This window comes from Psychroserpens sp. Hel_I_66 (assembly GCF_000799465.1).
Classification (GTDB): Bacteria; Bacteroidota; Bacteroidia; order Flavobacteriales; family Flavobacteriaceae; genus Psychroserpens.
In genome coordinates this window covers 692058-807400 of the sequence record NZ_JUGU01000001.1, presented here as the reverse complement: position 1 = coordinate 807400, position 115343 = coordinate 692058, and the positions used below count along the sequence as shown (strand labels likewise).

Genomic DNA, 115343 nt, shown 5'->3' with positions numbered 1-115343 from the left:
AACAGTTTAGGATACAATGTCACTGGAGTGGATCTATCTGAAAACAGCATTGCATACGCCAAACAATTCGAAAATGAGACCCTTCATTTTGATGTTCACGATATGTGCAAACCTTATAAAAAACAATTTGACGCAGTATTCAATCTGTTTACGAGTTTCGGTTATTTTGAGAAAGAGGAAGATAACCTTAATACCATAAAAGCAATTCAAGAAGATCTAAATGAGACAGGTTTTGGTGTTATTGATTTTTTAAACAGCCAATATATTATTGATCATCTGGTTTCCGAAGATGTAAAAACCGTACAAGGAATTGATTTTTATCAAAAACGAAGTATTCAAGACGGTTACATTGTTAAAGATATTTCTTTTTCTACGGAAGGTGAAGATTATAAGTTTCAAGAACGAGTTAAAGCATTTACACTAAAAGATTTTGAAACACTTTTTGAAAAAGCTGGCGTATATTTATTAGACGTTTTTGGAGATTATAAATTAAATCGTTTTGATGCCAAGACATCAGAGCGTTTAGTCATGATATTTAAATAATGCAATCGTATTTACTCCCCATATTAGCTGTAGGTATTGGTATTTTTTTTGCGTTTATAACCAAACAAAAAAAATCAAATTACACTAAGTTACTACTCTCATTTAGTGGTGCATTTTTATTGGCACTCACCTTGTTTGACTTATTACCAGAAGTGTACCACCACTTAGAAGCTAAAAAAACCGGACTCTTTATTATGTGCGGAATTTTACTTCAAATCATTTTAGAGTTCTTTTCTAAAGGTGCAGAACATGGGCACGTCCATATTCACAAAGAGGAGACCAATTTCCCATGGTTGTTATTTATAAGTTTATGTGTGCATAGTTTTTTAGAAGGTTTTCCAATTCACGATCATAACGACATGGTTTACGGAGTACTCATCCATAAAATCCCAATTGCAGCGCTAATAACCGCATTTTTACTGCAATCTAATTTTAACAAACTCCAAATAGGAAGTTTTCTAATTGTATTTACATTAATGACACCTTTAGGGACCTTCATTTCTAATGCTTCGGAAATATCAACTCATTACCTCACCATCATCAATGCCATTGTGATTGGGATCTTTTTTCATATTTCTACAACCATACTTTTTGAAACTGGAGAAGGACACAAATTCAATCTTTCAAAATTGGTCGCTATTGTTTTGGGTGTTGGGATTGCTTATATAATATAGTTAATAATTATATGAATAAACTCATAAACAAAAATCGCGTAACATGTTTATTAGTTTTTTCCATATTACTAATAACAATATTTCCAATAATTTTTGTTTTTCATAAAACAATCTCACAAGATCCATATGGTCTAAAATTTATTGTAATGATTGTTTTTGTGATAATTGGAATAATTGGAATTTTTATTGACTATTTGTTTTTCGTAATCATAAAAAATAAAAGGATATTGAACCTAGTTGAACTATTTCTAATAATTTATTTTCTTTATATCTTTTGGCCAAGATAAAAAATCAATTAATAAATACAAATGTTCTCAAAAGAAGAAAGTCGCCAATTAAGACAGGAATTTTGGACAAGTTTCGGGAAGTCCTTTCCTAGAAAATGGATTCTTTATGATACAAAAATCAAAGGCTTTTCGTTTAAATTTCATTTTGACAATAAAACTGCACTTGTCGCTTTAGATCTTGAGGATGATCTAGAAAACCGAATCAAGTATTGGGAGAAATTACAGTCTTTAAAATCGATTTTGGTGAGTGATTATATTTCCGAAGTCATTTTTAAAGAAGAATACTTTCTAGAAAATGGTAAGGAAATCTCAAGAATCTTCGTGCCTCTTGAGCAAAAAGTGTCCATTCACAATAAGAATACATGGCGAGAAGTAATGGTATTTTTTAACGAAACAATGCATCAATTTGAATTGTTCTTTGAGGAATATCGAGATATTTTAGAAGATTAATTTATATCTTTAAACAGTTAATTTTAAAAATACACTTATGAAACTAGGCGCATTCTCCATTAGTTTAGCAGTTAAAGATATCAAAGCCTCCAAAGCATTTTACGAAACTTTAGGTTTTAAGGTTTTTGCTGGACAATTAGAAAATAATTATCTCATCATGAAAAACGGAAATTCTTTGATTGGCTTATTTCAAGGCATGTTTGAAAATAATATTCTAACCTTTAATCCTGGTTGGGATGAAAATGCAAATGCATTGGATGCGTTTGATGATGTAAGAGCAATTCAAAAACATTTAAAATCTAAAGATATCACATTACAAACCGAAGCAGATGAAGCAACCTCTGGTCCAGCAAGCTTTGTTGTTCTTGATCCAGATGGTAATGCTATATTGATAGACCAACATGTATAAAAAGTTATCTTTTCATTTTAGTGCTACTTATAAGAAATAACAATATCTTAGTCATTAGATTAATTTAAAGCCTTAATACATTGAAATCAGCAGCCTTTTTTTTACTTATTAGCATGATATTTCTAAGTTGTGAAACAGCAACCGAAACCGAAGATATCCACGAAGAAAACTGGAATAAACGACAGGTAAAAATAGCTTTGAGTGATTCTTTAAATTCTGGTAAATCTTATTTGTCTATTTATTCTCAAATTTATAGCATTTCACAACATAGAACTCATAACTTAACTGCAATGGCCAGTTTAAGAAATGTTAGCGACACAGATACCATCTACTTAACTAAAGCTGCTTACTACGACACACATGGTACACTTTTAAAAACATATTTTGATAAGCCTATTTATTTAGCACCTTTAGAAACCACCGAAATTATAATAGATGAAGTTGACGTTGAAGGTGGTACAGGTTCTAATTTCATTTTTGAATGGAGCATACCAAATAATTGTCCTGAACCTTTTTTTGAAGGTGTCATGAATTCTACAATGGGCAAGCAAGGGTTATCATTTACTACGCAATCAATTAGAATTAAATAAGACGTTAGATCACATAACCGTACACCATAAAAAAGTGACAAATCGCACCACCCAAGACAAATATGTGCCAAATCACATGATTGTATGGAATTTTATCAATGGCATAAAAGAGAATGCCTATTGTGTAAAAAGCACCTCCTGCGAATAACAAAAAAAGTCCGTTGGATGGCATACGCTCAGCTAAAGTAGAAAAATCAAAAACGATGAGCCAACCCATTACCAAATACAACAACGTCGAAAACGTCTCAAAACGTCCTGTAAAAAATAATTTCAAAACCACGCCAAAAGCAGCAATTCCCCAAACAACCCAAAAGAGCGTCCAACCGAGACTATCTGGTAAGGTAATTAACAAAACGGGTGTGTAAGTTCCTGCAATTAGTAAATAGATGCTAATATGATCTACAATTCTAAAATAGTGTTTACGCTTTTCTCCTTTAACCGCATGGTAAAATGTTGAGGCGAGAAACAAAATAATGATTGACAAGCCATAAACGATCACACTAAAAAGTGCATATGGCGTTTGAGATTTTAAGGTAAAGACCAATAGTATTAATCCCAAAATGCCTAGTGCAGCTCCTATACCGTGACTCCATGCGTTTAACCGTTCTTCAAAAGGAGTTTGGATACGCATTAATTTTTGTTTTCTGCAGTAGCTTTATTGTTAAGCCATTTATCGGTTAGGTCATAAAAATCAAAATCAATTGCTGGCTTTTGACGTTCTAATTGCCTGTTTTGAAATGCTCTTTCCAAAATATCCTCGATCAAAAAATCCTCTTTCACTTCCATTGGATTGAATTCTTCTTTCAACGAAATATCAAATAGGCTAGCAGTGGTATTGAACCAAAATGCTCGCCAACCGCTTCGTAACTCTTTGATGAGATCAAAGGTTGTGTTTCCGGTTTGGCGATGGATCAACTTTACAAGAATCTGTCCTTCGGTTCTGGTGAGTTTCTTTAATTCCGCAGAAAACTCATCTTCAATATATTTCTGTATTTTTTTGGCGTATTTTTTCTTTGCACGTTTACTCTCTAGCTTTTCTAAACGCTCAGACAAAGTAGTCAAACGATCTGCAGCCAATTTAGCGTATGGGTAGACCTTAAGTGTTTTTCGTTTTAAAATCAAGTAGGTGATACGATCTTCTTTACTTGCGAATTTGAGTTTGTGCAAGAGTAAAACTTCATTGAGATCTATGGCTGTTTTTGGAATGGAATCGCCATCTACCAGAATATATTCTACAACGGTAGAGTCCTGCACCACAGGTTCTATTTGTGCTGTGAGCATCAGTGGAAAACAGAGTAAAATGTAAAACAGTCGATTCATAGGTAGGTAATTATCCAAAACTATTCCAAATACGATGCAAAATTAATTATTTACAGATTGTAAACCCTTAAAATCATATTAATATTGTGATTTGTTGGTTTTTTCTTCGGAAATGGGCATAAAAAAGACCTGTTGGTTTTAATTCAACAGGTCTTTAATTTGAATTTTAATCATCAAAGCTTCTGCCTATTATCATCACTTCGAGTATCTATCAAAATATTAAAAGGATCTACTCCAACTTCGGTTGGTTTCTCATCAACAATTATTGAAATCTTATTATTGATTTGTGTGATTTTATGTTTCTTTAAATATAAGATGCGTTCTTTCTTTTTTTCGTCGATATCATCTTCAGTAAAAATCCCAATATCTATATAATCTTCAAGTTTTACAGAGAGTAATGGCTTCTCTTTTCCTTCGGGTAAAAAGGTGATGGAATCGCGACCTTCTTCAGAAAAATACCGTTTTCCTTTTTCGTCGTTTCTGTATTTACTAACGTTAAATTCTATGTCTACTTTGTACTTGCCATTATCCATTTCCGTAGAAGATACATCAACAATTCTATTATCGTAAAGTGTGATGGTTTCAAACATATCCTTGATGACATACTGTAAACTATCTGGCGTGACTGCCCTAATATGATCTACCATATCAATTGAGGACGTATATGGCGGCTCTTGAAATTTCACTTTCTCCACATAGGTTTTGAGCGCATTATTTAAGGTTTTTTCTCCTATATAATCGCTCATGGCATAGAACACCAGAGATCCTTTTTGATATCTAATATACCCTTGACCGTCATTGTACATTAATGCGTTTTCGCGCTTACTCTCAAATGTTCTTTGTGTTAAATAATCGTCCAAGGATTTCTTTAAGAATTTACGCATTTGAGGTTTTCCAAGTTCTTTTTCAAGCACTTTTAAGGACACGTATTCTGATAAACTTTCAGATAACATCGTCGCTCCCAAAACGTCTGCTCCAATGACTTGATGTGCCCACCATTGGTGTGCAACTTCGTGAACTGTTATGGCATAAGTGTAATCAATACCGCCTTCTTCACTATCGTCAACATCTGCGATAAAACCTGTATCTCCCCCAAATGGGATTGTGTTTGGAAAGGACTGCGCAAACCCACCACTCGGGAATTCTACAATACGCAATTGCCTGTGTTGATACGGACTAAAATTCTCGGTATTATATTCCAAAGAAGCTTTCATACCTCGCATCATACGTTCTAAGTTGTATTCATGTCCTTTGTGATAGTAAATCTCAAGATCGACATCATTCCACTTATCGCGTTTCACTTCGTACTCTGCGGAATTATATGCGTAAAAATTTAAGATTTTGCTATCCATTTTATAATGGAAATACCTTCGACCATCCTCTACCCATTCTTTTTGTAAATATCCAGGAGCAATGGCAATTTGATCTTCACTCGTGCTTACCGTAGTTTCAAAATCAATCCAATCACTATCTTTAGATATATAGGTATTCCCTAAAGCTGTAGAATCACTTGGTTGCGGTCTCAATTTATTTGGTGGCAAATCATATTTTTTACGGGTTTTATCATCCGTAAGTTCTCGACCAGTAGAATATCCCAAACTTGGGAATAATTCCATATTATTCATAAATGTACCATTAAAGACAACTGGAGAATTATTACTAATCAATGTATTAGGCTCATTTTTAATTTTAAAATGAAGTTTCATCGTATCACCGGGAACCATCGGTTTTTTTAACTCATAAATATCAAAATCATAAATGGTATCTTCTTTTACGAGCGAATTGGCGCGATCAAATTCAAATGTACTTGGGTAAGCATTATGGCTTAAAAAGATGCTATCAATCGTTTCATTGGTTTTATTAACCAAAACATACTCTCCAGAAGCTTCAAAATTTCTTTTCTTCGGAAAAATTTGAACATCATTTTTTACCGCAACGATTCTTGGCTGAGCATAATTCTCAAACTTTTTATAGGTCTTCTCCCACTCTACCTGAAGTTTTTCAACTTCTTTTGAAGAATAGCGCACATTATCAATATTGGTTTCTTTAAAAATACTATACCCCAAAGAAATAAATGCAGCAAACAACACTACTGTTGTAATAGCGACAGGTTTTGTAAATCTAGATTTAGCAATAGACAAACGTTCTTTATAAGAGTGTGGCAATCCACGAACCCAAAACAAAGCAGTTACTACAAACAATAGCAATCCTGCTAAAACCCAGTAGCTCTTGTACAATAAGTAACGACCTAATGAATCACCGTATCCGTTCATATCATTATATCTAAAACCCGGACCTTCGTTATATTTAAAAATGGATTGCTCAACACCTGCCAAAGACAATAACGGAATCCCAATTGAAATTACAATTAAAACGAATAGTCCCAAATAAGGATTTCTAATTAATGTTTGAATCGCCAGAGCTAAGAATGCCCAGATCACATAATTAATCAATTTGAGACCAAACAATTCCTTGATGTATAATCCAATCTCAAAATCATAATAACCACTGTAAATTTGAAAGAGGATTCCCGCAACCATGATTACTGCAAGTAATAAAACCTGCATTTTTATGATGGCGACAAATTTAGAAAGAAACAACGTCCAGTTTGGAACAGGAGTTACATCAATCAATCCATTAATTCTACTTGTTTTACTTCTATTAACCAACATTCCCGCATACAAGAACGTACAAATGTTTATAGAAATCACAAAAGCGCCTCCTCCTCTAAGCATTCGCCAAGTTTTTGGATACGTTGAAGTTGCATAAGGGTTTCCAACATCGGCGAGTGCAATTAAAACAATAATTAAACCTACTAGAACAATACAGATAAAAGGCCAGCTTTTCGCTATATATTTAAAATCGATGTTAGAGAGTTTCCATGTGGTTTTTAAATTCTGAAGAAAAGAATAATCAAAGTTTACCTTCGGAAGATTAATTCGTGTAATCCCACCAAAATTGCGCTTTGTAGAACGTTCTCCTTTTTCTCTTCGGAATAAAGAAAAACTAATAGCATTTTGACTAAACTGAAAGAAATAATATACCAAACCAAACACAACACTCGCCACTCCCAACCACAATAAACGGTTGTAAAGTATCAATTCTTTTATGGGAATATGGAGTTCATTTTGCTCTGAAACTGTCCAGTATCTTGTATAATAATTTGCAGCTGCTCCTCCAAATGGGTCCAGCAAGCCTGCAAGATATCTACTATCTGGATCAGATAATAGACTATCTGTCACACCTTGCACGAACAATAATAAGATCACAGTTATAAATCCTGCTGCAATATTTCTAGTGAAGGTGACCACTGCAAATACAATAGCACCAAAAAGTAGAATATTAGGTAAGATAAATAACCAATAGGCATTAAAATAAGATTTAAGGTCAAAAGCTACAATCAATTCAGAGTTTGTTCCTGGTAACCTAAAACCTATAAACATCCCAATAGCTATGACCAAAACAATGCAGGTCACTATCAAGATAGAACTAAAAAACTTGGCAAATAGATAGCTTCCTTTTGTAAATGGATAAGAATATAAAATAGTGTGCATTTCACTTTTATAATCCCGATATACCGAAACACCAATAATTGAAGGAAACAAAAAGAAAATAAATACAGACAACCCATTAAAGAGACCTGTTACTCCACTTGGAGAATTTACAATTCTTGAAGATCCCGTTGTTGCTGTAATGCTATCAAATAATCCTGCAGTAGTAGCAGATAGAAATAAAGACAAAGCAAAGAAAATTGCCATATAGACATAAAATGCTGGTTTTTTGACCCAATATTTTATTTCATGTAAAAATATAGTAGAAAACATAATGTACTTTTTTTAATAGTTATAAATAAAATTAGCTCAAAACAGGTTCATCATATTTTAAGGCTATAAAGTACACATCGTCTAATTGTGGTTCTGAGTTTACAAAGTCAAAATCTGGTTGATCATCTGCATAAACTCTTATATTTAAGGTATTATCTTCATTATAATTTGATGATAATACGTTGTATTTGGCTTCGTTCTGTTCTAAATCATCACGTTCAATAATTTTAGTCCAAATTTTTCCTATTAAATCTTTTCTAACGCCAGATGGCGTTCCTTGTTTTAAAATACGTCCACCATTTAAAATCGCCATATCATTACAAAGTTCTTTTACATCTTCAACGATATGAGTTGAGAAAATTACCGTGCAATTGGTTCCAACTTCTCTGAGCACGTTTAAAAAACGGTGTCTTTCTGCTGGATCTAAACCTGCTGTTGGCTCATCTACAATAATTAATTTAGGGTTGTTTAAAAGCAGTTGGGCAATTCCAAAACGCTGTTTCATTCCGCCAGAATATCCTGCAACATGCTTTTTACGAACGTCATACAAATTCGTTATCTCCAAAACTTCTTTTACCAAAGCTTGCCTATCGGTTTTGGAGCTGACACCTTTTAAGGTTGCGAAATAGTCTAATAAAGCTTCCGCAGACATTTTAGGATACACCCCAAAAGACTGTGGCAAATAACCTAAAATCTTTCTCAATGCCATTTTATCTTCCAAAACATTAATGTCTCCAAACATAATTGATCCAGAATCTGGACTTTGCAACGTTGCAATGGTTCTCATAAGTGATGATTTACCTGCTCCGTTTGGTCCCAAAAGGCCAAACATTCCTGTTCCAATTTCAAGATTTAAATCATCAATGGCTTTTACGCCATTTTTATATGTTTTTGTAAGATTATTAATGACTAATTTCATCAGTAGTGTATTTAGTTAAATTATATTGTGGTATAAGTGTAAAAATAGTTCAATTTGTTACAAAAAAATTTTCCGAAGTCATAAAAAAGATAATAATACTCGCTATTTTTACAGAAATACAAATATCAAAACACTTATGGCTAAAAAAAGTATCCTTAATAAAAAATCACTCGATTTTCTAGAAAAATACCTCAATAATGCTGCTCCAACGGGTTATGAATGGGACGGACAAAACGTATGGATGGACTATCTTAAACCTTACGTTGATGAGTTTATAACCGATACCTACGGAACTGCTGTTGGCGTGATTAACCCAAAAGCAAAGTATAAAGTTGTGATTGAGGGACATGCAGATGAGATTTCCTGGTATGTAAATTATATTTCGGACAACGGATTGATTTATGTGATTAGAAATGGCGGAAGCGATCACCAAATCGCACCTAGTAAAATTGTAAATATCCACACAAAAAACGGGATTGTAAAAGGTGTTTTTGGCTGGCCAGCAATTCACACAAGAAATAAATCTAAAGAAGAAGCACCAAAACCAGATAACATATTTATTGACTGTGGTTGTGCAACCAAAGAAGAAGTTGAAAAACTTGGCGTACACGTTGGTTGCGTGATTACGTATCCAGACACCTTTCATATCTTAAATGAAGACAAATTCGTGTGTCGCGCTTTAGACAATAGAATGGGCGGTTTTATGATTGCTGAAGTGGCTCGTTTACTTAAGGAAAATAAGAAAAAATTACCTTTTGGACTATACGTTACCAATTCTGTACAAGAAGAAATTGGTCTTCGTGGAGCACAAATGATTACCGATCGTATCAAACCAAATGTGGCGATAGTTACAGATGTGACGCACGACACCACAACACCAATGATCGAGAAGAAAAAACAAGGTCATTTAGAAATTGGCAAAGGTCCTGTGGTAGCTTATGCTCCTGCTGTACAGCAAAAATTACGTGACTTGATTATAGATACCGCAGAGGCTAAGAAGATACCTTTTCAACGTTCTGCACTATCTAGAGCAACAGGGACAGATACCGATGCTTTTGCATATAGCAATGGTGGAGTTGCATCTGCATTAATTTCATTACCATTACGTTACATGCATACCACAGTTGAAATGGTACATCGCGATGATGTTGAAAATGTGATTAAAATGATTTACGAGACCTTGCTCAAAATTAAGGATGGCGAAACATTTTCCTATTTTGAATAGATTTTAAAAAGAGACTAATACAAATACAAAGCCTCCTTTGATCACTGAGCTTAGTCGAAGTGCAGGAGGCTTTTATAATATGGAAGAATATATTGACATCGTAGACAAAGATGGAAATCCAACTGGAACATCTGTCCCTAAGTCTGAAATTCACAGTAAAGGTCATTTACACAATACCGCACACGTTTGGTTTTTTACTTCGGAAGGAAATATTCTGCTCCAACAGCGCGCAGCTTCAAAAGCTATTCGTCCGTTACTATGGGATGTTTCGGTAGCAGGACATATTGATGCGGGAGAAACTCCAGAGCAAGCTGCTGTTAGGGAAGCTAAGGAAGAAATAGGAGTTGGTATTACCGAAGATGAATTGATAAAGATCGGTGTTTTTGAATGTTTCCAATCCTATCCCAACGGAATGATCGATAATGAATTTCATCATACTTTTATAGTAGAAACTACTTTAAAAATATCTCATTTTATTCCACAGAAAGAAGAAGTCGAAGATTTGAAATTCGTTTCTATGTTAGAGTTTCATGATATTCTAGATCAAATTGGAGAGAATAATCACTTAATCCCATCTAATAAGTCATACTATGAACAAATTATTGAAGCTATTTTAGACGAGATTACCTAATAATTCCCACTATTTTAACGATGATAAATTTACTTCTACTTGCTGTTTTTCCAGTCTTTGCCATAATATTATATGTTTATTTTAAAGATAAATATGATAAAGAACCAAAGCGTTTATTGCTGGCAAGTTTTCTTTTGGGAGCTGTTATAAGTATTATCATTACCACGATTATCTATTTTGGATTGGACATCGTTTTACCACTGGACGATCCATTTAGTGTACCACAGCAATTTGTAAAAGCCTTTCTGGTGGTTGGCTTGACTGAGGAATTTAGTAAATATATCTTTGTTAGGTTTTTTGCCCAACCCAAAAAAGCATTTAATGAGCCTTTTGATGGTATCATGTATGCGGTCATGGTATCTATGGGATTTGCTGCAACCGAGAATGTGTTTTACGTTTTAGAAAGCGGTTATGTCACAGGTATATTAAGAGCGTTTACTGCTGTGCCTGCTCATGCTACTTTCGGGATTTTAATGGGTTATTTTATGGGCAAAGCTAAGTTTTCAAAGAACAGAATAGTGCTCAATCTTTTAGGGTTATTGCTTGCTGTGACATTTCATGGTTTTTATGATTTCTTCTTGTTTATAGATTTTATTCCGGGTATCTGGATTGGTGCTTTTTTATCTCTAATCCTGGGTATTATTCTATCCCATAAAGCCATTAAAAAACATCAAGAGAATTCTCATTTTAATCCTGAAAACATTTAACATTCTATTATAAGTATAGGCTATAATCACGTTTACGAAAACGTTATATTTCACTATCTTTGCTTTTAAATAAAACCTATTTTATGAGTAAATCGTACAAAATAAATGTCAATGAATCATTTGATTTTGACATTTCAGATACTGAAATTTCCAAACTCAATGCTATTACAACTTCAAAAAATTCATATCATGTTTTACATGAAAACACGTCATACAAAGCTGAAATAGTTTCTTCAGAATTAAACAAAAAAACATATCAAGTAAAAGTTAACAATAACGTTTATAACGTACATATTAATAATGAATTAGACTTATTGATTAAAGATATGGGCTTTGAGATTGGTAGCTCTAAATTAGTTGATGAGATCAAAGCGCCAATGCCAGGACTTATACTTGAGATTAATATAAAAATAGGCCAAGAAATCAAAGAAAACGACACACTTTTAATTTTGGAAGCCATGAAAATGGAAAACGTTTTGACCTCGCCTAGAGATGGTGTTATTAAATCCATTTCAGTAGAAAAAGGGGATGCTGTAGACAAAAATCAATTGTTAATAGAGTTTGAATAAAATGATCAAAAAAATACTAGTAGCAAATCGAGGAGAAATCGCTTTACGTGTCATGAAGACCGCAAAGAAAATGGGCATTAAAACCGTTGCAGTTTACTCCACAATAGATAGACAATCGCCTCACGTAAAATTTGCAGATGAAGCAGTTTTAATTGGAGAAGCCCCTTCAAATAAATCCTATTTATTAGGAAATAAAATTATTGAAGTTGCTAAAAGTTTAAATGTAGATGCCATTCATCCTGGTTATGGTTTTTTAAGTGAAAACGCAGACTTTGCAGAAGCTTGTGAACAAAACAATATCATTTTTATTGGGCCTAAATCTCATGCCATTCGCATTATGGGAAGCAAACTTGCTGCAAAGGATGCGGTAAAAAGCTATAACATCCCAATGGTTCCAGGAACAGATGAAGCCATTACAGATATCGCCGACGCTAAAAAAATTGCAGCAAATATCGGTTTTCCTATTCTTATTAAAGCCTCTGCAGGAGGTGGAGGAAAAGGCATGCGTATCGTTGAAAAAGAATCTGAATTCGAATCTCAAATGGATCGAGCGATAAGTGAGGCTGTAAATGCCTTTGGCGATGGCTCTGTATTTATAGAAAAATATGTCGCTTCGCCACGTCATATTGAAATTCAGGTTATGGCAGATACTCATGGTAATTACATTCATTTATTCGAGCGAGAATGCAGCATTCAGCGTCGTCATCAAAAAGTAGTTGAAGAAGCACCATCTAGTGTTTTAACGCCAGAATTGCGATCTAAAATGGGTGAAGCTGCTGTAAATGTCGCAAAAGCTTGTGATTATGTTGGTGCAGGTACTGTAGAATTTTTACTGGACGAGCATCACAATTTCTATTTTCTGGAAATGAATACACGGTTACAGGTAGAACATCCTGTTAGTGAAATTATCACAAATACAGATCTCGTAGAATTGCAGATCAAAGTGGCCAATGGTGAGAAACTCCCAATGCAACAAAAGGATTTAAAGATTACCGGTCATGCTCTAGAACTACGCGTTTACGCAGAAGATCCTCTAAATGATTTCTTACCAAGTGTAGGTACTTTAGAAACTTACAAACTTCCTGAAGGAAAAGGGATTAGAGTAGACAACGGGTTTGAGGAAGGTATGGAGATACCCATTTATTACGATCCAATGATTTCAAAATTGATTACCTACGGAAATACGCGTGACGAGGCCATTTCGTTAATGAAACAAGCCATTAGCGATTATGACATTAAAGGCATTGAGACGACGTTACCTTTCGGGACTTTTGTATGTGAGCACGACGCTTTCCGAAGTGGGAACTTTGACACCCATTTTGTGAAAAAGTATTTTTCCGCAGAAAAAATGAAATTGCAACACGAAAAAGAAGCTAAGATTGCTGCTCTAATTGCACTTAAACATTTTAATGACGAGGAGAAACAGTTGCGAGTTCCTAATTAATTTTAGTCGCAGTCATAACTCAATAAAAACAATGCTACAACACACCATTTTATGGACGATAAAATAAAAAACCTTAACGATAGATTAAACAAAGCCTATTTGGGTGGCGGACAAGAAAGAATAGATAAGCAACATGCTAAAAAGAAATTAACAGCCAGAGAGCGGGTCATGTATCTCTTGGACGATAATTCTTTTGAAGAAATTGGCGCATTGGTCACGCACCGTACAAAAAGTTTCGGGATGGACAAACAGGTCTTTTATGGCGATGGTGTTGTTACTGGTTATGGCACCATAAACGGACGATTAATCTACATTTTTGCCCAGGATTTTACGGTTTTTGGTGGCTCACTTTCTGAAACGCATGCAGAAAAAATTTGCAAAGTGATGGATTTGGCTGTTAAGGTTGGTGCGCCAATTATTGGTTTAAATGATTCAGGAGGTGCTCGTATTCAAGAAGGTGTACGCTCTCTTGGCGGTTACGCAGATATTTTTTATCGTAATGTGCAAGCCTCTGGTGTGATCCCACAGCTCTCTGCAATTATGGGACCTTGTGCTGGTGGAGCAGTATATTCTCCTGCCATGACTGATTTTACATTAATGGTGGAGCAAACCAGTTATATGTTTGTGACTGGACCAAACGTGGTAAAAACGGTAACCAATGAAACCGTTACTTCGGAAGAACTTGGTGGCGCAAGTACACACTCTACAAAATCTGGAGTTGCACATAAAACGTCTTCAAATGATGTGGAATGCCTTGAGGATTTGAAATCATTATTAAGCTATTTACCGCAAAATAATAAAGAAACCACTCCCCTTTTACCTTTTGAACTAAAAGAGGAAGTGCGTGACGAATTATCTAATATCATCCCAGATAATGCAAACAAACCTTATGATATGCATGATGTTATTAAGGGAATTATTGATAAAGATTCATTTTATGAAATCCATAAGGATCATGCAGAGAATATCATTGTAGGTTTTGCCAGATTAGGTGGGAGAAGTATTGGCATTATTGCCAATCAGCCCATGTATTTAGCTGGAGTTCTTGATGTGAACAGTTCTAAAAAAGCTGCACGTTTTGTACGTTTTTGTGATGCATTTAATATTCCGTTGTTGACACTTGAGGATGTACCAGGATTTTTACCAGGAACTGATCAAGAATGGAATGGCATCATCGTTCACGGTGCAAAATTACTCTATGCATTTAGTGAAGCAACTGTACCTAGAATTACTGTGATTACCAGAAAAGCCTATGGAGGAGCGTATGATGTTATGAACTCCAAACACATTGGTAGCGATATCAATTTTGCATGGCCAAGTGCAGAAATCGCGGTTATGGGAGCTAAAGGTGCTGCGGAAATTATCTTCAAAAAAGAGATTAATGCTTCGGAAGATAAAGACGCTAAACTAAAAGAAAAAGAAGCAGAATACGCTGACCTTTTTGCCAACCCATACAGTGCTGCCGAACGTGGTTTTATTGACGAAGTCATCCTTCCGAAGGATACAAGAAGAAAATTGATCAAAGCTTTCGCAATGTTAAAAGATAAAGTTGTTGAAAGTCCAAAACGTAAGCATGGTAATATACCGTTATAAGCAGAATTTAATCGAACATATTTTACGTTTTTAACAATTTTTATAGAAAATCCTATAGAAACAATTGTTTTTGCTCAATAATTTATTTTCGTTCACACCTAAAATTTAACAACCTAGCAATTCATTTATTATCTAATTTTGGCTAATTTATGTGATAACTTGATTTCTATGAAGCACTTTTTTTTAGTAGTATTTCTCTGTGTTGGCTGTTTTGTGAACTTAAATGGTCAAAGCGGTCTACCAATTAATCAAAATGATTCTAAACTAAAGCCTCTAAAGCAACTTTCCGACAGGGATTTACAATCACTTTTAGAGTACGAAATCAATAAAAATCCTGAGTGGCAACTTTTAACTTCCCAGAAAAAAATGGCTGTTGGTATTGTTGATCTTAGCAGTCCTAATGATGTGAGATTTGCAAGTATCAACGGAAACCATATGATGTATGCTGCAAGTTTACCAAAAATTGCGATTTTATTAGCTGCTATGGATGCGATTGATAAAGGGGAATTAAAAGAAACTAAAGACATTAAGGATGACATGCGCTTGATGATTAGCAAGTCTAATAACGCTGCCTCAACACGAATGATTGATCGTGTTGGCTATAAAAAAATAGAAGCAGTCATGACAGATCCAAAATATATGTTTTATGATAAAAAACAAGGTGGCGGATTATGGGTTGGAAAACGATACGGTGATGGTGGAGATACCAATAGAGAGCCTTTAAAGAATTTAAGCCACTCTGCGACGGTAAACCAAGTTTGTCGTTATTATTATTTATTGGCTAACGGTAAATTGGTGAATAAAAAACGTTCTACCCAAATGTTATCCATAATGGGAAATCCAGAACTTCATCATAAATTTGTAAATACAATCGAGCAAATTGCACCAGAAGCTAAATTATTTAGAAAATCTGGTTCTTGGAAAAACTATCACTCAGATTCCATTCTTGTTTGGGGAAAAGATCCAAATCGTCGCTATATTTTAGTAGCATTAGTTGATGATCCTAATGGAGAACAAATAATAAGAAGTTTAGTTGTCCCTGTAGAAAAAGTCATTAATAAAGCAAAAACGAGACAGTTTAGTCCTCGTTCTTTAACTAAATAAGTCAATAAGTTTTATAATTTCCCCTAAATTGACTATACTAATAATGGCATATCTTTTGCGTGTTAAGCAAGGTGATGCAACTTATTATTAAAACCATATTTATGAGAATTCAATCTTATTTGTTTTTATTTCTTTTTACTTCAATTGTTTGGGGTCAAGATGCTTTACCTATGGAAAGTATTGAGGATATTGATACTTTAGCAGAAATCGAAAATAAAGAATTACAACAATTACTTGAAAAGGAAATTTATTCCAATGCTATTTGGCGTGGTTTAGCTGTAAATAAATTGATGTCTATTGGTATTGTTGACCTAAGCAAAGAAGGAGAATTCAAATATGCAGGTATTAATGATGATCACATGATGTATGCTGCCAGTTTGCCTAAAATAGCAATTTTGTTAGCTGCTATGGATGCGATTGATAAAGGTGAGCTAGAATATACCGATGTTATTGAAAAAGATTTAAGATTAATGATCAGTAAATCCAATAACCAAGCTTCTACAAGAATGATAGACCGTTTGGGTTATGAAAAAATTGAAGCTGTTCTTCGTTCCCCTCAAAACAAATTATATGATGAAGAATCTGGTGGTGGACTTTGGGTAGGAAAGCGTTATGCAGCTGGCGGAAGAAGACATCCCGAACCTCTCAAAGGTTTAAGCCACGCTGCTACTGCAAAGCAGGTGTGCCGATTTTATTATCAGTTAGCGTTAGGAAATTTAGTGAGCACTGAAAGTTCCGAAGAAATGCTCGATATCATGAAAGATCCTGCATTGCATCACAAATTCGTTAATACCTTAGATAAAATCGCGCCTAAGGCTACCATCTATAGAAAATCTGGATCTTGGAAAAACTGGCATGCAGACTCTGCACTCGTTTGGGGACCAAAAAGAAAATACATCATTGTTGCGTTGATAGATAATAATTTTGGTGAGCAAATTATTAGAGATTTAGTCGTTCCTATTGAAAAGGTTATGAAAAAATCACGTTCTTTATCAAAAGTAAAAACACAAAACTAAAATTTGCTTAGAACATTAATAAATAAAACTTTTGGAATAAGAGATGGTGAAATATACATCTCTTTTTTAATGCAACTGTATATATTTATCATCATTACTGTTCTTCTCATTGTTAAACCTACTGTCAATGCTTTATTCCTTTCACAATTGGGCGCAGACAATTTGCCCTATGGCTATTTATTAGTGGCAGTGGTTGCGGTTATAACATCGTACTTTTATAATAAAGCCATTCAAAAATTTTCACTTTTAAGGGTAACAAGTGTTTCTTTAGTTTTATTTAGCTTAGGTTTTTTGGGTCTTGCAGCCATTTTACAATATTCTTTTCTTACAGATTGGGTTTTGTACATTTATTATTTGGGAGTGTCCTTATTTGCTGTTATGGCAACATCTCAATTTTGGGTATTGGCCAATTTGGTATTTAATGCAAGAGAAGCAAAACGACTATTTGGTTTTATAGGAGCTGGAGCAATAGCTGGAGGGGTTTTTGGAGGTTACTTAACAAGTTTAGTTGTTTCAAGCTTTGGAAATAAAGAGGTCATACTATTAGCAGCATTGCTGATTTTATTCTGTATCCCAATTCTAAAAAAAATATGGAAACTCAGGGTAAATAAACTCAACTCATATATAAGAGTTCAAAGAAAACATAATGAAAATAATTTTGAACAAAGCTCATTACGATTAATTTTAAAGTCAAAGCATCTCACCTACCTTGCCTTAATTACGGGTATTAGTGTGATTGTTGCCAAATTAGTTGATTTTCAATTTAGTGATTTTGCTAATAGAGCCTACAGCGATTCAGAGGATTTAGCATCCTTTTTCGGATTTTGGTTTTCAACATTCAATGTCATCGCGCTCACCATACAGCTCTTTCTTACAAATCGTGTTTTAAGCAGAATTGGTGTTGCCTCCACTCTGCTCATCTTACCGTTTACCATTGCACTAGGGAGTTTGTTGTTTTTAACATTTCCGGAGTTATGGGTTCTCGTCATCATTAAAGGTGTAGATGGCAGCTTTAAACAATCTATAAACAAAGCAGCAATTGAGCTATCCATTATGCCCATTCCTTTGCACATTAAAAATCAGGCAAAATCCTACATTGATGTTGCAGTAGATAGTATTGCTACTGGTATTGCAGGTTTTATGCTCATATTTTTAATCAGAAAATTAGATTTAAACACATCTTATATCACCATTATTGTATTGTTGTTTGTCTTTATCTGGATCATTTTGATTTATAAACTAAGAGAAGCCTATTTTAATTCATTTAGAACTAATATTCAACGCACATTAATTAATTCTTCGGAAACCTCAACTAAACCAAAATACGAAACCACATTAAAAACAGCTCGTAAAATTTTAGATGAAGGACAGGAACATCAAATACTATCGTTGCTTGATTACATCAATTCAAATAAATTAAACACTCTCAAATCTAACGTCATTGATTTACTTAACCATCCTTCTAATAAAGTAAAAATAGCAGCAATAAAACAATTTTATCTATATGATAAAGGCACAGCCCTCAATCGCGTTGAGCCTCTTACATTATCAAAAGATGACGAACTTGTTTATACTGCTTTAGAATATATTTTAAACCACTCTTCTATAAAAGAACAACAGTTTTTTAAAGCCTATCTGGATCATGAGAGTGATTATATTTCTAATGCTGCACTACTTTGTTTGGCAAAAGAAGCCTCTGCCAACCAAAAACTAGCACTGCAATTTGGTTTATATAATAGAATTGAGAATCGTTTACAAACCCTAACCTTACCAGAAAATCATGAGAGAGAAACCTCAATAGCAGAGCTTCTTATCACCATTGCAGAATCTCGCATGACAAAATATTACTCTTTTATTGCAACGCATTTAGAAAACCAAAATCCATACATAAAAAAGCACGCGATAAAAGCTTCGGGTATTACCGCTAGTGACCAATTTCTAAATAATTTAATTGATCTTATTGCTGAAAAAACCTATAGAAAATATGCCATAACAGCCTTAAAAAATTATGGAGTCAAAATTATTGACTACATCATCAAATTAGAAAAAACAGAAATACTCAACAGTAATACAGCGTCGCAACTTCCAAAAATCATTAGTAAATTTAAAACTCAAAAAGCAGTTAACGTACTTTTAAAATTACTCCGAAGTAAAGATATCGTGATTAGATTAGCTGCAACAAAAGCACTGAATAAATTAGAAGTGAGCAATGTGAAATTATATTTCAATAAACGTTTGCTTAGAAAATTTACAGTTAGAGAAAGTAACTATTATAAAAGAACATTAGATGCTATAGCATCCATTCAGTTTGCAATTGATAATGATTTTAATGATGAAAAAATCAACAGTACTGATATTTTAATAGCAAGACAGAACATTATTGAATTATTAGAAAACCAAGCTGAAACCAGTTTAAAATGCATCTTCAATCTATTAAGTCTAGTATATGAGGAATCTGATATCGAAATCACGTATTCTGCTCTTTTGAGCGATGTAAAAGAGGCTCGAATCAATGCCCTAGAATTTCTGGACAACTTATTACAGAGCCAGTTAAAGCTATCTGTACTTCCCGTTATTGAGCATTACGTATTGGTAAGTACTGATGTTGATCATTCTTCTTTACAACTCAACATCATGCCAGAAAACAAATGCTTAAAAATGCTTATTAAAAATAGAGGCAAGAAAATGAAACTTGAATGTTTGCATTTAATTAAGTTGCTTAAAGACCCTAAATATTACTCGATATTAAACAAATTGACTAAGCATCAAAATGAAGACGTTAGATTTTCCGCAGAAAATGCTCTTGAAATTGTAAGAAAGCGGACCAATACTTAATTATCGGTTTCTTCATTATCACTCTTATATTCTTCTTCCTTAATAGCTTCTTTCATCGCGTTATTATCCTTATTGATGATATCATCAATCATACTCGCTAGATACATATGTGCTCCCGCAGAATTCTTATTAAGCACATTAGTCATCAAACAAGTGATATATTTCACACCATTTGGATGCTCTACAATAATAACAGAATTCATATAATTAAATACATTACCTGCATAATCTTTACAATTAGGATTCTTAGTACGATCACATTTGTAGTAACTCCCAGACTTAAAATAAACTGCTGCACTATCCAATCGACTTGATCTTGCATATCTAATTCTACGATCGGTCGCATACATTAGTCTCTTCATCTCTAAACTCGATTTTTCATCTACAACCTTGCCTTGTTCTAATTGAACTAAAAATTTCATCAATCCTTTTGGAGTTCCAGTACTTCCACCCTTACGTCCAACATATTTGTCTGCCGATCTGGTGAACATGCCACCTAGACGCCAATCATCTTCTGTAATTCCTAATCTTCGTAAAGGTTCGTTAACTACAGCATGTGCTAGATTTGTTAAAGAGTCTCTTGGTGTATCCTTAAAATATTGCTCAGCTTTTTCCGCAGTTAAATTCACGTAATCAGATTCAAAAGCTGCCATCAACATGGCCTCACGATACATAATGCTTGCAGCACCATTATTACTTACAGAGACCATGTGATCTAACCATTCATAGATAGAAAACTCATCGGTTGCTATAACTTGGCGTTTTACTAATTTATCTTTTTCAATATCGTAAATAGGGATGGTGTGATGATCTCCCAAGCCCCAATATCTAGAGGTTACTTTAATATCCTGCATGTACATTGTGCGCTGTTCCCAAGAGTCTGGGCAAACCTTTGCCATTTGATCCATTACCGCTAATAAAACAGCTAATTTACCAACACTTCCCGGTTGGTAACCCGTATTTTCCCGAAATGCTGCATAACGCAATTTATCTGGATTTGACATATCCATAATACTGGCAGAATATCCTGAACCTGGAAATAACCGTTCCATATCTTTTGCAAAATCCTTATCCTCCACCAATAACTCATCAATACTATCTGTTCTTGACTTAAGATTTAATTCTATCTCATCTAATTTTTTATAGGCTCCAAATGGTATACGATTATATGGCACGGAATCTTCCTGAAATTTTTGCAATTGATATAACCTTTTAATACCTGTAGTTTTGTAACCATCAATTGGATAAAACGAAGTCAATCCAAAAGATAATACAGCTCCAACTAATAGCGATATATAAAATAATTTTTTCATAATTATAATTTTGTTTTAAGTAATACAGATTGATCTGAATCATTTTGAGATGAAATGGAAGCCAAATAATCTGAACTTTTTGCCTGTTTATTCTCAACAAACGGTCGTATTTGAAACAACCACAATTTATCATCCTTGAACCCAAACTCAACATCGTAAGCTTGATTTTTAGCATCAGAATGTGATACCATATTTTTCCTGATTTGAGCTGCAAGATTTCGGATGTCACTCATATTTTTTTCATTCAATATTGGTGACTCAAAAGGAGTAGTATATGATTTTGTGCCTCCAGAAACTGGCAGTCTTATATAATCTGGCTGTCTTGCTGGAGACAACAACACATTTTCTTGAGCGGTAATCAAACGTGTTTCTGCAGATTGTCCATCTACAGCGCCTCCCGCTCCTCTACTAAACGCAACAGTCAAATCATTGTCATTTCCAGAATTGATACCTTTAGTAATCATCACGCCAGAATAATCCACATCCACACTAGGAATAATCAATATTGAAGGAAACACATTCTCTGGGTTTGACAAAAATTTCTGTCTCCATTTAAAACTGCGCTCACTATAAGCCGAAGCCCAAACACGTTTTATCCCTTCTATAATCTTATCTTCATCTTTAATATTAAATAATGTCAAATTAAGTCCAGCACCAGTAAATTCCTTCAAATCTTCCATATTGGTATCGCTTCTCAAAAACACAGGTACCTCGCCAATTGGAGCCCCAAAAACAGATGTAAAGCTAGATTTTATATCTGCCACAAATGCAGGGTCTAAATTAATATCCAGCATCGCATTATACAGTTTAGATAATGCCTCTAATTGAAATGCCTCTATATTTTCTTCGGAAACATTATCACGTTTCATCTGGTCTGCCTCATCAAAAGTCTTGTTGAGAAACTCCCAGTAAGATGCATTTACTCCAGGCATTTGTTGATCCATGTGTGATCTAAAAATTCCGAAGGGAATGATTAACCCCTCAACCACTTGCTCAGGAAACATCTTTTTTAACTCACCAAGGTTTGCAGCTTTGGGTCCGCACAATTTACCCGAGTCACTAGCATCCACATCTCGCATGTTTACCATTTTGGTAACATCCAATTTGATTTGAGCAGTTGGCACCTCAACAATATTCTTGCTACGCTCTTTTTTGGTGAACAGTTCTTTTTCCGAAGAAGACATATCATCTGCCAATTTTAAGATCACATTCCCTTTATTGGAAACTGCGTAGAACACCTCTTTATCGTTAAATTTCTTTAATTCCTTCAAATTATCGTAGGACAGCGCTGCATTGGGAATCCCAAGATTTCTTGCCAATAATTGTACATGGGAGACCAAATTACCTTCAGAAACCGTCATGATACCAGCCACAGGTTTCAAATCATGTGGTGGTTTTTCAAAAATGTAAATATTGTTTGTATTGACTTCGATTGCATCAGGATTGCCATCGACTACTATTAATTTTCCAAATGCATAACCAGGATTTAGACCACGAATTGCCGATTGGTTATCCACATCCATTACTTTATTTTCAATATTTGAAAGTTTTGATACAAATGCACCTAAATCACTAACCGTATTACCGAGATTCAAAGCAACGCTACTTCTCACGCGATCATCAATAAATCCATAAGACAATGGCTCAAAAGCTGTGTAAGTATCCACAATTTCTTGATAGTTGGCTTTCACCATTGATGCACTCCATTCAACAACACCTCTAGCGGTTCCTAAAATATCATTAAGCTCCGTAATGTCTATTTTAGAGCCAGTCAAGTGATCTGTGACTTCGTTTTCAATAGCAGTATACTCCCAGTTTTCAATTAAACCTGTTCCCATAGAAGCACAGACCAATGTATTTATTTTGTTTAAGTTTTGTGCTAGTGATTCCGTTTCCCAGTTTTGCGATTCGATGAGTAATTTTTGTTCAAGCCTGTTTGACAAATCCAATAATCTTAAACGGGATTTACTACCATCTACCGTGGTGATATCTAATCTAATTTGATACAAAACATTTGTAATATCTGTGACCAATTGCTCTGCAGATGGTTCTCTTTCAGAAGACTCCACGAGAACTCGAAAACTATTTTTAATATCCTCTGTGACAGACATTTTTTCTATCTCACCTGCTAGAGATTTTAAATCTAAAGGTGCATAGAATTCTTTCATTGTCTCTATTAAATCCTCAAAATCCTTTCGTTTTGCTTCGGAAATTTTAGAACTTTGATTACTCATAAATGTTTTTACCATTTCAATATCAGAGGCTTGTGGCTGACCGTGAATTTTAATTCTGGCATCCATAAAAGCTGGAATGTCTTCAGATAACGTTTTAGACTGACTTCGCATTAACTGCGCTAAATTATCATCGCCATTATGTGGAATATCCTTTAATGCTTGACGAATTAAATAATAATGTGAGTTTAAAAAATCGTCATCTTTAAGGATGTTCTCAAAAAACGCTTTTCCCCAAGCTTCTTCGTCTTCACTTTGCAAAGCGCCTCTGTAATATTGTGCTTTTTGTAACACCCAACCATCATCGACACTGGATAGGTATTGATTGATTTGATATTGCTTTAATCTGCTGTAATCGTTTTCAGCATCGAGAAAATCTTTTTCTTTGTTACTGGCTAAAATTTCAGCAAAAAACAAATAGTTCCTTTTTCTAAGATTTTTTGTTGATTCCTTAAAGCTTGCGTGTTGGATACCGTCTACTTTATCTGGACATGGATCTTTTGGTTCACGCTCTGTCCCGTCCTCACAAAACCATTTGATGCGTAAATACGGTCCGCGAGGATCTTTTTTATAGGATTCAATAAGGTTTTTAATTTCTGAAATGGATAGCTCTTGTGCTTTTATTTCCGAAGAAAAACATAAACACAGAATAACAAGATACAGGTAAAATTTATTCATGACATAAGTATTCTAGGTTGAAAGTAAAGATATTGGAAATTGATTTAAATAGGTGCTTTAAACTTTATTTTATTAACACATTTGCTGGCTGATACATATCGAAAACACAGTGCTCTGCTTACAATTTTTAGATTTTTGCTTGATAAGTATATAGGTCAAAATAACGTCCTTTTGAAGTTATCAATTCGTCATGATTACCACGTTCTACTATTTTACCATTTTCTATGACTAAAATTTGATCTGCTTTTCTAATGGTACTCAAACGGTGGGCTATGACGATTGTGGTTCTGTTTTTTGTAAGTTCACTCAAACTTTTTTGAATTAAAGCCTCACTCTCGGTATCTAAATTTGAGGTCGCTTCATCTAAAATAATAATTTTTGGATCTGCCAAAATAGCTCTGGCAATGGCTATACGTTGTCTTTGTCCGCCAGATAATTTCACACCACGCTCTCCTATTAAGGTTTCCAAACCATCATCAAAACGATCTGTGAATTCATTGACATAAGCAGCTTTTACAGCTGCAAGTAATTGTACTTCTGTAGCATTTGGTCTCGGGAACATGATATTCTCACGAATGGTGCCTTCAAATAAAAATTCGTCTTGCAACACAACTCCTAAATGCTTTCTAAAACTTTGGAGTTTAACTTTTGAAAGATCTTCACCATCAATAGTAATTTTACCTTTTCCTGGATTTAAAAATGTGGCAGAGAGTCCTGCAATTGTAGATTTTCCGGAGCCAGAACTTCCTACCAATGCAATTACAGCGCCAGATGCTGCTTTAAAGTTGATATCATGCAATACAGGTTTTCCTTCTTCGTAAGCAAAGGATACATTATTAAACTCAATTTCTCCTTTGAACTTTTGGAGCTCTATCGTTCTATTCATATCATCTTCTTCTGCATTCATGTTCATTAATTCTTCTGTACGGTCAAGACCTGCGAGCGCCTCAGTTAGTTGACTGCCAATGTTACTCATTTGTACGATTGGAGCAATCATAAAACCGAGCACCAGAGTAAAAAACAGAAAATCTCCAGTCGTCATTTCGCTTTGCATCATATAATAACCTCCAATACCCATAATCCCTGTTGTGGCAACACCAATTAAAAAGGTTGAGGAACTGGTCATTAATGCGGTAGCGGTTAAACTTTTCTTTACGTTTTGATATAATCGATCAACTCCAACCTCAAAAATCTTGTTTTCTTGTTCTTCGGCATTAAAAGCCTTTATGACTCTAACTCCTGCCAATGTTTCTGTAAGACGACCAGTAACTTCAGCATTTATTTTCCCTCGGGTTCTAAAAATCGGTCGAATGTATTTAAATGCTTTAAGGGCGATTATTCCGAAGATAGATAAAGGAACAAACACAAAAAGCGTCATCCAGGCGTTGAGTTTTATAAGAATTATCAATGAAATGATGGCTGTAAAGCTACCGCCAACCAATTGCACCAAACCTGTGCCAATAAGGTTTCTAACACCTTCTACATCTGTCATAATCCTAGATACCAGCGCTCCAGATTTTGTATTATCAAAAAAACTTATTGGTAATGACAGCACCTTTTTTTGTACTTGTGCACGAAGTTCGCTAATAAGGTATTGCGCTTGTACACTTAAGATTTTTGTGAGTAGAAACGACGTAACTGCCTGAACGGTTATGGCAATAATTACAATGGTAATCAACACCCATAAATCTTTGGTGCTGCCACTTGGCACAACGTCATCCAGCAACACCTTACTTTGCCATGGTAAAATTAAACCTGACAAACTTTTTATCACAATGAGAATCAAACCTATAAATACTAGCTTTCGTCGTGGCCAGATAATCGTTGCAAAAGCTTGCTTAAGGGTTACCTTTTGTTTGGTTTTATCTGTTGTATCGGGAGTTTTAAAATGCTGCATCTTATATTTTTATTCGGCAAAGATACGTTAGTAAATAGTTTCAATTTTTTTAAAAGTCAATCTTTTGTTAATTCAGTTTTTGAGAAGCATTAGTAGGTGATTTCTCGTATTTTTGCACGATGCAAAACAAACCCACTTTTAAGATCGAGTTTATCGCACTTATGGCATCCTTGATGTCAATTGTCGCTCTTTCGATTGATGCTTTATTACCTGCTTTACCTGAAATTGGCAGTAATCTAGGTGTTACAAATCCTGCAGATAATCAATTATTAATAACCATGATTTTTTTGGGACTGGGATTTGGACAATTGGTTTTTGGACCATTATCTGACAGCTTCGGAAGAAAACCAATGGTCTATTTTGGTTTTACAACTTTTGTGATTGCCAGTATTGTTTGTGTAACCACCAATAGTTTTGAAGTCATGATTATTGGACGAATTTTCCAAGGTATTGGGCTCTCCTCTCCCAGAACAATTGCCATTGCCATGACACGTGATACCTATAGTGGTGATTTTATGGCAAAAGTATTGTCAATTATTGTGATGTTCTTTATCCTTGTGCCTATAGTTGCACCTACATTTGGCCAATTACTTCTCGACTACTTTAACTGGAAAGCGATTTTCAATGCCAATCTTATTATTGGGCTCCTCATCGTACTTTGGTTTTGGAAACGCCAACCCGAAACACTTGTAAAAGAAAAGCGAATACCATTTTCTCCAAGCATATTTATTACAGGCACCAAAGAGTTTTTAAAATATAAAGAAGCTATCGCTTTTACGCTTGTTTCTGGTTTTATTACTGGATCCTTTATGGTCTATTTGAGCACATCCCAGCAAATTTTTCAGGATCAATACCAATTGGGAGAACTATTTCCTTATATTTTTGCCAGTACCGCTTTTTCCGTAGGATTTGCAACATTTACAAATAGCAGATTGGTGATACGTTTTGGATCATTCAATATCGCTTACTATGCGACCATAGCTTATGCTGTAGTCTCGGTTTTATATGTGATTTTATTTCACAACGGAATGAACCCAAGCATTCATATTTTGATTACGTTTTTCTTGTTACAGTTCTTTGCTGTTGGTTTTCTCTTCGGAAATTTAAGATCTTTAGCCATGGAGCCTCTTGGTCATATTGCAGGCATTGGCGCTGCAATTAACGGGTTTGTTTCCACAGTAATGGCTGTGCCAATTGCAAACTATATTGGAAGTTTCGTAAAAACCTCTGTGCTCCCTTTGTTTGTCGGTTTTTCTGTATTTGGATTATTATCCTTGTTTGTGTTTTTATGGATGAAGCGCAGACGTAGTTTGATTAAAACTTAAACATCTATCGATTGTTTATCTGTAATGCTCAGTGTATGCAATTAATTACTCTTCAAAATATTCAAAATTGAAGATCAATTTGGTGTCTTTTATTCTAATTAGAGGATTTTGATTTATGTAATTATTTAATATTTAAAGCATTATACCTAAGATGTATTCGTGAAATTATTAAAAACTACTTACGGTTTTTTACACCTTTATTTTCTGAAAATTTATTATTTTTATGACCGAAATTTTATACTTTTTTAAATGTTTAAATTAAAAGAAGATAGCCCAATTAAAATGTTGCGACAATTTGCACTGCATTTTAATGGTGATTTAAATGAAGATCTTGGTGCTGCAAAATTTACTCTGGATAATCAAAATGGAAAAGGAACTATAAAACTTTTTGAACTTTTTCCTGGATTGACTGCTTGGATTTATGATATAAAACTTAAAAAGAATTTTTTATTTGATGTAACATTTTCTGATGATAAACCCTACTATTTTGGGTATCCACTTGAGGGAGAACAACTTCAAAAATTCCCTGATGAAGACAACTACAATGCTATAAAAAAAGGACAGAATTTTATAATCGTTGGAGAACCTAATTCTATTTCAGAATTTAAAATTCCGTCAGATAAAAATTTTAAGTGTTGTTATTTGATAATCAACCCAAAAAACTTTGAATACTCAAATTCAAATAAAAAAGCCTTACAAATAAATCTTAGTGAAACTTTAGCAGATATCATTGGAAAAAAGACGTATCGTTATTTTGGAGACATCGATCTTAAAACAGGTTTATTTGCAGAAATAATTATTAAAAATAACAGAACAGACCTAGTAGGAAGACTCTTAATTGAGGCTGCTGTACTAAACATGTTGGCATCTCAAATAATTGCGCACGACAAAGATAAAAAGACAGAAAGCTTTCAACCAGATCTTTCATTAGAAGAGTTGTCAAAGCTATCAAATATTGGAGACTATATTAAAGACAACTTTGGTAAGCGAATTTCTATTGGAGAAATAAGCGGTGAAACTGGACTATCTCCAAAAAAATTACAAGCTGGATTTAGGTTTTTATATGGCTATTCTGTAAATCAGTATATTTCAAATGTAAAATTAGAACGCGCTAAAGAATTAATCTATAAGACCGATAAGACCATTTCTGAAATTTGTTATGAGGTTGGATATTCTAGTAGAAGTTATTTATCTAAAATATTTTTTGAGCGATACGGTGTATTACCGAGTGAATATAAAAACTCATTACTAAATAACGATTTTGTATACGAAGTAACTTATAGATCTATTTCAAACGGTGAACTTAGCCAAAAAGAAATTGAGGCGCTTCTTGAAAAAGCTCGTGTGATGAATAAAGAATATGATATAACAGGAAGTCTTCTTTATCACAAAAATGTATTTTTTCAAATGATAGAAGGTTCTAAAGACCATATTTTAAAACTTTACGATAACATCAAAAATGATGATCGCCATTTTGATGTAAAAACACTATGGCAAGGTGTTAAAAAGTCACGTAATTTTGACAAATGGAACATGGCAATGTTAACAGATAAAAATATTATTGGCATTGAAACCCAAGGTAACACAAAAAAGTTAAACATCGACCATTTAATGGGTGATCTCAAGGCAGACTCCTTAATTTCTGAGAGTTTATGGAGACAGGTGAGAACCATTATTAATTCTGAAAATCAATAACTTTTTCTAAATTTAATATATTCAGTTACCATTGATAAACTCCATTATTTCATCATAACGATATGTCCAAGGAAAAAAATACTGGCTCATCATTGGTACATGTTTTTTATCTAAATAAATTGGGCTTACAGTTGGCTGAAACTCATTAAGCTTTTCAATAAAAACCGAGTTCTGCTCTTTAATTGAAGGATAGGTTTTCTCACCCACATAAATAAGAAATGGTGGCGATTTTTCATCTACAAAGTACAATGGAGATGCGTTTCTCCACTCCTCAGGGTTTGTGGTCCAGGTTGTAATATAGTTATATTCAGTGGTAGGTGGATTATTTTGTAAATACGAATACATATCCAAGCCTGCAGCATCGTTTAAAATGACTCCTTTTATAGCACTGGTGTTCTCTAAATACTTGGGATTTGTACTCACCAATGCAATTAAATGACCTCCTGCGGAATGACCCATCAAATAAATATTATCTGGATTACCTTTGTAATTTGTGATGCTATCCACCGTCCATTGTATGGCCTTTACAATTTCCGAAGCCATAGTATCATAATTTGCTTTAGGACTCAACGTATATGATGGAATCACCGTTACAACGTCATGTTTTGAGAAATTCCTTCCTAAAAAACCGTAAATATCCTTGTCTCCTTCCGTCCAGTATCCACCGTGAACAAAAATGACCACGGGTAAATTTTTAGCGTCTTTATCTCTTGGCTGAAAAACATTAAGACTCAACGCCTCCTTTTTTTCTTTCTTCGGAATGTATTGAACGTCCTTAAATTTTCTTGAAGCGCAACTGGAAAAAACCATTAGAAACACCAACGGAATAATAAATATATTTTTCATTATTTAAACTGAAATATGATTCATGCAATACTACGATAAAAGCATTTCAATTGGTGGTGCAATTAAAGCGGATTATAACTCTAACGAAAAAGCTACAAAGCATTTTCAATGATATCTTCAACACATTCTGGATTTAAAAGCGTACTAATATCGCCCAGGTTACTGGAATCCTTGTGAGCAATTTTCCGAAGAATACGACGCATAATTTTCCCACTACGTGTTTTTGGAAGCCCTTTAGTAAATTGAATTTTATCTAATTTAGCAATGGGTCCAATTTGATCAGTGATCATTTGGTTGATCTCCTTTCTTAAATTATCATGGTTTCTACCTTCTCCGGTTTCTTTTAACGTGACATAACCATACAACGCATTTCCTTTGATATCATGCGGAAATCCAACAATGGCACTTTCTGCAACTGCTGGATGTTCGTTAATGGCATCTTCAATTGGAGCTGTTCCTAAATTGTGACCAGATACGATAATTATATCATCTACACGACCCGTAATTCTATAATAACCCACTTCATCACGTAAAGCGCCATCACCAGTAAAGTACATATTTTTAAATTCTGAAAAATATGTGTCTTTATAGCGTTGATGGTTTCCCCAAATGGATCTTGCAATACTTGGCCAAGGGAATTTTATACATAATCGACCACTTACTTGATTCCCTTCAATTTCTTTTCCGTTTTCATCCATTAAAGCTGGCTGAATACCAATAAAAGGTAATGTTGCGTATGTTGGTTTTGTTGGTGTTACATAAGGAATTGGCGTAATCATGATGCCTCCATTTTCAGTTTGAAACCAGGTATCTACAATTGGTGCTTTATTCTTCCCAATGTTATCATCATACCAATGCCAAGCCTCTTCGTTGATAGGCTCTCCTACTGTGCCCAATACTTTGAGCGATGATAAATCATGACCTTCTATATGTCCAACACCTTCTTTTGCCAAAGCTCTAATGGCAGTTGGAGCTGTATAAAACTGATTCACTCGGTGTTTTTCGACAATTTCCCAAAAACGACTGTAGCTGGGATGACTTGGTACGCCTTCAAACAATATTGAAGTTGCTCCATTACATAATGGTCCGTAAATGATATAGCTATGTCCTGTGATCCATCCCACATCTGCACTACACCAAAACACATCATTTTCAATATAGTTAAAAACGTTTTTAAAAGTATAAGCTGCATAAACCATATAACCTGCGGTGGTATGTAGCATCCCTTTTGGCTGACCTGTGGACCCTGAAGTGTAAAGGATAAATAAAGGATCCTCAGCATCCATGATTTCTGGCTCACATTGTGCTGATGCTTTATCCAGCAAAGGCTGTAACCATTGGTCACGGTTTTGGAGCATTTCTATTTCCGAAGAAATACGTTTTGCCACTAAAACCGTTTCTACACCTTTAGATATACGTAGAGCTTCGTCCACAATACCTTTTAAATCTATAGTTTTTGATCCTCTATAAGACCCATCACTAGTGATGACTATTTTAGAATCGCAATCTGTAATTCTCGTTGCTAATGCATTTGCTGAAAATCCTGCAAAAACGACAGAATGTACTGCTCCTATTCTTGCACAGGCTAAAACAGTATACACCAACTCAGGAATCATAGGTAAATAGACACATACCCGATCTCCTTTTTTTACACCCTGATCTTTCAACACGTTTGCCATTTTACATACATGGCTATGCAGTTCTTTATAGGTAATAGGGTTTGATGGCTCATCTGGATTATTAGGTTCAAACAAAATGGCGGTTTTGTCACCTCTTGTTAGTAGATGTCTATCAATACAATTCTCGGTTATGTTGAGTTTTGCGCCTTTAAACCATTTTACTTCTGGTTTTGTGAAATCCCACTCCAAAACTGTATCCCACTTTTTTCGCCATAGAAAATGCTCTTCTGCGATTTCTTCCCAGAAATTTTCTGGCTCTCTAACCGATTTACGATAGACTTGATAATATTCTTCTAGATGTTTGATGTGGTAGTTACTCATAATATATTAATGGTTTATGGCTTCTCCAGCTCCTGATGGTATTCTAATATTTTCTACAATTTCCTGTACTTCTATTGGTGGTGCCTTAGTGAATTTCATGACTGTGATTGATACAATAAAATTAATCATCATTGCGATACTACCAAAACCTTCTGGCGAAATTCCGAACCACCATTCACTTTTATTTGGCAAAACGTCATCAAACCAACCTAATTTATATTTCATCATATAGAGAAGCATCGTCACAATACCTACAATCATTCCTGCAATTGCACCTTCTTTATTCATGCGCTTGTAAAATATGCCTAATATAATTGCTGGAAAAAAAGATGCTGCCCCAAACCAAAGGCAAGTGCAACTACTGCTGCTACAAAACCTGGTGGGTTAATACCAAAATATCCAGCAACACAAACTGCTGCTACTGCAGATAATCTTGCAGCTCTCAATTCTCCTTTTTCTGAGATTTTTGGGTTAATTACTTTCTTTATCAAATCATGGGATACCGAAGCAGAAATCACTAGAAGTAATCCTGCTGCTGTAGATAATGCTGCAGCCAATCCTCCTGCTGCCACTAATGCTATTACCCAATTTGGTAATTTGGCAATTTCAGGATTTGCTAAAACCATGATATCGTTATCTACTACTAATTCATTCTTTTCAGGATCTGCTACGTATTGAATTAAACCATCATTATTCTTATCATTAAAAGTAATCAAACCTGTTTCTTCCCATTTCTTAAACCATTCTGGAACTTCTGAATAGGGTTTATTAGATAATGTTTCTATCATATTTGTTCTCGCAAATACTGAAACCGCAGGTGCTGTAGAATATAAAATCACAATTAAGAGTAGTGCAATTCCTGCGGATTTACGAGCATCCTTAACTCTTTTTACTGTAAAAAATCTAACTATTACATGTGGCAATCCAGCTGTACCGACCATAAGCGCTAATGTAATAGCAAAGACATCTATTGTGGATTTGTTACCTTCGGTATATTCTGAAAAACCTAGTTCTGTACTTAAACCATCTAACTTATCAAGTAAATATATTCCCGAACCATCATTTAATTCACTTCCGAATCCTAATTGTGGTATCGGATTTCCTGTCATTTGAATAGATATAAATATGGCAGGTACCATAAATGCAAAAATCAACACACAATACTGCGCCACTTGAGTATATGTGATGCCTTTCATTCCGCCTAAAACAGCATAAAACAATACGATTAGCATTCCAATAACTACACCCGTATTAATATCAACTTCTAAAAACCTCGAAAAAACGATACCAACTCCACGCATTTGTCCCGCGACATAGGTAAAAGACACCAATAAAGCACAAAATACTGCAACGATACGAGCAGAATTAGAATAATAGCGATCACCTATAAAATCTGGAACCGTAAACTTTCCAAACTTTCTTAAATAAGGAGCCAAAAGTAACGCCAAAAGCACATAACCACCAGTCCAACCCATGAGATAAACTGCTCCATCATAGCCAGCAAATGATATGATGCCAGCCATAGAAATAAATGAAGCTGCACTCATCCAATCTGCTGCTGTTGCCATTCCGTTTGCCCAGGGCGAAACGCCTCCTCCTGCAACATAAAATTCTTTGGTAGAACCTGCACGTGACCAAATGGCGATTCCTATGTAAAGCGCAAAGGTTATTCCTACTAAAATATAGGTCCAGTTTTGTACATCCATTAATAGCGATATTGATAAATTATTCATCATAACCATACTTTTTATCAAGTCTGTTCATAATTTTTACATAAACAAAAATGAGTATCACAAACACATACATAGCTCCTTGCTGGGCGAACCAAAACCCTAGTTTAAATCCCCCTAATCTAAATTGGTTAAGCTCATCCTTGAAAACAATTCCTGCACCATATGAAACTAAAGCCCACACAATTAAGAGAATAGTTAAATACTTTATGTTCTCTTTCCAATAGGCTTTCGCCTTATCTTTTTTAATATTCTCTTCTTTGTTTAACATGTGACTTGTTATAACTTAAAAATTAATGTAATTTTCTTTTAAACTTGATCTTCCTTTAACCTCAAACGGTAGGCTCGTATCTCTTTAACTACTCTAGGTGCCATGATAATTGTAGATACCATAGTAGGTATTGCCATAAACGCAAATACGCCATCTATAAAATTAATCATTGTGCTAAACGATGTCGTTGCAGCCAAAACAATACTCAAAATATATAGATAGTTATAATAATGCTTGTTTTTGGCACCAAATAGAAATGACGTACATTTTGAACCATAATACGCATAAGAAAACAGCGATGAAATACTAAATACAAATACACAAATCATTAGTAAATATTGTCCGTAAGGCATTGCATCTTGAAAGGCAGAAGCAGTTAAGGTCACGCCATTATCTGATATTGTTTCCCAAACACCTGTTACCAAAATTGCCAATGCAGTCAAGGTACACACAATAAGCGTATCGATGACTGGACCAAGCATTGCAACCAAACCTTCACGCACAGGTTCATCAGTTTTTGCAGCTCCGTGCGCCATAGGAGCTGTACCAATTCCTGCTTCGTTTGAGAAGGCTCCACGCTTAATTCCTAAAAGTATGAGAGCTCCAAGAACTCCACCTAAAACATCCTTATTACTTTCAGGATCTAAATAATTTGCCTGAAATGCATCTTGAAAAATCATGAGAAAGTATTTTGGAATTTCAGTGTAATTGATTCCCAATATAATCAATACCAGAATAAAATATAAAACGACCATTGATGGTACCATTTTCGAGGCAAAATTACTAATCCTTTTTAAACCTCCAAGGATGACGACACTTGTGAACAGTACTAAAATACCTGCAATAATAAGGTTGGTATAAACGCTTACTTCTACTCCATTCGGAATTAAAACAATATCATTGATGGCCTGCTTTAACTGGTTGACGTTAACGACAGGAAGTGCGCCGAGCATTCCGAAGAAAGAAAACATAATAGCGAGAAATTTCCAGTTTTTACCGAGACCCTCAGTAATAAAGTACATTGGTCCACCTTGCAAGTCGCCATTGCTATCTTTTCCGCGATACATAATTGCCAAAGTTGATGTAAAGAATTTGGTGCTCATGCCTACAATCGCACTAACCCACATCCAGAACATAGCTCCTGGCCCACCAACGGAAATCGCTAAGGCAACACCAGCAATATTTCCCATACCAATGGTTGAGGAAAGCGCTGTAGTCAAGGCTTTAAAGTGACTAATTTCACCAAGATCATTGGGATTATCGTATTTACCACGAAGTACTTGTATGGCATGGCCAAAAAACCTGAATGGTAAAAATCTTGAAAGGATAAGCAAATAGATTCCGCCTCCAATGAGCAAAACCAAGAGCGGAATTCCCCAGGCCAATGAAGAGAATTCTTCGGAAATAGCGTTTAATTGTTCCATTTAAAAACTATAAATTATCTTCTAAGATATTACTTTAGCTTTAGTCAGCCTTAAAAATAAAAAGTATATTTAGAAATCTTTAAGGAAATCAACAAACTATTGAAAACTAACCGACTCTTTTTCATAGACGCAGTGCGTGCTTTTGCCATTTTGATGATGTTGCAAGGTCATTTTATAGATACATTATTAGACCCAATTTACAGAGACGATTCTAACCTTGTTTATCAAATTTGGTCCTATTTTAGAGGCATTACAGCACCAACATTTTTTACGGTTTCGGGATTGGTTTTTTTGTACTTATTGCTAAAGGCAAAAGATAAAGGCAACGATTCTCAGCGTATTAAAAAAGGACTGTATCGAGGACTTCTTTTATTAGGCATTGGTTACGCACTTCGCATCGACGTTCTTGGTTGGCTAACTGGCCATTTTAGCAATTATATTTTTGTGATTGATGTGTTGCAATGTATTGGTTTGTCGCTCATTATACTTATTGGATGCTATGTTTTACTTCGAAAACACGTTTGGCTACTATCCTCGCTATTACTCGCTTTTGGCTGTATTTGCTTTTTGACCGAACCCTTATATCGTAGCTTGGATTTGAGTCATATTCCAGTTGTATTTGCAAATTACATGACAAAAGCCAATGGATCTATTTTTACCATTTTACCTTGGTTTGGATATACAGCTTTTGGCGGTTTTTTAGCTACAGTATTCTTTTCACATGTGCATCGAAACAGATTTCGTTTAGTCACGGTCTTGAGTTTTTTTATCTTCGGAAGTATCTTGATAGAATATTCGTCCCTTATTTTAATGAAAATTCATTTATGGACACATATTGAAATTTTCAAATCCTCTGCCAATTACAATTATTTATTCACGCGCTTCGGAAATGTGCTGGTTCTATTAGGAGTCTTCTATGCAGCAGAACGCTTTTTAAAAGGGTCGTTGATTGGCAAAATCGGACAAAAAACATTATCCATTTACGTGATTCATTTTATTATTATCTTCGGAAGTTTTACAGGGTTCGGTCTCAATAGATTTTATTTAAAATCTCTCAATCCTTCCGAAGCAATCATTGGAGCCATTATTTTTATGGTAGTCGTCTGTTTTATCTCGTTTTACTACGTAAAAACAAATGCATTTATTTACAAAGGCGTACGAAAGATTGTACGCCTCAACAAAAATTAGAACTTTTTACTACTTTAGTATTTATGGATACAATTGACATTAGAACTGTGAATGTTGTGCAGTATATAAGTCCTTTAAGAGAAGGCGGATCGTTGCCTGCAATAGTAAAGGCAGATGATGGCTTTATGTACGTTCTAAAGTTTAGAGGTGCTGGACAAGGAAAAAAGGCTTTGATTGCAGAACTTTTAGGAGGAGAACTTGCTCGTGCCATTGGTTTAAAAATTCCCGAATTGGTTTTTATGGATCTCGATGACTCCTTTAGTAAAACCGAGCCAGATGAGGAAATTCAAGATTTATTAAAATTTAGTGTTGGACTCAATTTAGGATTGCATTTTTTATCAAGTGCCATCACTTATGACCCTTTAGTATTTGAAATTAACGAAGACACAGCGTCAAAAGTGGTGCTGTTAGATAGTATTATTAGCAATATTGATAGAACTGTTAAAAACACAAACCTCCTCCATTGGAATAAAGAACTTTGGATCATAGACAATGGAGCAAGTTTTTATTTTCACCACAATTGGAGTACTTGGGAAAATCATCTTACAAGAACATTCCCTCTTATAAAAGACCACGTGCTTTTAGAAAAAGCCACGAAATTAAAAGAAGCCTCAAAACACATTATCACCTCTTTAACTAAAGATAAAGTAAAAGAGATCGTTTCAATAATACCTGAAGATTGGCTTATCAATGAGTCTGATGCATTATCTCCAGATGACATAAGAAACGCCTATATAACCTATATACATTCGAGATTAAATAAAATTGATGAATTAGTTAAAGAAGCTGAACATGCAAGATAAAGTAACTTTTGAATATGCAATTATTAGAATTGTACCTAAAGTAGAGCGTGAAGAATTCTTTAATGTTGGAGTTATCTTGTTTTCTAAGCGTAAAAAATTTTTAGGGATTAAATATGAAATCAATCCTACAAAACTAAGTGCCTTTTGTAGTGAATTGGATATCAACGAGCTAAACCAATACTTAGAAGCTTGGAAATTAATTTGTGAAGGCCATCCCAAAGGTGGCTCTATTGGTGAGTTTGAATTATCAGATCGTTTTAGATGGCTGGCAGCATCCCGAAGTACAATTATACAAAGTTCTAAAACCCATCCTGGTTTATGTGATGATCCTAATGAGGCACTAAACACTATATTTAAGACCTATATTTTGTAAACTTTCAGCTATTAAACAAACCTTTAATCATGAATTTAGATCAAAACAAGCAAAGCTCCATTGGATTTTACAAAATGGCTTATGAAGGCCATCCTAAAAAAGCGATTGAGACTTATGTTGGTAAAGAATACATTCAGCACAACCCTGATGTTGAAAATGGTACTCAAGGATTTATAGATTATTTCGAAAGAATGCAACGAGAATACCCTAAAAAATCGATTGAATTTGTTCGTTGTATTGCTGAAGGTGACTTAGTAGCTTTGCATACCCATCAAACTTGGCCAGGAAATGACCAGTATGTGACAATGGATTTTTTTAGATTTGATGACAACGGAAAGATCTGCGAGCATTGGGATGCCATACAGCAAATTCCTAAACATTCTAAGAATCCTAATACGATGTATTGACTTTTAGAATTAATGGTATGGTTTTAGTTCATGCAATTACTATATAATTTACTATGAGATATTTTTTATGTTTATCTATTTTGGCATCAGCTATTTTTTCATGCAAAGCACCAAATGAAGATTCAAAAAATTCCAAATCTGAATTGAAAGAAAATTATTCTAAATTAGTAATCATTGACAAATTTAGAAGTCAATTAAAACTAGACTCTTTAGAAAATTCTAGAATCGCCAACTTCCAACCACTTTATATGGGGAAATTGAAAGACACTATAGAATTAAACTATATAAATGCAAAAGCAGGACATACAAATCTCAATTGGGATAACTACAAGTATCCAAAACATGATGATTTAAAAATTTTTATTGATACATCTAAGTATATTGGTAGTAGTAAAAGCAATCTGGAAATATTTATTGAGAATGAAAATGGACAGCATTTACCGGAACATTCTTCTTTATCATATCCCATATTTCTAAAAAACAATTCTACCGATACACTAAGAATTGGTTTTGGTGATGAATTAGATCTTATTTCTGAAGCAAAAGACTCTTTAGGAAATTGGGCAGAAAATCAAAAACGTTTTTTTTTATATGTGTGGTACAGGAATGTCTATCATCTATCTCCCACCAAACGAAGTAGCTATAACTTCAATTAAAAAGAGTCATAATCTCTTAAAAAAAAGTTTTAGACTTAAATTCTCAGGAAATAAAGAAAGTATTTATTCTAACGAAATTGAATTATTGAAAGATTAAATTTAATTAGTTATTTTCTCAAATACTCCAAAACATTCTCATCAATCCTACTTTGAATATCAGAAACATCAGCCTTTACAAACTCTTCTCCCATAATATTCTCATAAAGCTCAATATAGCGTTCGCTCACGGTTTCAATATACGCATCTGTCATTTCTGGTACGGTTTGGCCTTCCAGACCTTGAAAGTTATTGGCGATGAGCCATTGTCTCACAAACTCTTTAGACAACTGTTTCTGTGGTTCGTTATGATCTTGTCGTTTTTGGTAACCTTCCGCATAAAAATATCTTGAAGAGTCTGGTGTGTGAATTTCATCAATAAGTACGATTTTACCGTCTTTCGTTTTTCCGAATTCATACTTTGTATCCACTAAAATCAATCCGCGAGATGCAGCGATTTCTGTTCCTCTTTGAAATAATTTACGTGTATAATCTTCTAAAACACTATAATCTTCTTCGGAAACGATGCCACGTTTTAAAATGTCTTCCTTAGAAATATCTTCGTCGTGATCTCCCATTTCTGCTTTAGTTGCAGGCGTAATTATCGGGTTTGGAAATTTATCGTTTTCCTTCATCCCTTCTGGCATTTCAACTCCGCAAAGCAAGCGTTTTCCTGCTTTATACTCACGAGCAGCGTGACCAGACATATAACCTCGAATCACCATTTCAACCTTAAAAGGGTCACATAAATGACCAACTGCCACATTGGGATCTGGTGTTGCGGTTAACCAGTTTGGCACCAAATCTTCCGTAGCTTTCATCATGCTCGTTGCAATCTGGTTCAAGATCTGACCTTTATACGGAATTCCCTTTGGCATTACCACATCAAAAGCTGAAAGACGATCTGTGGCTATCATTACGAGTTCTTCATCCTTGATATTGTAAACCTCTCTAACTTTTCCCTTGTAAACACTTTTTTGCCCTGGAAAATTGAAATTAGATTCTGTAATCGTGTTACTCATTTTATCTTTAATTTGTCATTTCGATAATTGAAATGACGTGTAATCTTATGTTTTTTAAATCTTGCAATCACTTAGAAAATTTGAATGCTTCTCGCAGTTATTTAGCTACTCTCGGTTCTCGATACTCTTATAGGCTTCAATTACTTTTTTCACCAATCTATGTCGAATCACATCTTTATCATCTAAATAAATCATACCAATGCCTTCCACGTTTTTAAGTACTAAAAGTGCTTCTTTTAATCCAGAAATCGTACGACGAGGCAAATCTACCTGCCCAGGATCTCCTGTCAATAAAAACTTTGCACTTTTACCCATACGTGTTAAAAACATCTTCATTTGGGCGTGAGTTGTATTTTGACCTTCATCCAAAATAACAAAGGCATTGTCCAATGTTCGTCCACGCATAAATGCCAAAGGTGCAATTTGGATGGTTCCGTTTTCTATGAAACGTGCTAATGTTTCCGCAGGAATCATATCACGAAGTGCATCATAAAGCGGTTGCATGTAAGGGTCCAATTTTTCTTTTAGATCTCCTGGCAAAAACCCTAAATTTTCTCCAGCCTCAACCGCAGGACGCGTTAAAATAATACGTTTTACTTCTTTGGCTTTTAGCGCTCTAACCGCCAACGCAACACCTGTATAGGTTTTTCCTGTACCCGCTGGCCCAATGGCAAAAACCATATCGTTTTTGCGCATACTCTCTACCAATTTACGCTGGTTGACGGTTTGTGCTTTAATGATCTTACCATTTACGCCATGCACTATAGTCTCGCCACTTTGGGCAGAGGTATTATAGTCATCGCTACTCTCACTTGTCAATACACGCTCAATTGCATTTTCATCAATTTTGTTGTATTTGCCAAAATGCTGCATGAGCATATTCATACGTTTGTCAAATTCCTCTAATAAATCCTCATCACCATAGGCTTTGATTTTATTACCTCTGGCAACGATTTTAAGTTTAGGAAAGTTTTTTTTAAGAAGTACAATATTGGAATTTTGGGCACCAAAAAATTCTTTTGGAGTGATTTCTTCGAGTTCTAAAATAAGTTCATTCAAAAGCGATAAGAATTATAAATTAATCTGTTTTGTTTTATTAGTTTTGTGTAGAGATAAAATTAGCTTATTTCTCACATCTATACTACCAAAAATAATTAAACTATTTTATTCTAGAGGTTTTCTGTAAGATTAAAATACAATTAGTTTTTAACAGTTTTAAATGTGACTATTTGAGACCTATCATTAACATTAAATTTCTATTGCTTAGCGCATGGCAATCATCACTTTAACAACCGATTTTGGAGAAAAAGACCACTTTGCTGGTGCCATAAAAGGTGCTATTTACAGTGAATTGGTAGATGTTAGAATTGTTGATATCTCACATTCTGTTGCGCCATTTAATGTGCCAGAGGCTGCATATATTATACAAAATGCGTATAGTAGTTTCCCAAAAGGTACGATACATGTGATAGGTATCGATTCTGAACTTAATCCTGAAAACAAACACATTGCTGTGCAATTGGATGACCATTATTTTATTTGTGCCAACAATGGGATCATGAGTATGATCTGTTCAGAAATTGCGCCACAAAAAATAGTAGAGATCAATATCCACGATCGTGTAGCGACGAGTTTTCCTGTTTTGGATGTATTTGTCAATGTGGCTTGCCATATTGCTCGTGGCGGAACTTTAGAGGTCATTGGTAAAATTATAGAGACTATCAAACCAATCAAAAATCTAATCCCGTTTGTGAACGATGAAAAAAACCAGATTATTGGGAGCGTTATTTATATTGATAACTACGGAAATGTAATCACCAACATCAAACGAAAATTTTTTGAAAATGTCCAGAAAACACGTGCTTTTGAAATTTCTGCACGTAATTATAAGTTCAAAACTATTTATGATAAATATTGTGATGCCATCAATTTTGAAATTCCAGAAGAAAAGCGCTATGATGAAGGTAAAGGACTTGTTGTGTTTAACTCTTCAGGATACCTGGAAATTGCGGTTTACAAAAGTGACAATTCTACCGTTGGTAGTGCGTCAACACTTATGGGATTGAAAATCATGGATACCGTAACCGTGAATTTTGATAAAAATTGATTTGTTCAAAGATTATTAAAAGTGGACGATAGAGCAAAGAACAAGCGTAAATAAAATTATATCTCGAAGACTAAAGACTAAAGACTAAAGACTAAAGACTAAAAATTAAAAAATGCTAGTACGAATCGTAAAACTAAGTCTAGAACCTTCAAAAATTGAAGAATTTCTCTCTAATTTTGAATCTCAAAAAGAGCATATTAGAGGATTTAGCGGTTGCGAGTTTTTAGAGCTTTATCGAGATAAAAACAATACCAACGTCTTTTTTACGTACAGTTATTGGCAAACCGAAACAGATTTAGAAAATTACAGACACTCTAATTTATTTAAAGGTATCTGGGCAAAAACAAAACCGATGTTCAATGGTAAACCTGAAGCTTGGAGTGTGGATAAGTTAGTGACATTAAAGTAAATTGCAAATGACCGAAAACGAAATAAAAAAAAACTGGAAAAATTTAATTACTCCTTTTATAGTGTATATCGCACTATTTATAATTGCTTTAGGTCTAAACAGATTTGGCAGCAAAAAGCCAACACCACAAACGGTTAGTCTGTTTGCTTCAGTTTTTTGTTTAACTTTCATATTTTTTTATGGTGTGAAAATCATTAATTTCAAAAAATTTTTAAATGAATCTAATAATAATTAAATGCTAGCAATCCTTAAAAAAGAAATCAACACCTTTTTCGCATCTCCAATCGGTTATTTGGTGATTGCGGTCTTTTTATTGCTCAATGGATTATTTCTTTGGTTATTTAAAGGAGATTTTAATGTTCTTGATAATGGTTTTGCAGATTTATCAACCTTCTTTTTATTAGCACCTTGGATCCTCATTTTCTTAGTTCCAGCAGTTACGATGCGAAGTTTTGCAGATGAAAAAAAACAAGGCACTTTAGAATTGTTGCTCACAAAACCAATCAGTCACTTAAATATTGTTTTGGGTAAATATCTTGGTTCATATTTATTAATAATTATTGCGCTTATCCCAACATTGCTTTACGTATACACGATTTCAAAACTAGGTAATCCAGAGGGCAACCTAGATGTTGGTAGCGTGATGGGTTCCTACTTTGGGCTCTTATTTCTAGTCGCAGCCTATACCGCAATTGGTGTCTTTGCCTCTAGCCTATCAGATAATCAAATCGTTGCATTTATCGTTGCAGTTTTTATATGCTTCTTTTTCTATTTTGGTTTTGAAGGTCTTGCTAATTACAATCTTTTTGGAGATGCTTTTTACATCGAAAAACTAGGGATGGAATCCCATTTTAAAAGTATGAGTCGTGGTGTTTTAGACTCGAGAGATATCCTCTATTTTTTGAGCATCACACTGTTTTTTATTGTATTGACAAAACTCAATATTAAACGTGCAAATCAATGATTATTACCCTACCCTTCATACTATTAATGATCATCACATTTGTGCTGGTTTTTCTATTTGTAAACACCATAGACAAACGCAAATGGCTTACTATTTTAGTAAGTTTAGTGCTCACCCCTTTTATTTATTTTTATGCGGTTTATCCGTTAATTAATATTTTCAGCAACTACCATCACCAAAAATATTTTTCTTCGGAAATCTGGCAAGACCAACCAGCACTGCGCTATGAATTATCTGACGATATTATATCTTCGGAAATGTTCATTGGCAAGTCAAAAAGTGAAGTAGAAAGCGTATTGGGAACTTACGAATGGCTATCTTGGGACGACGCCAAAAAAGACCATGATCCCAACAAATGGAATTACGCCTTAGGTCTAGAACCAGGTGCTTTCAATACTGAAAAAGAATGTCTGGAAATCACCTTTGAGAACCAAAAAGTAGTTGACTTAACATTGTATAAAGAAGAACAGAAATTTGATGCTAAAGAGTAAAAAAAATATTGTAATTATCGTTGTCACTTTAGTAGCGCTTGTCGTAATTAATGTGATCTCAAGTTATGTATATAAACGTTTTGATTTAACCCAAGATAAACGTTATACCTTATCAAATGAAGCACTACAAACTATAGAAAATGTAGATTCACCTTTAATAATTGACGTGTTTTTAGAGGGCGAATTTCCTTCGGAATTTAGACGTCTTCGCGATGAAACCCAACAGTTGCTTGAAGAATTTTCACTCTCTAACAGCAATGTGAAATTTCAGTTTATTAATCCGTTGGCAGATGAAAAAACACGAAACCAAAACATACAGCAATTAGCACAACGAGGCTTACAACCGTTTCAAGTGAATATTCAGGAAAGTGGGAAAACCACTCAAGAAGTGATTATCCCATGGGCTTTGGCGAGCTATAACGAGCAAACCGTTATTGTGCCTTTGATCAAAAACAAAATTGGCGCTACAGATCAAGAACTGGTTAACAGTTCCATCCAAAATTTGGAATATGTATTTGCAGAAGCCTTTAAAAAACTGGTCAACCCTAAACAGAAAAAGATTGCTGTTTTAAGAGGTAACGGACAATTAAAAGATGTGTACGTTGCTGACTTTCTCAAAAAAATGGGAGAGCATTATTTTCTTGCGCCTTTTACCTTAGATAGCGTTGCTAACAATCCGCAAAAGACTTTAAAAGATATTGAGAATTATGATTTAATTATCTCTGCAAAACCGAGTATTCCATTTTCCGAAGAAGAAAAATATGTGCTTGACCAATACACCATGAATGGCGGAAAAAGTCTCTGGCTCACCGAAAGTATCGTGATGGACAGAGACAGCCTGCTTAATGAATCTGGTCGAGGTGTCGCGATTATGAAAGACCTCAATCTCAACGATTTTTTCTTTAAATATGGTGTGCGCATCAATCCTGTTATCGTGAATGATTTATACTCTGCTCCTATACCTTTGGCGATTGGTGAAGGTAATAACACACAGTTTCAACCTATACAATGGCCATATTCACCTTTGGCAGCGAGCAATCCAAATCACCCAATTACTACAAATTTGGATCCTGTAAAATTCGATTTTGCGAGTCAGATTGATACGTTGAAAAACGGTGTTGAGAAAACTATTTTATTGCGCAGTTCTAAGTTATCAAAATTACAAGGCGTGCCTAAAGAAATTAGTTTAGATGTCGTGACGCAACAACCTAACCCTGAAGAATATAACCAACCCAATCAAACTTTAGCGGTTTTGCTTGAAGGCGAGTTTACATCGGTGTATGACAAACGAATAAAACCCTTTAAAATTTCCGAAGATAAAACCATAAGCAAATCCACAAAAATGATTGTAATCGCAGATGGCGACGTTATAAAAAACGAGGTGATTAGAAACCAACCGCAAGAACTGGGTTTTGAGTTTTTGACCAAACGTAAATTTGGAAATAAAGAGTTTCTTGAAAATGCTGTGAACTACCTTTTAAACGATGACGGACTTATAAACATTCGCACAAAAGAAGTCAAATTAGCCTTTTTAGATTCTGAAAAAATAGAAGACCAAAAATCAAAATGGCAAATCATTAATATCGTTTTACCGCTTGTAATTCTTGGTGTTTTTGGAGTTTTATTTACTTTTTTCCGAAGAAAACGCTATTCAAAATAAATTAAAATTCTGCATTTAAATTCCCTTTTCTAAAGGAACAAGTTGTTAATAAGTTTGTTTTAGAAAACAATAGCTTTAAGATATATTTGTAAGGCACAATTTGTTGTGTTCTCAGTTTAAAAACAATAGACCATTCGTATGAAATTTATAGTATCAAGTACATACTTACTTAAGCAATTACAAGTGTTAGGCGGTGTGATTAACAATTCAAACACCTTACCTATTTTAGATAATTTTTTATTCGATTTAAAAGATTCAAAACTAACGGTTTCTGCAAGCGATTTAGAGACCACAATGTCTTCTACACTTGACGTAGAGAGCGATGAAGATGGTAGCATTGCGTTGCCAGCCCGTTTGCTTTTAGATACTTTAAAGACGTTTCCTGAACAGCCCTTAACCTTTGTTGTTGAAGAAAATAACACGGTAGAAATCAGTTCAAACCACGGTAAATACGCGTTGGCGTATGCAGATGGTAACGAGTTTCCAAAATCGGTAGAATTAGACGATCCAAGCACAACAACGATTGCTGGGGAAATTTTGGCTACTGCGATTAGCAAAACTATTTTTGCAGCAGGAAACGATGATTTGCGTCCTGTGATGAGTGGTGTCTTTTTTCAGTTTTCTACGGAAGGATTGACCTTCGTGGCAACAGACGCCCACAAATTGGTAAAATACACACGTGAGGATGTTAAGGCAGATCAAGTTGCGGAATTTATCATGCCTAAAAAACCTTTAAATCTTTTAAAGGGAATTTTAGCTGCAACCGATGATGCTGTAACGATAGAATATAACGATTCTAACGCCAAGTTTACGTTTGAGAATTCGGTATTGGTTTGTCGTTTAATCGACGGAAAATATCCAAATTACGAAGCGGTGATCCCTAAGGAAAACCCAAATAAGCTTACAATAGATAGAACACAGTTTTTAAACTCGGTTCGTCGTGTGAGTATCTTTTCTAATAAAACAACGCACCAAATACGTTTGAAAATTGCTGGTGCGGAATTAAATATTTCTGCGGAAGATATTGATTACTCAAACAAAGCAGAAGAGCGCCTCTCTTGTGATTACCAAGGTGACGACATGCAAATTGGGTTCAACTCTCGTTTTTTAACAGAAATGTTAAACAACCTCAATGCAGATAACGTACAACTGGAAATGAGCCTTCCAAATAGAGCAGGAATCTTAACACCTGTAGATGGACTTGATGAAGGTGAGCATGTAACGATGTTAGTAATGCCTGTGATGCTAAACAGTTAAATACTTGCAAAAACAGATATCTTCAAATCGAAAAGCAATTATTTTCGAGATAGAAAAAATAACAAAACGCAACTTGATCAAGTTGCGTTTTTAATTTTAGTATTACACCGAGCAATCCCAAATTTTCGGGTTGCTTTGTTAAAATAAACTCACAAATATGGGAAAGAAAATTTTAGGTTATCTGTTTTTATTCTTCGGAATTTTATGTGTTCTGAGTTTTATAGGAAATATTGTAAGTCTGATAATTGGTAGAAAAGGAGCATCAACTACTGAAACTTTTGAATTCATTGGAGCTATTGTAATGACTATTGTTCTTGGTTATGTGTTTTTCAAATATGGCAGCAAATGGACCAGAAAAAAGTCAAAAGTTAAAGATGAAATAAATTCTATTGGTAACTAATAATGGTTTTCTATTTCCGAAGAAATAATATATAAAAAACGCGCACTATAAAAAGTGCGCGTTTTCATTTACCTCTAAAAAAATAAAAATAACTAACTAATAAAATTAAGAGATAAAGGATATTTTGGAGATTCGCCATGACTTGCTTTAATAGCATTTGTGATTGGTAAAATAAATGATAGCAAACACAAAGCGATAAGTCCGAAGATGCCAACAATTATAAATACCAACGGAATGCAGATAATACTGTAAACCAAAATACTTAATTGAAAGTTTACGATATTCTTACCTTGTTGATCCATTTTATACACAGTCTCCTTTTGCGTTGCCCATATAACCAGTGGCACGATTAATCCGCCAAATCCAGTGATAAATGTAAGTAACTGACTAAGATGTGTTAATACTAAAAGTTGATTGTCCTGTCTCATGATGATTTCAAATTAATGATTGATTACCTATAGGACGCAAACTCCATCAAAATGTTACACCTTTAAAAGGATATTTGTTAGATCATTAAAAAGGGAACTCTATTCCTTAATGACTTCAAAGAACAATTCCTTCCCTTCCCTTTTTTTTATAGAGTTGTAGCATGGCTCCATCTTGAGTATTTTAAAATGCGTGGTGAATAATTTTTTATAGAGTGGCAGGTTTCCACCAAAAGGTGGTTGGTCATCATTGAGCGGGAGATTAAATAATACGCCAATTATTTTTCCCTTCGGAAGCAGTAGTTCATCCATTTTAGACATATAATCTGTTCTTAGATTGAGATGTAAAGCACAAAAGAAGGTTTGCTCAACAATGATATCGAACGTCATTTGTAAATCAAAAAAATTGCCATGGATCAATTGCGCTTTTGGGAAATTTGGTACTCGAGATTTGATATTGTCCAACGCTGTTTGGGACAAATCAACGACATACACATTTTTAAAACCAATTTTGTATAAATACTCAGCTTCGTAAGAATTACCACCACCAGGAATCAATATCTTGAGAGACTTGTTCTCCACTTGATCAAAATAGGCTTTGATTGGAGGTGACACTTCACCCAAATCCCATTGAATTTTATTGTCTTTATAACGGTTATCCCAATACTGCTGGTCGAGTGGTTCTATTTTAGCTTTTTTTTAATATAGTAAAATATAGTTGATGATTGCAAATAAGTTGAATACTTTGAATTTGGATGAAATGAATTATATTTATATATTGTAATAAGTTGTATTTAAGTTGACGCAACCTTAATGGTGTTTTTGCATCTTTTAAAAAAATAATTATGAAAAAACCAATATACCTTTTTGCATTAATTTTTGGATTATTTTCTTGTAGCTCAGACGATGAAACTCAAAATAACGGGTATGAATTTATAACAGAATATTCAACTACAGTAACTGTTGGTGGTGTCGTTGGAGTATCTGAGCGAACTTTTGAAATCGGAGAAGTTTATACTGGAATTGATCAAGGCAACGGTATAATAATAATTAGAATTGCAGAACATTCTGAATTGAATGACGATTGCCCAAATAGCTGGTGCTATCAAGAGCTTTTAGAAGTACCGACGGAATTTTTACAATTAGTAGAATAACCTACCTCTTATTTAGATACAAAATCCAGAAATCAAACCATTACAATAAATTAATTGGTTTTCCAATACTTACTACATTTTTGCGGATTTTCTATTAATTTTGTAAAAGTTAAATTAGATGATTTTAGTACGTAAAAATTTTTTTAAGCATTATGTGCAATGCTAAAAGAACTGTTACACGTTTATAATCACGAAACCTCACCCAGACTTAATATAAAAATTATGAATTTAGAAACCGCCATGTTAATAGTTATTTCAGTTCTCGGAATTTTTTCAGCCATTATGGTTATCACCAGAATATTTGGTTTGAGGACATTTGCAAAAATGTCAAGTTTTGATTTTGCATCAACTATTGCAGTAGGTTCTATATTAGCGTCAATTATAATAAATAAAGACCAAGGCGTATTAAAAGGTATTTTAGCTCTCTTTTGTGTAATAGGATTTCAAACACTATTCTCTTTTTTAGTCAGAAAAAGTGATTTGTTTAAAAAGCTATTTACCAACAAACCACAGTTTCTAATGAAAAATGGTGAAATTCTTTATGATAATTTAAAAAGATGTAACGTTGGAGTGAGCGACTTGATGGCAAAATTAAGAGAAGCTAACGTGCATAAGTTGTCAGAGGTTCAAGCAGTAGTTTTTGAAAGTACTGGCGATATTGCTGTATTACACAGTTCAGAAATTAATGAAGTGGAAGATATAATTTTGAGAGATGTTGAAAGTAAATAATTCTACGGAACAAGAAACTAAATAATTGAATGCACAAAAAACAGGACCTTAAGCTATTACTGTAAAACCCTTCACATAATGTCATATTAAACTAATGAAAATTACATTCTAAAGAGTTTATTCATTAATTCTCAAAACTCAAAAAAAGAAGTTTCCGTAAACGCATAAAAACAAACTCCATCTTTTACTCTTGACGTCGCCAAACCTGTAAATTCACTAAAGGCAGGAAGAATCAACTGATTTTGGGTTACTTTAAAACAAGGAAGTTTAATACGAGGTCTGCCTCTACTTTTTATCAACACACCAGGATGGATATGACCAGAAATGATAAAGGCATCATCCACTTTTTTGGGCTCATGTATAAATTTAAAAGGCGATACATCTAGTGACTTGTTGCAACAATCTATGGCAAAACTATCATAAACGTGATCTTTGAGTCTGTCGTGATTGCCTTTAATCAAAATGATTTCCAAGTTACTGTATTGATGTCTCCAATCTCTAAACAAGTCCATATCTGTATTGATTTCAGCATGAAATAAATCGCCAACGACAATGAGCTTTTTTGCTTGGTAGTGATCTATCAAAAACGATAATCGTTTCAAATCCTTTTTTTGAACGTTTGATGAAATGGCAATGCCATGTCTTCTGAAATGTGCAGATTTACCAATATGCAGGTCAGAAGCAATGAGCGTTTGCTCTCGTTTCCAAAATATTGCCCGTAAATTATTTAATTGTAGAGATTCACCATTAATAGTGATTTGCTTTTCAGCATGGATCATATTTTACTCTTTTTATAGACGTCTGCTTGTATGCGTGCGATTCGTTTATCTAGTTTTTCACTGGTTAAGGTTTGTCTCAAACTATCTACCTTAATAGGAAAACTTAAAGGTGTAAAGGTATTGGATTCTTTGATAATTAGCTTGCTTTTATTGATTCTCTTAAAGGCTTCCTTTAATCGTACTTCTTCCAATTGCTGATTAAAAACTTCAGTATAGGCTTGTCGTAATAATAGATTATTCGGTTCGTTTTCATCCAACACCCTAAAAATCAATCCAGATGAAGATTGCAGGCTTTTATTATTTTGATTGCGTCCAGGCATAGATTGTACCACAAGCCCAGAAATAACTGCAATATCACGAAATTTACGCGAAGCCATTTCCGCAGCATTAATACTAGCGATGACATCGTCCATTAAATGGTCTGCGCTTAAAAGTTCGCTAATATTTTCTTTATTGACCGGGATTTCTTGATCGCTTAGGAGTTCAAATCCGTAATCGTTCATCGCAATCGTAAAGGTCAGCGGTTTGATTTTGCCAATACGATAAGCAATCAATGCGGAAATCACCTCGTGCACCAAACGACCTTCAAAAGGGTACATAAACAAATGGAAACCTTCTTTGGTATTAATCATTTCTACCAAAAATTCATCCTCTTTCGGGATGTGTGAAAAGGCACTTTGTCGCGCAATCAATGGGTGTAAAAACTTAAGCTCACGTTCTCTAATTCCGGGATTTAGAGAATCGCTCAATTTTTTCCGAAGAAAATGACTCATGTACGACGTTAATGGTAATCGACCTCCAAGCCAACTTGGTGTAATCGCTTTTTTGGCTTTGCTTATGCGCACAAACGCAGTCATATCCTTAATATGAACCAATTCTAACACGCGACCAGCAAGTACAAAACTATCGTTGGGTTTGAGTTTGGTGACAAAATATTCTTCAATCATGCCAATATATCCTCCACTCATAAACTTAACACGCAACATGGCCTCACTAACAATGGCTCCCATATTCATGCGATGGAGCATGCTAATTCTTCTGCTTTTTGCTCTAAAAATCCCATTGTCGTCCTTTTCAACTTTATGGAATTCCTCGTATGATTTTAGCGTATTTCCGCCTTGTGTAATAAACTGGATTGCCCATGCAAATTCATCTTCGGTCAACATGGAAAACGCATGAGTGCTCAATAATAATTCATAAACGTTTTCTGCCTTAAATCCTTCTCCAACCGCCAAAGTGACCATAAACTGAACCATCACATCGTAGGTCAATACCATAGGCTCACGCGCTTCAACACGACGTTCTCCAACCGCTTCCCTAAGTGCTGCAGCCTCAATAATTTCCAGCGAATGGGTAGGGATCAAATAAATTTTGGACACCTCATAAGGCGAGTGACCACTACGACCAGCACGTTGCATAAATCGCGCAATCCCTTTTGCAGAGCCAATTTGGATGACGCAATCTACAGGTTTAAAATCCACTCCCAAATCCAACGATGACGTACAAACTACTGCTTTTAGGTTGCCTTCGGAAATGTTATCCTCAATCCAATTTCGTAAATTTTTATCAATTGATCCATGGTGGATGGCCAGCAAACCTGCCAAATCTGGATCTGCTTCCAAAATTATTTGATACCATAATTCCGACTGTCCTCTGGTATTCGTAAAAATTAAAGTCGTTTTATTTTCGTGGATGATCGGGATAATTTTTGATGCCATACTTTTACCCAAATGTCCAGCCCAAGGCAATACTTCTACTTCATCTGGCAACACCGTAACCACCTTGATTTTCTTTTTCTCCTTAGCGGTAATCATCACCGTTTTTAATTTTGGATACGGAAGGAGCACCTTACCTGCTTCTTCCAAATTACCAATAGTTGCGGTAATTCCCCAAATTTTAATGTCTTCGGAAATTGTAATCAATCGCGCCATTGCCAACTCCACTAGAATCCCTCTTTTGTTTCCAATCAGTTCATGCCACTCATCAACTGCGACACATTTCACATGTTTAAACCATTTTGAATTTTTTTTCTGTGAAAATAATAAATGAAGTGTTTCTGGTGTGACAATGAGAATATCTGGCATTAACCGTTCTTGTTGTCGTCTTATTTTGGTTGGTGTATCTCCATTTCTTACTGCGACTTCCCAATCCAAACCAATCTCCTCAACAGCAGTAGTCATCGCTTTGGCTAAATCTTTTGCTAGTGATCGCAAAGGACTTACCCATAATAATTTCAACCCTTTTTTGTAGTTTTCTGGATAGTTGAGATAGTCTATCACTACTGCTAAAAACACCGAAAATGTTTTACCAAACCCAGTTGGAGCAACCACCATACCGCTATAACCGTGATGATATTTAGCCCACGTTTGTTCTTGAAATTTGAATGGTTCATTCGCTTTTGAACCCATCCAATCCTCAATTATTTTATAGCCTTGTGAATTTTTAAACGATGTACTCAATTTGGAGACGTAATCAATTGTTTAACAGTTTCTATAGTATCGATTTCTTCAACCGGTTTGTCTTTTCGCCATCTTGAAATTCTCGGAAAACGTAATGCGACTCCAGATTTATGACGGTTACTTAACGCAATACCTTCAAAAGCAATTTCAAAAACCAATTCTGGCTTTACCGTGCGTACTGGACCAAATTTTTCGATAGCATTCTTTTTTACAAATCTACTGACTTCTTTTATCTCTTCATTAGTCAATCCAGAATAGGCTTTGGCAACCGTAACCAAACCGTCATCCTTTTTAACCGCAAAGGTGTAATCTGTATAGTGGGCACTTCTTCTTCCGCTCCCTTTTTGCGCATAAATCATGACTGCATCAATGGTTAATGGGTCGACTTTCCATTTCCACCAGTCTCCTTTTTTTCGACCAGTATGATATGGTGAGTTTTTCTGTTTGAGCATCAACCCTTCACTATCCTTGGCTCGTGCTCCTTGACGTATCGGGATCAAATCCTGCCAGCTTTCCGAAGAAATCAATTGGGATATAAATAAGGTTTTATTATCTGTTGCTTCCGAAGAAAACAATTTCTCTAATTTTTCTCTTCGGAAACTGAGCGGTTGTTCTCTAATATCTTTGTTATCCCACTCCATCATGTCATAGGCGTAAAAACCAATTGGTACGTCGTCGAGTAGTTTTTTGGTGACATTTTTTCTATTGAGTCGTTTTTGTAAATCGTTGAATAATAGAATTCCGTTATCTTTCAAAGCCAGAATCTCTCCGTCAATCACGAAATCGCCATCCAATTGTTCTATGGCCTCCATCAATTCTGGAAATTGCTCTGTAACGAGTTCCTCACCTCTTGACCAAATGAAAATTTCGTTGTTTCGTTTGACGATTTGTCCGCGAATACCATCCCATTTATACTCCACTTGCCAATCATTGACGTCACCCAACTCGTCTAATTCTTTTTCCAAAGCGTAAGCCAAACAAAATGGATATGGTTTTGAATTGTCGTAATTGATATGCTCACCTTGAAGTAACTCCTCAAAGGTAATTTCATTAATATCCCAATTACCAATAATACTGTGCATAAGCTGGTTAGCCTCAATTCCAGAATATTTAGCCAAAGCATTGACCAAGGTTTTTTTAGAAACGCCTAACCTAAAACTGCCACCAATTAATTTATTAAAAATGAGACATTCTTGAGTTTCCAAACCTGACCAGGCATTTCGGATGTAGGCTTCTTTTTCATCATCAGATTTTGCTTTAAGTTCAACAATTTCCTGCATCCATTCACTAAATAATTTTTCAATTTTATGCGTTGGCTCAGGTAATAATAATGCCATGGTTTCCCCCAAATCTCCAACCGTACTGTAGCTTTCGAAAAATAGCCACTCAGGTATTTCTGTGATTTCCATACACCATTGTTTCATCAACGTTGTTTTTACAGGGCGTTTAGGTCGTTTACCCGTAAAAATTGCAATGAGCCATAATTTATCTTTATCTGGAGCATGCGTGAAATAATCAACAAACGCTGCAATTTTATCGTTTGTTTTGTTGGTGATTTCAACAGCGCTTATAAGTTTTGAGAAATTCTTCATGATGCCTTTTGGGTTTTAGCGTCTTCAACAGATTCATCTTCATTTGAGCCATATTCGGTTTTTACTTCTGCGGAAGGAATGCCAATCTCATTAAGATATTTTGAAAATGTAGCTTGAGAACCGTGCGTGACGTATACTTTTTCGGCTTCGGTTGCTTTGACCGCTTTGAGCAGTCCGTCCCAATCTGCATGATCGCTTACAGGAAATCCAGCATCGACCGATTGCCAACGACGACTGCCTCTAATTTGCATCCAGCCCGAACAAATTGCAGTTGCACCATTTGGAATACGCTTGATCATATTTGATCCCAACAAGGCTGGCGGAACGACCACTATTTTATTCTGAACCGCTTTTTTATCTGTATCTGCTGTCCATAATTTAGTCTCTGGCAATATAATTCCTGAGGATTTTATAGCTTCATTGCAATTGTGGATTGCAGTATGCACATACATTTCATCCAAACCTTCCATTAATTTCATAATACGTTGTGCCTTACCCAAAGAATAACCAATAAAGATACTGGTACGGTTTTTAGCTTGATTTTGCAACACCCAATCGTGCATTTGTTTTTGGAGATCTTCTTCTTTTTGCCATTTGTAAATTGGGAGTCCAAAAGTGCTTTCAGTAATAAACTCATTACATTTTACCGGTTCAAAAGGTGTGGTTAGATTATCATTTTTTACTTTATAATCGCCAGAGAAAACCACTACAAACCCTTTATATTCTAATCTTATCTGTGCTGATCCAATGATGTGCCCAGCAGGAAAAAAACTTACTTTTACTCCGTTAATTTGTCGCTCTTTATTATAGGCTAAACTTTCAATAGAAATATCCTTGCCTATGCGATGCTGTAAAATGGGTTTAGATTCGTCATGGCACAAATAATGTTTCATTCCCCATCGTGCATGATCTGCATGCCCATGTGAAATAATAGCGTATTCTACAGGAAACCAAGGGTCTAAATAGAATTTTCCCGGGATGCAATAAATACCTTTTTTTGTGAATTTGACTAATTTCAAAATGCTTTTGAGTTTGTAATAAAGATAACTCTTTCTAAAAGCTTAAAACATTGAAAATTGTTTTGAATTAAAATTTTGTGGATTTGTGGCAGTAATTTTGTGTTTAGGCACATTTCCGAAGAAAAATTATTTTGTTGTACCCCTTAAAATAAGATTGGTTTTAATGGTTTTGGTTGTGTTTTGAGATAACGATTTATCGTTAAGTTTATGAATCAACATTTCTACAGATGCCTTACCAATATCAAGTGTGTGTTGAGAAACCGTAGATAATTTTGGGTCTGTAAACTTGAGTACATTTTCATCTGAGAACCCAATAATAGATAGGTTTTTAGGCACATCAATATTCAATTTAAGCGCTTTTTGTAACGCGACGACTCCAGAGGTATTATCAATCGCAATGATCGCGTCAATTTTTTTATCGGTATTTAGTAAATTCTCGATACGCTCCTCTATAGATTCATCACGCGAAATTGTAATTACATTTGGTTTTTCCTTGTATTTTTTATCTTCGGAAATTGCCTTGTAATACCCTTCAACCCGCAACTTGCCAACACTTAACTCGTCAATACTGCTAATTAAGGTGATGTGTTTTCTACCTTCGGAAAGGAGATGTTTCGTTGCCTCGTAAGCTGCACCAAAATCGTCAATAATCACTTTATCACAATCTATATCTTCTGAAACTCTATCAAATAACACAATTGGGATGTTCTGTTTTAAAATCGCGTTTATATGATCTACTTTTTTTAACACTTGTGTTTCCTCTGCAATTGACATGATAAAGCCATCAACACTACCATTTGAGAGTAATTGCAAACTATTTATTTCCTTTTCTCTCATTTCGTTTGACACACAAGTAATGATATTATAGCCTTGTTTGGTAGCTTCTTTTTCTATAGCAAATAATGCCTTGGCAAAGAAATGATTTAGAATATTTGGAATCACGACACCAATAGTATTTGTCTTGCTGCTTTTTAAACTTACAGCCAATCGATTTGGCTTATAATTTAAGAATTTTGCCAATGCTTTTACACGTTCAATAGTATCTGGACTTATTTCGTCACTATCGTGTAGTGCTTTAGAAACTGTTGATACTGATACGTTAAGTTGTTCTGCTAAGTGTTTTAATGTGACCATAAAATAAAAAAGAGTGTACTTTATAAAAATACACTCTTTTTTTTATAATTAAACTTAATAATTAATTTTTAATTAATTTGATAGTTTCGGTTCCGTTTTCTGAATTAATCTTAGCAAAATATATACCCGAATTTAATTTTGAAGCATCAATTTGTGCTTCATTATTATTTGGACTTATAGTTGATACTTGTTTTCCGGAGACATCAAAAAGAGTAATTGTTTTGATGATCTTGGTTCCATTAATTCCCCATTTGTCTTTTGCTGGATTAGGAAACACAGTAAATTGGGATGTGTTAAATTCATCTACTGATAATGGATTTAATGTGAGTATGATGTTATCAATATAAACGATACCTCCTTGAGCAGTTTGTTGCATGAATGGATCACACTTCCACTGGAAAAAGTTTGCACTTGAAAATCCTATCCCAGTAAAATAAGACATAGGAATTGAAACTTGTGTCCATTGACCGGTTACCACTGCTTCCTGAGTTCCGATTTCATAAGTATGCTCTGTAACACCTCCATTATTGCTTATCATTCTAAATTGAAATCCTGGAATACCTGGTTCTGCCCAATAGTTAAAATTGACGAATCCATAAGCAGAAACATCATCTGGTCCACCTTCTCCTTGTCCGTATCCAGCAAAATTGAAATCAAATTTTAAAGCTGTATTTACACCTGTTCCCGGATCTAAATCTGGCTCTCCTCCCAAAGTCCCAAAAGGATATTGAACTGGAAATATTGTAGTATAGCCATTGGTATCATTGTAAATGCTATATACCTCTCCATTTGGTGCATTTGGAATTGGAGCTGCTTCTGGATCTTCAAGAGGCACTACATTTGTACCACCTGCAATATCATCAATTAAATAGGTATCTACTGCTGTATTGTTGAAATCTGGAAATATAACCACCAAATCGTAAGTTCCAAGTCCTGCAGGGAAATCTATAGAAATGTCTTGCCAATCGGTACCTGTTGTTGTAAAAGGAAGCTCAGTTGTGCTTGAACCTAATTCAAATTTTAATAAGTGAGAGCCACTACCTGTGCCATTAACTGGCTTGATTCTAAACGTAATTGTGTTGTTAGAATCATCTGATAAATCTAATAATGTTCCTAATGGTAACTGAGCAGTATCAAATTCAAATGCACCTCCAGTAATAGAGCCAACATTATCACCACTATCAGTAACAATACTGAAACCGCAATCAAAACAATTGAATGTATCTTCTGCAGATTCAAAATCTATTGGAAATGCTGCGGTTGCAGGAGGTGGTGGCGCAACGTTAGTACCACCAGCTAAGTCATCAATCAAGTAAACATCATTTCCTGTATTACCAAAATCTGGAAATATGATTAAATTATTATAAATCCCTAAACCTGGCCCAAAGTCTAATGAAATTGTCTGCCAACCTGTACCTGTAGATGTAAAAGGTAACTCGACTGGATTATTGCCATCTAACTCGAACTTTAGTAAGTGAGAGCCACTCCCTGTTCCGTTTACTGCTCTCCATCTAAATGTGATTGTATTATTACTATCGTCTGAAAGATCAATATTCTCTTCAAGTAAACCAATAGTTTGGAGCGTATCAAAATTGCTTCCATTTCCTGTTATTTGGCCAACAGGATTTGAAGCATCCTCTGGGTCTGTTGCAAGCGAAAAACCGACATCAAAGCCAGTAAAATAATAAGATGGATCTGTAGACTCATCAAAGGTGTAAGGTAATGTTTGAGAAAACCCTATGGAGGTTATCATCATGAGCACTGATAAAAGTGTAATTTTTTTCATAATATAAAGTTTTAATGTTAAATGGATTAAACTAAAAAGGCCATACTCAAAAAAACAAGTATGGCTTTTTCAATGTGATTAGTATTAATTATGTAGCTTATTTCTTGACCAATTTTATATTTTTACTTCCATTTTCCGAAGTAATTTGAGCAATATACATCCCAGTTGTAAGATTGGTTGCATCAATATTTACGTTATTACTAGACGTGCTCATTGATACTACTCGCTTACCTAAAATGTCATACACTTGAACAGACTTAATCGTGCTGTTTGCATTGATCGTCCAATTGTTTTTTGCTGGATTTGGAAATACAGAAAATTGACTTGTGTTGAAATCATCAACACTCAATGTTGCAGGTTGAATAACGATACTGCCTACTGCATCATAAGCTGCATCAAATGATGCATCTGAACTTAAATTTGGTCCAATGAACTGAAAACCATATTGCACATGAGAATCTGCAGGAAACGCTGTTGCGTCCATACTTAAAGCGAATTCACCTGAAGTTGACAAATCAGCAATATCTGAACCGATAACCCCAGAAAAATCGGCGTTAAACACTTTTATAAAAGCAGTAGCATCATACGGAATACTTAAACCAGAATCATCAATTGTATTGGAAACAACATCTCCAGTAAATGAGAAAGAAGTACCAACCAAAGCATCATTTTGAATAAAGAGATTGGCATCCATAATTTTGTTCCCTTCCAAAACTCCCGCTGTTTGCCAGTAAGCATCTGGATCACCAATTCTATTTGGTTTTAGGGTTACTGTATTTGCATTTGTGTCTAAAATAGCCACTAAATCTGGAATTCCCCATCCAGAACCAAATTGAAAACCACCAATAGTACCATTTTTAGGATTGTCAAAAACGTTCATAAAGGCTCCTCCGCTTCCTCCATCGTCTGGTGAAGAAAAGTTAGTAGCATCAAAATCAATTGCTGTTTGGGCTGTTACTGGTAATAAAGCAATTAACATAATAGCAATAAGAATGTAGTTTTTTTTCATAATTTTCAAATTTTTAATTGTTAATAAATAGTAATATAATCTATAATAAACTCTTGTGGAAAGATTGATTCATCCACTTCCGGACCTCCAAAATTTCCTCCAATGGCCATATTCAATATCACATAAAAGGGTTTATCAAAAGGCCAGGTTTTATTATTTTTTGTTTCCGGAGAAAATGTATAAACGCGTTCATTATCGATAAAGAACTCAATGCTTTTTTTACTCCAGATGCTTTTGTAAATATGAAACCCTTCTTCTATTTCTTTATGGGTCGTTACTTTAGTATTTTCTGATTGGCCAAAACTATCTGCTGTATGGAGTGTTGTATGGATTTCATTTGGTGCCTTACCAACATATTCCATAATATCGATTTCACCACACAGTGGCCAACCTTTTTGATCTATATCATTGCCCAACATCCAAATAGCTGGCCAAATGCCTTTGCCCTGGGGTAATTTTGCTCTTACTTCAACCGTACCATATTTGAATTCTACTTTGTTTTTGGTAGTGATCTTACCTGAGTAATATGTATCAGCCCCTTTTGTCGCCTTGATGATTAACTTCCCATCCTTGACACTTATATTTTCTTCAATATAAGTTTGCTTTTCATTGTTTCCCCAACCGCAAAGTTCTGGACAACCGTCACCTAATTCGTAATTCCAAGAATTCATATTTAGTGAGGTTCCATCAAATTGATCCTCAAAAAATATAGATTTAGACTCCTCTTTTTGGCATGAAGCAAAACTCACAAACAAAAGCAATATGAATGTGATTTTCTTCATTATTCTAATTCGATTTTCTTTTCGAGTAATGTTTTAGAACTTCCTCCAACAAAGATTTTAAAATCACCAGATTCAAAAATAAAATTACCTTGATTATCATAGAAACCAAGTTCTTTATCAGTAAGTGTCATTGAGATATTCTTTGATTGATTAGGTTCTAGTTCAACCAATTCAAATCCTTTTAACTCTTTAACAGGTCTTGTTACACTGGCATATAAATCTTGAATATATAATTGTACAACTTCTTTACCCTTTACTTTTCCTGTGTTTTTAAGATTAAAAGAAACAACAACTTCTTTTGACGACTTTATATCTACAACTAAGTCTGAATATTCAAAACTTGTATAGCTCAATCCATGACCAAACGGATATAAAGCACCATTTTCTTCATCTTGATAATGTGACCAAAAAACAATATCTGGAGCTGGTAAAACTGGTCTACCCGTGCTTTTATAATTGTAATATAATGGTACTTGACCAACTCGTCTTGGGAAGGTCATAGGCAATTTCCCACTTGGGTTGTAATCACCATAAAGTACTTGTGCAATTGCGTTTCCGCTTTGGGTACCTAAATGCCAGGCCTCAACTATTGCCGGTATATTCTCGTCTGCCCAGGTTATGGTCAAAGGTCTTCCGTTATTTAAGACCAAGACAATATTCTTATTGACTTTGTAAACAGCTTCAAGTAAATCTTGCTGTACACCTGGCAAATCTAATTCTGTTCTACTTCTACCTTCTCCACTTTGCAATCCATGTTCGCCTAAAACCATAATAACAACATCTGCTTTTTCTGCTTCGGAAATCGCTTCTGGAAATCCACTTTTATCTGTTGTATTGATTTTAAGCTCGGTTACAAATTTGGTCTCACCGATAGTGACATCTGCACCCTTAGCATATGTAATTTGATTTCCGCTATATGCCTTTAAACCTTCAAGAACTGTTACAGCTGTACTATCATCTGCAGCAATTCTCCAACTTCCTAAAGGACTTGTATTATCATTTGCCAAAGCACCAATAACAGCAATCTTTTGTCCATCTTTTTTTAATGGTAAGAGATTGTTTTCATTTTTAAGAAGTACTATAGATTTTTTAGCCATATCAAGAACAGCGTCGTGATATTTCTGTTGGCCAGTGAATTCTTTTTCTCTTGCTTCATCCAAATATTTATAAGGATCATCAAACAAGCCTAATTCAAATTTGACTGTAAGAATTCTTCTGGCAGCATCATTAATTAATTCTTCATCAACTTTACCGTCCTTTACTAATTTAGCCAGTTCTTCAACATAAAGGTAGGATTCCATATCCATATCAGAACCTGCTTTAATAGCAATTTCTGCTGCTTGTGTACCATCCTTTGCGTGACCATGAGCAATCATCTCTGTGATTGATCCCCAATCTGAAACTACAAAACCTTCAAAACCCCATTCTCCTTTTAAAATATCTCTTTGTAAATATTTATCTCCCGTTGCAGGTACACCATTAAGTTCGTTAAACGAATTCATAAATGTTTTAACTCCTGCCTCGTTAGCTGCTCTAAACGGGGGAAATATGATATTATTTAAGGTTGACGTCCCTACATCTACAGTATTATAATCTCGTCCTGCCTCTGCAAAACCATATCCAGCGAAATGCTTGGCACAAGCTGCAATAGTGTTATAAGCAGATAAGTCGTCTCCTTGGAATCCCTCTACGCGAGCGACTCCAATTTTAGAACCTAAATAGGGATCTTCACCAGCACCTTCCATCACTCTTCCCCATCGTGCATCTCTAGAAATATCCACCATTGGTGCAAACGTCCAGTTTATTCCTGCAGCTGCAGATTCTTCAGCAGCAACATGTGCAGACATTTTTATAGCTTCTAAATCCCAACTTGCAGACTCTGCTAACGGAATTGGACTTATTGTTTTGTAACCGTGAATAACATCAAAACCTATTATAAGAGGAATGCCCAATCGTGTTTCCTCGACAGCGATTTTTTGTACAGACATTACCTCTTTAACACCTCTAACATTAAGCATTGAGCCAACATATCCTTTTTTTAGATGATCATACTTCTTAGCTGCATCACCATCTTTAGGTGTTGGACCCGTTAAATCCCAAAAGCCATTGTATTGATTCATCTGACCTATTTTTTCTTCTAAGGTCATTTTTAATAAAAGCGCATTGACTTTATCATTTATTGACAATGCTTTATTATCATCAATACCAATGGATGAATCTTTCGCAAAAACCTTTTCTATACAAGATGAACTAGATAGTAGAAGTAATAGAACGAAAAGAGATGTTATAAAGTGCTTCATATTATTTGTATACTCTTACATAATCAATTTCCATAGAATCTTGAGTAAATCCGGGATCTACAGTTCCTCCTAATGTGCCACCCATTGCTACATTCATTATCAAGAAAAAGTCGCTTTCAAAAGGTAAATCTGGTGAGTTTACGATTGTATGAAACACATTGTCATCGACTAAAAATGTAATCGTGTCTGGAGTCCACTCCATTGTGTAGTTATGAAATTCTGTAGTTGATGTTGTCAATACCGTACTTGCTGAATCACCAGCTCCTGGAGAAACCGCAGGGTGATGAACAGTTGCAAGAACCGTATTTTTATCTTGTCCTTTTTGCTCCATGATATCCATTTCACCACAACCTGGCCATGTATTAGTTTCGTAATCTGCACCAAGAGACCAAATTGCTGGCCAAGTACCTGTTGCTGCTGGTAATTTTGCTCTTACTTCTACTCTTCCGTAGGTAAACTCATATAGATTTTCAGACTTTAGTCGTGCAGAAGTATATCCGCTACCATCAGCCTTAGCTGTTATTTTTAAGAAACCGTCTTCAACGATTACATTTTCAGCATTATTTGTATAGGTTTGAAGCTCTGAGTTTCCCCAACCGCCTGCACCGAGGTCATATGTCCAATTTTCAGAATTTGGCGCTCCATTAATATCAAATTCATCAGACCAATCCAAATCATTATAAATTGAATTGAACTCTTCGGAAGGTAAAGTCGTTGTAAATTTATGGTACCAATATAATCCTGGATCATTACCATCTATAGTTCTCACATAAAGTGAACTGTTGGTTACTTCAATAATTTCATAGGTAGAAGAAGATACGTAGTAACCCATAAATTTTCCACCAGAAAAATTCATACTTGTTCCCCTTCCATTGAAATCTGGATCTGGAACTACCGACCAATCAAAAGCTGTTGGCGATAAGGATACTACACTTGTTCCTGAAGTATCAAAATCAAAACATGCATCTTCACCAGCATTCTCGCCAATTACACCTTGATGACCTGCGTTAAAAAATGTTTGTCCGTTATTATCCAGCTCAAATGTTAATTGCTCACTAGCATCAAGACTAAAAGTAAACACATCATCACATAAACAATCTGAAATTGGATCACCACATTTCTCAAAAGGTTGAGCAGCATAAAATGATGGAAACCAAAAAGAATCAGGAGCACTAGCCATTGTACCTCCAACTCCTAAGTGTCCTTGTACAGATGCATCTAGATACCATGTTTTTGATGAACCAATACCTCCAGATAATAATTCTTTAGCTTCTAAATCATCGAAAGAACTGAATACTTCAACATCAATTGTTTGCGTTGTTGCAATGCCTCCAGATCCAATAGCGCTTACGACTACTGTGTAAGTATTTAGACCTACGATACTATAACGGTGCGTATCAATACCAGAAGGCACTACTGCTTCTAAACCATCTCCAAATTGGAAATTGTAGCTTAAAGCATTATCTGCAGATGCAGTTAATTTTACTAATCCGCTACCATCACCATTTGGATTATCTGCATCAACTCCAAGAACTTCAGCAGTTATAGTTAAGTTTGATGGAGCAGTGATGTCTCCAATTTGAACATCATCATCCTGACAACCTACAAAAAATGCAAGTGTAAAGATTAGAGTGGTTATTTTTATTATATTTTTCATATCAATTTTTTTTTATTGTTTAAAGTGATTTTATAGAGTTACTTTTTCTCTAATTTATTGTTAGTACGACATTATCTATATTGACCATTCCAATTTCTGCTCCTAAATCAAACAAAACTCGAGCATCGGGCGCTCCAAATCCTCCAGCAGTTAATGTAAGTGTAAAATTAGTTACTGTTGGAGTTATATTTACAGTCTCGCTATTATTAGAAAAATCCCCTCCACTAAGTCCAATACCTGCTATAATAGATCTATTTACATCAGACCATGCGTCAAACGTCAATGTGTAAGTTTCGTCCTGTATGATTTCAAGTTTTTGACTAACGTTGACATCAAACGGTTGGCCAGCAGCAGTTACATCGACAGAGTAATAAGTATTACTACCAACTGTTACTACAGGTGCTGGACTTGAATCATCTACTCCAATGATCCATGAATCACTTCCGTTTTCAAAATCCCCATTTGTCAATAAGTTATTTGTAGCAATATTTAGAGATACATTATCAATATTAACCATTCCAATTTCAGCTCCTAAATCAAATAATACTCGGGCATCTAGAGCCCCAAATCCTGCTGCAGTTAAAGTAAGAGTATAATTTGTTACTGTGCTGTTTATATTCACAGTTTCACTCGTATTTGAAAAATCACCTCCACTAAGACCAATACCTGCTATAATTGATCTATTTACATCAGACCAAGCATCAAAAGACAATGTATAGGTCAATCCTTGAACAATTTCAAGTTTTTGACTTACGTTGACGTCAAAAGGCTGACCTGCTGCGGTTACATCGACAGAATAATATGTGTTTCCTGCATTTGTAACCACTGGAGCAGAACTTGAGTCATCTACTCCAATTATCCAAGAATCACTCCCGTTTTCAAAATCCCCATTTGTTAGCAAACCATCATCAAATCCAGGTCCCGTGGTAGATGCTCTGTAGAAATAAAAATTATCAATAAAAACTGTTTCAGAAAGACCATTAGAATCTATGAGTAGTTGGGTAATTATATTTGTATTTGATAAATCACCGCTTTCAAAACCAGACATATCCAAATCAATACTTTGCCAAGAACCTGAAATTGTTTCACCTAAAGATTGCTCTGCTTCTCCTCCATCTACAGTATTTACAATTTTAACTAATAGTTCATTAGTTTCACCAGAAGGAACCCAATAATCAATATGCATTGTCTCCATATTGGAAAGGTCTATTCCCGTATCATAATTTGTTACGATACCTAAAAAATCCAAGTTTGATAATTGCCAAACATTATTACCCGCAACTGTCGCAGTATTAAATATTGTTGATGACCATGTTGTAGGTAATTCATTTAAAGTAACATCTGTATAGGCATCACTAAATATTGAAACTACATCTGAAGCATCTCTTGAGGGAGGTGAAGGCGCAGCCATTAGGGGAGCCAATATTTCCGTTACCAGAAATTCCTCTGTATAAGTTAAGGTTTCAATGGCTGCACTAAATGCTGTAACTGTGATTGTATAAGTTCCAGGCTCATCATATATAAAAGATACTGTTTCATCAATATTTCCCATTACTGGAGTTGAACCCGCTTGTCCGAAATCAACCTCATAGGATAAGGCAAAATCTGCTGAAGCCATTACATTGACCTTTTTTGAAATTGCAATATCATTTTCAATAGTTACTTCCAAATTTTCTGGAGCTTGAAATGAAACCACTATTGACTGAGTTGCAGTAGTAGATAAACCATTTAAACCGTTAGCTATTATAGAAACATCATAAGATCCTTCTTCGTAAACATGGGTTACACTATTTCCTGGTTGGATTGAACTAGAATTGTCAGATCCATCACCAAAACCAATAACATAGTTAGTAACACCTTCACCTAGAGGTGTTATGGTCACCAAACCTGTGTTGTCTTGAGTTACGACTACATTTGCAGAGATATTTATTGGAGCCTCAATGCTATCAACAAAATCTGTGTTGTCATCATCTTGTGAGCAGCTATAGACTGCTAATGCCACAAGACAAATACTTAATACATACTTTACTATTTTCATATTTCTCAATTTTTATTTTTTTAGTATCCTGGGTTTTGTTGCCAGTTTCCGTTTGAAAATTGAATCTCTTCAAAAGGTACTGGGAACAATTCATTTTTGTTTGCTGAAAATCCATCAATTTGATTTCCTCGACCTGTTCTTACAAGATCAAAGAACTGATGTCCTTCACCAAGAAGCTCTACTCGTCTTTCATCATAAATAGCATCCGTTAATGCATTACCTGATGACGTTACATCATCTAAAGTTGCTCTTGTACGAACTCTATTTAAATATAACCTTGCTTTATCATCACTTATAGAACCTCTATTAAAAGCTTCAGCAGCCATTAATAAAACATCTGCGAAACGTATTGCTCTATAATTATTTGGGTTTGTAAGATTTACATCACCTGCAACATTAACACTTCTTTTTCTAGGTAAATATTTTCTATTGAAATATCCTGTATGTTCATAACCTATACCATAAAGCACTCCTAATTCGCCATCGTTATTTACCCAACTTGGGTTGTTAGCAACAAAAGCTTCAATATCAAGAATAGCTACCTCTTTTCGTACATCATTTTCTTCAAACTCATCAACTGCATCTTGTGTAGGAACATTGAAACTAAATCCAGGACTAAACTTTGGCCCATCAAAATTCCTTACACCACTAAAACCAACTGCTACATTACCCTCACTACATTGTAAACAATCAAAACTAGCACCTTCTACGTCTGTATATTGAACTTCAAAAACAGATTCAATTCCATTTTCTCCTGCGCTTTCAAATATGGTATCATAATCTGTTACTAAATCATATGGTCCATTTTGTATTAAATTTTCTAAAACTATTGCAGCATCAGAGAATTTTTCTTGATACAAGTATGCTTTTCCAAGTAATGCTTCCGCAGAACCCTTTGTCGCTCTTCCAATTTGGGGAGCTGTGTAGCTTAGTGTATTCGAAGCATAAATTAAGTCGCTTTCAATTAGGGCGTACACATCTTCTACAGGACTTCTTGGTATTATAGTTTCATCTTCAAGTTGAAATCTTGTTTCTTTTAAAGGAACTGGACCAAACCATTTTACCAATTCAAAATAATAGTAAGCTCTTAAAAAACGTGCTTCTGCAATGATGATTTCCTTACCTTCAAAATCTGTTTTATCCTGAAATTCTAAAATATAATTTGCCCTGTTAACTCCAGCAAACATCCAGTTCCATATGTCTTTCAAGTTGCTGTTAACTGGTGTATGGATCATATCATCTACTTGTTGCCATCCAATAACATCTGTAGCACTTTCACCGCCACATAATGTATTATTTGAGGCAATCTCACCCAAAATTACATTTGCATATGTTGACTGCAATAAATCATAGGCACCAATTAATGCGTTGTAGTATTCTTCTTCAGAATTGAAATAACTTTCTGAATCTATTGAGTAAGGGATTGGTCTTTCTATAAAGTCATCTGTACAACCAGAGACTGCAAATAAAATGGTAAAGACCGCTATTATGTTCGTTAATTTATTTTTCATCTTAATCATTAATTAAAAGTTAAGGTTTAAACCTACTAGATATGTTCTTGGGATTGGATAGAATCCTGAATCGATTCCTCCTCCAATTGGAGCTCCATTGGAAGCACCTGGATCAAAACCTTTATATTTTGTAAATGTATATAGGTTATTTACACCGCCATAAACGCGAACTTTAGAGATACTAAATTTCTCGGTAAATGTTATAGGTAATGTGTAACCTAATTGGATATTTTGAATTCTTAAATAGGAAGCATCTTCCACAAAATAGTCTGAAAACACATTATTTGTTGTGGCTGCTGTTGTGACTCTTGGCACTGTATTACTAGTTCCCTCACCTGTCCAGCGACCCAGTACATAATTAAGTCTGTTCACATCTGTCAATGTACGTTCGTAATTACGAACCATGTCATTACCTATTGACGCAAAAGTGTAAGCTATAAAATCAAACCCCTTGTAATTAAAGGTTAGATTAAGTCCCATTGTTATATCTGGGATTGGATCTCCAATATTTGTTCTATCATTTGCATCAATATTACCATCACCATTGACATCAACAAAGCGAATATCTCCGGGTGCAGCACCTACCCCTAAGTCAGATTGTGATGGGTGTGCATCAATCTCAGCTTGATTCTGAAAAATACCGTCGGTTTGTAATCCGTAAAAATATCCTAAAGGATTACCAACATCCATTCTAGATGGCGCTAATTGACCAACGCCAAAACCTCCACCATCTAAGAAGCCTGTACTGTTATTTACTTCAAGAACTTCATTTTTGAGCGTTGTGAAATTATAATTAATTCCGAAGTTAAAATCATCAGAGAAATTATCTCTATAACCAATCGCAAATTCAAAACCTTTGTTTTCAACTTTACCCGCATTAACTGTTGGCGAGCCACTACCTGGAGCAAATACTCCTGTTATACCAGATACCGGAATGTTTTGAATTAATAAATTATCTCTAACATTAATAAAATAATCTGCAGTGATATCTACTCTATTATTAAAAAACTTCATGTCCAAACCAACGTCAAACTTCTTAGCCTCTTCCCATTGTAAATCTTGATTTGGTAATACACCAATTGCTTCACCTTGAACTAAAGCGTTGTCTAGAATATAAGTAGCTTCTCCACTTAATAAACTAACATAACCGTTGTTTCCAATTTGGTCATTACCCAAGATACCATAACTTGCTCTAAGCTTTAAAAAATTTAGTGAATTTACGTTTTCAAAAAAACCTTCATCAGACACAATCCAACCAGCAGTAACAGATGGAAAATAACCTACTCTATTATCTGGCCCAAAACGTGTTGACAAATCTCTTCTAATCATACCAGATAAAAAATATTTACCTTTGTAATCATATTGTGCGCGAGCAAAAAACGATAAACGTCTTTCATCATAAGCATAAGAGCCTACGTCACGTGCTTCACTCGTACCCTCAGCTAAAGCTATGTCCGCAAATTCCCAAGAATTGTTTGGCACATCAAAACCTGTTGCAAATAAGCCATTACCGAATTGCTTATAAATTGTTGTTCCAACAGTAATTTCAACATTGTGCGTATCCGCAAAAAGATTTTTATAACTTCCAAAGATATCTAAAGAGTAATCATTATCATTTATTGAGTTTTGATTTACACTACTTCTTGGCACATCAAATACTTTTCCTCCATAATCTATTTGTTTGTTAAACGTCTTACCCTCACTATTAGATGTATTAAAACCTAAACGTGAAGTTATTGTCACATTATCAACAATATCATACTCCACACCTACAGTTCCATTAATCTTCCTTAAATCATAATCATTAAATGTATTTTGAATTTGGGCAATTGGGTTAATAATTTCAATCCCTAAACCTGTTGTATTAGGAACTAAGGTTGGTTGACCATTAGCATCAAACGCACTTAATGTTGAAGGTGTGTTCAATGCGTTAAACAATACAGAACCCAAACCAAAGTCATTAATGTTATCTCTATCTATATATGTGTAAATCGCATTTGCATTTACTCTTATTTTATCTGAAATATCTGCACCCAATGATAATCTAGCTGTATTTCTTCGGAAATCTGATTTCTTTGGAGCGATAATACCTTGCTGGTATAAATGGGAACCACTAATCGCATAAGTAATTTTCTCTGAACCTCCAGAAACATTAAAATCATGACTTATAATTGGTACATTCTCATTAAAGACTTCTTCCTGCCAATCTGTACCAACCCCTAAACCTGTCACGTTAGGAAATGGTAAATTTTGACCACCAGCAGCATAACTCTCATTTAATAAAACTGCATATTCTGTTGCGTTAAGTAATGGTAATTTTCTTGAAGTTTCCTGAAATCCAGTATAAGTATTGTAAGACACTTTTGTTTTAGCACCCTTCTTACCGCTTTTGGTGGTAATCAAAACAACACCATTTGCACCAATAGTTCCATAAATAGCTGCTTGCGCATCTTTTAGAACCGTAATGGTCTCAATATCATTAGGATTTAGTACTCCTAAATCACCTACATAACCATCAATAATTACGGTTGGACCAGCAGCACCATTTGTACCTATACCTCTAATTCTAATATCGAGTCCAGCTCCAGGAGCACCAGATTGTGTTGTTACATTTACACCAGAAACAGTACCCTGAAGTGCTTGTTCTACTTTAATAGGCTTGATTTCATCTAAAGTTTTTGAATCTACTATAGAAACCGATCCTGTTACGTCACGTTTTTTCTGTGTACCATAACCAATAACCACAACCTCATCAAGAGACTCTGTATCTTCAACAAGAATCACTGTTAAATCTTCACCATCTTTAACCACTACCTCTTGATTTTGATAGCCTATGTATGTGAAAACCAAAATTGAATTGACTTCAACATTTTTGAGCTCGAAATTTCCATCAAAATCTGTGTAAGTACCATTTGCTGTATTTTTGACCAATACATTCACTCCAGGCAAAGGTTGCCCAAATGCTTGGTCTGTGACCGTTCCTTTTACATTTACTTGTTGCCCAAAAGCAAAAGCTGTAAATACTAAAAATAATAAGGATAAAAGTTTTGTTGTCATATTATAGAGTTGTTATATGCCAAATTTAATATAGTTTATTAGCAATTCAATAAAAAAGACCAATACAAAAAACATACATCGCAATAAAATACACTAAATTTTACAGAATTAACAAATATTCTAACAATAACAACAGATACAGCGAATGTTAAATTTAGGATCTACAACGTTGTAGTAGTTATATAAACTAGATTGTAGTGGTAATGTAGCGTTTAAAAATAGACTTGTATAGGTTCTAGATTTCTAAAATATAATTTGTTAAGCTATCCTCGTGTGATAGTTCCATTTTTTTTCTTAGCCTATATCTCTTTACTTCTACACTTTTTGGAGAGATATTTAACAATGGTGCAATTTCCTTTGATGTGAGGTTAAGTCTTAAATATGCACACAGTTTTAAATCGTTTGGTGTAAGTGATGGGTGTTTTGATTTTACTTTTTTTAAGAAATCTTTATCTGCATTGTTAAAGGCCTCTTCAAAAAATTTCCAATCGTCAGTATTATTAAGATTTTTGTCAATTACTTTAATGACAGAGTTAAGTCCTTTAGATGATTCCGCATTTTTTAAATCTTCCTTAATATTGCTCAAAAACTCATTCTTTTTAATCAAGCTCATTGTAGAGATCGCAAGTTCCCGATTTTTATGGTCTATATCCTGTCTTAGTTTTTCATTTCTAACAGTCATTAGCTCTTTAGAATTTTCAAGCTCCTTTAGCTCTAACTCCCTTTTTGTTTTTTCAATTACTTTTTGCTGTTGACTACGATAGTATCTTCGATAATAGTAATGAATAGCAAATAAGAGCAATATCGTTATTAGGATGTATAAACCAATTGCAAGGTTTGAAAGAAGCAATGGTCTTTTAATGGTAAATGAATATGATGCTATATTTTTTGTTAAGACATTGCCCGCCTTCCCCCTTACATTAAATGTATATGTGCCAAATGGTAAGTTTTGAAATGTATGTGACGACTCTTCTGTCCAATTTGACCAATTATCAGACAATCCTAAGAGCTGATACTGATATTTATTTTCGATTATTTCTCCATAATTAACAAAGCTATATGCAAAGCTTATATTGTTTTCTCGATTGCTAAATGTTGCTTTTAGAGTAGGATCTAATTTTTGTTTAGGCTGATCAATTTCATTAACCTCCAACCTATTTATAGAAACTGAAAAATTTTTATTTGGTATCGCAATATTTTCGTTAATTAAAAGAAAGCCATTAGACCTTCCTACAAGATATTCACTATCACTTATTTTTGTAACGTTCTCAAATCCTGTAACAACATCTCTTATAATACTAGATACTGGATAAATTGTGGTATTTGGTTTATCACTAATAGCGCCAGATGATATTAACATGATATTATCATCTACAAATCTCCAAAACATTTCTTTATCACCATTCAATTTCATCATTGTTGAAAGGTCATTATAGGGAGTAAATAGACTTGTAAATGCACTATCTAATTTAAATTCCCGATTTTGGTTTTGCTTAAAGACCCCTTCAGAAGAGGTATAAATGATATTATCATTGTAATTGAACACATTAGAACCAACACCATAATTAATGTGATCGATTCGATTTGTAATCTTTACATTACGATAATCATCACCTACTTCTAATTCATAAAGCCCTTTCAATTCATGGTTCACATAAATTCGATCATTTGAAAATGTAAAAAATCTGCTAGAGATATCTATACCATCAATCTTATTTCTAAAAGTCCAATTACCATTAGAATTTTCCAAAATATTTAAACCATTAAAATTACCTTGTAAAACCAAATTTGGTTTATTGGGTACTCTCTTAAACCCCCAACTTCCTATAGCATCAGTAATAATATTGATAATCATATTATCATCTATAATCATTGTTCCCTTATTATGACCACAAAATATCTTACCATCTATTGCCTCCAATGACCATACTTGACCATTTGTTCCCTCTACATACTGAAATTCTTCACTGTTATTTTTTCTTTTATAAAACAGACCTTGGTTTGTACCCAAATACAAAAAACCCTTAAATGCCAGAGACGTATAAACAGTACCCAGTTTACCACTGTCATCTTTAAAAATACGATATGGGGACGTTATATTTATAAAGCTTATACCATTATCCAACCCTAACCAGATATCTTGATCTAAATCTTGAAAAACTGAAAGAACAGTATTATTAATCAATCCGTTATTTTGATTTATAGTATAACTTATTTCTCCTTCGGAAGTCATAAAAATCAATCCGTGTGAGATTGTTCCAAACACAAAAGAACCATCATTCAGCATCAAACTACTAAAAACGCTAGTCTCTAATAGGACATCATTTGCAGGAATCTCCCATTGTTTTAGCCCTTTTGTTTCCAGAACGAAAAAACCATTATCCTCAGTCTGTATCAATAGTTTATCCTTAAGCCTAGAAACATTAACAATAGAATTTGTTCTCAAAATTGAATCATCTGAGACTAAAACTGATTTTCCGTTAATAATCTTAAAAAGGCCAACACCTTTCTTTTGAAAGTAAACTGTCTCATCTTCAACAGTCATTTTGGTAAGTTCTGTTTCAGAATCAATTGTATTTACAGATAAATCTATAACGTTTACTATATAAATTCTATTTAAAGATTGAAACAAAACCCAATCATCAAGTGCAATGATATTCCAGAATTGCTCGTCTTCAATAAGATCAACATTAAGTTTTTGGGATAGTGATGTGTATTCTAAGATGCCCAAATTATCGCGTTCCCAATAGCCAAATTCCATGTAACATCCCGTATAAATACGGTTTCCAATAACCTCTACAGACCTTAATACGGTTTGGTTTGGTGATTGATATAATTGCCATTTTGCACCATTGTACTCTAATAACCCAGCATTGTTGGCTATATATATGTACTTATCATCTGCTTGCGAAATAGACCAGTTCTGGTTTTGCGCATTATAATTTTCCGTAGTAAAATTTTGAATAGGTGGTAATTCTTGTCCAACAGTTTGAAGACTGCATAAAACGGATAGATATATAAAAAACAGTTTTGTAATTTTATTTTGCATAATGTCCTAAAAGGGATATTTGTACAAAATAGTACTAAATTTAAAGATATCAAAACCTTAAAAACTCTGATGCCATCATAACATTATTTTTTAAACTCTAAACGTTTGGTTTGAATTACCTTAGAATCTAAAATAGTGCTCTTTAGAAAACTCAATATATTATTAATTTCCTTAAAGTTTATTGACGAAACTTCATGTTGACCGCCTTCTACCCTAAACAAATAATAGGATATATTAAGCGTTTCTAACCTTGTAAATATCACACCAGATCCATTAAGAATGAGATATCCTTTATCTTCTGGCTTGCATTTATGGTGAACATCCTTAGAGTATGGTACAGTATTATCATTTGTGCCATGAAACATTACGGTTGGTACTGCGTTTTCTTTAGTAATGTAATTTTCATCGACCATTGCACCAGCAAAAGACATGACGCCAGCATAATGAATAGAATCGTAAAGTGTTGTATCTTCAATAAAATAATCTTTCATATAAACTGCGCTCAAAACAGCTTCTGCTCCCGCACTGCTTCCTCCTGCAATAATTTTTTTTGTATCGATATGTAATGAATCGCTGTAGGTTATAAGGAAATTTGTTGCATCCAAAAAATCTTCAGCAGCTTTGGCAAAAGTGAATAATTTTTCTTCTTTTGAACATTTGCAACCAAAACCTGTTCGAGCACCTTTCCGTAGTAATCTATAGGATATTGAAACACCAATAAAACCATTATCTGACACAAATTTCATAAGCTTTTTCTCATCTGCTCCTTCTCGGCTTCCTCCAGAGAATCCACCACCATGCATCCAAACTACAACTGGCAGTTTTATACTATCTGCAATTTTTTGTGGCGTGTAAACATCTAATTTTAAGGAATCTCGATTTTTTACTGAGTAAACATGAGTTGTTATGTTTTGTGCTGAAGCAATAACAGAGAAACATATTATGAGTAGTAGTATTCTATATCTCATATTACTTCCCGATACAAAAATTAGCAAAAATATTACCCAACAGATCGTCATTTGTAATCTCTCCTGTAATTTCTCCAAAATGGAATAATGCCTGGCGAATATCAATAGCCAATAAATCTCCAGATAACCCTGTTTCTAATCCAGTTTTAACTTTTTGAACTTCCTCAAAAGCTTTTAAAAGAGCATCATAATGACGCGAATTGGTCACGATTGTTTCATTATTGCGTAATGCACCAGTATTAATTAATTCTAATAAAGAATTGGTTAGTTGCTCAACGCCAAAACCTGTTTTAGCCGACAGTAATTGAATATTTGAAATCTCTTTTTGCATTTCTGAAATTTGAACATCATCAACCTTGTCTATTTTATTAGACAGTACGATCAAAGGTTTTTGTGGATATTTATTCTTGATTTTTTCAAGCTCAACCTTAAATCTAGAACTTTGACTTTCAAACTGCGTAGCATCAAAAAGGTAGATTACCACTTGGGCTTGTTCTATTTTTTCAAAGGTTTTTTTAATACCTATTGATTCTACAATATCTTTGGTTTCTCGTATTCCTGCGGTATCAATGAACCTAAATCCAATACCTCCAATAGAAATTTCATCTTCAATGGTATCTCTTGTAGTTCCAGCAATTTCAGATACTATAGCGCGCTCTTCATTTAAAAGGGCATTGAGCAATGTGGATTTACCAACATTTGGTTCACCAACGATGGCTACGGGAATTCCGTTTTTTATAACATTGCCAACCGCAAAGGAATCTATCAATCGTTTTAGAACAAACGTGATCCTGTCTATAAGATCTTTAAACTGTGAACGATCTGCAAATTCTACATCTTCTTCTGCAAAGTCGAGCTCTAATTCAATTAAAGAGGCAAAGTTTAATAGCTCTTCTCTTAATTTAGCGATTTCAGAAGAAAATCCGCCACGCATTTGCTGCATCGCAACTTGATGTGAGGCTTCATTATCGCTGGCAATCAAATCTGCAACAGCTTCTGCTTGTGACAAATCTAATTTTCCGTTTAGAAATGCCCTTAATGTAAATTCTCCCGCATTGGCCATTCGGCAACCTTTCCGAAGAAATAATTGTATGATTTCCTGCTGAATATATAAACTACCATGGCATGAAATTTCTACAACATTTTCGCCCGTGTACGAATTTGGATTTTTAAATACGGACACCAAAACTTCGTCAATAACTCGTTTTTCATCTACAATATGCCCAAGATGAACTGTATGTGTAGATTGTTTTAATAACGATTTATTGCTTACTACAGATTTAAAATGGTCATCAACAATTGAAATTGCCTCACTTCCTGAAAGTCTAATCACAGCGATAGCTCCGCTTCCAGAAGCAGTAGCAAGAGCAATAATTGTATCTTGATATATCATCCACTAATTTTTTACAAAAGTATTGCAATTTTAGATGTAATTATGAAAACAAGGTTGATTTTCTCCCAACTAACTTATTATATTTGCACTACAAAATTTATAATTATGAGAAAATTACTTTCAATTTTAACATTGTGTTTATTGATTATAGGCTGTAAAACGGAAGAAAAGAAAATGCCTCTTGATGGCTATAGAATTACTGGAGAAGCTCCCGGAGTTTACAATGGTATTAGAGTGTATTTACAAACGTCTGACGAGCGTAACAGAAAAATAAACCAGGACACTGCAATTATAATGAACGAGAAATTTGTTTTTGAGGGCAAAGTAGATAATCCGCAAATATGGTATCTTTCGGTAAATAGCATAAATGGTAGTATGCCTTTTATAATCGAAAATGATGCTTATGATGTAACTCTAGATAAAGATAAAATCGATAAAACCGTCATAAAAGGAACTGAAGCTAATGATGCTTTCAACGCTTATTTTGAAGATATGAGAGAGCTTGGGAACAGGCGTAATAAAATTATGGGCCAGTTAAGAACTTCCCAAGATGCTAGCACATTAGAGAACTTAAACAATGATATGCTAGGTATAGCAACAGATCAATCAAATATACTATATAAATACATCGAAAAAAACAAAGGCAATGTGGCTTCTCTAATATTTATAGGTAATGAACTAAATTCTAAAGATTCTGACGTTGATAAACTAGAGACCTCTTTAAACAGCTTAGATGAAGATGTAAAAAACTCAACCTTAGGCAAACAAATTGCCATAAAAATAGATCAAACTAAAAAAATAAGAGCTGCTGAAGGCGCTACTGAAATAGGTAGCATGGCTCCTCAATTTTCTGCTCCAACTCCAGACGGAAAACAATTATCGCTTAAAGATGCACTTGGCAAAGTAACTATAATCGATTTTTGGGCAGCATGGTGTGGACCTTGTAGAAGAGAAAATCCTAACGTAGTTAAAGTATATGAGAAATATCATGACAAAGGGCTGGAAATCATTGGAGTGTCACTGGATGGTACTGGTAGGCAAAAAGACCCTAAAGAAGCTTGGGTACAGGCTATAGAAAAAGATAATCTTACCTGGAGTCACGTTTCAAACCTGAGCTATTTTAACGATCCAGTAGCAAGAGCCTATAATATTAAGTCAATTCCCGCAACATTTATTTTGGATGAAACCGGAAAAATTGTAGCGAAAAATTTAAGAGGCGCTGCTCTCGAAGCGAAAATTGCAGAGCTACTTAATTAAAATAAATTTTACTTAGAAAATGAGTCTTTAATATTTATTAAAGGCTTTTTTTGTTTCAAATTTTGCCCAATTTGTGCATCACAAACAGGACTATTATTGGAATTGCCAATAAACATACCATAAGTAAATCTGTTTCAAAAAGTGATGGCATCACAATGAGTGTAATGGCATATCCACCAACTGCACCTCCAAAATGTGCATCGTGACCAATATTGCCTATTCTATTTTTCATTCCGTAGATAGAATATAAGAGATAAGCGATACCAAAAACGAAACCTGGTATAAACCCATAAATCTTCATCATTGGATCTACTAAAATAGCAGCATACAATATTCCCATTACAGCACCACTGGCACCAACAGCACTATATTGATACTCGTTTTGGTGAAAATAATAAGACATCAAACTTCCTAAGATAAGGCTACCAACATAAATGATTAAAAAATTAAATTCTCCAACAAAATAGATCACACGATCTGCAAAAAAGTAGAGTGTTAACATATTAAATAGCAAATGCTGCATATCTGCATGTAAAAAACCAGAACTGAACACTCTAAACTGCTCACCTCTTTTTATGGCGCCAACATTGAATTTATAGCGTTCAAAAAAAATATAATCATTAAATCCCTTATAAGAGATCAATGCATTAGCTGCAATAATGATAATGGTAAATAAACTCAAACTACCCATAGATTATAAACGTTTTATTATATATATATTTGCGATTGCAAATCTAATCAATAATGCAATTTATAATATACATTTTAGTTTATCCTTTTTTATGGATGATTTCTATTCTTCCTTTTAGGCTACTTTATGCTTTTTCTGATTTTTTATACCTATGGATCTATCGTATTTTCGGGTATCGAAAGAGTGTTGTGAAATCTAATTTAAAATTGGTGTTTCCTGATAAAAGTGATAAAGAGATTACATCCATCACCAATAAGTTTTACCATCACTTGTGTGATATGATAGTTGAAGCTATCAAATCATTGACCATTTCAGAAAAGGAAATGAAAAAACGTTTCACATTTGCAAACGTTGAGGTTTTACAAAAACTAGAAAAAGAAGGTAAAAGTGTAGCACTAATGTGCGCTCATTATGGAAGTTGGGAGTGGATTTTCATCTTACAAAGCTACATCCACAACAAAGGCTATGCTGTTTATAAGCGGTTAGAAAACAAGTATTTTGACAGACTTATTAAAGGTATTAGAGCCAAATACAACAGTGAATTGATTACGACTAAAGAAACCATCCCAACATTAATTAGAGCAAAGGTCAAAAAGGAAACGTTTATCTGCGGATTTGTCTCAGACCAGTCTGCAAAACCATACAAAGCACTGCATTGGGGAGAATTTATGGGTTATAAAGTACCTATGCACACAGGTGCTGAAATGTTAGCAAAACGAATTGATTTAGCAGTTGTATTTTTTAGAGTGAAACGATTGAAAAGAGGCTTTTATGAAACCACCTTTGAAACAATTACTGAAAACCCTAAAGAATTTGAAAATTATGAGATTACAGATCAATTTTTCCGTTTAGTTGAAAAACAAATTTATGAGGCTCCAGAATTTTATTTATGGACGCACAAAAGGTGGAAACACAAAGATGATTCTCCAGAAAATTATGATGTAGTTAAAAAGTGAACCAAGATTCGATTTGACTGTTGTCTTGAGTATGGTTGACTAGTGATTCATGTATAAACTCGTTAGTTTTGGCATCATATTTATAGTCTTTCGCCCATTCTTCATGATTTTTCGCTAATGCTTTTAAGCCTTTAATAACTAATTCCAGCTCTTCATTTGTAGTTGTTGGATGTATTGACATACGTATCCAACCAGGCTTACGAACCAAATCTCCAATAGAAATCTCATTGGTTAATTCATTACTTGTTTGTTGATCTACGTGTAACAAAAAATGACCATATGTACCAGCACAACTACATCCACCTCGAGTTTGAATCCCAAAACGGTCATTCAATAACTTAACACCTAAATTATAATGCAGACCATCTACATAAAAAGAAATAACTCCTAAACGTTTTTGATGTTGTCCTGCAAGAATATGAAGATTCTCAACAGTTGACATGTCTTCAAAAATCTTACTTACCAATTCATGCTCGCGTTTTAGAATATTCTCTACTCCCATATCCTCTTTCAACTTTATGGCTAAAGCGGTTTTTATGGCTTGCAAGAATCCTGGAGTTCCTCCATCTTCCCTATCCTCAATATTATCTATGTATTTGTGTTCTCCCCAAGGATTTGTCCAGCTTACTGTTCCGCCACCAGGACAATCGGGAATCATATTTTTATATAATTTTTTATTGAAAATCAAAACACCAGATGTTCCAGGACCACCTAAAAATTTATGTGGTGAGAAGAAAACCGCATCTAACTTTTGAAGTTCGTTTTCTGGGTGCATATCAATATTAACATACGGTGCTGAGCAGGCAAAATCTACAAAGCAAACGCCTCCATGGTTATGCATCACTTCTGCAATGTCGTGATATGGTGTTTCAATACCTGTGACATTTGATCCTCCAATTACGGATGCTATTTTTAAGGTACAATCTTTGTGTTTCTCAAGTAAAATTTCTAGATTTTCTAAACTGAACAATCCTTCCTCGTCTGGTGGAATCACCTCTACTTTAGCTATAGTTTCTAACCACGATGTTTGATTAGAGTGATGCTCCATATGTGTGATAAAAACCACAGGACGAATCTCATCAGGAATTGTTGTGTATTTTTGAAGGTTCTCAGGCACTTTCAATCCTAAAATTCTCTGGAATTTATTTATAGCCTCTGTCATCCCACTACCACAAACGATTAGCACATCATCGTCATCACAATTGACATGGTTTTTGATAATATGTCTAGCTTCGTGATAGGCTTTGGTCATTGCGGTTCCAGACACCGTAGTTTCTGTATGGGTGTTGGCTACAAAAGGTCCAAACTCATTGCATAATTTGTCTTCGATTGGTCTGTACAATCTTCCAGATGCTGTCCAATCTGTATAAATGATTTTCTGATTTCCGTAGGGAGATTTGAATTCTTGTCCTATCCCAATAATGTGTTGCCTAAATTTGTTAAAATACAATTCTAGTTGCGATGGTTTAGGCGTTTTAACTTCCGTAGAAATCATAATGAAAAGCTTTTTGTAAAGATACTAAATATTTGCGATTACCTTAATTTCTGAAATGATACGATCTGCTAAATCGTCTGCTTCTTTTTGGCTTGGAGCTTCAGTATAAATCCTAATTATTGGTTCGGTATTACTTTTTCTAAGATGAACCCATGAGTTTGCGAAATCAATTTTTACACCATCAATAGTGGTTATATTTTCTTCGGAAAATTTTTGCTCCATCGCCTCCAGTAATCCATCAACATCTAATTGTGGTGTTAATTGGATTTTCTTTTTACTCATAAAATAATTTGGATAGCTTGCTCTCAGCTCACTTACTTTCATTTGTTTTTCTGCCAATAAACTCAAAAACAGGGCGACGCCAACTAGCGCATCTCTTCCGTAGTGAGAATCAGGATAAATAATTCCGCCATTACCTTCACCACCAATAACTGCTTTATTCTTTTTCATGAGGTTTACAACGTTCACCTCTCCCACTGCGCTTGCTTCGTAAGTTCCGCCATGCTTTTCAGTAATATCACGAAGTGCTCTAGTAGAGCTCATGTTACTTACTGTATTACCTGGCGTTTTGCTCAATACATAGTCTGCACAGGCAACCAATGTATATTCTTCTCCAAACATTTCTCCTTTTTCATCCATAAACGCCAAACGATCTACATCTGGATCAACTACAATTCCAAAATCTGCATTGGCTTTAACTACAGCTTCAGATAAATCTGTAAGATGTTCTTTTAATGGTTCTGGGTTGTGAGGAAAATGTCCCGTAGGATCACAGTACAATTCTACCGCTTGCACACCTAATCGCTCTAAAAGTAACGGAATAGCAATACCTCCTGTAGAATTTACGCCATCTACGACTACTTTAAAATTTTCTTTTTCAATCGCTTTTTTGTTGACTAATTTTAAATTTAAAACCTCGTCAATATGTAGATCAATGTAAGCATCATTTATTGTAATCTTACCCAAATCATCAACCTCTGCAAAAGACATATCATTACTTTCTGCAATATTCAAAATCTTCGCGCCTTCTTCTCCATTTAAAAATTCACCTTTGGCGTCTAACAGTTTTAGAGCATTCCATTGTTTTGGGTTATGGCTTGCAGTTAGGATAATACCGCCATCTGCATGTTCCATTGGCACAGCTATCTCAACCGTTGGCGTTGTTGATAAACCCAAATCAATGACGTGAATCCCCATACCAACCAAAGTATTCATTACTAAATTCTGAATCATTTCTCCGGAAATTCTAGCATCTCTTCCAACTACAACTCTGTAATTGTCTTTATCTCTTTGTTGTTTGATCCAAGTGCCATAAGCCGATGCAAATTTAACCGCATCAATTGGTGTTAGATTGTCTCCTACATTACCTCCAATGGTGCCACGTATTCCTGAAATTGATTTTATTAGTGTCATTGTAATTATTTTTTTTCAAATATACTATTTCAAAATTGTATAACTAAGTTCACAATTCGTAAATTTCAACAATGAATTTTCTAGCCCACATTTACCTTTCCAACAACGATGATCAAATCACAATTGGTAATTTCATCGCAGATGGGATTAGAGGCAAACGATATGTAAAATATCCTGTCAATATTCAAAAAGGCATTCTTTTACATCGACAAATCGATACATTTACAGATGCACATCCTACAGTAAGACTGAGCACGAAACGATTGCACGAGAATTATGGCCATTACAGCGGAGTCATTGTAGATATTCTCTACGATCATTTTTTAGCTAAGAATTGGGATCACTATTCAGACATTCCGCTGGATAAATACATTGCAAAATTTTATGATTTGCTGGAAGAGCATTTTGAGATTCTACCAATACGAATTCAAAAAATGATGCCTTATATGATTGCAGATAATTGGTTGTTAAGTTACGCTAAAATTGAGGGCATCCAAAAAGTATTGGATGGCATGAATAGACGAACAAAAAACAAATCTGGCATGAATACCGCAACAATAGAACTTCAAGAATATTACACAGAGTTTGAAGAGGAGTTCACTTCTTTTTTTGAAGAATTGATCATATTCTCTACTCAAACGCTACAAGATATTGAAACAAATTTCTCAAATGAAAACTAGAATTCTAATTTTAATAATCTGTTTTCTTGCCTTGTCCTGCAAGAAAGAGCAAATCTCGAAACGTGGCAACATCACACAAGAAGCTATGGTAGTCTCTGCACGTGAAGAAGCCTCAAAAATTGGAAGTGATATTTTAAAACAAGGCGGTAATGCCTTTGACGCAATGTTTGCTACAGAAATGGCACTCGCAGTAACCTACCCTTATGCAGGAAACCTTGGAGGTGGAGGGTTTATGGTGTATCGCCTAAATACTGGAGAAACTGGCGCACTCGATTATCGCGAAAAGGCACCATTGGCAGCAAGTAAAAATATGTATTTGGATTCGCTAAATAATGTAATACCCTACAAAAGTACCGTTGGCGCTTACGCTGTTGGAGTTCCGGGAACGGTTGCAGGAATTTTTGCAGCACACAAAAAATTTGGAAGTCTTCCCATCGAAACACTCTTAAAACCTGTCATCGCCTTAGCTGAAAATGGCTTCACCATCACAAAAAAACAACAAGAGCGATTTATCGAATATGACAGCATTATCACTGCTGTAAACGGAAAACAAATGCCTATCAATAAAACGATAAAAGTAAATTCTACATTTAAAAATTTGCCTCTTGCAGAAACGCTAAAACGCATCTCAAAAAACGGTCGCGATGAATTTTACACTGGTCAAACCGCAACTCAATTAGTGAAATTCATAAACCAAAAGGGCGGAATTATAACTTCGGAAGATTTAGCGCAATATCAAGCCCAATGGCGAGAACCAATCACTTTTGAGTACGACAATCTAAAAATCATCTCAATGTCTCCTCCTTCTTCTGGCGGATTGTGTCTCGCACAAATCATGAAGATGATCGAGCCTTACGATGTGAGCCAATATGGCCAAAATTCTTTGGAAGCGATTCAAATTATCGTTGAAGCCGAAAAACGCGCTTATGCAGATCGAAGTTACTACTTAGGCGATCCCGATTTTGTAAACATTCCAATTAAAGATTTATTGAGCGATGAGTATCTAAAAAAGCGAATGGCTAATTTTTCGTTTGAAAATGCGACCCCTTCAGATTCTATTTCCTACGGAAGGATTGAGAATTATAGTATGCAAATTTCCGAAGGCATCCAATATCAAGAACACGAAGAAACCACCCACTACTCTATCGTTGACCAGTTTGGAAATGCAGTAGCGGTCACCACAACCTTAAATGGCGCTTACGGTTCAAAATTATATCCAGAAAATTTGGGCTTTTTCTTAAATAACGAAATGGACGATTTTAGTAGCAAACCTGGAGTACCAAATGTCTATGGGCTCATTGGCGGAGAAGCTAATTCGATCGCGCCACAAAAACGAATGTTGAGCGCTATGACTCCAACAATCGTAGAAAAGGAGGGGAAACTGTTTATGGTCGTTGGTACACCTGGTGGTTCAACGATTATTACTTCGGTTTTACAAACTATTTTAAATGTTCACGAGTTTGATATGACAATGCAGGAAGCGGTTGATGCACCACGTTTTCATCATCAATGGCTCCCAGAGGAAATTAGGATAGAACCCAATCGTTTTGATCAATCACTCTTAATACAATTAGAAACTAAAGGCTATACTATAAACGAAAAACGAACACCTATTATTGGTAAAGTAGATGCGATTCTCATTTTAGAAGATGGTACTTTAGAGGCTGGAGCAGATCATCGTGGTGATGATGTTGGTGTTGGATTTTAATGCTGAAATCAAAAAAAATAACAAAATCCATAAAATTTGAAAAAAGATTATGACGTAGTAATCCTTACCGATAGTCGCTACCTAAACGATTCTAAAACTGACGATTATAAGCATAATGTCTATTATGAAGACCGTTTGGTCTATCATGCCTTAGAACAAGTTGGGCTCAAAACATTGCGCCTGGCTTGGGATGATATGTTTTTTGATTGGTCCTCAACACGATCGGTTTTGTTTAGATCCACTTGGGATTATTTTGATCGCTTTGATGAGTTTTCCATGTGGTTAGAAAAGATTTCTTCAAAAACGTTACTGCTTAATTCTGAAAAGATCATTCGTTGGAATATTGATAAACATTACTTATTGGATCTTGATAAAAAAGGGATTCATATTGCGCAAAGTCATTTTATAGAAAAGGGCTCAAAAGTCACCTTAGCGCAATTGCACGACATTTTAAATTGGGATGAAACTGTGCTAAAACCCTGTATTTCTGGAGCTGCAAGACATACATATAAATTATCTTCGGAAAATTATTACCACCATGAACAGATTTTCCAAGAATTGATTTCTTCAGAATCTATGATGTTACAACCATTTCAACACAATTTTATAAACAAAGGCGAAATATCTATGATGGTTTTTAATGGAAAGTTCTCGCACGCCATTCTAAAAAAAGCGAAAGCTGGCGATTTTAGAGTTCAAGATGATTTTGGTGGAAGTGTTCATGATTATAAGCCTTCCGAAGAAGACATCTTATTTGCAGAAAATGCAGTAGCTGCTTGCCCAGAATTGCCAATCTACGCGAGAGTTGATATATTTGAAGATAATGATGGTCACATCGCACTTTCTGAATTAGAACTCATAGAACCTGAGCTTTGGTTTAGAAGACATAAAACAGCTGCTTTGGCTTTAGCAGAGGGTGTTAAGCAAAAATTAATTTAAATAGGATTGAGCTAAGTTTATCGTCATTCTGAACTTGTTTCAGAATCTCAATATTTATATCGATTTCAAATTTTAAATCAATTTTATTGGTATTCATTTTACTTTTAATGAAAACGAACCACTAAAAACTTTAATAAGTAACTAAATCCTACTTACTCCTCTGTCCTACAAACTGCTGCGTCTTTAATTTAAAAAGCACATTAAAGCTCGTTAGACTTCCGTAGCTACGAGTGATATATTGTTGCAAATCAATTTTTTCCTGCTCTTCTAAATTACTGGAATTTATCTTTTGTTCCATAACCCGTAAGCGATCACGTACCATTGTTATTTTATGAAAGAAGGTATCGATTGGCACTTCTTGGGATTTTAAATTGGTGTCTTCTGGTTGGAGAATTAGTTTTCCGCCTTTAAACTTATCTGCAATGGCCACAACTTCGCTTGCATCACTCCAACGCTTTAAAATTTGTACCAAGCTACTTTCAACTTCAGCAAAACTAATCGTGTCTACTTCGTCTTCGCAAGCTTCAATGACTTCAAAATCGCCATCGATATCTATGGTTTCTAGTCCGTTTTCCATAAAAGTCACCCAATAGTGTTTTGAAGTCACATTGGTGACGACTCCTTTACCGTATTCTTTGTGGTCTATTCTTGATCCTATTCCTAATATTTGCATGGTTTCAATATTTTTAATTCTCTTACAATTATAATGAATCTACAAACAAAGTTCACAAGAATTTAACAACTAAATCTGTACCTTTGCAACTTTGCAAATAATCCCAGAAATTTTAAAAGATTTATGACCAAATTTGATGATGCTATTGAAGTTCAAGGTGCCAGAGTACACAATCTAAAGAATATCGATGTTACCATTCCCAGAGAAAAACTTGTTGTTATTACAGGACTTTCAGGTAGTGGAAAATCATCATTGGCATTTGATACTATTTATGCGGAAGGGCAGCGTCGTTATATCGAAACATTTTCTGCTTATGCGAGACAGTTTCTTGGCGGATTAGAACGTCCTGATGTTGATAAAATTGATGGTCTCTCGCCAGTAATTGCCATTGAACAAAAAACCACCAGTAAATCACCACGATCTACTGTTGGGACCATAACAGAAATTTACGATTTCCTTCGTTTGCTATACGCTCGCGCAAGTGATGCATACAGTTACAACACAGGCGAAAAAATGGTAAGTTACAGTGATGAGCAAATTAAAGAGCTCATAAAAGAAAGCTATAAAGGTAAAAAAATCAATATACTCTCGCCTGTCGTGAGGTCTCGAAAAGGTCATTATCGTGAACTTTTTGAACAGATCGCCAAACAGGGCTTTGTAAAAGTGAGAGCCGATGGTGAAGTTAGGGATCTGGTAAAAGGTATGAAACTGGATCGTTATAAAACCCATGATATTGAAATTGTAATTGACCGATTAAAAATTGATGACAGTGACGATAATGACAAGCGATTAGCAGAAACCATAAATACTGCCATGTATCATGGTGATGATGTTTTAATGATTTTAGATCACGACACCAATGAGGCTCGTTATTTTAGTCGTAATTTGATGTGCCCATCCTCTGGAATTTCATACCCAAATCCTGAACCGAACAACTTTTCTTTCAACTCTCCAAAAGGCGCTTGTGAGACGTGTAATGGCATTGGAACGCTTTATCAAGTGAATGAAAATAAAATCGTTCCAGACGATTCTATCTCGATAAAAGCTGGTGCGCTGGCGCCACATGGACCACAAAAAAACAGCTGGATCTTCAAACAGTTTGAAACGATTGCACAACGATTCAATTTCACGTTGAATGATCCATTTAAAGATATTCCTGCGGAAGCAAAACAAATGATTATGTATGGTGGTAACGATAAGTTTTCCGTAGAAAGTAAAACATTAGGCGTCACGAGGGACTATAAAATCGATTTTGAGGGTGTTGCCAATTTTATTGAAAGCCAATACCAAAATGCCGAAACTACGTCACTTAAACGTTGGGCCAAGGATTATATGGACAAGGTTAAATGCTCAACTTGTGAAGGTTCCCGTCTTAGAAAGGAGTCTCTATATTTTAAAGTCAATGGCTTAAATATTGCAGAACTGGCCAATAAAGATATTGTGGATCTGGCAGATTGGTTTTCTACGTTAAATGGAAAATTGAGTAAAACGCAACTACAAATTGCAGAGGAAGTTATCAAGGAAATTAGAGCGAGAATCAAATTTTTATTAGATGTTGGCCTGGACTATTTATCACTAAACAGAGGCTCTAAATCACTTTCTGGCGGTGAAGCACAACGTATTAGATTGGCAACTCAAATAGGCTCCCAATTGGTTGGCGTACTTTATATTTTAGATGAGCCAAGTATTGGTTTGCACCAGCGAGATAATGAAAAACTGATTAATTCTTTAGTCTCTTTACGTGACATTGGTAACTCTGTTATCGTTGTTGAGCATGATAAAGATATGATTGAACGCGCAGATTATGTTATTGATATTGGCCCAAGGGCTGGAAAATATGGCGGTGAGATTATAAGTATTGGTACTCCAGCGGAATTATTGACCCACGACACTTTAACTGCAGATTATCTTAATGGGAAACGCGAGATTCCCGTTCCGGAGAAAAGAAGAAAAGGTAACGGTAAAAAAATAGTCTTAAAAGGTTGTACAGGTAATAACTTAAAAAATGTTTCGGTAGAGTTACCTTTAGGTCAAATGATTGGTATTACTGGTGTTTCTGGGAGCGGTAAGTCAACACTTATCAATGAAACACTCTACCCTATTATGAATGCCTTTTATTTTAATGGCGTTAAAAAACCCATGCCTTATAAGAGCATCAAAGGTTTGGAGCATTGTGACAAGGTTATTGATATTAACCAATCTCCAATTGGCAGGACACCACGAAGTAATCCTGCAACATACACCAAAACTTTTGATGAGATTAGAAGTTTGTTTGCTAAAATACCCGAAGCGATGATTCGTGGTTACAAACCTGGTCGTTTTAGTTTTAATGTTAAAGGCGGGCGATGTGAAACGTGCCAAGGTGGTGGATTACGAGTGATTGAAATGAATTTTCTACCAGACGTTTACGTAGAATGTGAAACCTGCCAAGGCAAGCGTTTTAATCGGGAAACTTTAGAAATTAGGTATAAAGGGAAATCTATTAGTGATGTTTTGGATATGACAATGAATGAAGCGGTTGACTTTTTTGAGCATATCCCTAAAATCCATAAAAAACTGTCAACAATTGTTGATGTGGGATTGGGCTACATTACACTTGGCCAGCAAAGCACAACCCTTTCTGGTGGTGAGGCACAACGCATTAAATTAGCTACAGAATTAAGTAAACGTGACACAGGCAATACATTTTATATTCTTGATGAACCTACTACTGGACTTCACTTTGAGGACATTAGAGTTTTAATGTTAGTGCTCAATAAGTTAGTCGACAAAGGCAATACCGTATTAATTATTGAGCATAACCTAGACGTTATAAAAATGTGTGACTACATTATAGATATTGGCTACGAAGGAGGTCAAGGTGGCGGAAAGGTTGTTGCTAAGGGAACTCCAGAAGAAATCATTAAGGATAAAAAAAGCTATACTGCAAAATTTTTAAAAAAAGAGCTAAAATGAGAGATATTTCCGAAGAAAAAAGTAAATATGTTCTCAATCCGTTAAGAAATTAGTGCTATCGCTCTATTTATTTTTTTGTATCAAAGTTTTGTGTAACTTATTATTATAACATTAAAACTAAACAATTATGAAAAGTATTTTATGGCTAGTAGCAGTAATTTGTATAATAGCATGGTTATTGGGATTTCTAGGAGTTATTCCAGGACTTGGAACAAGTGGTTTAATTCACGTTTTATTAGTAATTGCAATCATTGTAATTTTGTATAATATTATTTCAGGACGTAAGCCTTTATAAGACAAACCAAAATAAATTAAAAAAGAGTAGTTCATTATTGTGGACTACTCTTTTTTTGTTTATAAATCATCTATTATAAACTTCAATAATTACGTGTTTTTTCTGTATTTGATTTAAATTTGTGACTTTGAAAAGTTTATAAATATTAATTATATATGAGAAAAGAACAAAACCATAAAGGTTGGAATGAGATTAAAACAAATGACTCTTGGGCGATTTTTAAAATCATGGGAGAATTTGTTAATGGCTATGAAAAATTAAGCAAGATAGGACCATGTGTATCCATATTTGGTTCTGCTAGAACAAAACCAGACCATAAATACTATAAACTAGCTGAAGAAATGGCAACCAAGATCGTAGATCACGGGTATGGCGTGATTACAGGTGGTGGACCAGGTATTATGGAAGCTGGTAACAAAGGTGCTCATATTGCAGGAGGAACTTCGGTTGGTTTGAATATTGATCTACCTTTTGAGCAACATGACAATCCCTATATTGACAATGACAAGAGCCTTGATTTTGATTATTTTTTCGTGCGTAAAGTTATGTTTGTTAAATACTCACAGGGCTTTGTTGTAATGCCTGGAGGTTTTGGAACTTTAGATGAACTTTTTGAAGCTATTACCCTTATTCAAACTAATAAAATTGAAAAATTCCCAATCATACTTGTTGGAACTGAATTTTGGGGTGGTCTAATGGATTGGGTAAAAACTACGTTATTAGAAGCCAACAATAATATTAGTGCTAAAGATCTAGATCTTATCCATTTGGTAGACAGTGCAGATGAAGTTATTTCAATACTAGATAAATTCTATAAAGAATATGGCCTGAGTCCTAATTTCTAAAAATACAACTTTAAGAATTTCCCAATTACCGCTATGATTAAGAAATTATTTTTATTTGTTTTATTGTTTGTATTTTGCTCTACTTCAGGTTTTGCTCAAGCAGATTTCAAACTTATGTTCTATAATTTGCTAAATTTTCCTTTAGAAGATGCTGTGCCAGATAGGTTAGCATCCTTAGAATTTATTCTCGATGATTACAGACCAGATATCTTTATGGTTTGCGAGCTCAATAATGAAGAAGGAGCTAATACGATACTAAGTTCGTTACAAACGATCAATCCAGACTACGTAAGTGCAACTTTTGAACTCAACACATCAGATGATAACCTGAGCAATCAAAATGATCTACAACAATTGATTTATTATGACAGTACTAAGTTTATTTTAGAGAGTCAAGCCATTGTCACCACTATTTTTAGGGATTTTAATCATTATAAGCTGAAGATAAATTCCGTAGAACAAGAAACAGCACCTATAGTAATTGATTTTTTTGTTTGCCACCTTAAGGCTTCAAGCGGAAGCGAGAATCAAGCGTCAAGATTGGAAATGATTGAGGATCTGGTGATTTATTTGGATGATTTCCCAGAAGATAGTAATGTGGTCTTAGCAGGAGATTTCAATATTTATACAGATTCTGAACTTGCATTTCAAAGACTCATAGATCCAAGCAATAACATCACATTTATTGATCCAGCAAACCGCATTGGGAGTTGGCACAATAACCCAAGCTTTGTGGATGTGATGACGCAATCTACAAGAACACAAACAGGACTTGGCGGTACGACTGGAGGTTTTGATGATAGGTTTGATTTTATTATGACTTCGGAAAATTTAAGCACCAATCCAGACCTTTCTTTTATCTCAGGTAGTTATGACGTTTATGGTAACAATGAGAACACAAACTGCTATAACCAATCTATAAACTCTACGAATTGCGCAGGTTCAGATTTTTCATTCGCAATTAGAGATGCGCTACACAATTTTAGTGACCATCTTCCCGTTATACTAGAACTACAAACCAATCAATCATTAAGTATCCCAGAATTTACAGCACCAAAATTGTTGACAATTTTAGGATCAAATGTCATTGATAATACTCTAAAACTGGAAGCCAATTTAAGCCTACAAAATGATTTGGAGTTAATTATTTTTAATAGTCTAGGGCAGGTAATTAAAACTGTTGACGTTAATAATACGTTAATATCACTAGACGTTACTCAGATAAGCAGTGGCATCTATTATATTACAAGTTCAAGATTTCAGTTTAAACCATTAAAATTTCTAGTTGCCCATTGAAATTAAGCCCTTTTTCATGTATTTTTCTCCTATTTTGGAGTTGTCTTGTTGTAGGTCAAAATAAAATTGACGTAGATGCAGTAGTAGATATAGCGTCCAAAACCATTACAATTAAACAAAGCATAACGTATCAAAACAAAAGTAACGATACGCTTACAAGTATTTATCTTAACGACTGGAACAACGCTTACTCCACAAAAACGACACCTTTAGCAACGCGGTTTACAGAAGAGTTTAATGACAAATTTCACCTTGCAAAAAGTGAACAACGAGGCTATACATCAATTACTGGCATACGAGACAAATTAAACAATTCCTTAACTTTTCAAAATAAGGCAGACAATCCAGATATAATTGAAGTCCAACTTAATCAACCATTACTGCCCAACCAATCATATGATATTTCATTGGCTTATGATATCATATTGCCAGATGATAGTTTTACAGGCTATGGCATTAGCGCAGAAAAAAATATAAACTTAAAATATTGGTACATAACACCATCGATTTACAATGGAGAATGGCAATTTTACAGCAATAAAAATCTAGATGATTTATACACGCCAAAAGCAGATATTACTCTTAAAATAGAGTTTCCTATCAATTATCAACTTGTTTCAGAACTAAATACAATTGACATCAAACAAACAATAGACAAACAAGTTTTTTATTTATACGGAAAAGATAGAGTCAACACTAATTTGATACTTACAAGGTTTTCTGGATTTAAGTTTGTTCAAACAGATGATTTTACTATTTATTCCGATTTACCTTCCGAAGGAATTACTCCAGAAGAAAAAGCTCTGGTTACCGATAAGATTACAAGTTTCATAACTGAACAGCTGGGAGATTACCCTCATGAGCGAATGCTTATTACTAAAGGGGATTATAAAAAAGACCCTTTATATGGTTTAAACCAATTACCCAATTTTATACGTCCGTTTCCAGATAGTTTTCAGTATGAATTAAAATTATTAAAGACTGCGCTAAATAATTATTTGGAAAACACTTTATTAATTAACCCAAGAAAAGATTATTGGCTTCGTGATGGGATCCAGATTTATTATTTAATGAAATATGTTGACACTTACTATCCTGAAACAAAGTTATTGGGCACTTTGGCTAATTTTTGGGGAGTTCGTTCATTTCATGCTGCAGATTTAGGTTATAACGATCAGTTCAATTTGTTTTTCATGCAAATGGCCAGGACAAATCGTGACCAACCGCTTACAACATCTAAAGATTCTCTATTAAAATATAATGCCAACATTGCTGGAAAATACAAAGCAGGTATTGGTTTGCGTTATTTAGATGATTATGTAAATGCCAATACTGTTGAAGAGACCATTTCGCAGTATTTAAAAACAAATCAACTAGAGCTCACAAGCTCAAAGGATTTTGAAAGTCTTCTTAAATCTAAAACCTCTAAGGACGTAGATTGGTTTTTTACAGATTATATAGATACCAGAAAAAAAATTGATTTCAAGATCAGCAAGGTCAAAAAATTTGAAGATTCCATTCGCTTCACCATAAAAAATAAGCGTGACCATAATATGCCTATTTCCTTATTTTCATTACAAAATGATTCAATAGTCTCAAAAACTTGGATAGAAAATATTGGTGAAGAAAAAGAGTTAACCATACCCAGAGACAGTATAGATAGATTGGCTCTTAATTATGACAATACCATACCAGAATTTAATTTAAGAGACAATTACAAATCGCTTAATGGTTTTTTATTCAATAACAAACCCATCCAATTTAGATTGTTTAAAGATGTAGAAGACCCTTACTACAATCAAATATTTGTAATGCCTATTGTAGAGTTCAATAATATTTATGATGGTGTTACATTAGGTGCGAAATTTTACAATAAAACAGTATTGAGAAAACGTTTAAATTATCGCTTTTCGCCTCAATATGCAACAAAATCAAAGTCGTTTACTGGAGGAGGTTCTATCTATTATACCCACAATATTGAGGATATGGATCTTTATAATATTTCCTACGGAATGACCGCGAGATACAACTCATTCGCAGAAGATTCATTTGTAACCATTTTTACTCCAAATTTCTCAATGGCATTTCGGGATAATGATGACTTTAGATCTGATAAATCAAAATTCCTAAACCTTAGGTATTTAAAAATCGAAAGGGAAGTTGGAGAGAATGCTATTATAGAAAATTTATTAGAACCAGATTACAGCGTTTTAAATTTAAGATATATTAGCTCAGACCCTGGATTGATTGATTTTAATAGATGGTATTACGATGTTCAATTTGCAGAAAAATTTGGAAAAGTTGCCATTAATTACGAGTACAGAAAACTCTCTGAAAGCAATAGACAATTTAACCTACGTTTATTTGCAGGTACTTTTTTATATAATAATACAGATCCAAATTCAGATTATTTTAGTTTTGCTTTAGACCGTCCAACAGATTATTTGTTTGATTACAATTATTTAGGTCGATCAGAGGATTCCGGGATTTTTAGTCAGCAAATTATTATTGCGGAAGGTGGTTTCAAATCAAAATTAGAAACACCCTTTGCAAACCAATGGATAACGACAGCAAATGTGAGCACGACCATTTGGAAGTACATTGAAGGTTATGGCGATTTAGGTTTCGTAAAAAATAAAGGACTTAATCCAGCATTTGTATATGACTCAGGTATAAAGCTAGACCTTGTGACCGATTATTTTGAACTCTACTTCCCAATTTATTCCAATCTTGGTTGGGAAATAGGTCAACCCAACTACGATCAAAAAATTAGAATAAAATTCACCTTAGACCCTCAATCGCTGTTGGGCCTCTTCCGAAGAAAATGGTATTAAGATATTCTTAACAAAAATGTGATTTTTTAAGGAATATTGACGATATCCCTTAAAAAGCGTCTTTTTTTTGACAAATCACCAATATTATAACAAACTACATCGTTGTAACATAAGTAAATTTTAATTAAATTTGTATCTAATTATTTACAGCTATGCCGACAACAACAAAGACACCTTCTGAAATTACTTTTAAGGATTTTAAAGACGAAATCCTAAACGATTACCGTATTGCTGTAACCAGCAGAGAATGTAGTCTTTTAGGTCGTCGTGAAGTGTTAACCGGTAAAGCAAAATTTGGGATTTTTGGTGATGGTAAAGAAATCCCACAATTGGCCTGGGCAAAGGTTTTTAAAAACGGTGATTTCCGTTCTGGTTACTATCGTGACCAAACCTTTATGATGGCTATTGGCAAATTAACCATAGAACAGTTTTTCGCTGGGCTTTATGCACATACTTCTATAGAAGCAGATCCCATGAGTGCTGGACGCCAAATGGGTGGTCATTTTGGCACTCATAGCTTAGATGAAAATGGTGAATGGAAAAACTTAACCCAACAAAAAAATTCTAGTGCAGATATTTCTCCTACAGCTGGGCAAATGCCAAGACTTTTAGGTTTAGCTCAAGCATCAAAAATATATAGAAATGTTTCTGGGATTGATACCGAAAAATTCTCAGTAAAAGGCAATGAAATTGCTTGGGGAACTATTGGTAATGCAAGTACAAGTGAAGGATTATTTTTTGAAACCATTAATGCTGCAGGCGTTTTACAAGTGCCAATGGTTATCAATATTTGGGATGATGAGTACGGGATTTCTGTACATGCAAGACACCAGACCACGAAAGAAAATATTTCTGAAATCCTCAAGGGATTTCAAAGAGACGAAGATAACAAAGGATACGAAATTTTAAAAGTTAAGGGTTGGGATTATACCGCGTTGGTTGAAACTTACCAAAAAGCAGAACAGATTGCCCGAGAAGAGCACGTACCCGTGATGATTCACGTTGTAGAATTAACGCAACCGCAAGGACACTCAACCTCTGGTAGTCACGAACGTTACAAAAGTAAGGACCGTCTAGATTGGGAAAAAGATTTTGACTGTATTGCACAAATGAAACTTTGGTTGATCAACAATGAAATTGCTACCGAAGAAGAACTAGATGCGATAACTAAACATATAAAAAAGGAAGTTAGAGAAGGTAAAAAGGCAGCATGGAATGCATTTTTAAAACCAATTCTGGCAGAGAAAAAACAAGCCATTCAATTAATAACTGCAGCATCTCAAAAAAGTGCTAACCAAGTTTTTATAACTAAGATTATTAATGATTTAGCTGAAATTCAAGAACCTGGAAGAAAAGATGTGATCTCTTCGTGCAGGAAATGTCTACGCTACCTCGTTGGAGAAGATTTTAGTGAAAAGACCCAACTTCAAAATTGGATCAATTCCTACTTAGATACCGTTCAACCTAATTACAGCTCACATTTGCATAGTCAGTCAAAGTGGTCTGCTTTTAATGTTTCCGAAGTAAAACCTACTTACAGTGATGACGCAGAGCAAGTAGATGCTCGTTTGATTATTAGGGATAATTTTGATTATATCTTCGGAAATAATCCTGAAGCATTAATATTTGGAGAAGACTCCGGAAACATTGGTGACGTCAACCAAGGTTTAGAAGGACTGCAGGAAAAATATGGTGAACTTCGAGTTGCCGATGCAGGTATAAGAGAGGCTACAATTCTCGGACAAGGCATCGGGATGGCAATGCGTGGTTTACGACCAATTGCCGAAATTCAATATTTGGACTATATTCTCTATGCTCTACAAATTATGAGCGATGATTTGGCAACGCTTCAATATAGAACAAAAGGAAAACAAAAAGCACCGTTAATTGTGCGTACCAGAGGCCACAGACTTGAGGGGATTTGGCATTCTGGTTCGCAATTAGGAGGTATTATCAATTTGATAAGAGGTATTCACGTACTCGTACCAAGAAATATGACTAAAGCTGCTGGTTTTTACAACACACTTTTAGAAAGTGATGAGCCTGCATTGGTTATAGAATGCTTAAATGGTTACCGTTTAAAAGAAAAAATGCCAAATAATATTGGAGAATTTAAAACACCAATTGGTGTTGTAGAGACTGTAAAAGAAGGTGCAGATATTACTTTAGTTTCCTACGGATCAACGCTGCGCATGGTGGCACAGACCGCAAAAGAATTACAAGAAGTTGGTATTGATGCAGAGGTTATTGATGTACAATCATTATTACCCTTTGATATTAATCATGATATCGTAAAGAGTCTTGCAAAAACGAATCGCTTGATGGTTATTGACGAGGATGTACCTGGAGGAGCTTCCGCTTATATTTTAAATGAAATATTAAACACCCAAAACGGTTTCCAATATTTAGACAGTCAGCCAAAAACCTTAACCGCAAGACCACACCGTCCTGCATACGGGACTGATGGTGATTATTTCTCAAAACCTTCAATAGAGGATATTTTTGAAGCAGTTTATGAAGTTATGCACGAAATGAATCCTGCTGATTATCCGAAGTTGAGATAATAGTATTACTTTAGTCTTCTAAAATACTAATACCCTGTTTCCTGATTTTACTAGATGGAGCTTACCCTAGTGATTCTTGTAACTCAATAATTGATTTTTTGTGATTGAGTATAAGAATTTTAGTTTTTTTTCTAAATTTTCAAATTGTAATTATATTTTTTTGATATTTGTCTTCACCAGAAACTAACTCAACCATATTATATGAAAAAAAACTTCACAGATTTAGCGCTATTACTACTTAGAGTAGGTTTTGGCGGATTCATGCTCACTCACGGTATTCCTAAAATAAGTAAACTTTCAGATCCCTCAACATTTCCAGACCCATTGGGAATTGGTGCACTGCCTTCACTAATTTTATGTCTAATTGGAGAAGTGATAGCTCCAATACTTATCATTATAGGCTTTAAAACCAAATGGGCTGCAATACCTGCTGCTCTTACAATGTTGGTAGCTGCATTTGTAGTTCACGCTAAAGATGATCTTGCAACGAAAGAACACGCTTTGTTATACATGATCGCATTTATTGCCATCTTTTTAGCAGGACCAGGAAAAATCTCAATAGATAGAAATTAAATTAATAATAAAAACTATTATATCGTAAATGGTTTTTATTACAGATGTTTTAATTCCGAAGAAATTAAATACAAAAAAAGCTAGTTTGGCGTTATGCTAACTAGCTTTTTTTATTTAGATTTTTCTGTATTTCTTAATTTTAAATTACTTCTTTAAGAAGTCTATTAAAATTTTATTGAACTCGTCTTTATGAGTAACATTTAGACCATGAGGAGCTCCTTTAATGACTTCAAGTTTACTATTGTCTATTCCTTCGTGAGCTTGTTTTGCAGATGTTTCAATTGGCACTGTACCATCTGCGTCTCCATGAACAATTAACGTTGGCACTTTTACATTTTTTAGCTCTGATCTAAAATCGGTATCCATCCAAGCCTTTGCGGTTTCAATGGTTGCACGTGGCGATGCATGTGAGGCAACTATAAAATCGTAATCTAATTGTGCTTCACTAACACGATCTTTATTGTCTTTATAGTTATAAAAGCCTTTTGAGAATTCCTTTAAGAACCCTACACGGTCATTTTCTAGAGCGTCTTTGATTCCTTCAAGATCTTTTTCTGGCACTCCATCTGGATTGTCTTCTTTTTTCTTAACTAAAGGAATGATACTACTTATTAATGCAGCTTTTGCGATATTCTCATTTCCAAAGTCGGTAAAATAACGCACCACTTCTCCTCCACCCATTGAGAAACCAACAAGAACCACATCTTTGAGCTCTAATTGTTTTATGAGTTGGTTAAGGTCTGTTGTGAGCGATGAATAATCATAATTGTTCCAAGGTGAGGATGAAATTCCAAAACCACGACGGTCATAAGAAATACATCTGTATCCTGCTTCTACGATTTTCCAGACTTGTTGCTCCCAAGATTTACGACTTAGTGGCCAACCGTGGATCAATATCACTGGTTGTCCAGATCCATAGTCTTCATAAAATATATCTACGTTTTCTTCTTGTGTTTTATTTGTTATAAATGGCATAAAAGTTTAATTTTAAATTCAATCTAATTTACCTAGATTTTAAGGTATTCATTAACCTGATTGGATAAATGATTTGCTCAAACAAAAACTTATTACTCAGTTATGAAAGCAGTTTCGGTAGTTACCATAAGAAAAGAACTTAAACATAAAACCAACCAAGAATTGGCAGAACTTTGTTTGCGCTTATCCCGTTTTAAAAAGGAAAATAAAGAGCTACTCACCTATTTGTTATTTGAAGCTGATAGTGAAGCTGGCTACATTGAGACCGTAAAGGCAGAAATTGATGAACAGTTTGAGCTCATTAATACCAATAGTTTTTTTTATATTAAGAAAAGTGTACGCAAGATTCTTCGGAACACTAAAAAATACATACGTTATTCACTCAATAAGGAAACCGAAGTTGAACTGCTACTCTACTTTTGCAAAAAGCTAAAGAACATGAAACCGTCTATTAACCGAAATACAACACTAACCAATCTTTATGACCGTAATATTGAAGCGATTACCAAAAAGGTTTTGAACCTTCATGAAGATTTGCAGTATGACTATAATATGCAGTTGGAAGAGATTTGATTTTTTTTCTGAAAATATCAGGCTTTAATCAGTTATCAAATAAAGTTTAAGACTATGTAATCCAGAAAACTTAATTAATAATGAAAACCAAATAGATAAATGAAAATAAAATTTAAGAAGAAACGATTAATAAGCACATTAATTTTCGCCATAGTATGGATAGGGATTGGTTTGTATAGTGTTATAGACCGTGATAATTCCCGTTGGCCAAATGTTATACATTTATTGTTCGGAGTTCTTTTTTTGGGACAATATCTATATGACTTGACAAATCAATATTTAATTATAAAGAACGGAACTATTATAAAAAAAAGAATAATTGGATCAAATCATAAAATAAAACTTGACGATATCAATTATATCAAACACTTTGCGGGAGATTACATCTTATACTCGAAGCAAAAAAAACTGACAATTAATTCACAGTTGATTGAAAAAAATTCATTTTTAGAATTGAAAAAAATGTTAGCTAATCTCAATCTGCCTTCAGAAAAAACGCCTTTTGCCAAAAGTTTATAATAACATAATAGACTAAAAATCATACAAAATATCTTTCCGCATTCAATAATAATCTATGATAAAAAAATTAGGAATAGTAATAATTGGAATTATAACCTTATCAATAATGTCTTGCCAATCAAAAAAATCAACTTCAAATTCAGAATCTAAATTTTTTACCGATTCAATTTACAGTGACTATTTAGACGAATACCGAAAACATAATGTCTATTTACCAAAAGGATTTGATGACACAAAAACATACCCGATCATATACTCTACAGATGGCAACAAAATCACAGAGAACAGTTTTTACAAGAGAACATTAGACTCATTAATCAACAATAAAATCATAGATCCCGTAATACTGATTAAAAGTTATTCAAATAATAAAATTGCCGACAGTAGTGGTACCTTGGGCAATGGAGACACTATGTATTTAACATTAAGATATTTTGAATACGTAGATCAATATTCTGAAGGTAACAATAATCCAGAATTAGCCAACAGGTTTGACAACCATATGCGATATTTTAATACTGAATTATTGTCTTCCGTAGAGCAAAAATTTAACCAGAAACTAACCAAAGAGGATAGATATTTTTATGGTGTTTCAAATGGAGCAGGCTTTGGTTTATATTTATTAAATAAATATCCAAATACGATTGGCACCTACCTTTGCTTTTCTACGTTTGGTGGAGATGTCCAATCGAGTGCCTGGGAGAAGAATATAGATTATCCTAAATTATATTTGCAATATGGAAGCAAAGAACCATCCTTTCTTAAAGAAGATGCGGAATTTTTAAAATCGAAATACGAAAAACTTGATTTATTTGCAGATATCCATGAATTTGAAGGTGGACACGATTATAAAAAATGGAATGAAAAATTCATTGAAATTATAAGCAACATATTGGCCACCGAATAAGTCCTGCCCATAAAACGTATGTTCTGAAAGTTTTATTCACAGAGTTGGTTTATTTTATTTACTTACTTTATTAAAATTCCAGTCATTTAATAAAACAAAATTAATTGCATAAAATATCTAAAAATGAACACTATTGATTGGATTGGCTGTATCGGCGTTTTTCAAATTCTATTGGCTTACATACTCAACGTAATAGGAAAAATAAATAATAATGATCTCAGTTTTATATTGCTCAATTTAGCTGGAGCAAGTATGGCCTGTTTAGCTTCTATACTTATGACTTATTACCCATTTGTTATACTTGAAGGAGTTTGGGCTTTGGTTTCATTAATTTCACTAATCAATTTCAAAAGAAAATCATAGATGACTGCAGAAACAAATTAATTTCAATTAATAAAGATTTTATTAGGAATGACAACAATATTAAACAACGGTAATTACGTGTTCTGTACCGTTATTGACCGTATTAAAATTGAAAGGAAAATTGTCATTTATGTACTTTTCCAACATAATCAGAAACAAAAAAAGCGCAATATCAACATAATTGATATTGCGCTTCAAAATGTAAATAGAAAACTTAATTATTTCTCAGAGCTTTGATTAGCTCTTCTTTATTCATGTTACTTCTACCATCTATACCTACCTTTTTTGCTTGATCATACAAGTCATCTTTGGTTCGTTCTTCATAAGGTTTAGCTTTCCCTCCTTTTTTACCAGAGTTTTCAGTGTTAGCTATTCTAGCAGCTTTTTCTTTGCTATAACCTTCGTCTTTGAGGGCTTCATATTGAGCATCGTTTTTAATGCTTGCACCATGATTTTTTTGTTTTCCCATAATTACATTTTAATTTTAATTAGGCAGTTTGCATTTTATGCTTACCTTCATAAATTTCCTCTACTAATTTAGAGCAAAATGCTGGTAAATCATTTGGATTTCTACTGGTAACCAAGCCCTGATCACATACTACTTCTTTATCAAACCAGTTGGCTCCAGCATTTTCAATATCTTTTCTTATTGAACTAAAAGAAGTTACATTTCTATCCTTTAATACGTCAGCTTCCACCAATAACCATGGTGCATGACAAATTGCACCTACTGGCTTATGATTTTCAAAAAATGACCTCGTAAAACTTACTGCTTTTTCATTTCGTCTTAATTTATCTGGGTTAATAACTCCTCCTGGTAATACAAGAGCATTATAGTCAAACTGCGATACTTGATCTAATGTTTTATCAACGTCATATTCTTTACCCCAATTTCCATCAGCCCAAGATTTAATCTTTCCTGATTCTTCGGAAATAATATGCACCTCTGCTCCAGCTTCTTTAAGAGCCTTCATTGGCTCTCTAAGTTCACTTTCTTCAAATCCGTTGGTTGCTAATATTGCTACTGTTTTCTTATTTAAATTTTCCATTTTCTATTTTGGTTTTTATGTTGTTAATATTTCGATTACTTTAATATAACACATTAAAAGCCCAAAACACTATATTTTACAGGGTTTAACGATGATTTAATACTTTATGTTAATAGGTGTTAAAGCTTATGTAAAGATGCGTACCATTAATTCTTTTAATAAGTCGCCTTGAGGTACAGCATTTGAATTTACGCCCTTTCCCCTAACATCAAATTCTCGAAGTGTCGAGACCACTTCACTAACTTTTCGCATCGGAAAATTTCGCGCTGCAGATACATATTCATTAACGAAATATGGATTTATTTTAAGTGAAGAAGCCACGTTTCGTGGATTTTTATCATTGAGTCCATGATAATGTAAAAGCTGGGAAAAGAAACTAAACAATAAAGAAACCGTTACAACCATTGGGTTATCCTTTGGATTATCACCAAAATAATTTACAATCTTAAATGCTTTTACCTTGTCCAATGCACCAATAGCTTTACGCAGTTCAAAATTGTTATAATCTTTACTAATCCCAATATGCTCTTCAATATGTTCTGCGGAAATTTGCGTGCCTTCTGGCAAAACGATCTTTAATTTTTCAAGTTCATTATTGATCTTGCCCAAATCTGTTCCCAAGAATTCAACTAGCATTTGAGAAGCTTTTGGGGAAATCGTATAATTTTGTCCAGAAAGCACTCGACGTATCCAGTCTGACACTTGATTCTCATATAACTTTTTACTTTCAAAAACTACGCCTCCACTTTTCTTTATAGCCTTAAAGAGCGCTTTTCGTTTGTCAATTTTCTTGTATTTATAATTAACAACCAGAAGTGTTGTGGGTTGTGGATTAGCAGCATAGGCTGCAAGCTTTTCTATAGTTCTTGATAAATCCTGGGACTCTTTTATAATCACTACCTGTCTCTCAGCCATCATAGGATATCTCTTGGCATTTGAGACAATGTCATCTACCGAAATATCACGACCATAAAGCACCATTTGGTTAAATCCCTTTTCTTCTTCAGAAAGTACATTTTTTTCAATATAACTGGATATGGCATCAATGTAATAAGGCTCCTCACCCATAAGGAAGTAAATAGGCTTTATATCTCCTCTTTTTAAATCTGATACTATCTTTTTAACGTCTTCCAATTGCTGAAAAATTCCAAATTATTAAATCCCGAATTCCAAAAAAATAAATAGCACTTTTGGATTTCGTTTAGAGTGGAGTAACTTTGAAGAAAATCTGAATACATCTTAATGCAAGAATTAAATTTTCCGAAGTATGAATTCCGTTTCAAAAGTAACGAAAATAAAGTTTCTATTTTTGATGGGATTCGCAAAAAATTCATCGTTTTGCAACCCGAAGAATGGGTGCGTCAACACTGCGTTCAGTATTTAATTCAGCATAAAAACTATCCTCAATCGTTGATTAATGTAGAAAAAGAGTTAAAGGTCAACGGGTTATCAAAACGATACGACATCGTGATTTTCAATACAGATGGGAGCATCCACCTCATTGTAGAGTGCAAATCCCATAATATAAAAATAGACCAGACCACTTTTGACCAAATTGCACGCTACAACCTATCACTAAACGCAACCTATTTAATGGTCACTAACGGAATTAATCATTATTATTGTAGGATGGATTTTGAGAATGAGCGTTATGAGTTTTTGAAGGATATCCCTAGCTATATTAAATCCACAAATTAAAATCGCAAACAAATATATTCAATACTGAAAGTAGCAATCGTCATACTCAACTGGAACGGGAAGGAATTACTAGAAAAATTCTTACCATCGGTCACGCAGTATTCTGAAAGTGCTGAGGTTTATGTTGCTGATAATGCATCTACAGATGATTCCGTAGCATTTATAAAACTCAAATTTCCGAAGGTAAAAATTATCGAGAACGCTACCAATGGTGGTTACGCGAAAGGTTATAACGATGCGCTACAACAAGTTGATGCAGATGTATTTTGCCTTTTAAACAGTGATGTTGAAGTCACACCAAATTGGCTCAATCCCATAATATCGGAGTTTGAAATCAATGACAGTACTGCTATCATACAACCTAAAATATTAGATTATAAAAACAGGACATTTTTTGAATATGCTGGAGCTGCTGGCGGATTTATTGATCAATACGGTTATGCCTATTGCAGAGGTCGCATCTTTGACACGATAGAAAAAGATGACCACCAATATGATAATGACCTTGAGATTTTCTGGACTTCTGGTGCCTGCTTTTTTATTAGAAAGTCGATTTTTGAAATTTTGGGAGGATTTGATGAGAGCTATTTTGCACACTATGAGGAAATCGATTTGTGCTGGAGAGCTTTTAATGCTGGATTTAAAGCGAAATATATTGGTGCGTCCACAGTATATCATGTAGGTGGCGCGACGTTAAATACTGTAAATCCTAAAAAAACATATCTCAATTTTAGAAATAGTCTATTTACGTTGACCAAAAATGCAGAAGGTGTTCTCTTCGGAATCATTTTCACCAGGTTGACACTAGATGGGATTGCAGGTTTGAGATTTCTGCTGCGTTTAAAGTTTGCTCATTTTGTGGCGATATTAAGGGCTCATTTCAGTTTTTACTGGCACTTGCCTAGACTTTTGAGTGAGCGCAAAAAACTTCCGAAGAGAAAAAACTACTTCAAAACCAAGTCAATCGTGTGGTCATATTTCGTTAAAAAGCGTTATTACTACTAATTGTTAGTAAATGTGTTAAAATTTTAGTTAAATACATTAATATCAATTCTTCTTTTATCTAATTTTGGTACGTTCTAACAATCGAACAAAAAAAATTTATAACTAATTTTTTAAAAACAATTATGAGAAAATTAATGCTATTAAGTGTTGCTGGAATGTTGATTTTGACTTCATGTGTGTCTAAGAAGGAATTTATGGCACTAGAACAAAAACAAAAAGAAACGCAAGACCTATTAAATTCTGCTACCGTAAAATTAAATAGCTGTTTGTCTGACAAGTCGGCTGCAATGGCAAGAGTGGAAACTATGAAAGATCAACTTGAAGATATGCGTAAAACTAATCAAGATTTGATCAATACTAAAGGTAATTTAACAACTTTGACTCAAAAAGGAGCAGAGAACTTGGAGAAATCTTTGGAGAGCTTAAAAGAAAAAGATCTTAAAATCACAAGATTACAAGATGCGTTAACAAGAAAAGATAGTGTAACGTTAGCAATTGTAACTAGTCTTAAAAAGGCTGTTGGTATCAATGATCCAGATATTGAGGTAAATGTTGAAAAAGGTGTTGTTTTTATATCTATTGCAGATAAATTATTATTCCAATCTGGTAGCTATAATGTAACCAACAAGGCTAAAGATGTATTAGCTAAAGTTGCTAAGGTAATTAATAGCAAACCTAACTTTGAAGCTATGGTAGAATCTCATACAGATAATGTACCTTACTCAAAAGGAGTGTTAGTTGATAACTGGGATTTAAGTGTAAAACGTGCAACGTCTGTTGTAAGAGTTTTAGAAGAACTGGAAGTAAACCCACAACAGTTAATCGCTGCTGGTCGTAGTTATTACGTACCATTAGTAGAGAATGATACTGCGGAAAACAAAGCAAAAAACAGACGTACTCGTATCGTTGTATTACCTAAGATAGATCAATTCTATGAAATGGTAGAACAAGAAATGAAAACAATGACTGAAGGAAATTAATCCTGAAGACATAAAAATAAAGAAAGCCCAATCGAAAGATTGGGCTTTTTTGCTTTTTGCTTTTGCTTTTTACTAATTCCTAAAAGATCTCCAAACTCCCCTTACCTTCCCTCACTATCAAAGGTTCAGATTCTGATAAGTCAATTATAGTGGATGCTTCATTATCACCATAACCTCCATCAATCACCAAATCAACAAGGATGTCCCATTTTTCAAGAATTAACTCAGGATCTGTAGTATATTCTATCACATAATCTTCATCACGAATAGAAGTAGATACAATTGGATTGCCAAGCTGTCTTACAATCTCTAGAGCAATGTTATTTTTAGGAACACGTATTCCAACAGTTTTACGTTTTTTAAACGGATGTGGTAAATTATTAGAACCTGGTAAAATAAATGTGTAAGGTCCAGGAAGTGCACGTTTTAAAATTTTAAATGTTGACGTATCAATTTGCTTTACATAATCACTTAGGTTGCTCAAATCTTCACAAATAAATGAGAAATTTGACTTTTCAAGTTTAACACCCTTAATTCTTGCAATCTTTTCTAAAGCCTTGATATTAGTGATGTCACACCCTAAACCATAAACAGTATCTGTGGGATAAATTATTAATCCGCCTTTTTTAAGCACATCAATTACCTTCCTAATTTCTTTAGGATTAGGATTTTCCTCATAAATTCTTATCAGTTCAGCCATAATATGTATCTTAGAAATACGTTTACAAAGTAATTAATTATTTTATTATGAAAACAATTAAATTTTCATTGTTGTTGCTTTTTGTGACAATCAGCAGCTTATCCTGCTCATCAGATGATAGCTCAATCGGGAATGATCCAGGAGAAAATTCAAATTTAGAATTTCGTCAAGAGCTAAATGTGTCCTACGGAAATGATAACGATCAAGTCTTCGACATCTATTTACCAGCAAATAGAACCACAGAAACCAAAGTCATGATTTTAGTTCATGGAGGCGGATGGACCACTGGTGACAAAGCAGATATGAATCCAATTAAAGACCTTATTCGCCAGGATTTACCAAATCTCGCTATTGTAAATATCAACTACAGACTTGCAGATCAAGATAATCCGCCATTTCCTATGCAAATAGATGATATTACTACCGTAGTCAATTTTTTAAAAGCGTATCAAAACGAATACGTGATCTCTAATGATATCGGTTTTATTGGCACAAGCGCTGGAGCGCACTTATCTATGCTTTGGAGTTATGCGTATGATACTGATGACGACATCAAAATGGTCTCAAGTATAGTCGGACCAGCGAATTTTACAGATCCAGCATATACAGAAAGTGAGAATCCTTTTCTAATTGAAATTATTAATACCTTCGGAATTGATACCTCTACAGCATTTTTAGAAGAAATCAGTCCGTATCACCAAGTCGACGCTTCATCCCCTCCAACCATTTTATTTTACGGTGGCCAAGACCCGTTAATACCAACAAGTCAAGGCGTTGAGATGGAAGCTAAATTATCTAATTTAGGAGTGACACACCAGTTTACACTCTATCCAAATGCAGGACACGGTTGGGTCGGGCTAGAATTATTAGACACTTGGGCGAAGCTAAAAGCATTTACACAAACGCATTTAGAATAATTTTCTCTTCGGAGATTTTAAGGATTAAAATCATTGATTTTTAAACTTAGAAAGTTTGGGTCTTCCCAAGAATAAAATTTCCGAAGAAAGCATTTTAGCCAAGCACATCCAATTTAGCAAACCTTAGCAACAACTTCTTAACGCCTCCAATTTCAAAATTAATTTCAGCCTTAACATCTGCACCCTTTCCTTCTATTTTTAGAACTTCTCCTTTTCCGAAGCGACTATGCTCAACAAAGTTACCAACGACTAAATTACCATCAAAAAGATTGGCTTTATCTGGTGCGCTGGATTTAGAAACAGGCTTTAAATTTTTAGGTGCTACAAATTTTGGAGGTGCCTTCGTTTCCGATTTTCTCCTTATTGGTTTCTTAAACCTAATTTGATTTGGCTCAACATCTCCAAAAATATCTGCACTCAACATTGGGTTTTGGCGAGGATCATTTATTGGTGTTATAATATCAACAAACTGGTCATCGATCTCTTCTATGAATCTGCTAGGCTCTGCATCAATCAATTTTCCCCAGCGGTAACGCGACAAGGTGTATGTCAAATACGCTTGTTTTTCAGCTCTTGTCAACGCCACGTAAAATAAGCGTCGCTCCTCCTCCAACTCACTTCTTGTATTCATACTCATGGCACTTGGAAATAAATCCTCCTCCATACCAACGATGAATACGTAAGGAAATTCAAGACCTTTTGCCAAGTGAATGGTCATCATTGCGACGTGGTTAGGGTCGCCTTTATCACTATCTAGATCGGTAGCGAGCGCAACGTCTTCAAGAAATTCTGCGAGAGAATCTCCTGCATCTGCAATTTCGATTTGACCTTCAACAAAATCCTTAATACCGTTTAACAGTTCCTCAACGTTTTCTAATCTTACTTGACCTTCTGGTGTACCATCTTTGTTGACTTCCTTTATCAGTCCGCTGGTTTTGGTCACGTGCTCAGTCAACTCAAACGCATTTGCGGTTTGGTTCATCACCTGGTAACTTTCAATGAGCGTGACAAAATCTTTCAGCTTATTTTTGGTGCCTTTGTTAATATTGATATCTATTTCATCAATATGTTGAAGAACTTCAAAAATCGATTTTCCGAAGCCATTTGCAGCAACCACCAAACGATCAACCGTTGTTTGGCCAATGCCTCTCGCAGGATAATTGATCACGCGTTTAAGCGCTTCCTCATCCGCAGGATTCAATATAAGTCTCAAATAAGCAGTTACATCCTTGATCTCTTTGCGTTGGTAAAATGACAGTCCGCCATAAATACGATAAGGGATATCTCGTTTGCGAAGTGCGTCTTCAATAGCCCTGGATTGCGCATTGGTTCTATATAAAACAGCAAAATCACTATTGGGAAGTTGATTATTCATCTTGTTTTCCCAAATGGTACTTGCAACGTATCTACCTTCGTCACCATCAGTAAGCGAGCGATGAACTTTTACTTTTTCACCTTCTACATTTGCAGTCCAAACGACTTTATCGAGCTTCGTTTTATTATGTTCTATAACAGAATTGGCTGCACCTACAATATTTTTGGTCGAGCGGTAATTTTGCTCTAAACGATACACCTTGACATCATCATAATCTTTTTGGAAGTTTAAGATGTTATTGATGTTAGCACCACGAAACGCATAAATACTCTGCGCATCATCACCAACGACGCAGATATTTTGAAAACGATCAGACAACGCTCTAACAATCAAATATTGGGAGTGGTTCGTATCTTGGTACTCATCTACCAAAATGTATCTAAACTTGTTTTGATATTGCGCCAAAACGTTAGGAAATCGCGTCAATAACTCATTGGTTCTCAACAACAAATCATCAAAATCCATCGCGCCTGCTTTAAAGCACCGATCTACATAATTCTTGTAGATTTCTCCCATTCTAGGACGTCTTGCAGCTGTATCTGCTTCTATCAATTCCGGATTTTTAAAATATGCTTTTACTGTAATGAGGTTATTTTTATATGAAGAAATACGACTGTAAACTTGTTTCGTTTTATAAATATCCTTGTCCAATCCCATCTCTTTAATAATAGAGCCCAATAGTTTTTGGGAATCCTGAGTATCGTAAATGGTAAAATTGCTCGGAAAACCTAAATGATGCCCTTCAAAGCGCAATATTCTAGCAAAAACAGAGTGAAATGTTCCCATCCACAGATTTTTCGCTTCGCCATCCCCAACAATATCTGCAATTCTGCCCTTCATTTCTTTGGCAGCTTTATTTGTAAATGTCAACGCCAAAATATTAAACGAGTCCACGCCTTTACTCATCAAATAAGCAATGCGATATGTGAGTACTCTAGTTTTTCCAGATCCTGCACCAGCAATGATAATCATTGGTCCATCTATTTGAACCGTTGGCTCATACTGTGCTTCGTTTAACTGACTTAAATATTTCTCCAATTCTAATTTTTTTTAAAACGTGAAATTAACCAAAAGCCTCGTTTTTAGTAAACGATTTTATGAATAATTATAAACAATCAAGGCTAAGATTTTAGTTTCACATATTTTGAATACCTTTAAGCTCATCAATAAATTTTAAACCATGAAAGTAATTGTTACGTTGTGTTTTTTCTTCGGAAGTTTAGCAATATTCTCACAAAACAATATTGAAAAAGACATCATAGATATCGAATCTAAAGTGATTGAGTGGCGTCGCGATTTTCATCAAAATCCAGAGCTATCCAATCAAGAGTTTAAAACTGCTGAAAAAATTGCAGCACATCTAAAATCTTTGGGATTAGAAGTTGAAACAGGAATCGCTATAACAGGTGTTGTTGGCATTTTAAAAGGAGACCAACCAGGTAAAGTCGTTGCACTTCGAGCAGATATCGACGCACTTCCAGTAACAGAACGTAATGACTTACCTTTTAAAAGTACAGTAGAAACCGAATTTTTAGGAACAAAAACTGGCGTGATGCACGCTTGTGGGCATGACACACATACAGCCATTTTAATGGGAGTTGCAGAAGTATTATCAAAACACAAAGACAAAATAAAAGGAACAGTCAAATTTATCTTTCAACCTGCAGAAGAAGGGCCACCACCTGGAGAAGAAGGAGGTGCAGCACTAATGATCAAAGAAGGAGTTTTAGAAAATCCAAAGGTGGATGTTATTTTTGGTCTGCATATCAATGCAGGAACTCCTGTTGGCGTTTTGAAATATAAAAAAGGTGGCATTATGGCTTCCGTAGAACGTTTTGTTATCAACGTCAAAGGGAAACAAACCCATGGTTCACAGCCTTGGTCTGGAGTTGATCCAATTTTGATTTCAGCAAAAATTATTGATGGTTTACAAACTATTATAAGTAGAGAGGCTAAATTAACAGATGAAGCTGCAGTAATTACTGTAGGCAAAATTACAGCAGGAACACGTTTTAATATCATCCCAGAAACAGCAGAACTCATTGGCACTGTTAGAACACTCGATCCTGCAATGCGCGAAATGATTGAGCGTCGTATGAAAGAAATGACAGAAACAATTGCTAAAGCTTATGGTGGAGAAGCCACTATATCTTTTAGAAACCAAACTTCTATCACTTATAATGATCCTGATTTGGTTGACCAAATGCTCCCATCTTTGCAAGAAGTCGCAGGTACTCAAAATGTTCAAATAGTAAAAGCCACCACTGGCGGAGAAGATTTTTCTTACTTTCAAGAAGTGGTTCCTGGTTTATATTTCTTTTTGGGAGGCATGAATCCAACCGAAGAATCCAAAGGTGCATTTCCTCACCATACACCAGATTTTATGATTGATGAAAGTGGGATGTTGCTTGGCGTCAAAGCATTTACACAACTAACATTAGATTATTTGAACAAGTAAATTTTAGTTGTCTTTTTTGCCATCGCCAGCCATCGCAGATAATAGGCCAGATTGGGCGTTTTTCCAAACAAAATTAAAAATAGATTTCGTCTTATCGCGATCTACTGTTTTGGTATCGCTTTCGCGGAAATTGTCTGTACTGTTTTTACTGTCTTTTGATATAAACAAATTGACTAAACCAGATAAGAATTTGTTTTTCTCTTTACCGTCATCCTGGAGAATCACAACATCAAATTGGTCGTAATCGGTCTTTAGATCTACTCTGGATGTATTGGCATTGCCATCAATCGTAAAATAGGTTTTAATCAAAGCTCCTTCTAATTTGATATTTAAATTAGGTTGCATAAACTGATTTAAATCTTTTGCTTCTAAAAGACCTAAATCTGCTTTAAAAATAAAGCCATCGTTAACGTCGTTTACATCAAAACTCCAATCCACTTCAAGAGGTGTATCTTCCATAAAAGTGGATGAAATATCAATTTTTACTGGTTGCGTTGATGATTTTAAATTAGAAACATTTGCTATAGTTGCATCTAGATTTAAAAATTCTAATTTACCAGCTTGATTGTCTTTCTTAACTTTTTCCTCATAAATAATACGTCCTTTATTTATAATTATTTTATTTAAATCTAAACTAAAGTTAAGATCCCTTAACATTTTGCTATACATTGATTTATGTGTCAAATCATCGGCTACTAATTTATCCCTGTAAATATCAATTTCAGGAGTGTTTATAATGATTTCATTGGCTTTGAAAACTGTAATAGAATCTTTGTCAAACGTTAATTTTTGATTTAATATTTCTACGGAAACAATACTCAAATCATAATGATCTCTTTCGGTTTTTATAATACTTGACAATTCCCTTTCGGAATATTTTGTTCGTAGTTTTAGGTTAGAAAGTTTAGATGTCTCTGGTGTAATTGACATCGATTCTAAAGTGAGATTCTCAAAGTCACCAACTTGATATTCAAGATTTTTTGAGTTTATGAAAAATTCCCCGAATGAAAATGGAAGCTTGGAAGTTTTAGATGATTTTGATGTAATAGACGATAATTGGATGTCTATATTTTCCGAAGAAAACAATAGGGAATCTGTATCTACATCAAAAACCTCAATATCAGCGTTCTCAATTTTAAATGTTCCAACCTGAAATGTCTTTTTAGAACCTCCATTTAAATTATCGCTATAACTTTGTTTTTCAACATTTTTGTTGTGGTAATAAGTGATTTTGGGCTTAGAAATGTTGACAAGCTCAATATTTACAGCGTCATTTTTATAAAAATCCCAATAACCTAAATTCTTCAATTCAAAATTATCGAGATTTATTTTAGCAATAACCTCATTGGTTACTTGACCTTTAATGTTTAGCGATGGCTTTTTAAGGGTTAAATTCCCGGAGAGAATGTCAATATCCACATCTTCATATTGAAAATCCATTTGCTCTGGTAAATTGGCAACATAGTCCTTAAATTTAGATTCTGCATAGAATTTTAGACTAAAAAATATAATTAAGGCAACCGCAAAAGTCACGATAAAAATAACACCTGTTTTTTTTGTAATTACTCCCATATTATAAAGATAAGTATTTGATACTTTTGTAATGCAAAAATTAAATATCTTTACGTTTCAAATTAACTTCATGGACACTTTTATTGACTTTATTTCAAGCATCTCATGGTGGATGTGGATCATTATCGTACTTGCGATAGTTGCCATTCGCGATATTTCACAAAGAAGACACACCATAAGCCATAATTTTCCTGTTGTAGGCCACTTACGATATTGGTTTGAAAGTATCGGTCCAGAAATTCGTCAATATTTTATAGCAAACAACAGGGAAGAACTTCCTTTCAACCGCATAGAAAGAGGATGGGTTTATGCCTCTGCAAAAAGCGAGAACAACTACGAAGGCTTTGGTACAGACCGAGATATTTATGCGCACCAGCATATATTTATCAATAATGCGATGATTCCTTTTAAAGTTGATGACGATCACGTAAATGCAAAGGACAAACATTTTTTGCCATGCGCAAAAGTGATAGGTCTTCATAACAAACGAAGAAAACCATTTCGACCAGCATCTATTATAAATGTGTCTGCAATGAGTTTTGGTTCACTATCAGCAAGGGCAATTGACTCACTAAATAAAGGATGTAAAATCGCTGGAGCTTACCATAACACTGGTGAAGGTGGATTGTCACCATACCACAGCAACGGTGGAGATGTTGTGTTTCACTTCGGAACAGGATACTTTGGCGTGCGCACAGAAGATGGCGGATTCTCAATGGAGAAAATGAAAAAACTTGTTGAGGAAAATCCTTTTATAAGAGCCATAGAACTAAAACTTTCCCAAGGCGCTAAACCAGGCAAAGGAGGTGTGTTACCGGGAGCAAAAATTTCAGAGGAAATCGCAGAAATTCGAGGTGTTGAAGTTGGCAAAGACGTATTATCACCTCCAAATCACAAGGCTTTTAATACTATACCAGAAATGGTTGATTTTATTGAAGCTATCGCAGAAGAAACGGGCTTACCAGTTGGCATTAAAGCTGCTATTGGCAAACTGGGTCAATGGGAAGAACTAACTGACATTATGGTCAAAACTGGTAAAGGTCCAGATTTTATTACTGTAGATGGCGGTGAAGGTGGCACTGGTGCTGCTCCACCAAGTTTTGCAGACCACGTGTCTCTACCTTGGGTTTACGGTTTTGGGGATTTGTACAAACTATTTAAAAGAAAAGGACTAGAAAAACAAGTCGTTTTTATTGGGAGTGGCAAACTTGGGTTTCCTGGCAAAGCTGCAATGGCATTTGCAATGGGTGTTGATGTTATAAACGTGGCTAGAGAGGCAATGATGAGTATTGGATGTATTCAAGCTAAGGTTTGCCATACAAATCGTTGCCCTAGTGGTGTTGCTACTCAAAGCAAATGGTTGCAACGCGGTATCGATGTTCCTTTAAAATCTGAACGTTTGGCCCAATACTTCAATACCTTTAAAAAAGAGTTCATTGAAATCACACATGCTGCGGGTTACGAACATCCTTGCCAATTCGAAATGACAGATATAGAGGTTAATGTTGACGACCACAATTTGTCGTCTGAATTGAGTATGACTTATCAATACGATAAAACACCAGTACCTTTTACCTCTATGAGAGATTTAAAAGACTGTCAATATTTAGGCGGAAAAAACATGAGACAACAATCTTAAATTACTAATTTTATAATTTAAAACAATCATTGCCATTATGGAACAACAATTAATTAATCTACTTATGTTTATCATTCCAGCTTTAATCACTGGAGCAATTGCTTATTTATTTTTTCGTGAATTTGTAGAAAATGAAACCAACAGAAGAGACTATTTAATACGCAAAGATTTACAAAAGGACAGTCTACCAATGCGACTTCAAGCCTACGAACGCATCTCTCTTTTTTTAGAAAGAATAAAGCCATCAAAATTACTAATAAGAGTTACTCCAAATTCCTCAAATAAAGAAGATTACGAAGCTTTACTTATAGCTAATATTGAACAAGAATTTGATCATAATTTAGCGCAGCAAATTTATGTTACAGATAAGTGCTGGAGCATTACTTCTACCGCAAAAAATGCAACCATTCAAATGATAAGAAAGGCAACATTATCTGATAAAGTTGATAATGCAGACAAACTTCGTGAAGTCATCATCACAGATATGATGGACAAAAGAGCGCCAAGTGACGCAGCGCTTTCATTCATAAGGGAAGAAGTTTCTGAAATTTGGTAGTTTTAAGCAATACGATTACTATCGTCGTGTCTGTTTTTAGCATAATCATAACCTTGCTCCCACCATTTTGTCATTAAACGCTTACTAAAGATCAAAGAATTTTCGGTCAAACTAACTGGCGTGTAATATAAATTGAGTTTTACGCCTCTGTTTTTGGCAGCAAGCTTGCCAATAACAATATCGCTTTTTTCTACTTGATCCAAAAGGTGACCAAATAAATTAAGCATCAAAGAAAATGGGTTTTTCCCTAGAACTTTAGAGCGCTCCATTTGCTCTGCCTCTAAAATGATGGCATCAACTTCCGTAGCACCTCTTAAAATAGCTTCCCTGATTGGGATGACGCAACCCAATCCACCATCTGCATATTCATAGCCATTAACTTTCACCAAAGACATGAACGGTATATAATTACATGAGATCCAAATCCAATTACAAAATTCCTCATAAGAATAATCTTTGATAGACTTGTACTCTACCCTGTTCATGGACAGATTAGAAACAGTCACAACAACATCTTCTTTTGTTTCCTTGATTTTTAAATATTCCTCTTTTGTGAAATTCCGTATTATGTGTCGCTTAAGCGCTTTACTCTCTCCAAACGTTCGCTTGCGCCTCATGAACTGCCATAGAGAATTTATAAAATCAATAGATACATATTCTCGATCTCCTTTTTTACGTTGCACAAAAGGGCTTATGCTAAAAATATCATGTTGCTGCAC

Annotated in this window: 97 protein-coding genes and 1 pseudogene (2 of these 98 cut by a window edge); 54 read left to right on the top strand and 44 right to left on the bottom strand. The window is 34.6% G+C overall.

Features of this window, described 5'->3' with window-relative positions:
* The 5 genes from GQ40_RS03720 to GQ40_RS03700 form a co-directional block, all read left to right on the top strand.
* A protein-coding gene (locus GQ40_RS03720) for a class I SAM-dependent methyltransferase (protein WP_052184321.1) crosses the window boundary here: on the top strand, window positions 1-543 show its 3' portion. It extends 189 nt beyond the left edge of the window; only the last 543 of its 732 coding nucleotides appear in the window; the start codon falls outside the window, past its left edge; its stop codon occupies window positions 541-543.
* Entirely contained in the window at window positions 543-1217 is a 675-nt protein-coding gene (locus tag GQ40_RS03715) for a ZIP family metal transporter (RefSeq protein ID WP_047545861.1), read from the top strand. The genes GQ40_RS03720 and GQ40_RS03715 overlap by 1 nt, the downstream gene beginning before the upstream one ends.
* A gap of 308 nt (window positions 1218-1525) precedes the next feature.
* Window positions 1526-1954, top strand: coding sequence for a DUF4268 domain-containing protein (locus tag GQ40_RS03710; protein WP_047545859.1), 429 nt, complete (start codon window positions 1526-1528; stop codon window positions 1952-1954).
* Window positions 1955-1991: 37 nt separating this feature from the next.
* A complete protein-coding gene (locus GQ40_RS03705) occupies window positions 1992-2363 on the top strand; it encodes a VOC family protein (protein WP_047545857.1) in 372 nt (123 codons plus the stop codon).
* 113 nt (window positions 2364-2476) lie between these two features.
* A complete protein-coding gene (locus tag GQ40_RS03700; RefSeq protein WP_047545855.1) occupies window positions 2477-2953 on the top strand; it encodes a DUF3124 domain-containing protein in 477 nt (158 codons plus the stop codon).
* A 4-nt stretch (window positions 2954-2957) separates the two neighbouring features.
* Here GQ40_RS03700 and trhA read toward each other — a convergent pair whose 3' ends face one another.
* The 4 genes from trhA to GQ40_RS03680 all read right to left on the bottom strand — a co-directional run bounded on the left by trhA (window position 2958) and on the right by GQ40_RS03680 (window position 9016).
* Entirely contained in the window at window positions 2958-3584 is a 627-nt protein-coding gene (gene trhA / locus GQ40_RS03695; protein WP_047545853.1) for a PAQR family membrane homeostasis protein TrhA, read from the bottom strand.
* Window positions 3584-4273 (bottom strand): DUF4294 domain-containing protein, encoded by a 690-nt coding sequence (locus GQ40_RS03690; protein WP_047545852.1) that lies wholly within the window; start codon window positions 4271-4273, stop codon window positions 3584-3586. The genes trhA and GQ40_RS03690 overlap by 1 nt, the downstream gene beginning before the upstream one ends.
* Window positions 4274-4446: 173 nt before the next feature.
* Window positions 4447-8097, bottom strand: coding sequence for an ABC transporter permease/M1 family aminopeptidase (locus GQ40_RS03685; protein WP_047545849.1), 3651 nt, complete (start codon window positions 8095-8097; stop codon window positions 4447-4449).
* Window positions 8098-8128: 31 nt separating this feature from the next.
* Window positions 8129-9016, bottom strand: a complete 888-nt coding sequence (locus tag GQ40_RS03680; protein WP_047545847.1) for an ATP-binding cassette domain-containing protein — start codon at window positions 9014-9016, stop codon at window positions 8129-8131.
* 136 nt (window positions 9017-9152) lie between these two features.
* Here GQ40_RS03680 and GQ40_RS03675 point away from each other — a divergent pair, with 136 nt between their 5' ends.
* The 9 genes from GQ40_RS03675 to GQ40_RS03635 all read left to right on the top strand — a co-directional run bounded on the left by GQ40_RS03675 (window position 9153) and on the right by GQ40_RS03635 (window position 20140).
* A complete protein-coding gene (locus GQ40_RS03675; protein ID WP_047545845.1) occupies window positions 9153-10241 on the top strand; it encodes a M42 family metallopeptidase in 1089 nt (362 codons plus the stop codon).
* A 37-nt stretch (window positions 10242-10278) separates the two neighbouring features.
* Window positions 10279-10872, top strand: coding sequence for an NUDIX hydrolase (locus tag GQ40_RS03670; protein WP_231565539.1), 594 nt, complete (start codon window positions 10279-10281; stop codon window positions 10870-10872).
* A 23-nt stretch (window positions 10873-10895) separates the two neighbouring features.
* Window positions 10896-11579, top strand: a complete 684-nt coding sequence (locus GQ40_RS03665) for a PrsW family intramembrane metalloprotease (protein WP_047551391.1) — start codon at window positions 10896-10898, stop codon at window positions 11577-11579.
* An 83-nt stretch (window positions 11580-11662) separates the two neighbouring features.
* A complete protein-coding gene (locus tag GQ40_RS03660; protein WP_047545843.1) occupies window positions 11663-12148 on the top strand; it encodes an acetyl-CoA carboxylase biotin carboxyl carrier protein subunit in 486 nt (161 codons plus the stop codon).
* A gap of 4 nt (window positions 12149-12152) precedes the next feature.
* Window positions 12153-13592 (top strand): acetyl-CoA carboxylase biotin carboxylase subunit, encoded by a 1440-nt coding sequence (accC, locus tag GQ40_RS03655; protein WP_047551389.1) that lies wholly within the window; start codon window positions 12153-12155, stop codon window positions 13590-13592.
* Window positions 13593-13643: 51 nt separating this feature from the next.
* Complete coding sequence (locus GQ40_RS03650) at window positions 13644-15185, top strand: acyl-CoA carboxylase subunit beta (protein WP_047545840.1); 1542 nt, start codon at window positions 13644-13646, stop codon at window positions 15183-15185.
* A 168-nt stretch (window positions 15186-15353) separates the two neighbouring features.
* Entirely contained in the window at window positions 15354-16289 is a 936-nt protein-coding gene (locus GQ40_RS03645) for a serine hydrolase (RefSeq protein ID WP_047545838.1), read from the top strand.
* A gap of 101 nt (window positions 16290-16390) precedes the next feature.
* Window positions 16391-17305, top strand: coding sequence for a serine hydrolase (locus GQ40_RS03640; RefSeq protein ID WP_047551386.1), 915 nt, complete (start codon window positions 16391-16393; stop codon window positions 17303-17305).
* 3 nt (window positions 17306-17308) lie between these two features.
* On the top strand, window positions 17309-20140 hold the full coding sequence (locus GQ40_RS03635) for an Npt1/Npt2 family nucleotide transporter (RefSeq protein WP_047545836.1): 2832 nt from the start codon (window positions 17309-17311) through the stop codon (window positions 20138-20140).
* Here the strand turns inward: GQ40_RS03635 and GQ40_RS03630 are convergent.
* The 3 genes from GQ40_RS03630 to GQ40_RS03620 all read right to left on the bottom strand — a co-directional run bounded on the left by GQ40_RS03630 (window position 20137) and on the right by GQ40_RS03620 (window position 26259).
* Window positions 20137-21453, bottom strand: a complete 1317-nt coding sequence (locus GQ40_RS03630; protein ID WP_047545835.1) for a serine hydrolase — start codon at window positions 21451-21453, stop codon at window positions 20137-20139. The genes GQ40_RS03635 and GQ40_RS03630 overlap by 4 nt on opposite strands.
* Window positions 21454-21455: 2 nt before the next feature.
* Window positions 21456-24362: a PEP/pyruvate-binding domain-containing protein gene (locus GQ40_RS03625; protein WP_047545833.1), complete on the bottom strand. Its 2907-nt coding sequence runs from the start codon at window positions 24360-24362 to the stop codon at window positions 21456-21458.
* A gap of 127 nt (window positions 24363-24489) precedes the next feature.
* Entirely contained in the window at window positions 24490-26259 is a 1770-nt protein-coding gene (locus tag GQ40_RS03620; RefSeq protein WP_047545831.1) for an ABC transporter ATP-binding protein, read from the bottom strand.
* 119 nt (window positions 26260-26378) lie between these two features.
* Between GQ40_RS03620 and GQ40_RS03615 the strand changes: the two genes are divergently transcribed.
* Together GQ40_RS03615 and GQ40_RS17015 are read left to right on the top strand one after the other, a co-directional pair.
* Window positions 26379-27584: a multidrug effflux MFS transporter gene (locus GQ40_RS03615; protein WP_047545829.1), complete on the top strand. Its 1206-nt coding sequence runs from the start codon at window positions 26379-26381 to the stop codon at window positions 27582-27584.
* A gap of 249 nt (window positions 27585-27833) precedes the next feature.
* Window positions 27834-29279, top strand: coding sequence for a BLUF domain-containing protein (locus GQ40_RS17015; protein ID WP_052184136.1), 1446 nt, complete (start codon window positions 27834-27836; stop codon window positions 29277-29279).
* Between the two features lie 21 nt (window positions 29280-29300).
* On the opposite strand, the gene GQ40_RS03605 is transcribed toward GQ40_RS17015, so the two are convergent.
* The 5 genes and pseudogenes from GQ40_RS03605 to GQ40_RS03585 form a co-directional block, all read right to left on the bottom strand.
* On the bottom strand, window positions 29301-30125 hold the full coding sequence (locus tag GQ40_RS03605) for an alpha/beta hydrolase (protein ID WP_047545828.1): 825 nt from the start codon (window positions 30123-30125) through the stop codon (window positions 29301-29303).
* 92 nt (window positions 30126-30217) lie between these two features.
* The gene (gene acs / locus GQ40_RS03600) at window positions 30218-32125 is read right to left on the bottom strand and encodes an acetate--CoA ligase (RefSeq protein WP_047545827.1); all 1908 of its coding nucleotides are present in this window, start codon (window positions 32123-32125) and stop codon (window positions 30218-30220) included.
* Window positions 32126-32131: 6 nt separating this feature from the next.
* Window positions 32132-33831, bottom strand: a pseudogene (locus tag GQ40_RS03595) (sodium:solute symporter family protein).
* 19 nt (window positions 33832-33850) lie between these two features.
* Window positions 33851-34126, bottom strand: coding sequence for a DUF4212 domain-containing protein (locus GQ40_RS03590; RefSeq protein ID WP_047545825.1), 276 nt, complete (start codon window positions 34124-34126; stop codon window positions 33851-33853).
* A 38-nt stretch (window positions 34127-34164) separates the two neighbouring features.
* Window positions 34165-35550, bottom strand: coding sequence for an alanine/glycine:cation symporter family protein (locus GQ40_RS03585; RefSeq protein ID WP_047545823.1), 1386 nt, complete (start codon window positions 35548-35550; stop codon window positions 34165-34167).
* A 99-nt stretch (window positions 35551-35649) separates the two neighbouring features.
* Here GQ40_RS03585 and GQ40_RS03580 point away from each other — a divergent pair, with 99 nt between their 5' ends.
* The 5 genes from GQ40_RS03580 to GQ40_RS03560 are packed head-to-tail and all read left to right on the top strand — an operon-like array spanning window position 35650 to window position 38977.
* Window positions 35650-36738, top strand: coding sequence for a heparan-alpha-glucosaminide N-acetyltransferase domain-containing protein (locus GQ40_RS03580; protein WP_052184135.1), 1089 nt, complete (start codon window positions 35650-35652; stop codon window positions 36736-36738).
* A 23-nt stretch (window positions 36739-36761) separates the two neighbouring features.
* On the top strand, window positions 36762-37541 hold the full coding sequence (locus tag GQ40_RS03575) for a HipA family kinase (RefSeq protein ID WP_047545819.1): 780 nt from the start codon (window positions 36762-36764) through the stop codon (window positions 37539-37541).
* Window positions 37531-37914 (top strand): DUF3037 domain-containing protein, encoded by a 384-nt coding sequence (locus tag GQ40_RS03570; RefSeq protein ID WP_047545817.1) that lies wholly within the window; start codon window positions 37531-37533, stop codon window positions 37912-37914. The genes GQ40_RS03575 and GQ40_RS03570 overlap by 11 nt, the downstream gene beginning before the upstream one ends.
* A gap of 29 nt (window positions 37915-37943) precedes the next feature.
* Window positions 37944-38321, top strand: coding sequence for a nuclear transport factor 2 family protein (locus tag GQ40_RS03565; RefSeq protein ID WP_047545815.1), 378 nt, complete (start codon window positions 37944-37946; stop codon window positions 38319-38321).
* 53 nt (window positions 38322-38374) lie between these two features.
* Window positions 38375-38977: a hypothetical protein gene (locus tag GQ40_RS03560; RefSeq protein ID WP_047545813.1), complete on the top strand. Its 603-nt coding sequence runs from the start codon at window positions 38375-38377 to the stop codon at window positions 38975-38977.
* Window positions 38978-39084: 107 nt separating this feature from the next.
* Here GQ40_RS03560 and GQ40_RS03555 read toward each other — a convergent pair whose 3' ends face one another.
* On the bottom strand, window positions 39085-40035 hold the full coding sequence (locus tag GQ40_RS03555; protein ID WP_047545811.1) for a phosphoribosylaminoimidazolesuccinocarboxamide synthase: 951 nt from the start codon (window positions 40033-40035) through the stop codon (window positions 39085-39087).
* A gap of 105 nt (window positions 40036-40140) precedes the next feature.
* A complete protein-coding gene (locus tag GQ40_RS03550) occupies window positions 40141-41094 on the bottom strand; it encodes a PhoH family protein (RefSeq protein ID WP_047545809.1) in 954 nt (317 codons plus the stop codon).
* Between the two features lie 211 nt (window positions 41095-41305).
* On the opposite strand from GQ40_RS03550, the gene GQ40_RS03545 reads away from it, so the two are divergent.
* The 8 genes from GQ40_RS03545 (at window position 41306) to GQ40_RS03510 (ending at window position 47323) form a co-directional block, all read left to right on the top strand.
* On the top strand, window positions 41306-42142 hold the full coding sequence (locus GQ40_RS03545) for an S-adenosyl-l-methionine hydroxide adenosyltransferase family protein (protein ID WP_047545807.1): 837 nt from the start codon (window positions 41306-41308) through the stop codon (window positions 42140-42142).
* A 112-nt stretch (window positions 42143-42254) separates the two neighbouring features.
* The gene (locus GQ40_RS03540) at window positions 42255-42551 is read left to right on the top strand and encodes a putative quinol monooxygenase (RefSeq protein WP_047545805.1); all 297 of its coding nucleotides are present in this window, start codon (window positions 42255-42257) and stop codon (window positions 42549-42551) included.
* 7 nt (window positions 42552-42558) lie between these two features.
* Window positions 42559-42786 carry a hypothetical protein gene (locus GQ40_RS03535; RefSeq protein WP_047545803.1) on the top strand — a complete coding sequence of 76 codons (228 nt, stop codon included), beginning with the start codon at window positions 42559-42561 and terminating at the stop codon, window positions 42784-42786.
* Window positions 42787-43515, top strand: a complete 729-nt coding sequence (gldF, locus tag GQ40_RS03530; protein ID WP_047545801.1) for a gliding motility-associated ABC transporter permease subunit GldF — start codon at window positions 42787-42789, stop codon at window positions 43513-43515.
* The gene (locus GQ40_RS03525; RefSeq protein ID WP_047545799.1) at window positions 43512-44006 is read left to right on the top strand and encodes a hypothetical protein; all 495 of its coding nucleotides are present in this window, start codon (window positions 43512-43514) and stop codon (window positions 44004-44006) included. Before gldF ends, GQ40_RS03525 begins: the two co-directional genes overlap by 4 nt.
* On the top strand, window positions 43993-45666 hold the full coding sequence (gene gldG / locus GQ40_RS03520) for a gliding motility-associated ABC transporter substrate-binding protein GldG (RefSeq protein ID WP_047545796.1): 1674 nt from the start codon (window positions 43993-43995) through the stop codon (window positions 45664-45666). The genes GQ40_RS03525 and gldG overlap by 14 nt, the downstream gene beginning before the upstream one ends.
* Before the next feature lie 138 nt (window positions 45667-45804).
* The gene (dnaN, locus tag GQ40_RS03515; RefSeq protein ID WP_047545794.1) at window positions 45805-46923 is read left to right on the top strand and encodes a DNA polymerase III subunit beta; all 1119 of its coding nucleotides are present in this window, start codon (window positions 45805-45807) and stop codon (window positions 46921-46923) included.
* A gap of 157 nt (window positions 46924-47080) precedes the next feature.
* Window positions 47081-47323: a hypothetical protein gene (locus GQ40_RS03510; protein ID WP_047545792.1), complete on the top strand. Its 243-nt coding sequence runs from the start codon at window positions 47081-47083 to the stop codon at window positions 47321-47323.
* Between the two features lie 92 nt (window positions 47324-47415).
* Here GQ40_RS03510 and GQ40_RS03505 read toward each other — a convergent pair whose 3' ends face one another.
* Both GQ40_RS03505 and GQ40_RS03500 read right to left on the bottom strand, forming a co-directional pair.
* Window positions 47416-47751 carry a DUF4870 domain-containing protein gene (locus GQ40_RS03505; protein WP_047545791.1) on the bottom strand — a complete coding sequence of 112 codons (336 nt, stop codon included), beginning with the start codon at window positions 47749-47751 and terminating at the stop codon, window positions 47416-47418.
* Between the two features lie 99 nt (window positions 47752-47850).
* On the bottom strand, window positions 47851-48435 hold the full coding sequence (locus tag GQ40_RS03500) for a methyltransferase domain-containing protein (protein WP_047545790.1): 585 nt from the start codon (window positions 48433-48435) through the stop codon (window positions 47851-47853).
* Window positions 48436-48593: 158 nt separating this feature from the next.
* Between GQ40_RS03500 and GQ40_RS03495 the strand changes: the two genes are divergently transcribed.
* Window positions 48594-48902, top strand: a complete 309-nt coding sequence (locus GQ40_RS03495) for a hypothetical protein (protein WP_047545788.1) — start codon at window positions 48594-48596, stop codon at window positions 48900-48902.
* Window positions 48903-49124: 222 nt separating this feature from the next.
* Window positions 49125-49631, top strand: coding sequence for a DUF421 domain-containing protein (locus GQ40_RS03490; RefSeq protein ID WP_047551379.1), 507 nt, complete (start codon window positions 49125-49127; stop codon window positions 49629-49631).
* 131 nt (window positions 49632-49762) lie between these two features.
* Here GQ40_RS03490 and pdeM read toward each other — a convergent pair whose 3' ends face one another.
* The 16 genes from pdeM to mnmE form a co-directional block, all read right to left on the bottom strand.
* On the bottom strand, window positions 49763-50410 hold the full coding sequence (pdeM, locus tag GQ40_RS03485) for a ligase-associated DNA damage response endonuclease PdeM (RefSeq protein WP_047545786.1): 648 nt from the start codon (window positions 50408-50410) through the stop codon (window positions 49763-49765).
* Window positions 50407-52869, bottom strand: coding sequence for a ligase-associated DNA damage response DEXH box helicase (locus GQ40_RS03480; protein WP_262501131.1), 2463 nt, complete (start codon window positions 52867-52869; stop codon window positions 50407-50409). Before GQ40_RS03480 ends, pdeM begins: the two co-directional genes overlap by 4 nt.
* A complete protein-coding gene (locus GQ40_RS03475; protein WP_047545784.1) occupies window positions 52866-54461 on the bottom strand; it encodes an ATP-dependent DNA ligase in 1596 nt (531 codons plus the stop codon). The genes GQ40_RS03480 and GQ40_RS03475 overlap by 4 nt, the downstream gene beginning before the upstream one ends.
* A complete protein-coding gene (locus GQ40_RS03470) occupies window positions 54458-55480 on the bottom strand; it encodes a ligase-associated DNA damage response exonuclease (protein WP_047545782.1) in 1023 nt (340 codons plus the stop codon). Before GQ40_RS03470 ends, GQ40_RS03475 begins: the two co-directional genes overlap by 4 nt.
* A gap of 126 nt (window positions 55481-55606) precedes the next feature.
* Complete coding sequence (locus GQ40_RS03465; protein WP_047545780.1) at window positions 55607-56614, bottom strand: LacI family DNA-binding transcriptional regulator; 1008 nt, start codon at window positions 56612-56614, stop codon at window positions 55607-55609.
* A gap of 61 nt (window positions 56615-56675) precedes the next feature.
* A complete protein-coding gene (locus GQ40_RS03460) occupies window positions 56676-58400 on the bottom strand; it encodes a T9SS type A sorting domain-containing protein (protein ID WP_047545778.1) in 1725 nt (574 codons plus the stop codon).
* A gap of 97 nt (window positions 58401-58497) precedes the next feature.
* Complete coding sequence (locus GQ40_RS03455) at window positions 58498-59409, bottom strand: T9SS type A sorting domain-containing protein (protein WP_047545776.1); 912 nt, start codon at window positions 59407-59409, stop codon at window positions 58498-58500.
* 20 nt (window positions 59410-59429) lie between these two features.
* Window positions 59430-60191 (bottom strand): family 16 glycosylhydrolase, encoded by a 762-nt coding sequence (locus GQ40_RS03450; RefSeq protein ID WP_047545774.1) that lies wholly within the window; start codon window positions 60189-60191, stop codon window positions 59430-59432.
* The gene (gene bglX, locus GQ40_RS03445) at window positions 60191-62491 is read right to left on the bottom strand and encodes a beta-glucosidase BglX (protein WP_047545772.1); all 2301 of its coding nucleotides are present in this window, start codon (window positions 62489-62491) and stop codon (window positions 60191-60193) included. Before bglX ends, GQ40_RS03450 begins: the two co-directional genes overlap by 1 nt.
* A 1-nt stretch (window position 62492) precedes the next feature.
* Window positions 62493-64148: a family 16 glycosylhydrolase gene (locus GQ40_RS03440; RefSeq protein ID WP_047545770.1), complete on the bottom strand. Its 1656-nt coding sequence runs from the start codon at window positions 64146-64148 to the stop codon at window positions 62493-62495.
* A 49-nt stretch (window positions 64149-64197) separates the two neighbouring features.
* Window positions 64198-66186 carry a carbohydrate binding domain-containing protein gene (locus GQ40_RS17795; protein ID WP_052184134.1) on the bottom strand — a complete coding sequence of 663 codons (1989 nt, stop codon included), beginning with the start codon at window positions 66184-66186 and terminating at the stop codon, window positions 64198-64200.
* A gap of 20 nt (window positions 66187-66206) precedes the next feature.
* Entirely contained in the window at window positions 66207-67697 is a 1491-nt protein-coding gene (locus GQ40_RS03425) for a RagB/SusD family nutrient uptake outer membrane protein (RefSeq protein WP_047545768.1), read from the bottom strand.
* Window positions 67698-67709: 12 nt separating this feature from the next.
* The gene (locus GQ40_RS03420) at window positions 67710-70754 is read right to left on the bottom strand and encodes a SusC/RagA family TonB-linked outer membrane protein (protein WP_047545767.1); all 3045 of its coding nucleotides are present in this window, start codon (window positions 70752-70754) and stop codon (window positions 67710-67712) included.
* A gap of 235 nt (window positions 70755-70989) precedes the next feature.
* Window positions 70990-73803, bottom strand: a complete 2814-nt coding sequence (locus GQ40_RS03415; RefSeq protein WP_047545765.1) for a triple tyrosine motif-containing protein — start codon at window positions 73801-73803, stop codon at window positions 70990-70992.
* Between the two features lie 83 nt (window positions 73804-73886).
* On the bottom strand, window positions 73887-74771 hold the full coding sequence (locus GQ40_RS03410) for an alpha/beta hydrolase (RefSeq protein ID WP_047545762.1): 885 nt from the start codon (window positions 74769-74771) through the stop codon (window positions 73887-73889).
* A 1-nt stretch (window position 74772) separates the two neighbouring features.
* Window positions 74773-76164 (bottom strand): tRNA uridine-5-carboxymethylaminomethyl(34) synthesis GTPase MnmE, encoded by a 1392-nt coding sequence (gene mnmE, locus GQ40_RS03405; protein ID WP_047545760.1) that lies wholly within the window; start codon window positions 76162-76164, stop codon window positions 74773-74775.
* Between the two features lie 105 nt (window positions 76165-76269).
* On the opposite strand from mnmE, the gene GQ40_RS03400 reads away from it, so the two are divergent.
* On the top strand, window positions 76270-77421 hold the full coding sequence (locus tag GQ40_RS03400) for a TlpA disulfide reductase family protein (protein ID WP_047545759.1): 1152 nt from the start codon (window positions 76270-76272) through the stop codon (window positions 77419-77421).
* A 55-nt stretch (window positions 77422-77476) separates the two neighbouring features.
* Here the strand turns inward: GQ40_RS03400 and GQ40_RS03395 are convergent, their stop codons facing one another.
* Window positions 77477-78112: a rhomboid family intramembrane serine protease gene (locus tag GQ40_RS03395; RefSeq protein ID WP_047545757.1), complete on the bottom strand. Its 636-nt coding sequence runs from the start codon at window positions 78110-78112 to the stop codon at window positions 77477-77479.
* Window positions 78113-78165: 53 nt separating this feature from the next.
* Here GQ40_RS03395 and GQ40_RS03390 point away from each other — a divergent pair, with 53 nt between their 5' ends.
* Window positions 78166-79068 carry a lysophospholipid acyltransferase family protein gene (locus tag GQ40_RS03390; protein WP_047545755.1) on the top strand — a complete coding sequence of 301 codons (903 nt, stop codon included), beginning with the start codon at window positions 78166-78168 and terminating at the stop codon, window positions 79066-79068.
* Here GQ40_RS03390 and GQ40_RS03385 read toward each other — a convergent pair.
* Together GQ40_RS03385 and glmM are read right to left on the bottom strand one after the other, a co-directional pair.
* Window positions 79058-80563, bottom strand: coding sequence for an aminotransferase class V-fold PLP-dependent enzyme (locus GQ40_RS03385; protein ID WP_047545753.1), 1506 nt, complete (start codon window positions 80561-80563; stop codon window positions 79058-79060). The two genes, GQ40_RS03390 and GQ40_RS03385, sit on opposite strands and share 11 nt — an antisense overlap.
* A 24-nt stretch (window positions 80564-80587) precedes the next feature.
* Window positions 80588-81976, bottom strand: a complete 1389-nt coding sequence (glmM, locus tag GQ40_RS03380) for a phosphoglucosamine mutase (RefSeq protein ID WP_047545751.1) — start codon at window positions 81974-81976, stop codon at window positions 80588-80590.
* A 71-nt stretch (window positions 81977-82047) separates the two neighbouring features.
* On the opposite strand from glmM, the gene GQ40_RS03375 reads away from it, so the two are divergent.
* The 3 genes from GQ40_RS03375 to GQ40_RS03365 are packed head-to-tail and all read left to right on the top strand — an operon-like array spanning window position 82048 to window position 85303.
* A complete protein-coding gene (locus GQ40_RS03375; RefSeq protein WP_047545749.1) occupies window positions 82048-82656 on the top strand; it encodes an ACP phosphodiesterase in 609 nt (202 codons plus the stop codon).
* A complete protein-coding gene (ggt, locus tag GQ40_RS03370) occupies window positions 82646-84364 on the top strand; it encodes a gamma-glutamyltransferase (protein ID WP_047545746.1) in 1719 nt (572 codons plus the stop codon). Before GQ40_RS03375 ends, ggt begins: the two co-directional genes overlap by 11 nt.
* Window positions 84365-84400: 36 nt before the next feature.
* Entirely contained in the window at window positions 84401-85303 is a 903-nt protein-coding gene (locus GQ40_RS03365; RefSeq protein ID WP_047545744.1) for a RimK family alpha-L-glutamate ligase, read from the top strand.
* Between the two features lie 148 nt (window positions 85304-85451).
* Here the strand turns inward: GQ40_RS03365 and GQ40_RS03360 are convergent, their stop codons facing one another.
* Window positions 85452-85976 (bottom strand): hypothetical protein, encoded by a 525-nt coding sequence (locus GQ40_RS03360; RefSeq protein ID WP_047545742.1) that lies wholly within the window; start codon window positions 85974-85976, stop codon window positions 85452-85454.
* Between the two features lie 123 nt (window positions 85977-86099).
* On the opposite strand from GQ40_RS03360, the gene uvrA reads away from it, so the two are divergent.
* The 7 genes from uvrA (at window position 86100) to GQ40_RS03325 (ending at window position 97338) form a co-directional block, all read left to right on the top strand.
* Window positions 86100-88931, top strand: coding sequence for an excinuclease ABC subunit UvrA (gene uvrA / locus GQ40_RS03355; protein ID WP_047545740.1), 2832 nt, complete (start codon window positions 86100-86102; stop codon window positions 88929-88931).
* 127 nt (window positions 88932-89058) lie between these two features.
* Complete coding sequence (locus GQ40_RS17545) at window positions 89059-89226, top strand: lmo0937 family membrane protein (RefSeq protein ID WP_047545738.1); 168 nt, start codon at window positions 89059-89061, stop codon at window positions 89224-89226.
* Window positions 89227-89381: 155 nt separating this feature from the next.
* Entirely contained in the window at window positions 89382-90071 is a 690-nt protein-coding gene (locus GQ40_RS03345) for a TIGR00730 family Rossman fold protein (protein WP_047545736.1), read from the top strand.
* A 33-nt stretch (window positions 90072-90104) separates the two neighbouring features.
* Window positions 90105-91367 carry an endonuclease/exonuclease/phosphatase family protein gene (locus GQ40_RS03340; protein ID WP_047545733.1) on the top strand — a complete coding sequence of 421 codons (1263 nt, stop codon included), beginning with the start codon at window positions 90105-90107 and terminating at the stop codon, window positions 91365-91367.
* Window positions 91364-94201, top strand: coding sequence for a metalloprotease (locus GQ40_RS03335; protein ID WP_047545731.1), 2838 nt, complete (start codon window positions 91364-91366; stop codon window positions 94199-94201). Before GQ40_RS03340 ends, GQ40_RS03335 begins: the two co-directional genes overlap by 4 nt.
* 152 nt (window positions 94202-94353) lie before the next feature.
* Window positions 94354-96765, top strand: coding sequence for a thiamine pyrophosphate-dependent enzyme (locus tag GQ40_RS03330; RefSeq protein WP_047545729.1), 2412 nt, complete (start codon window positions 94354-94356; stop codon window positions 96763-96765).
* Between the two features lie 201 nt (window positions 96766-96966).
* Complete coding sequence (locus tag GQ40_RS03325) at window positions 96967-97338, top strand: DoxX family protein (protein ID WP_047545727.1); 372 nt, start codon at window positions 96967-96969, stop codon at window positions 97336-97338.
* A 144-nt stretch (window positions 97339-97482) separates the two neighbouring features.
* Here the strand turns inward: GQ40_RS03325 and GQ40_RS03320 are convergent, their stop codons facing one another.
* A complete protein-coding gene (locus tag GQ40_RS03320) occupies window positions 97483-98313 on the bottom strand; it encodes an alpha/beta fold hydrolase (protein WP_047545725.1) in 831 nt (276 codons plus the stop codon).
* Between the two features lie 102 nt (window positions 98314-98415).
* Here GQ40_RS03320 and GQ40_RS03315 point away from each other — a divergent pair, with 102 nt between their 5' ends.
* The 4 genes from GQ40_RS03315 to GQ40_RS03300 all read left to right on the top strand — a co-directional run bounded on the left by GQ40_RS03315 (window position 98416) and on the right by GQ40_RS03300 (window position 100675).
* Entirely contained in the window at window positions 98416-98886 is a 471-nt protein-coding gene (locus tag GQ40_RS03315) for a hypothetical protein (RefSeq protein WP_047545723.1), read from the top strand.
* 99 nt (window positions 98887-98985) lie between these two features.
* Window positions 98986-99405 (top strand): hypothetical protein, encoded by a 420-nt coding sequence (locus GQ40_RS03310; RefSeq protein ID WP_047545722.1) that lies wholly within the window; start codon window positions 98986-98988, stop codon window positions 99403-99405.
* A 55-nt stretch (window positions 99406-99460) separates the two neighbouring features.
* Window positions 99461-100312 (top strand): alpha/beta hydrolase, encoded by an 852-nt coding sequence (locus GQ40_RS03305; protein WP_047545720.1) that lies wholly within the window; start codon window positions 99461-99463, stop codon window positions 100310-100312.
* 123 nt (window positions 100313-100435) lie between these two features.
* A complete protein-coding gene (locus GQ40_RS03300) occupies window positions 100436-100675 on the top strand; it encodes a CBU_0592 family membrane protein (RefSeq protein WP_047545718.1) in 240 nt (79 codons plus the stop codon).
* Window positions 100676-100889: 214 nt separating this feature from the next.
* On the opposite strand, the gene GQ40_RS03295 is transcribed toward GQ40_RS03300, so the two are convergent.
* From GQ40_RS03295 to holA, 3 genes are all read right to left on the bottom strand, one after another.
* Window positions 100890-101144 carry a Rho termination factor N-terminal domain-containing protein gene (locus GQ40_RS03295; protein WP_047545716.1) on the bottom strand — a complete coding sequence of 85 codons (255 nt, stop codon included), beginning with the start codon at window positions 101142-101144 and terminating at the stop codon, window positions 100890-100892.
* Window positions 101145-101163: 19 nt separating this feature from the next.
* Window positions 101164-101724: a type 1 glutamine amidotransferase domain-containing protein gene (locus GQ40_RS03290; protein ID WP_047545714.1), complete on the bottom strand. Its 561-nt coding sequence runs from the start codon at window positions 101722-101724 to the stop codon at window positions 101164-101166.
* A 126-nt stretch (window positions 101725-101850) separates the two neighbouring features.
* Window positions 101851-102858, bottom strand: a complete 1008-nt coding sequence (gene holA, locus GQ40_RS03285; protein WP_047545712.1) for a DNA polymerase III subunit delta — start codon at window positions 102856-102858, stop codon at window positions 101851-101853.
* 108 nt (window positions 102859-102966) lie between these two features.
* On the opposite strand from holA, the gene GQ40_RS03280 reads away from it, so the two are divergent.
* The 3 genes from GQ40_RS03280 (at window position 102967) to GQ40_RS03270 (ending at window position 105407) form a co-directional block, all read left to right on the top strand.
* Window positions 102967-103422: a type I restriction enzyme HsdR N-terminal domain-containing protein gene (locus tag GQ40_RS03280; protein WP_047545710.1), complete on the top strand. Its 456-nt coding sequence runs from the start codon at window positions 102967-102969 to the stop codon at window positions 103420-103422.
* Window positions 103423-103434: 12 nt separating this feature from the next.
* Window positions 103435-104427 (top strand): glycosyltransferase family 2 protein, encoded by a 993-nt coding sequence (locus GQ40_RS03275; RefSeq protein WP_316931482.1) that lies wholly within the window; start codon window positions 103435-103437, stop codon window positions 104425-104427.
* A gap of 122 nt (window positions 104428-104549) precedes the next feature.
* On the top strand, window positions 104550-105407 hold the full coding sequence (locus tag GQ40_RS03270) for a flagellar motor protein MotB (RefSeq protein ID WP_047545707.1): 858 nt from the start codon (window positions 104550-104552) through the stop codon (window positions 105405-105407).
* A 79-nt stretch (window positions 105408-105486) separates the two neighbouring features.
* Here the strand turns inward: GQ40_RS03270 and GQ40_RS03265 are convergent, their stop codons facing one another.
* Window positions 105487-106107, bottom strand: a complete 621-nt coding sequence (locus GQ40_RS03265; protein ID WP_047545705.1) for an L-threonylcarbamoyladenylate synthase — start codon at window positions 106105-106107, stop codon at window positions 105487-105489.
* A gap of 47 nt (window positions 106108-106154) precedes the next feature.
* Between GQ40_RS03265 and GQ40_RS03260 the strand changes: the two genes are divergently transcribed.
* Entirely contained in the window at window positions 106155-107024 is an 870-nt protein-coding gene (locus GQ40_RS03260; RefSeq protein ID WP_047545704.1) for an alpha/beta hydrolase, read from the top strand.
* 94 nt (window positions 107025-107118) lie between these two features.
* Here the strand turns inward: GQ40_RS03260 and GQ40_RS03255 are convergent, their stop codons facing one another.
* The gene (locus GQ40_RS03255; protein WP_047545702.1) at window positions 107119-109437 is read right to left on the bottom strand and encodes an ATP-dependent helicase; all 2319 of its coding nucleotides are present in this window, start codon (window positions 109435-109437) and stop codon (window positions 107119-107121) included.
* 142 nt (window positions 109438-109579) lie between these two features.
* Here GQ40_RS03255 and GQ40_RS03250 point away from each other — a divergent pair, with 142 nt between their 5' ends.
* Window positions 109580-110857 (top strand): amidohydrolase, encoded by a 1278-nt coding sequence (locus GQ40_RS03250; protein ID WP_047545700.1) that lies wholly within the window; start codon window positions 109580-109582, stop codon window positions 110855-110857.
* Window positions 110858-110860: 3 nt separating this feature from the next.
* Here GQ40_RS03250 and GQ40_RS03245 read toward each other — a convergent pair whose 3' ends face one another.
* The gene (locus GQ40_RS03245) at window positions 110861-112429 is read right to left on the bottom strand and encodes a hypothetical protein (RefSeq protein ID WP_052184133.1); all 1569 of its coding nucleotides are present in this window, start codon (window positions 112427-112429) and stop codon (window positions 110861-110863) included.
* Window positions 112430-112499: 70 nt separating this feature from the next.
* Here GQ40_RS03245 and GQ40_RS03240 point away from each other — a divergent pair, with 70 nt between their 5' ends.
* On the top strand, window positions 112500-114068 hold the full coding sequence (locus GQ40_RS03240) for an FMN-binding glutamate synthase family protein (protein WP_047551367.1): 1569 nt from the start codon (window positions 112500-112502) through the stop codon (window positions 114066-114068).
* A gap of 37 nt (window positions 114069-114105) precedes the next feature.
* Window positions 114106-114624: a hypothetical protein gene (locus GQ40_RS03235; RefSeq protein WP_047545697.1), complete on the top strand. Its 519-nt coding sequence runs from the start codon at window positions 114106-114108 to the stop codon at window positions 114622-114624.
* Between the two features lie 2 nt (window positions 114625-114626).
* Here the strand turns inward: GQ40_RS03235 and GQ40_RS03230 are convergent, their stop codons facing one another.
* On the bottom strand, window positions 114627-115343 hold the 3' portion of the coding sequence (locus GQ40_RS03230) for a patatin family protein (RefSeq protein WP_047545695.1). 183 nt of this gene lie beyond the right edge of the window; only the last 717 of its 900 coding nucleotides appear in the window; its start codon lies beyond the right edge, outside the window; its stop codon occupies window positions 114627-114629.

Bases quoted from the DNA above. Each gene is read 5' to 3' on its own strand.
- GQ40_RS03280 (WP_047545710.1), top strand. From the start codon at position 102,967: ATGCAAGAATTAAATTTTCCGAAGTATGAATTCCGTTTCAAAAGTAAC.
- GQ40_RS03390 (WP_047545755.1), top strand. From the start codon at position 78,166: ATGCAATTTATAATATACATTTTAGTTTATCCTTTTTTATGGATGATT.
- GQ40_RS03295 (WP_047545716.1), bottom strand. From the start codon at position 101,144: ATGGGAAAACAAAAAAATCATGGTGCAAGCATTAAAAACGATGCTCAA.
- GQ40_RS03690 (WP_047545852.1), bottom strand. From the start codon at position 4,273: ATGAATCGACTGTTTTACATTTTACTCTGTTTTCCACTGATGCTCACA.
- GQ40_RS03250 (WP_047545700.1), top strand. From the start codon at position 109,580: ATGAAAGTAATTGTTACGTTGTGTTTTTTCTTCGGAAGTTTAGCAATA.
- GQ40_RS03305 (WP_047545720.1), top strand. From the start codon at position 99,461: ATGATAAAAAAATTAGGAATAGTAATAATTGGAATTATAACCTTATCA.
- trhA (WP_047545853.1), bottom strand. From the start codon at position 3,584: ATGCGTATCCAAACTCCTTTTGAAGAACGGTTAAACGCATGGAGTCAC.
- dnaN (WP_047545794.1), top strand. From the start codon at position 45,805: ATGAAATTTATAGTATCAAGTACATACTTACTTAAGCAATTACAAGTG.
- GQ40_RS03570 (WP_047545817.1), top strand. From the start codon at position 37,531: ATGCAAGATAAAGTAACTTTTGAATATGCAATTATTAGAATTGTACCT.
- GQ40_RS03455 (WP_047545776.1), bottom strand. From the start codon at position 59,409: ATGAAAAAAAACTACATTCTTATTGCTATTATGTTAATTGCTTTATTA.
- GQ40_RS03450 (WP_047545774.1), bottom strand. From the start codon at position 60,191: ATGAAGAAAATCACATTCATATTGCTTTTGTTTGTGAGTTTTGCTTCA.
- GQ40_RS03675 (WP_047545845.1), top strand. From the start codon at position 9,153: ATGGCTAAAAAAAGTATCCTTAATAAAAAATCACTCGATTTTCTAGAA.
- GQ40_RS03660 (WP_047545843.1), top strand. From the start codon at position 11,663: ATGAGTAAATCGTACAAAATAAATGTCAATGAATCATTTGATTTTGAC.
- GQ40_RS03490 (WP_047551379.1), top strand. From the start codon at position 49,125: ATGAATTTAGAAACCGCCATGTTAATAGTTATTTCAGTTCTCGGAATT.
- gldF (WP_047545801.1), top strand. From the start codon at position 42,787: ATGCTAGCAATCCTTAAAAAAGAAATCAACACCTTTTTCGCATCTCCA.
- GQ40_RS03545 (WP_047545807.1), top strand. From the start codon at position 41,306: ATGGCAATCATCACTTTAACAACCGATTTTGGAGAAAAAGACCACTTT.
- GQ40_RS03465 (WP_047545780.1), bottom strand. From the start codon at position 56,614: ATGGTCACATTAAAACACTTAGCAGAACAACTTAACGTATCAGTATCA.
- glmM (WP_047545751.1), bottom strand. From the start codon at position 81,976: ATGACACTAATAAAATCAATTTCAGGAATACGTGGCACCATTGGAGGT.
- GQ40_RS03240 (WP_047551367.1), top strand. From the start codon at position 112,500: ATGGACACTTTTATTGACTTTATTTCAAGCATCTCATGGTGGATGTGG.
- GQ40_RS03700 (WP_047545855.1), top strand. From the start codon at position 2,477: ATGATATTTCTAAGTTGTGAAACAGCAACCGAAACCGAAGATATCCAC.
- GQ40_RS03620 (WP_047545831.1), bottom strand. From the start codon at position 26,259: ATGCAGCATTTTAAAACTCCCGATACAACAGATAAAACCAAACAAAAG.
- GQ40_RS03235 (WP_047545697.1), top strand. From the start codon at position 114,106: ATGGAACAACAATTAATTAATCTACTTATGTTTATCATTCCAGCTTTA.
- GQ40_RS03680 (WP_047545847.1), bottom strand. From the start codon at position 9,016: ATGAAATTAGTCATTAATAATCTTACAAAAACATATAAAAATGGCGTA.
- acs (WP_047545827.1), bottom strand. From the start codon at position 32,125: ATGAGTAACTACCACATCAAACATCTAGAAGAATATTATCAAGTCTAT.
- GQ40_RS03325 (WP_047545727.1), top strand. From the start codon at position 96,967: ATGAAAAAAAACTTCACAGATTTAGCGCTATTACTACTTAGAGTAGGT.
- GQ40_RS03590 (WP_047545825.1), bottom strand. From the start codon at position 34,126: ATGTTAAACAAAGAAGAGAATATTAAAAAAGATAAGGCGAAAGCCTAT.
- GQ40_RS03375 (WP_047545749.1), top strand. From the start codon at position 82,048: ATGAATTTTCTAGCCCACATTTACCTTTCCAACAACGATGATCAAATC.
- GQ40_RS03345 (WP_047545736.1), top strand. From the start codon at position 89,382: ATGAGAAAAGAACAAAACCATAAAGGTTGGAATGAGATTAAAACAAAT.
- GQ40_RS03290 (WP_047545714.1), bottom strand. From the start codon at position 101,724: ATGGAAAATTTAAATAAGAAAACAGTAGCAATATTAGCAACCAACGGA.
- GQ40_RS17795 (WP_052184134.1), bottom strand. From the start codon at position 66,186: ATGAAAATAGTAAAGTATGTATTAAGTATTTGTCTTGTGGCATTAGCA.
- GQ40_RS03540 (WP_047545805.1), top strand. From the start codon at position 42,255: ATGCTAGTACGAATCGTAAAACTAAGTCTAGAACCTTCAAAAATTGAA.
- GQ40_RS03525 (WP_047545799.1), top strand. From the start codon at position 43,512: ATGATTATTACCCTACCCTTCATACTATTAATGATCATCACATTTGTG.
- GQ40_RS03410 (WP_047545762.1), bottom strand. From the start codon at position 74,771: ATGAGATATAGAATACTACTACTCATAATATGTTTCTCTGTTATTGCT.
- GQ40_RS03650 (WP_047545840.1), top strand. From the start codon at position 13,644: ATGGACGATAAAATAAAAAACCTTAACGATAGATTAAACAAAGCCTAT.
- gldG (WP_047545796.1), top strand. From the start codon at position 43,993: ATGCTAAAGAGTAAAAAAAATATTGTAATTATCGTTGTCACTTTAGTA.
- GQ40_RS03625 (WP_047545833.1), bottom strand. From the start codon at position 24,362: ATGAATAAATTTTACCTGTATCTTGTTATTCTGTGTTTATGTTTTTCT.
- GQ40_RS03265 (WP_047545705.1), bottom strand. From the start codon at position 106,107: ATGGCTGAACTGATAAGAATTTATGAGGAAAATCCTAATCCTAAAGAA.
- GQ40_RS03330 (WP_047545729.1), top strand. From the start codon at position 94,354: ATGCCGACAACAACAAAGACACCTTCTGAAATTACTTTTAAGGATTTT.
- GQ40_RS03710 (WP_047545859.1), top strand. From the start codon at position 1,526: ATGTTCTCAAAAGAAGAAAGTCGCCAATTAAGACAGGAATTTTGGACA.
- GQ40_RS03300 (WP_047545718.1), top strand. From the start codon at position 100,436: ATGAACACTATTGATTGGATTGGCTGTATCGGCGTTTTTCAAATTCTA.
- mnmE (WP_047545760.1), bottom strand. From the start codon at position 76,164: ATGATATATCAAGATACAATTATTGCTCTTGCTACTGCTTCTGGAAGC.
- GQ40_RS03585 (WP_047545823.1), bottom strand. From the start codon at position 35,550: ATGGAACAATTAAACGCTATTTCCGAAGAATTCTCTTCATTGGCCTGG.
- GQ40_RS03565 (WP_047545815.1), top strand. From the start codon at position 37,944: ATGAATTTAGATCAAAACAAGCAAAGCTCCATTGGATTTTACAAAATG.
- GQ40_RS03475 (WP_047545784.1), bottom strand. From the start codon at position 54,461: ATGAAGAATTTCTCAAAACTTATAAGCGCTGTTGAAATCACCAACAAA.
- GQ40_RS03270 (WP_047545707.1), top strand. From the start codon at position 104,550: ATGAGAAAATTAATGCTATTAAGTGTTGCTGGAATGTTGATTTTGACT.
- GQ40_RS03415 (WP_047545765.1), bottom strand. From the start codon at position 73,803: ATGCAAAATAAAATTACAAAACTGTTTTTTATATATCTATCCGTTTTA.
- GQ40_RS17015 (WP_052184136.1), top strand. From the start codon at position 27,834: ATGTTTAAATTAAAAGAAGATAGCCCAATTAAAATGTTGCGACAATTT.
- GQ40_RS03645 (WP_047545838.1), top strand. From the start codon at position 15,354: ATGAAGCACTTTTTTTTAGTAGTATTTCTCTGTGTTGGCTGTTTTGTG.
- uvrA (WP_047545740.1), top strand. From the start codon at position 86,100: ATGACCAAATTTGATGATGCTATTGAAGTTCAAGGTGCCAGAGTACAC.
- GQ40_RS03460 (WP_047545778.1), bottom strand. From the start codon at position 58,400: ATGAAAAAAATTACACTTTTATCAGTGCTCATGATGATAACCTCCATA.
- GQ40_RS03440 (WP_047545770.1), bottom strand. From the start codon at position 64,148: ATGAAAAATATAATAAAAATAACCACTCTAATCTTTACACTTGCATTT.
- GQ40_RS03705 (WP_047545857.1), top strand. From the start codon at position 1,992: ATGAAACTAGGCGCATTCTCCATTAGTTTAGCAGTTAAAGATATCAAA.
- GQ40_RS03320 (WP_047545725.1), bottom strand. From the start codon at position 98,313: ATGCCATTTATAACAAATAAAACACAAGAAGAAAACGTAGATATATTT.
- GQ40_RS03505 (WP_047545791.1), bottom strand. From the start codon at position 47,751: ATGAGACAGGACAATCAACTTTTAGTATTAACACATCTTAGTCAGTTA.
- GQ40_RS03715 (WP_047545861.1), top strand. From the start codon at position 543: ATGCAATCGTATTTACTCCCCATATTAGCTGTAGGTATTGGTATTTTT.
- GQ40_RS03395 (WP_047545757.1), bottom strand. From the start codon at position 78,112: ATGGGTAGTTTGAGTTTATTTACCATTATCATTATTGCAGCTAATGCA.
- GQ40_RS03425 (WP_047545768.1), bottom strand. From the start codon at position 67,697: ATGAAAAATAAATTAACGAACATAATAGCGGTCTTTACCATTTTATTT.
- GQ40_RS03400 (WP_047545759.1), top strand. From the start codon at position 76,270: ATGAGAAAATTACTTTCAATTTTAACATTGTGTTTATTGATTATAGGC.
- GQ40_RS03385 (WP_047545753.1), bottom strand. From the start codon at position 80,563: ATGATTTCTACGGAAGTTAAAACGCCTAAACCATCGCAACTAGAATTG.
- GQ40_RS03510 (WP_047545792.1), top strand. From the start codon at position 47,081: ATGGGAAAGAAAATTTTAGGTTATCTGTTTTTATTCTTCGGAATTTTA.
- GQ40_RS03495 (WP_047545788.1), top strand. From the start codon at position 48,594: ATGAAAAAACCAATATACCTTTTTGCATTAATTTTTGGATTATTTTCT.
- GQ40_RS03685 (WP_047545849.1), bottom strand. From the start codon at position 8,097: ATGTTTTCTACTATATTTTTACATGAAATAAAATATTGGGTCAAAAAA.
- GQ40_RS03575 (WP_047545819.1), top strand. From the start codon at position 36,762: ATGGATACAATTGACATTAGAACTGTGAATGTTGTGCAGTATATAAGT.
- GQ40_RS03245 (WP_052184133.1), bottom strand. From the start codon at position 112,429: ATGGGAGTAATTACAAAAAAAACAGGTGTTATTTTTATCGTGACTTTT.
- GQ40_RS17545 (WP_047545738.1), top strand. From the start codon at position 89,059: ATGAAAAGTATTTTATGGCTAGTAGCAGTAATTTGTATAATAGCATGG.
- GQ40_RS03605 (WP_047545828.1), bottom strand. From the start codon at position 30,125: ATGAAAAATATATTTATTATTCCGTTGGTGTTTCTAATGGTTTTTTCC.
- GQ40_RS03555 (WP_047545811.1), bottom strand. From the start codon at position 40,035: ATGAGTAACACGATTACAGAATCTAATTTCAATTTTCCAGGGCAAAAA.
- bglX (WP_047545772.1), bottom strand. From the start codon at position 62,491: ATGAAGCACTTTATAACATCTCTTTTCGTTCTATTACTTCTACTATCT.
- GQ40_RS03560 (WP_047545813.1), top strand. From the start codon at position 38,375: ATGAGATATTTTTTATGTTTATCTATTTTGGCATCAGCTATTTTTTCA.
- GQ40_RS03420 (WP_047545767.1), bottom strand. From the start codon at position 70,754: ATGACAACAAAACTTTTATCCTTATTATTTTTAGTATTTACAGCTTTT.
- pdeM (WP_047545786.1), bottom strand. From the start codon at position 50,410: ATGATCCATGCTGAAAAGCAAATCACTATTAATGGTGAATCTCTACAA.
- GQ40_RS03315 (WP_047545723.1), top strand. From the start codon at position 98,416: ATGAAAGCAGTTTCGGTAGTTACCATAAGAAAAGAACTTAAACATAAA.
- GQ40_RS03630 (WP_047545835.1), bottom strand. From the start codon at position 21,453: ATGAAAAAATTATTTTATATATCGCTATTAGTTGGAGCTGTATTATCT.
- GQ40_RS03340 (WP_047545733.1), top strand. From the start codon at position 90,105: ATGATTAAGAAATTATTTTTATTTGTTTTATTGTTTGTATTTTGCTCT.
- GQ40_RS03615 (WP_047545829.1), top strand. From the start codon at position 26,379: ATGCAAAACAAACCCACTTTTAAGATCGAGTTTATCGCACTTATGGCA.
- GQ40_RS03535 (WP_047545803.1), top strand. From the start codon at position 42,559: ATGACCGAAAACGAAATAAAAAAAAACTGGAAAAATTTAATTACTCCT.
- GQ40_RS03310 (WP_047545722.1), top strand. From the start codon at position 98,986: ATGAAAATAAAATTTAAGAAGAAACGATTAATAAGCACATTAATTTTC.
- GQ40_RS03260 (WP_047545704.1), top strand. From the start codon at position 106,155: ATGAAAACAATTAAATTTTCATTGTTGTTGCTTTTTGTGACAATCAGC.
- GQ40_RS03640 (WP_047551386.1), top strand. From the start codon at position 16,391: ATGAGAATTCAATCTTATTTGTTTTTATTTCTTTTTACTTCAATTGTT.
- GQ40_RS03360 (WP_047545742.1), bottom strand. From the start codon at position 85,976: ATGCAAATATTAGGAATAGGATCAAGAATAGACCACAAAGAATACGGT.
- ggt (WP_047545746.1), top strand. From the start codon at position 82,646: ATGAAAACTAGAATTCTAATTTTAATAATCTGTTTTCTTGCCTTGTCC.